The sequence below is a fragment of the Thauera sp. DNT-1 genome (assembly GCF_055393985.1).
The window spans coordinates 3,817,129-3,932,135 of the sequence record NZ_AP043752.1; the positions used below are offsets into that span (position 1 = coordinate 3,817,129).

87 protein-coding genes, 1 other RNA gene, 1 pseudogene and 1 riboswitch (2 of these 90 only partly in view) are annotated in these 115,007 nt (G+C 68.5%); of the genes and pseudogenes, 48 read left to right on the forward strand and 41 right to left on the reverse strand.

The window, feature by feature from the left end:
- A protein-coding gene (locus ACZ5PP_RS17655) for a lytic transglycosylase domain-containing protein (protein ID WP_464826387.1) crosses the window boundary here: on the forward strand, nucleotides 1-469 show its 3' portion. Its footprint begins 440 nt before the window's first position; the window shows 469 of its 909 coding nt (coding positions 441-909); its start codon lies off the left edge, out of view; it ends in the stop codon at nucleotides 467-469.
- Between the two features lie 330 nt (nucleotides 470-799).
- Here ACZ5PP_RS17655 and ACZ5PP_RS17660 read toward each other — a convergent pair whose 3' ends face one another.
- The 4 genes from ACZ5PP_RS17660 to ACZ5PP_RS17675 form a co-directional block, all read right to left on the reverse strand.
- Nucleotides 800-2,002, reverse strand: a complete 1,203-nt coding sequence (locus ACZ5PP_RS17660; protein WP_464826388.1) for a pyridoxal phosphate-dependent aminotransferase — start codon at nucleotides 2,000-2,002, stop codon at nucleotides 800-802.
- Nucleotides 1,999-2,514 (reverse strand): nucleotidyl transferase AbiEii/AbiGii toxin family protein, encoded by a 516-nt coding sequence (locus ACZ5PP_RS17665; protein ID WP_012584844.1) that lies wholly within the window; start codon nucleotides 2,512-2,514, stop codon nucleotides 1,999-2,001. The genes ACZ5PP_RS17660 and ACZ5PP_RS17665 overlap by 4 nt, the downstream gene beginning before the upstream one ends.
- Nucleotides 2,504-2,800, reverse strand: coding sequence for a hypothetical protein (locus tag ACZ5PP_RS17670; protein ID WP_464826389.1), 297 nt, complete (start codon nucleotides 2,798-2,800; stop codon nucleotides 2,504-2,506). The genes ACZ5PP_RS17665 and ACZ5PP_RS17670 overlap by 11 nt, the downstream gene beginning before the upstream one ends.
- A 122-nt stretch (nucleotides 2,801-2,922) precedes the next feature.
- Nucleotides 2,923-4,770, reverse strand: coding sequence for a phosphoenolpyruvate carboxykinase (GTP) (locus tag ACZ5PP_RS17675; RefSeq protein WP_464826390.1), 1,848 nt, complete (start codon nucleotides 4,768-4,770; stop codon nucleotides 2,923-2,925).
- Nucleotides 4,771-5,157: 387 nt separating this feature from the next.
- On the opposite strand from ACZ5PP_RS17675, the gene ACZ5PP_RS17680 reads away from it, so the two are divergent.
- The 5 genes and pseudogenes from ACZ5PP_RS17680 (at nucleotide 5,158) to ACZ5PP_RS17700 (ending at nucleotide 13,098) form a co-directional block, all read left to right on the forward strand.
- Nucleotides 5,158-7,431, forward strand: a complete 2,274-nt coding sequence (locus ACZ5PP_RS17680; RefSeq protein WP_464826391.1) for an NADP-dependent malic enzyme — start codon at nucleotides 5,158-5,160, stop codon at nucleotides 7,429-7,431.
- Between the two features lie 455 nt (nucleotides 7,432-7,886).
- The gene (locus ACZ5PP_RS17685) at nucleotides 7,887-9,032 is read left to right on the forward strand and encodes a patatin-like phospholipase family protein (RefSeq protein ID WP_004303940.1); all 1,146 of its coding nucleotides are present in this window, start codon (nucleotides 7,887-7,889) and stop codon (nucleotides 9,030-9,032) included.
- A 159-nt stretch (nucleotides 9,033-9,191) separates the two neighbouring features.
- Entirely contained in the window at nucleotides 9,192-10,358 is a 1,167-nt protein-coding gene (gene pbpG / locus ACZ5PP_RS17690) for a D-alanyl-D-alanine endopeptidase (protein WP_273423068.1), read from the forward strand.
- A 240-nt stretch (nucleotides 10,359-10,598) separates the two neighbouring features.
- A pseudogene (locus ACZ5PP_RS17695) lies at nucleotides 10,599-12,473 on the forward strand (thiamine pyrophosphate-dependent enzyme).
- 10 nt (nucleotides 12,474-12,483) lie between these two features.
- Nucleotides 12,484-13,098: an indolepyruvate oxidoreductase subunit beta gene (locus ACZ5PP_RS17700; RefSeq protein ID WP_138861140.1), complete on the forward strand. Its 615-nt coding sequence runs from the start codon at nucleotides 12,484-12,486 to the stop codon at nucleotides 13,096-13,098.
- Between the two features lie 645 nt (nucleotides 13,099-13,743).
- On the opposite strand, the gene ACZ5PP_RS17705 is transcribed toward ACZ5PP_RS17700, so the two are convergent.
- Nucleotides 13,744-14,544 carry an IclR family transcriptional regulator gene (locus ACZ5PP_RS17705; protein ID WP_004303946.1) on the reverse strand — a complete coding sequence of 267 codons (801 nt, stop codon included), beginning with the start codon at nucleotides 14,542-14,544 and terminating at the stop codon, nucleotides 13,744-13,746.
- Nucleotides 14,545-14,767: 223 nt separating this feature from the next.
- Between ACZ5PP_RS17705 and ACZ5PP_RS17710 the strand changes: the two genes are divergently transcribed.
- From ACZ5PP_RS17710 to ACZ5PP_RS17735, 6 genes are read left to right on the forward strand one after another with little or no spacing between them, the layout of a single operon-like run.
- Nucleotides 14,768-17,629, forward strand: a complete 2,862-nt coding sequence (locus tag ACZ5PP_RS17710) for a monovalent cation/H+ antiporter subunit A (RefSeq protein ID WP_464826392.1) — start codon at nucleotides 14,768-14,770, stop codon at nucleotides 17,627-17,629.
- A complete protein-coding gene (locus ACZ5PP_RS17715; RefSeq protein WP_012584849.1) occupies nucleotides 17,629-18,045 on the forward strand; it encodes a Na+/H+ antiporter subunit C in 417 nt (138 codons plus the stop codon). Before ACZ5PP_RS17710 ends, ACZ5PP_RS17715 begins: the two co-directional genes overlap by 1 nt.
- Nucleotides 18,042-19,565, forward strand: coding sequence for a monovalent cation/H+ antiporter subunit D (locus ACZ5PP_RS17720; RefSeq protein WP_464826393.1), 1,524 nt, complete (start codon nucleotides 18,042-18,044; stop codon nucleotides 19,563-19,565). The genes ACZ5PP_RS17715 and ACZ5PP_RS17720 overlap by 4 nt, the downstream gene beginning before the upstream one ends.
- Nucleotides 19,565-20,092, forward strand: a complete 528-nt coding sequence (locus ACZ5PP_RS17725; RefSeq protein WP_012584851.1) for a Na+/H+ antiporter subunit E — start codon at nucleotides 19,565-19,567, stop codon at nucleotides 20,090-20,092. Before ACZ5PP_RS17720 ends, ACZ5PP_RS17725 begins: the two co-directional genes overlap by 1 nt.
- Entirely contained in the window at nucleotides 20,089-20,358 is a 270-nt protein-coding gene (locus tag ACZ5PP_RS17730) for a K+/H+ antiporter subunit F (protein WP_043744424.1), read from the forward strand. Before ACZ5PP_RS17725 ends, ACZ5PP_RS17730 begins: the two co-directional genes overlap by 4 nt.
- A gap of 13 nt (nucleotides 20,359-20,371) precedes the next feature.
- Nucleotides 20,372-20,779 (forward strand): Na+/H+ antiporter subunit G, encoded by a 408-nt coding sequence (locus tag ACZ5PP_RS17735; RefSeq protein WP_004303956.1) that lies wholly within the window; start codon nucleotides 20,372-20,374, stop codon nucleotides 20,777-20,779.
- Nucleotides 20,780-21,113: 334 nt separating this feature from the next.
- Here the strand turns inward: ACZ5PP_RS17735 and ACZ5PP_RS17740 are convergent, their stop codons facing one another.
- The 8 genes from ACZ5PP_RS17740 to ACZ5PP_RS17775 form a co-directional block, all read right to left on the reverse strand.
- Complete coding sequence (locus ACZ5PP_RS17740; protein ID WP_464826394.1) at nucleotides 21,114-21,836, reverse strand: pseudouridine synthase; 723 nt, start codon at nucleotides 21,834-21,836, stop codon at nucleotides 21,114-21,116.
- A gap of 1,414 nt (nucleotides 21,837-23,250) precedes the next feature.
- Complete coding sequence (mnhG, locus tag ACZ5PP_RS17745; protein WP_004326693.1) at nucleotides 23,251-23,622, reverse strand: monovalent cation/H(+) antiporter subunit G; 372 nt, start codon at nucleotides 23,620-23,622, stop codon at nucleotides 23,251-23,253.
- The gene (locus ACZ5PP_RS17750; RefSeq protein ID WP_464826395.1) at nucleotides 23,619-23,999 is read right to left on the reverse strand and encodes an MrpF/PhaF family protein; all 381 of its coding nucleotides are present in this window, start codon (nucleotides 23,997-23,999) and stop codon (nucleotides 23,619-23,621) included. The genes mnhG and ACZ5PP_RS17750 overlap by 4 nt, the downstream gene beginning before the upstream one ends.
- Nucleotides 23,996-24,508 carry a Na+/H+ antiporter subunit E gene (locus ACZ5PP_RS17755; RefSeq protein ID WP_004326691.1) on the reverse strand — a complete coding sequence of 171 codons (513 nt, stop codon included), beginning with the start codon at nucleotides 24,506-24,508 and terminating at the stop codon, nucleotides 23,996-23,998. The genes ACZ5PP_RS17750 and ACZ5PP_RS17755 overlap by 4 nt, the downstream gene beginning before the upstream one ends.
- A 2-nt stretch (nucleotides 24,509-24,510) precedes the next feature.
- Nucleotides 24,511-26,049, reverse strand: coding sequence for a proton-conducting transporter transmembrane domain-containing protein (locus ACZ5PP_RS17760; protein WP_464826396.1), 1,539 nt, complete (start codon nucleotides 26,047-26,049; stop codon nucleotides 24,511-24,513).
- The gene (locus ACZ5PP_RS17765; protein ID WP_043744441.1) at nucleotides 26,046-26,426 is read right to left on the reverse strand and encodes a sodium:proton antiporter; all 381 of its coding nucleotides are present in this window, start codon (nucleotides 26,424-26,426) and stop codon (nucleotides 26,046-26,048) included. Before ACZ5PP_RS17765 ends, ACZ5PP_RS17760 begins: the two co-directional genes overlap by 4 nt.
- A gap of 2 nt (nucleotides 26,427-26,428) precedes the next feature.
- Nucleotides 26,429-29,164, reverse strand: a complete 2,736-nt coding sequence (mbhE, locus tag ACZ5PP_RS17770; RefSeq protein ID WP_464826397.1) for a hydrogen gas-evolving membrane-bound hydrogenase subunit E — start codon at nucleotides 29,162-29,164, stop codon at nucleotides 26,429-26,431.
- A 298-nt stretch (nucleotides 29,165-29,462) separates the two neighbouring features.
- On the reverse strand, nucleotides 29,463-29,678 hold the full coding sequence (locus ACZ5PP_RS17775; RefSeq protein WP_012584858.1) for a hypothetical protein: 216 nt from the start codon (nucleotides 29,676-29,678) through the stop codon (nucleotides 29,463-29,465).
- Between the two features lie 942 nt (nucleotides 29,679-30,620).
- Between ACZ5PP_RS17775 and ACZ5PP_RS17780 the strand changes: the two genes are divergently transcribed.
- The 20 genes from ACZ5PP_RS17780 to ACZ5PP_RS17875 all read left to right on the forward strand — a co-directional run bounded on the left by ACZ5PP_RS17780 (nucleotide 30,621) and on the right by ACZ5PP_RS17875 (nucleotide 55,183).
- A complete protein-coding gene (locus tag ACZ5PP_RS17780) occupies nucleotides 30,621-30,776 on the forward strand; it encodes a hypothetical protein (RefSeq protein WP_157277038.1) in 156 nt (51 codons plus the stop codon).
- Nucleotides 30,773-32,068, forward strand: a complete 1,296-nt coding sequence (locus ACZ5PP_RS17785) for a polysaccharide export protein (protein WP_464826398.1) — start codon at nucleotides 30,773-30,775, stop codon at nucleotides 32,066-32,068. Before ACZ5PP_RS17780 ends, ACZ5PP_RS17785 begins: the two co-directional genes overlap by 4 nt.
- Nucleotides 32,069-32,319: 251 nt before the next feature.
- Nucleotides 32,320-34,512 carry a polysaccharide biosynthesis tyrosine autokinase gene (locus ACZ5PP_RS17790; protein WP_464826399.1) on the forward strand — a complete coding sequence of 731 codons (2,193 nt, stop codon included), beginning with the start codon at nucleotides 32,320-32,322 and terminating at the stop codon, nucleotides 34,510-34,512.
- A 310-nt stretch (nucleotides 34,513-34,822) separates the two neighbouring features.
- On the forward strand, nucleotides 34,823-36,100 hold the full coding sequence (gene tviB / locus ACZ5PP_RS17795) for a Vi polysaccharide biosynthesis UDP-N-acetylglucosamine C-6 dehydrogenase TviB (RefSeq protein ID WP_464826400.1): 1,278 nt from the start codon (nucleotides 34,823-34,825) through the stop codon (nucleotides 36,098-36,100).
- A gap of 84 nt (nucleotides 36,101-36,184) precedes the next feature.
- Nucleotides 36,185-37,216 (forward strand): NAD-dependent epimerase/dehydratase family protein, encoded by a 1,032-nt coding sequence (locus ACZ5PP_RS17800; protein WP_464826401.1) that lies wholly within the window; start codon nucleotides 36,185-36,187, stop codon nucleotides 37,214-37,216.
- A 91-nt stretch (nucleotides 37,217-37,307) separates the two neighbouring features.
- Entirely contained in the window at nucleotides 37,308-38,390 is a 1,083-nt protein-coding gene (locus ACZ5PP_RS17805; RefSeq protein ID WP_464826402.1) for an oligosaccharide flippase family protein, read from the forward strand.
- 50 nt (nucleotides 38,391-38,440) lie between these two features.
- Nucleotides 38,441-38,758 carry an IS66 family insertion sequence element accessory protein TnpA gene (gene tnpA / locus ACZ5PP_RS17810; protein ID WP_012584785.1) on the forward strand — a complete coding sequence of 106 codons (318 nt, stop codon included), beginning with the start codon at nucleotides 38,441-38,443 and terminating at the stop codon, nucleotides 38,756-38,758.
- Nucleotides 38,758-39,117, forward strand: a complete 360-nt coding sequence (tnpB, locus tag ACZ5PP_RS17815) for an IS66 family insertion sequence element accessory protein TnpB (protein ID WP_012584784.1) — start codon at nucleotides 38,758-38,760, stop codon at nucleotides 39,115-39,117. The genes tnpA and tnpB overlap by 1 nt, the downstream gene beginning before the upstream one ends.
- Nucleotides 39,118-39,139: 22 nt before the next feature.
- On the forward strand, nucleotides 39,140-40,885 hold the full coding sequence (gene tnpC / locus ACZ5PP_RS17820; protein WP_012584783.1) for an IS66 family transposase: 1,746 nt from the start codon (nucleotides 39,140-39,142) through the stop codon (nucleotides 40,883-40,885).
- Between the two features lie 396 nt (nucleotides 40,886-41,281).
- Nucleotides 41,282-42,643 carry an O-antigen polysaccharide polymerase Wzy gene (gene wzy, locus ACZ5PP_RS17825; RefSeq protein WP_464826403.1) on the forward strand — a complete coding sequence of 454 codons (1,362 nt, stop codon included), beginning with the start codon at nucleotides 41,282-41,284 and terminating at the stop codon, nucleotides 42,641-42,643.
- A gap of 38 nt (nucleotides 42,644-42,681) precedes the next feature.
- Nucleotides 42,682-43,866, forward strand: coding sequence for a glycosyltransferase family 4 protein (locus ACZ5PP_RS17830; RefSeq protein WP_464826404.1), 1,185 nt, complete (start codon nucleotides 42,682-42,684; stop codon nucleotides 43,864-43,866).
- Complete coding sequence (locus ACZ5PP_RS17835) at nucleotides 43,841-44,746, forward strand: glycosyltransferase family 2 protein (protein WP_464826405.1); 906 nt, start codon at nucleotides 43,841-43,843, stop codon at nucleotides 44,744-44,746. The genes ACZ5PP_RS17830 and ACZ5PP_RS17835 overlap by 26 nt, the downstream gene beginning before the upstream one ends.
- Nucleotides 44,743-45,918: a glycosyltransferase family 4 protein gene (locus ACZ5PP_RS17840; RefSeq protein ID WP_464826406.1), complete on the forward strand. Its 1,176-nt coding sequence runs from the start codon at nucleotides 44,743-44,745 to the stop codon at nucleotides 45,916-45,918. The genes ACZ5PP_RS17835 and ACZ5PP_RS17840 overlap by 4 nt, the downstream gene beginning before the upstream one ends.
- Nucleotides 45,911-46,516, forward strand: a complete 606-nt coding sequence (locus ACZ5PP_RS17845) for a sugar transferase (RefSeq protein WP_464826407.1) — start codon at nucleotides 45,911-45,913, stop codon at nucleotides 46,514-46,516. Before ACZ5PP_RS17840 ends, ACZ5PP_RS17845 begins: the two co-directional genes overlap by 8 nt.
- Nucleotides 46,517-46,608: 92 nt before the next feature.
- A complete protein-coding gene (locus ACZ5PP_RS17850; RefSeq protein ID WP_464826408.1) occupies nucleotides 46,609-47,271 on the forward strand; it encodes a NeuD/PglB/VioB family sugar acetyltransferase in 663 nt (220 codons plus the stop codon).
- A 348-nt stretch (nucleotides 47,272-47,619) separates the two neighbouring features.
- Complete coding sequence (locus tag ACZ5PP_RS17855; protein ID WP_012584872.1) at nucleotides 47,620-48,045, forward strand: hypothetical protein; 426 nt, start codon at nucleotides 47,620-47,622, stop codon at nucleotides 48,043-48,045.
- Nucleotides 48,039-49,367: a hypothetical protein gene (locus tag ACZ5PP_RS17860; RefSeq protein WP_464826409.1), complete on the forward strand. Its 1,329-nt coding sequence runs from the start codon at nucleotides 48,039-48,041 to the stop codon at nucleotides 49,365-49,367. The genes ACZ5PP_RS17855 and ACZ5PP_RS17860 overlap by 7 nt, the downstream gene beginning before the upstream one ends.
- Before the next feature lie 526 nt (nucleotides 49,368-49,893).
- Nucleotides 49,894-51,108: a DegT/DnrJ/EryC1/StrS family aminotransferase gene (locus ACZ5PP_RS17865; protein ID WP_004315162.1), complete on the forward strand. Its 1,215-nt coding sequence runs from the start codon at nucleotides 49,894-49,896 to the stop codon at nucleotides 51,106-51,108.
- A 30-nt stretch (nucleotides 51,109-51,138) separates the two neighbouring features.
- Nucleotides 51,139-53,154 carry a polysaccharide biosynthesis protein gene (locus tag ACZ5PP_RS17870; RefSeq protein WP_464826410.1) on the forward strand — a complete coding sequence of 672 codons (2,016 nt, stop codon included), beginning with the start codon at nucleotides 51,139-51,141 and terminating at the stop codon, nucleotides 53,152-53,154.
- Between the two features lie 799 nt (nucleotides 53,155-53,953).
- Nucleotides 53,954-55,183: a hypothetical protein gene (locus ACZ5PP_RS17875; RefSeq protein WP_464826411.1), complete on the forward strand. Its 1,230-nt coding sequence runs from the start codon at nucleotides 53,954-53,956 to the stop codon at nucleotides 55,181-55,183.
- 312 nt (nucleotides 55,184-55,495) lie between these two features.
- Here ACZ5PP_RS17875 and ACZ5PP_RS17880 read toward each other — a convergent pair whose 3' ends face one another.
- From ACZ5PP_RS17880 to ACZ5PP_RS17910, 7 genes are all read right to left on the reverse strand, one after another.
- Complete coding sequence (locus tag ACZ5PP_RS17880; protein WP_464826412.1) at nucleotides 55,496-55,957, reverse strand: REP-associated tyrosine transposase; 462 nt, start codon at nucleotides 55,955-55,957, stop codon at nucleotides 55,496-55,498.
- A 321-nt stretch (nucleotides 55,958-56,278) separates the two neighbouring features.
- Nucleotides 56,279-58,156 (reverse strand): bifunctional metallophosphatase/5'-nucleotidase, encoded by a 1,878-nt coding sequence (locus ACZ5PP_RS17885; protein WP_464826413.1) that lies wholly within the window; start codon nucleotides 58,154-58,156, stop codon nucleotides 56,279-56,281.
- Between the two features lie 51 nt (nucleotides 58,157-58,207).
- Nucleotides 58,208-59,020 carry a hypothetical protein gene (locus ACZ5PP_RS17890; RefSeq protein ID WP_464826414.1) on the reverse strand — a complete coding sequence of 271 codons (813 nt, stop codon included), beginning with the start codon at nucleotides 59,018-59,020 and terminating at the stop codon, nucleotides 58,208-58,210.
- A gap of 55 nt (nucleotides 59,021-59,075) precedes the next feature.
- On the reverse strand, nucleotides 59,076-59,390 hold the full coding sequence (locus tag ACZ5PP_RS17895) for an H-NS histone family protein (RefSeq protein ID WP_004315156.1): 315 nt from the start codon (nucleotides 59,388-59,390) through the stop codon (nucleotides 59,076-59,078).
- 467 nt (nucleotides 59,391-59,857) lie between these two features.
- Nucleotides 59,858-60,295, reverse strand: a complete 438-nt coding sequence (locus ACZ5PP_RS17900; RefSeq protein ID WP_464826415.1) for a low molecular weight protein-tyrosine-phosphatase — start codon at nucleotides 60,293-60,295, stop codon at nucleotides 59,858-59,860.
- Between the two features lie 145 nt (nucleotides 60,296-60,440).
- Nucleotides 60,441-61,253: a VPLPA-CTERM sorting domain-containing protein gene (locus tag ACZ5PP_RS17905; protein ID WP_464826416.1), complete on the reverse strand. Its 813-nt coding sequence runs from the start codon at nucleotides 61,251-61,253 to the stop codon at nucleotides 60,441-60,443.
- 724 nt (nucleotides 61,254-61,977) lie between these two features.
- Nucleotides 61,978-62,454 carry a VOC family protein gene (locus ACZ5PP_RS17910; RefSeq protein ID WP_004315153.1) on the reverse strand — a complete coding sequence of 159 codons (477 nt, stop codon included), beginning with the start codon at nucleotides 62,452-62,454 and terminating at the stop codon, nucleotides 61,978-61,980.
- 400 nt (nucleotides 62,455-62,854) lie between these two features.
- Nucleotides 62,855-63,047: riboswitch (cobalamin riboswitch) on the forward strand.
- A 49-nt stretch (nucleotides 63,048-63,096) separates the two neighbouring features.
- Here ACZ5PP_RS17910 and bluB point away from each other — a divergent pair.
- From bluB to nirD, 4 genes are all read left to right on the forward strand, one after another.
- Nucleotides 63,097-63,906 carry a 5,6-dimethylbenzimidazole synthase gene (bluB, locus tag ACZ5PP_RS17915; RefSeq protein ID WP_464826417.1) on the forward strand — a complete coding sequence of 270 codons (810 nt, stop codon included), beginning with the start codon at nucleotides 63,097-63,099 and terminating at the stop codon, nucleotides 63,904-63,906.
- A 597-nt stretch (nucleotides 63,907-64,503) separates the two neighbouring features.
- Entirely contained in the window at nucleotides 64,504-65,892 is a 1,389-nt protein-coding gene (locus ACZ5PP_RS17920; protein WP_464826418.1) for a nitrate- and nitrite sensing domain-containing protein, read from the forward strand.
- A gap of 1,157 nt (nucleotides 65,893-67,049) precedes the next feature.
- The gene (nirB, locus tag ACZ5PP_RS17925; protein WP_004323082.1) at nucleotides 67,050-69,527 is read left to right on the forward strand and encodes a nitrite reductase large subunit NirB; all 2,478 of its coding nucleotides are present in this window, start codon (nucleotides 67,050-67,052) and stop codon (nucleotides 69,525-69,527) included.
- Nucleotides 69,528-69,726: 199 nt separating this feature from the next.
- Nucleotides 69,727-70,038: a nitrite reductase small subunit NirD gene (nirD, locus tag ACZ5PP_RS17930; RefSeq protein WP_012584885.1), complete on the forward strand. Its 312-nt coding sequence runs from the start codon at nucleotides 69,727-69,729 to the stop codon at nucleotides 70,036-70,038.
- Nucleotides 70,039-70,176: 138 nt separating this feature from the next.
- On the opposite strand, the gene ACZ5PP_RS17935 is transcribed toward nirD, so the two are convergent.
- Entirely contained in the window at nucleotides 70,177-71,364 is a 1,188-nt protein-coding gene (locus ACZ5PP_RS17935) for a multidrug effflux MFS transporter (RefSeq protein WP_012584886.1), read from the reverse strand.
- 345 nt (nucleotides 71,365-71,709) lie between these two features.
- On the opposite strand from ACZ5PP_RS17935, the gene ACZ5PP_RS17940 reads away from it, so the two are divergent.
- The 3 genes from ACZ5PP_RS17940 to ACZ5PP_RS17950 all read left to right on the forward strand — a co-directional run bounded on the left by ACZ5PP_RS17940 (nucleotide 71,710) and on the right by ACZ5PP_RS17950 (nucleotide 78,133).
- Nucleotides 71,710-72,924, forward strand: a complete 1,215-nt coding sequence (locus ACZ5PP_RS17940; protein WP_004323077.1) for a nitrate/nitrite transporter — start codon at nucleotides 71,710-71,712, stop codon at nucleotides 72,922-72,924.
- 89 nt (nucleotides 72,925-73,013) lie between these two features.
- Nucleotides 73,014-75,260 (forward strand): bifunctional protein-serine/threonine kinase/phosphatase, encoded by a 2,247-nt coding sequence (locus ACZ5PP_RS17945; protein ID WP_464826419.1) that lies wholly within the window; start codon nucleotides 73,014-73,016, stop codon nucleotides 75,258-75,260.
- Between the two features lie 71 nt (nucleotides 75,261-75,331).
- On the forward strand, nucleotides 75,332-78,133 hold the full coding sequence (locus ACZ5PP_RS17950; RefSeq protein WP_004313707.1) for a nitrate reductase: 2,802 nt from the start codon (nucleotides 75,332-75,334) through the stop codon (nucleotides 78,131-78,133).
- Nucleotides 78,134-78,421: 288 nt separating this feature from the next.
- Here the strand turns inward: ACZ5PP_RS17950 and ACZ5PP_RS17955 are convergent, their stop codons facing one another.
- From ACZ5PP_RS17955 to ACZ5PP_RS17985, 7 genes are all read right to left on the reverse strand, one after another.
- Nucleotides 78,422-79,390: a D-2-hydroxyacid dehydrogenase gene (locus ACZ5PP_RS17955; RefSeq protein WP_004313705.1), complete on the reverse strand. Its 969-nt coding sequence runs from the start codon at nucleotides 79,388-79,390 to the stop codon at nucleotides 78,422-78,424.
- Between the two features lie 429 nt (nucleotides 79,391-79,819).
- Nucleotides 79,820-81,610, reverse strand: coding sequence for a PHA/PHB synthase family protein (locus tag ACZ5PP_RS17960; RefSeq protein ID WP_276661773.1), 1,791 nt, complete (start codon nucleotides 81,608-81,610; stop codon nucleotides 79,820-79,822).
- Nucleotides 81,611-81,636: 26 nt separating this feature from the next.
- Nucleotides 81,637-85,131, reverse strand: coding sequence for a PAS domain-containing hybrid sensor histidine kinase/response regulator (locus ACZ5PP_RS17965; protein ID WP_464826420.1), 3,495 nt, complete (start codon nucleotides 85,129-85,131; stop codon nucleotides 81,637-81,639).
- Between the two features lie 19 nt (nucleotides 85,132-85,150).
- Nucleotides 85,151-86,281, reverse strand: coding sequence for a response regulator (locus tag ACZ5PP_RS17970; RefSeq protein ID WP_464826421.1), 1,131 nt, complete (start codon nucleotides 86,279-86,281; stop codon nucleotides 85,151-85,153).
- A gap of 208 nt (nucleotides 86,282-86,489) precedes the next feature.
- Nucleotides 86,490-87,728 (reverse strand): ABC transporter permease, encoded by a 1,239-nt coding sequence (locus ACZ5PP_RS17975; protein WP_004313697.1) that lies wholly within the window; start codon nucleotides 87,726-87,728, stop codon nucleotides 86,490-86,492.
- 11 nt (nucleotides 87,729-87,739) lie between these two features.
- Nucleotides 87,740-90,724, reverse strand: a complete 2,985-nt coding sequence (rbbA, locus tag ACZ5PP_RS17980) for a ribosome-associated ATPase/putative transporter RbbA (protein ID WP_464826422.1) — start codon at nucleotides 90,722-90,724, stop codon at nucleotides 87,740-87,742.
- Nucleotides 90,721-91,788 (reverse strand): HlyD family secretion protein, encoded by a 1,068-nt coding sequence (locus ACZ5PP_RS17985; RefSeq protein ID WP_082047669.1) that lies wholly within the window; start codon nucleotides 91,786-91,788, stop codon nucleotides 90,721-90,723. The genes rbbA and ACZ5PP_RS17985 overlap by 4 nt, the downstream gene beginning before the upstream one ends.
- 235 nt (nucleotides 91,789-92,023) lie before the next feature.
- Between ACZ5PP_RS17985 and ACZ5PP_RS17990 the strand changes: the two genes are divergently transcribed.
- From ACZ5PP_RS17990 to ACZ5PP_RS18010, 5 genes are read left to right on the forward strand one after another with little or no spacing between them, the layout of a single operon-like run.
- On the forward strand, nucleotides 92,024-92,719 hold the full coding sequence (locus tag ACZ5PP_RS17990; RefSeq protein WP_273423670.1) for a TetR/AcrR family transcriptional regulator: 696 nt from the start codon (nucleotides 92,024-92,026) through the stop codon (nucleotides 92,717-92,719).
- Nucleotides 92,716-93,873 (forward strand): MlaE family ABC transporter permease, encoded by a 1,158-nt coding sequence (locus tag ACZ5PP_RS17995; RefSeq protein WP_012584895.1) that lies wholly within the window; start codon nucleotides 92,716-92,718, stop codon nucleotides 93,871-93,873. Before ACZ5PP_RS17990 ends, ACZ5PP_RS17995 begins: the two co-directional genes overlap by 4 nt.
- Entirely contained in the window at nucleotides 93,870-94,709 is an 840-nt protein-coding gene (locus tag ACZ5PP_RS18000) for an ABC transporter ATP-binding protein (protein ID WP_464826423.1), read from the forward strand. The genes ACZ5PP_RS17995 and ACZ5PP_RS18000 overlap by 4 nt, the downstream gene beginning before the upstream one ends.
- Nucleotides 94,682-95,623 (forward strand): MlaD family protein, encoded by a 942-nt coding sequence (locus ACZ5PP_RS18005; RefSeq protein ID WP_004326372.1) that lies wholly within the window; start codon nucleotides 94,682-94,684, stop codon nucleotides 95,621-95,623. The genes ACZ5PP_RS18000 and ACZ5PP_RS18005 overlap by 28 nt, the downstream gene beginning before the upstream one ends.
- The gene (locus ACZ5PP_RS18010) at nucleotides 95,620-96,363 is read left to right on the forward strand and encodes an ABC-type transport auxiliary lipoprotein family protein (RefSeq protein ID WP_012584897.1); all 744 of its coding nucleotides are present in this window, start codon (nucleotides 95,620-95,622) and stop codon (nucleotides 96,361-96,363) included. The genes ACZ5PP_RS18005 and ACZ5PP_RS18010 overlap by 4 nt, the downstream gene beginning before the upstream one ends.
- Before the next feature lie 663 nt (nucleotides 96,364-97,026).
- On the opposite strand, the gene ACZ5PP_RS18015 is transcribed toward ACZ5PP_RS18010, so the two are convergent.
- The 4 genes from ACZ5PP_RS18015 to ACZ5PP_RS18030 form a co-directional block, all read right to left on the reverse strand.
- Entirely contained in the window at nucleotides 97,027-97,917 is an 891-nt protein-coding gene (locus tag ACZ5PP_RS18015; protein WP_012584898.1) for an ADP-polyphosphate phosphotransferase, read from the reverse strand.
- A gap of 286 nt (nucleotides 97,918-98,203) precedes the next feature.
- Nucleotides 98,204-100,918 carry a cation-transporting P-type ATPase gene (locus ACZ5PP_RS18020; RefSeq protein ID WP_464826424.1) on the reverse strand — a complete coding sequence of 905 codons (2,715 nt, stop codon included), beginning with the start codon at nucleotides 100,916-100,918 and terminating at the stop codon, nucleotides 98,204-98,206.
- 191 nt (nucleotides 100,919-101,109) lie between these two features.
- On the reverse strand, nucleotides 101,110-102,525 hold the full coding sequence (locus ACZ5PP_RS18025) for a hypothetical protein (RefSeq protein WP_004302485.1): 1,416 nt from the start codon (nucleotides 102,523-102,525) through the stop codon (nucleotides 101,110-101,112).
- A 35-nt stretch (nucleotides 102,526-102,560) separates the two neighbouring features.
- The gene (locus ACZ5PP_RS18030) at nucleotides 102,561-103,382 is read right to left on the reverse strand and encodes an NADPH-dependent oxidoreductase (protein WP_004302484.1); all 822 of its coding nucleotides are present in this window, start codon (nucleotides 103,380-103,382) and stop codon (nucleotides 102,561-102,563) included.
- 259 nt (nucleotides 103,383-103,641) lie between these two features.
- On the opposite strand from ACZ5PP_RS18030, the gene ACZ5PP_RS18035 reads away from it, so the two are divergent.
- Together ACZ5PP_RS18035 and ffs are read left to right on the forward strand one after the other, a co-directional pair.
- Complete coding sequence (locus tag ACZ5PP_RS18035) at nucleotides 103,642-105,333, forward strand: AMP-binding protein (RefSeq protein WP_004302482.1); 1,692 nt, start codon at nucleotides 103,642-103,644, stop codon at nucleotides 105,331-105,333.
- A gap of 91 nt (nucleotides 105,334-105,424) precedes the next feature.
- An RNA gene (gene ffs / locus ACZ5PP_RS18040) (signal recognition particle sRNA small type) lies at nucleotides 105,425-105,523 on the forward strand.
- Nucleotides 105,524-105,606: 83 nt separating this feature from the next.
- Here the strand turns inward: ffs and ACZ5PP_RS18045 are convergent.
- Nucleotides 105,607-106,509: a ZIP family metal transporter gene (locus ACZ5PP_RS18045; protein ID WP_043741413.1), complete on the reverse strand. Its 903-nt coding sequence runs from the start codon at nucleotides 106,507-106,509 to the stop codon at nucleotides 105,607-105,609.
- Nucleotides 106,510-106,721: 212 nt separating this feature from the next.
- On the opposite strand from ACZ5PP_RS18045, the gene argB reads away from it, so the two are divergent.
- Nucleotides 106,722-107,624, forward strand: coding sequence for an acetylglutamate kinase (argB, locus tag ACZ5PP_RS18050; protein ID WP_004302479.1), 903 nt, complete (start codon nucleotides 106,722-106,724; stop codon nucleotides 107,622-107,624).
- Nucleotides 107,625-107,904: 280 nt separating this feature from the next.
- On the opposite strand, the gene ACZ5PP_RS18055 is transcribed toward argB, so the two are convergent.
- On the reverse strand, nucleotides 107,905-108,342 hold the full coding sequence (locus ACZ5PP_RS18055) for an Hsp20/alpha crystallin family protein (protein WP_043741415.1): 438 nt from the start codon (nucleotides 108,340-108,342) through the stop codon (nucleotides 107,905-107,907).
- 214 nt (nucleotides 108,343-108,556) lie between these two features.
- Between ACZ5PP_RS18055 and ACZ5PP_RS18060 the strand changes: the two genes are divergently transcribed.
- Nucleotides 108,557-108,706 carry a hypothetical protein gene (locus ACZ5PP_RS18060; protein ID WP_245537145.1) on the forward strand — a complete coding sequence of 50 codons (150 nt, stop codon included), beginning with the start codon at nucleotides 108,557-108,559 and terminating at the stop codon, nucleotides 108,704-108,706.
- Here the strand turns inward: ACZ5PP_RS18060 and ACZ5PP_RS18065 are convergent.
- The 7 genes from ACZ5PP_RS18065 to ACZ5PP_RS18095 all read right to left on the reverse strand — a co-directional run.
- Nucleotides 108,663-109,028, reverse strand: coding sequence for a barstar family protein (locus ACZ5PP_RS18065; protein ID WP_004302473.1), 366 nt, complete (start codon nucleotides 109,026-109,028; stop codon nucleotides 108,663-108,665). The two genes, ACZ5PP_RS18060 and ACZ5PP_RS18065, sit on opposite strands and share 44 nt — an antisense overlap.
- Before the next feature lie 11 nt (nucleotides 109,029-109,039).
- Nucleotides 109,040-109,444, reverse strand: coding sequence for a guanyl-specific ribonuclease (locus tag ACZ5PP_RS18070; protein ID WP_004302471.1), 405 nt, complete (start codon nucleotides 109,442-109,444; stop codon nucleotides 109,040-109,042).
- Nucleotides 109,445-109,450: 6 nt separating this feature from the next.
- Nucleotides 109,451-111,100, reverse strand: coding sequence for a tetratricopeptide repeat-containing response regulator (locus tag ACZ5PP_RS18075; RefSeq protein ID WP_287471257.1), 1,650 nt, complete (start codon nucleotides 111,098-111,100; stop codon nucleotides 109,451-109,453).
- Nucleotides 111,101-111,245: 145 nt separating this feature from the next.
- Complete coding sequence (gene aspS / locus ACZ5PP_RS18080; RefSeq protein ID WP_004302467.1) at nucleotides 111,246-113,045, reverse strand: aspartate--tRNA ligase; 1,800 nt, start codon at nucleotides 113,043-113,045, stop codon at nucleotides 111,246-111,248.
- An 87-nt stretch (nucleotides 113,046-113,132) separates the two neighbouring features.
- Nucleotides 113,133-113,759, reverse strand: coding sequence for a DUF502 domain-containing protein (locus tag ACZ5PP_RS18085; protein WP_004302465.1), 627 nt, complete (start codon nucleotides 113,757-113,759; stop codon nucleotides 113,133-113,135).
- 82 nt (nucleotides 113,760-113,841) lie between these two features.
- Nucleotides 113,842-114,105: an FmdB family zinc ribbon protein gene (locus ACZ5PP_RS18090; RefSeq protein WP_012584903.1), complete on the reverse strand. Its 264-nt coding sequence runs from the start codon at nucleotides 114,103-114,105 to the stop codon at nucleotides 113,842-113,844.
- Nucleotides 114,106-114,262: 157 nt separating this feature from the next.
- Nucleotides 114,263-115,007 carry the 3' portion of a prepilin peptidase gene (locus ACZ5PP_RS18095; RefSeq protein ID WP_004302462.1) on the reverse strand. 107 nt of this gene lie beyond the right edge of the window, so only the last 745 of its 852 coding nucleotides appear in the window; its start codon lies beyond the right edge, outside the window; the stop codon is at nucleotides 114,263-114,265.

Sequence of the window (115,007 nt, forward strand, 5' to 3'; positions counted from 1 at the left end):
CTCGGACGAAATGGAGCGTGTGCGCGACTGGATCGCCGACACCTACCAGGTCTCCGAGGAGACGATCGAGCCCGCGCTGGCTGCGGCCGAGACGCACGCCGAGGAACTCGGCTTCGACCCTCTGCTGATCGTCGCGATCATGGCGGTGGAGTCGAGCTTCAACCACCGCGCGGTCAGCAACATGGGCGCGCTCGGGCTGATGCAGGTAATCCCGCGCTACCACAAGGACAAGATCGGCCCCAATCGCGGCCGCAACGTCCTCTTCGATCCCGAGGTCAATGTCCGCGTCGGCACCCTGGTGCTGCACGAGGGCCTGCAGCGCTACGGCAGCATGCAGCGCGCGCTGCAGTACTACAACGGCTCGCTCAAGGACCCGAAGGCGCGTTATCCGCGCAAGGTGATGGCGCTGAAGAAGCGCCTGATGCTGATCGCCGGCCGCGATCGTTCCGGCGCGGAGCAGGCGAGCTGAGTTCCTGCGCCTGCAAGCGCGCGGGCGGGGTGTCCGACGGGGGATCGCGACTTGCGTCGCTCCTACGCCGCGCCCGGTGGGGGATCGCGACTGGCGTCGCTGCTACATCGCAGGCGGGGGGGATCGCGACTTGCTTCGCTCCTACATCGCAGCCGGGGCGGTTCATCGCAGCCGGGGCGGTTTCGAGGGCGTGGGGCGTTGCTGCATCCTACGCCGGGGCTCTGCGGGTCTTGCCGTAGGAGCGACGCAAGTCGCGATTCGGGCGCCGATCGAAGTTTGGCGCCGGTCGCAGGCGCCGACCGCCCACCCCTCGGGCGAGCGGCCTCCGGCTCAGCTTCCCAGTCCCAGCCGGCGGATCCGCTCCGCAGCCTCCAGCAGTCGCGCGCCGTGCGTGGTGTACGCGATGCGCAGGTGGCGGCGGGGCAGGTGGTGGCCGAAGTCCAGGCCGGGCGTCGCGGCCACGCCCGCTTCCTCGATCATCCGGCGCGCGAGCGCTTCCGAGTCGTCTGCCAGCGCCGATACGTCCGCATACACGTAGAACGCCCCCTGCGGCTCGGTGGCGATGCCGAAGCCGAGCGCGCGCAGCGCCGGCAGCAGCACGTCGCGGCGCTGGGCGAACTCGTGGCGGCGCTCCTCCAGGATCGCGACCGTCGCCGGCGCGAAGGCGGCGAGCGCGGCGTGCTGCGCCGGCGTCGACGGCGAGATGAAGAAGTGCTGGGCGAGCTTCTCCAGCTCGCGCACGAAGCCCGCCGGCGCCACCAGCCAGCCGAGCCGCCAGCCGGTCATGCCGAAATACTTCGAGAAGCTGTTCACCACGAAGACGTCGTCGGCCGCGTTCAGCACCGGGTCGGCGAGCGCGGTGGCCGACTCCACGCCGTAGGTCAGCCCCTGGTAGATCTCGTCGACCAGCAGCACGCCGCCGCGTGCGCGGGTGCGCCGGTGCAGCGCGGCGATCTCCGCGACCGACAGCAGCGTGCCGGTAGGGTTGGAGGGCGTCGCCACCATCAGCCCGCGGGTGCGCTCGCCCCAGGCGGCGTCGACCTGCTCGGGGCGGGGCTGGTAGCGGCTCGCGGCATCGACCGCGAGCGCGCGCGCGACCCCTTCGAAGGCGCGGATCAGGTGACGGTTGGAGGGATAGCCGGGGTCGGGCAGCAGCCACTCGTCGCCCGGATCCGTGGTGGCGGCGAGCGCCAGCATCAGCGCGCCCGAGGCGCCGGCGGTGACGACGATGCGCTCGGGCGCGACGTCGGCGCCGAAGCGGTCGTGATAGAAGCGCGCGATCGCCTCACGCAGCGCCGGCAGGCCGAGCGCCGGGGTGTAATGCACGTCGCCGCCGGCGAGGAAGCGGGTGGCGGCCTCGACCACCGGCGCCGGGGTGCCGAAGTCGGGCTCGCCGACCTCCATGTGGATGATGTCGCGCCCCTGCGCCTCGAGTTCGCGCGCGCGGCGCAGCAGTTCCATGACGTGGAAGGGCTGGATGTCGGCAGCGCGTTGCGAGAGCAGCGTAGAGCGGAAAGTCGGGGAAGCGGTCATTTCGAGTCCGGGGGGCGGTGTGCCTGCGCTGCACGCAGGGCGTCGCGCAGTTGTCGCAAGCGTTTGCGGTCGGGTAGATCGGTATCGCGCGAGGTCTGTTTCGTCATCAGCATGCCGTCGATATCGAGGGTGCGGATCGGGACGCCTTCGAAGACCACCGTCTGGAGGTGTGGGCGAAGCGCTTCGAAGGTGTGGCCCGCCGCGACGAACAGGAGATCGATGCTGATTTCGCCGTCCGCAGCGGTCGAAAAGCCCTGATCCAGCCACTCCTGCCTGAGCTCTCGCAAGACCTCGCGGCTTTCCGGGATCGTCGCCAGTGCGGCCAGCAAGCGCTTGTTGTTCTCGGCCGCGACGGGCAGGAAAAGGTCGATGTCCTTCGTCGCACGCGGAAAGCCGTGCAGGGCCATCGCGATTCCGCCGATCACCGCATACTCGACGCCGTGTTCCTGCAGGGCTCGTGCGACTCGCCGGACGTCGCTGGTCCGTGGAGCCCGTCTCCTTTCAGTGCTCATCACGACGCTGGTCGAGCGCAAGTCGAAGCGCGCGATCGAGTTCGCGCGCCTCGTCGAAGCGCTGCTTTTCTTCGCGGCTGGTGAAGTGGCGCGCCCTCGCCCGGCCGGCGTCGATATCGAAATCGAGCGCGGGGCCGGCAAGCTGCTGGAGCGGGTCGAGGGCCTGCCTGAGCCAGGCGCTGAAGGCAGCGACCGACATGCCCTGAACACGGATTGCCTGCATCAGCTCCTGCTCGCGCTGGTGATGCGACATCGACTCCAGGTCGGCAAAGTGTCGAACCGTCATGATCGTTTTCCCTGGCCTCGGGAGCAGCTAGTCTAGCCTGTCCCCCCAGCCGCTTCAATTTCGGGCTTGAAAAAGAAAAAGCGCCGGACTGCGGCGCTTTTTCGGAGCGGGCAAGCTCAGGCTCAGTCGGCGTTCAGCGCCAGTTCGAACAGCTCGCGCTTGAGCACCAGCTGGCGCGGCAGGCGGTCCTGCAGCTTGTCGAACCACTCCTTGTGCGAGTTCAGCTCGGCGCGCCAGGCGTCGGCGTCGACCTTGGTGAGCGCCTCGAACTCCTCGCGGCTGACGTCGGCGCCGCTCCAGTCGAGGTCCTCGAAGCGCGGCATCCAGCCCAGCGCGGTTTCCTTGGCGGCGATCTTGCCCTTGCAGCGATCGACGATCCACTTGAGCACGCGCATGTTGTCGCCGAAGCCGGGCCACATGAACTGGCCCTGCTCGTTCATGCGGAACCAGTTCACGCAGAAGATCTTGGGGGTGTCCTCGACCACGTGGCCCATGCGCAGCCAGTGGTTGAAGTAGTCGCCCATGTGGTAGCCGCAGAAGGGCAGCATCGCGAACGGATCGCGGCGCACCACGCCCTGCGCGCCGAAGGCGGCGGCGGTGGTCTCGGAGCCGAGCGTCGAGGCCATGTACACGCCGAAGTTCCAGTTGAAGGCCTGGTACACCAGCGGCACGGTGGTGGCGCGGCGGCCGCCGAAGATGAAGGCCGAGATCGGCACTCCGGCGGGGTCTTCCCAGGCCGGGTCGACCGAGGGGCACTGGCTGGCCGGCGCGGTGAAGCGCGCGTTGGGGTGCGCGGCCTTGCGGCCGGTTTCCTTGGCGATCTCCGGCGTCCAGTCCTTGCCCTGCCAGTCGACCAGGTGGGACGGGGCCTCCTTGGTCATGCCTTCCCACCACACGTCGCCGTCGTCCGTGAGTGCGACGTTGGTGAAGATGATGTTTTCCTTCAGCGTGGCCATCGCGTTGAAGTTGGTCTTCTCGGAGGTGCCGGGGGCGACGCCGAAGTAGCCGTATTCGGGGTTGATGGCGCGGAACTTGCCGTCGGGGCCGGGCTTGATCCAGGCGATGTCGTCGCCGACGGTGGTGATCTTCCAGCCGTCGAAGGACTTCGGCGGGATCAGCATGGCGAAGTTGGTCTTGCCGCAGGCCGACGGGAAAGCGGCGGCGACGTAGGACTTCTCGCCTTCGGGGGACTCGACGCCGAGGATCAGCATGTGTTCGGCCAGCCAGCCCTCGTCACGCGCCATGGTGGAGGCAATGCGCAGCGCGAAGCACTTCTTGCCGAGCAGGGCGTTGCCGCCGTAGCCGGAGCCGTAGGACCAGATCTCGCGCGTCTCGGGGTAGTGCACGATGTACTTGGTCGTGGGGTTGCACGGCCAGCGGCTGTCCTTTTCGCCCTGGGCGAGCGGGGCACCCACGGTGTGCACGCAGGGCACGAACTCGCCGTCGGTGCCGAGCACCTCGATCGCTCCCTTGCCCATGCGGGTCATGATGCGCATGTTGGTGACGACGTAGGGGCTGTCGGAGATCTCGACGCCGATGTGGGCGATCGGGCTGCCGAGCGGACCCATCGAGAACGGGACCACGTACATGGTGCGGCCGTGCATGCAGCCCTTGAACAGGCCGTTCAGGGTCTCGCGCATCACCGCCGGGTCTTCCCAGTTGTTGGTGGGGCCGGCGTCGCCCTTGTTCTTCGAGCAGATGAAGGTGCGGTCCTCGACGCGAGCGACGTCGGAGGGGTCGGACCAGGCGAGGAAGGAGTTCTTGCGCTTTTCCGGGTTCAGCTTGATCAGCATGCCCGATTGGACCATCTCGGCGCACAGGCGGTCGTACTCCTCCTGCGAGCCATCGCACCAGACCACGCGGTCGGGCTCGGTGAGCGCGGCGATTTCGCCGACCCACTTCTTCAGGCCTTCGTGGCGGACGTATTCGGGGGCAGCGGCGATCGCCGCCTGGGCGTGGTTCTGAGACATGTGTACAGCTCTCCCGTGCTGTGATGCGAAACCATTCCCGTCGGTCGGCCATCGTTGTTGCAGGGGCTGCCTGGCCGGCGGGCTGCATGGGCGCCCGAGGCGGGCGCTCCGACTTCCGCTTGCGAGCGCCACTCGGGCAGATCGCCAACGGTTGAGCCCATAATTATGCCATGGCCAGCCCCCGGCCATGAACGGGATCGTAACGATCGGTGTGATGCTTCGGGCTATCGCGACGGACTCCGACGGGCGCGGTATACGTATTTTTCACATCGCAGATTTTGTTTTCGTAATGCGAAAATAAGTGGGTCCGCGGTATGCTTGCGCCGTTGACGCGCGGCGCGCCGGCATGGCGCCCGTCCCACACCCAAAAGACCAAGGAGGAAGACCATGGACGAGCTGATCCGCAGTGCGGCCCTCGACTACCACCGCTATCCGCGCCCGGGCAAGATCTCGGTCACGCCCACCAAGGTGCTGTCCAACCAGCGCGACCTGTCGCTGGCGTATTCGCCCGGCGTGGCCGCGGCCTGCGACGCGATCGTCGAGGACCCGGCCCAGGCGGCCGAGCTCACCGCGCGCTCCAACCTCATCGGCGTGGTCACCAACGGCACCGCCGTGCTCGGCCTGGGCAACATCGGCCCGCTCGCGGCCAAGCCGGTCATGGAAGGCAAGGGCGTGCTGTTCAAGAAGTTCGCCGGCATCGACGTCTTCGACCTCGAGATCGACGAGCCCGACGCCGACAAGCTGATCGACATGATCGCCGCGCTCGAGCCCACCTTCGGCGGCATCAACCTCGAGGACATCAAGGCGCCCGAGTGCTTCTACATCGAGCAGAAGCTGCGCGAGCGCATGAAGATCCCGGTCTTCCACGACGACCAGCACGGCACCGCCATCGTGGTCGGCGCCGCGGTGCTGAACGGCCTGCACCTGCAGGGCAAGGACCTGAAGAAGGTCAAGCTGGTCACCTCCGGCGCCGGCGCCGCGGCGCTCGCCTGCCTCGGCCTGCTGGTCAAGCTCGGCGTGCCGGTCGAGAACATCTGGGTCACCGACATCGAGGGCGTGGTCTACGAGGGCCGCACCGCGCTGATGGACCCGATCAAGGCGCGCTACGCCAAGAAGACCGACGCCAGGAAGCTCGCCGAGGTCATCGAGGGCGCGGACGTGTTCCTGGGGCTTTCGGCCGGCGGCGTGCTCAAGGGCGAGATGGTGGCGAAGATGGCGGCGAATCCGCTGATCCTCGCGCTCGCCAACCCGACCCCGGAGATCCTCCCCGACGAGGTCAAGGCGGTGCGCAGCGACACGATCATCGCCACCGGCCGTTCGGATTACCCGAACCAGGTCAACAACGTGCTGTGCTTCCCCTTCATCTTCCGCGGCGCGCTGGACGTGGGCGCGACCACCATCACCGACGAGATGCAGCTCGCCGCGGTGAAGGCGATCGCCGAACTGGCGCGCGTGGAGCAGAGCGACATCGTCGCCGCCGCCTACGGCGAGAAGGTCGGCGGCTTCGGTCCCGAATACATCATCCCGCGCCCCTTCGATCCGCGCCTGATCGTCAAGATCGCGCCCGCCGTGGCCGAGGCCGGCATGGCCTCGGGCGTGGCGACGCGCCCGATCACCGACTGGAACGCGTACCGCAGCCAGCTCAACAACTTCGTCTGGCACTCCGGCCTGATCATGAAGCCGGTGTTCGCCGCCGCGCACAAGAACCCGAAGCGGATCATCTTCTCGGAGGGCGAATCCGAGAAGGTGTTGCGCGCGGTACAGCAGGTGGTGGATGAGGGCCTGGCGCGCCCGATCCTCATCGGCCGCCCCGAGGTCGTGGCCAAGAACATCGAGCGCTTCGGCCTGCGCCTGGCCGCCGAGCGCGACTTCGAGCTGGTCAATCCGGACTCCGACCCGCGCTTCAACCAGCTCTGGCAGCACTACCACGGGCTGATGGAGCGCAAGGGCGTGTCCGTGGAATACGCCAAGAAGGAGGTGCGCCGCCGCACCACGCTGATCGGCGCGCTGCTGCTCAAGTTCGGCTACGGCGACGGCCTCATCTGCGGCACCTACGGCATGCACCGCCTGCACCGCGAGTTCGTCGAGGACGTGCTCGGCCGCCGCGAGGGCGTCGACCACCTCTACACGGTGAACCTGCTCAGCCTGCCCGGTCGCACGCTCTTCCTCGCCGACACCTACGTCAACTACGACCCCACACCCGAGCAGGTGGTCGAGATGACGCTGCTCGCCGCCGAGGAGATGAAGCGTTTCGGCATCGAGCCGCGCATCGCGTTGCTGTCGCACTCGTCCTTCGGCTCGGCGGATTCGCCCACCGCCGAGAAGATGCGCACGGCAATGCGCATGCTGCACGAGCACCATCCCGAGCTGCAGGTGGAGGGCGAGATGCACGGCGACTCGGCGCTCGATGCCCGCCACCGCCTGCAGATCTTCCCCAACGCCAAGATGCGCGAGGACGCCAACCTGCTGATCTTCCCGACCCTGGACGCGGCCAACATCGCCTTCAACCTGCTCAAGAACGCGGCCGGCAGCGGCATGACCGTGGGCCCGATCCTGCTCGGCGCGGCCAAGCCGGTGCACATCCTCACCCCCTCCGCCACCGTGCGCCGCATCATCAACATGACCGCGCTCACAGTGGTCGAGGCCGGGCAGGCGGGCTGAGCGAAGCCGCGCCCGCCGCCCGATCGCGACTTGCGTCGCTCCCACCGCGCCGGTTTTCCGTGGGAGCGACGCCAGTCGCGATCGCGGCGCTTCCGCACCGACCACGCCCCTCGCCACCGCACCGCCCGATCGCGACTTGCGTCGCTCCCACCGCGCCGGTTTTCCGTGGGAGCGACGCCAGTCGCGATCGCGGCGCTTCCGCACCGACCACGCCCCTCGCCACCGCACCGCCCGATCGCGACTTGCGTCGCTCCCACCGCGCCGGTTTCCCGCCCGATCGCGACTTGCGTCGCGCCTACCGCGCCGGTTTTCCGTGGGAGCGACGCCAGTCGCGATCGCGGCGCTTCCGCATCGACCACGCCCCTCGCTACCGCACCGCGCCCGCGCATTCCTTCCTTGTCCGGTCGGCCTGCGCTGCGCGAAGCTGACGCCATCCCATGGCCGGAGGCGGGCGGATGAGCGCGGACGAAGGGCGGGCGGCGTTGGTGCTGACCGGGGGTGGCGCGCGCGCCGCCTACCAGGTCGGCGTGCTGGCTGCGGTCCGCGAACTGCGCGGCAAGCGCCCCGGCAACCCCTTCCCGATCCTGTGCGGCACCTCGGCGGGGGCGATCAACGCGGTCGCGCTCGCCGTGCACGCGGGCGACTTCGGCCGTGCGGTGCGGCACATCCAGCGCGTCTGGCGCAGCCTGCACGTGGATCAGGTGTACCGCGTCGATCCGCTCACGCTCTTCGGCAGCGGCCTGCGCTGGGGCGCGGCGCTGTTCGGCGGCTGGCTGGTGCGGCAGACGCCACGCTCGCTGCTCGACAACACGCCCTTGCGCGGCCTGCTCGAGCGCGTGCTCGACTTCCCCGCGATCGAGGCCGCGATCGGCCGCGGCGACCTGCGCGCGCTCAGCGTCACCGCCTCGGGCTATTCCTCCGGCGAGAGCCTCGCCTTCTTCCAGGGCGCGCCCGAGCTGCAGCCCTGGCGGCGCGCGCAGCGCCTGGGCGTGCGCGCCGAGCTCGACGTCTGCCACGTGCTGGCGAGCGCGGCGCTGCCCTTCGTCTTCCCCGCGGTGAAGATCCATCGCGAGTATTTCGGCGACGGCTCGATGCGCCAGCTCGCGCCGGTGAGCCCGGCGATCCACCTCGGCGCCGACCGCATCCTGGTGATCGGCGCCGGACGCACCGCCGAGGAGGGGAGAGTGCGTGCAGCGGGCGGCTACCCGTCGCCGGCGCAGATCGCCGGCCACGCCTTGTCGAGCATCTTCCTCGACACCCTCGAGGTCGATCTCGAGCGCCTCGCGCGCATCAACGACACGGTGGGCCGCCTCGACGAGGCCCGCCGCGCCGAGGCGGGGATCGCGCTGCGTCCGCTCGAGTGCCTGGTGATCCAGCCCTCGCAGCGCCTCGACATCATCGCCGCGCGCCATGCGCACAGCCTGCCGGCACAGCTGCGCATCGTGCTGCGCGGGCTGGGCACCTTTCGCCGCGAGGGCTCGACCCTGCTCTCCTACCTGCTTTTCGAACCGAGCTTCACGCGCGCGCTGATCGAGCTCGGCTATCATGACGCGATGACGCGCGCCGGCGAACTGCGCCGCTTCCTGCGCATCGACTCCTGACCCGGGGCGGGGGTGGCGAGCGGACTCGCCGGCGACGCCGCTGCGGGAGTAGAATTCCGCCAGAGTTGGAAACAACTTGAAATCCATTTCGTATCTGCCTATTTTTTAAAGCAGAACGCCTCGAATCCGCCTTCCACCGCTCTCCGTCCCGTCGCCATCATGAAAGTTCGCCCCCTGATCGCCGCGATTGCCGCGATGTTCGCGCTGCAGTCCGGCATGGCCATCGCAGCCCCGAAGGCATCCGGCAAGGCTGCGACGAGCAAGGTTTCCAAGCCGGCCGCGAAGAAGGCCGCGGCCACCGCCCCGGTGCGCAAGGCCGCCGTCAAGCCCGCGCCGAAGAAGGGCGTCGTGGCCAAGGCCGCGGCGTCCGACACCAAGGCGGCCCGTTCCGCCAAGGCTGCGACCCGTGCGTCCGCCAACGCCCGCGGCAAGGCGCCGACGATGCGGGTGAGCCTGCGCAAGCCGGCGGTCGCCGCCGCCGCGCTCGCCGCCCCCGCCGCGGTGCTCGCCGACGAACCGGATACCCCGGTCGCGCTCGACGGCAGCGGCATGCCCGTGCTCGCTTCGAACGCCTTCTACGTGATCAACCAGCGCACCGGCGAGGTGCTGCTCGAGCGCAACGCCACCGAAGTGTTGCCGATCGCCTCGATCACCAAGCTGATGACCGCGATGGTGGTGCTCGATGCGGGGCTGAGCCTGTCCGAGCCGATCGAGATCAACGACGCCGACATCGACCAGCTCAAGGGCACCGGCTCGCGGCTCGCGCTCGGCACCACGCTGTCGCGCGAGGAGATGCTGCAGCTCGCGCTGATGTCGTCCGAAAACCGCGCGGCCTCGTCGCTGGCCCGCCACTATCCGGGCGGCGAGGCCGCCTTCGTCGACGCGATGAACGTCAAGGCTCGCCTGCTCGGGCTGTGGAACACCCGCTTCCATGACAGCACCGGGCTCAACCCGGCCAACGTCTCCAGCCCGCGCGACCTCGCCAAGATGGTCGCAGCCTCGGCGTCCTACCCGCTGATCCGCGAGTTCTCCACCGCGCACGAGCGCTACGTGCCGGTGCACGGCCGCATGCTGCGCTTCGGCAACACCAACTCGCTGGTGCGCAGCCCGGAATGGACGATCAGCGTGTCCAAGACCGGCTACATCTCCGAGGCGGGGCGCTGCCTGGTCATGCAGACCTGGCTGCACCAGCAGCCGGTGGTCATGGTGCTGATGGATTCCTCCGGCCGCTACACCCGCACCGCCGACGCCAAGCGCGTGCGCAAGTGGCTCGAACAGACTGCTCCCCAGCGCCTGGCGGCCGCACCGCAGGGCGCGGGCGGCTGAGCTTCCCGATTACGCAGGTCGAACGACGCGGGGCCGCCCGGTGGGGCAGGCCCCGCGTCGCGTTTGCGGGAGCGCGCGTCCGCGCCGGGCAGCACGGTGCAGGCGGCGTCGAATGCGGCGCTCGCGGGTGCTCCGTGGCGACCACGACTGCAGGGCGGTTGATCTTCGTCAATGGAGCCGGGCAGGGCGCTCACTAAGCTCGCGGGTTCCGACCCCGAACCCACCAGAGAGGATCTCCCCATGGGTGCTGCCCTGCCCGAAACCGCCCCGAGCCGCCTGTTCCTGTCCGGCAACGAGGCCGTGGCGCTCGCCGTGCGCGACGCCGGCTGTCGCGTCGCCGCCGCCTATCCGGGCACGCCGGCGACCGAGATCCTCGAGGAGCTGTCGCGCTTTCCCGACCTGTACACCGAGTGGTCGGTGAACGAGAAGGTCTCGCTCGAGGTCGCGCTCGGCGCCTCGATGGTGGGCGCACGCGCCTTCTGCGCGATGAAGCACGTCGGCCTCAACGTCGCCGCCGACGCGCTGATGACCATGACCGTCACCGGCACCGAAGGCGGCCTCGTGATCGCGGTCGCCGACGACGTCGGCATGTCCTCGTCGCAGAACGAGCAGGACTCGCGCTTCTGGGCGCGCTTCGCCCACCTGCCGCTGTTCGAGCCCGCCGACGCGCAGGAGTCCTACGACATGGCGCGCGAGGCCTTCGCGGTGTCCGAGCGCTTCCGCTGCCCGGCGATCGTGCGCCTGACCACCCGCATCTGCCACGTCAAGGGCCGCGTCGTCGCGGGCGAGCGCGAGGCCCACGAGCCCGCCGGCTTCGTCAAGGATCCGCAGCGCTGGGTCATGGTGCCCGGCCACGCCAAGCCGCGCGTGGCGCTGATGTACGAGCGCGAGGAGGCCTTGCGCGCCGCCTCCGCGCAGAGCCCGTTCAACCTGCTCGTCGAGGGCAGCGACCGCCGCATCGGCTTCGTGACCTCGGGCCCGGCCTACATGCACGTGCGCGAGACCTTCCCCGACGCGCCGGTGTTCAAGCTCGGCCAGTCCTACCCGCTGCCGCTCGAGCGCCTGCGCGAGTTCGCCGCCGGCGTCGACCAGCTCCTGGTGGTCGAAGAGACCGAGCCCCTGGTCGAAAGCGAGCTGCGTGCCGGCGGCATCGCCTGCACGGGCAAGGACGTGCTGCCGCGCGTCGGCGAGCTCTCGCCCGACCGCCTGCGCCCGGCCGTGGCCCGCCTGCGCGGCGAGGAAATCCCAGTCACCGCGCAGCCCCGCCTGGTGCCGCAGCAGGTCTTCCCGCGCCCGCCCACCATGTGCGTCGCCTGTCCGCACCTGGGCATCTATTACACCCTCGCGCAGCTGCGCAACCTCACCATCTCGGGCGACATCGGCTGCTACACCCTGGGCGCCGGCCACCCCTGGAACGCGCTCGACACCTGCATCTCGATGGGCGCCTCGATGGGCGTGGCACTCGGCATGGACAAGGGCCGCGGCCAGGCCGACGCCAAGAAGGCGGTGATCGCCGTGATCGGCGACTCCACCTTCATGCACATGGGCATGCAGGGCCTGCTCGACATCACCTGGAACCGCGGCAACGTCACCGTGCTGCTGCTCGACAACCGCGCGGTGGGCATGACCGGCGGCCAGGACAACCCCGGCACCGGCCGCGACATCCACGGCGAGAGCGCGCAGCGGGTCGACTTCGCCAAGCTGTGCGAGGCGCTGGGGGTGAAGAAGGAGCGCATCCACACGCTCGACCCCTACGAGCTGCCCACGCTGTTCAAGACCCTGCGCGAGGAGATCAAGATCCCCGAGCCCTCGGTGATCATCACCGACCGCCCCTGCGTGCTGATCGACCACTACAAGCCGACCCAGCCCTACAAGGTGATCGCGGACAAGTGCACCGGCTGAGCCAACTGCATCGACGTCGGCTGCCCGGCGATCCACGTCACCCGGCGCGAGACCCAGGTCAAGCCCTCGGGCAAGGAAGTCGAGCTCGCCTTCGTGCGCATCGAGACCTCCGCCTGCACCGGCTGCGGCCTGTGCGTGCAGCCGTGTGCGCCCGAAGCCATCGTCCATGCCCTGCCGGAGCATCCGGTGAAGTTCCTGCACGCCAAGGTCTGAGGAGGCCGCCATGACCATCACCAACATCGCGGTTTGCGGCATCGGCGGCCAGGGTGTGATGACCGCCACCGAGATCCTCGCCGAGGCGGCGCTGTCGCTCGGCTTCGACGTCAAGAAGACCGAGGTCGCCGGCATGAGCCAGCGTGGCGGGGTGGTGACCTCGCACCTGCGCTTCGGTCCGCAGGTGCTGTCGCCGCAGATCATGCCGGGCGAGGCCGACCTGCTCGTCGGCTTCGAGGCCGCCGAGGCGCTGCGCTGGGCGCACATGCTCAAGCCGGGCGGGATCGCGCTGGTCAACCAGGGTCGCTTCGTGCCGCCGGTGGTGACGATCGGCCTCTACGACTACCCCGAGGACCCGATCGGCGAGATGCGCAAGCTCGGGCTGGCGGTGTTCGATTTCGACGCCAGCGCGCTCGCGCTGCAGCTCGGCAACATCCGCCTCGGCAACACCGTGATGCTCGGCGCCATGTCCGACCGCCTGCCCTTCCCGGCCGACGTGCTGCGCAACGCGGTGCTGGCGCGCTTCGGCGCCCGCAAGCCCGAGCTGCTGGAGCTCAACCGCCAGGCTTTCGAGCTCGGCCGCGCCGCAGTCGCACAGCCCGCCCCCGCCCCGGCCACCGCCTGACCCATCGCGGCGCGCAACGCATCCGGGCGTCGGCGTTCGCGCCACGCGTCCGGGTGTCGGTGTCTTGCCGTGGGAGCGACGCAAGTCGCGATTGCAGCCGCGTCCGGCCTTCGGTGTCTTGCCGTGGGAGCGACGCAAGTCGCGATTGCAGTCTTTCCGCCTCGACCACGCCTGTCGCCGCCGCAGCGCAGGATCGCGACTTGCGTCGCTCCCACATCCCACCCCGGGCGTCGTGGTTTTCCCACATTCCACCTCGGGCGTCGTGGTCTTCCCGCACCGGGCCTCGGCGCGTCGGTGTTCGGTCGCAACGCATCCGGGTGTCGGCGTTCGCGCCACGCGTCCGGGTGTCGGTGTCTTGCCGTGGGAGCGACGCAAGTCGCGATTGCAGCCGCATCCGGCCTTCGGTGTCTTGCCGTGGGAGCGACGCAAGTCGCGATTGCAGCCTTTCCGCCTCGACCACGCCTGTCGCCGCCGCGGCGCAGGATCGCGACTTGCGTCGCTCCCACATCCCACCCCGGGCGCCGTGGTTTTTCCACCTCCCACCCCGGGCGTCGTGGTCTTCCCGCATCCGGCCTCGGGGCATCGGTGTCCGCGTGCAGACCTTGCGGCCGTCGCCGCTGCGAGGGGGGCTGCCCGCAAGCGGGCTTATCCCGCCTTTGGCGGAAGATGGCCGAGGGCGCGGGAGATCTCGTCGGCGGTCTCGCGCACCAGTGGGGCCCAGTCGGGGTTGAAGCGTTCGGAAGGGGTCGATAGCGACAGGCCGGCGATCAGCTCGCCGCTGTCGTCGCGGATGCCCGCGGCGATGCAGCGCACGCCGGCCTCGACCTCGTCGAGGTCGAAGGCCACGCCGTGGCGGCGCACGCGGTCGAGCTCCTTCTCCAGCGCCGGCAGCGCGGTGATCGAGGCCGGGGTGGAGGCGGGCAGGGCGGTGCGGCGGGCGTAGTCGCGGATGCGCTCGAGGCCGTCCTCGACCAGGAAGAGCTTGCCGGTGGCGGTGGTGTGCAGCGGCGCGCGCGCGCCCACGATGTGCACCACGCGCACCGAGGCGCGCCCGCTCGAGGTGCGCTCGACATACACGATCTCGTCGCCGGCGCGCACCCCCAGGTTCACGCTCTCGCCGGTGGCGGCGTGCAGCTTGAGCATGTAGGGCATCGCGGTCTCGCGCAGCGAGATGCGCGACTTCACCAGGCTGCCGAGCTCGAGCAGGCGGATCCCGAGCCGGTAGGCGCCGGCCTCGGAGCGCTCGACGAAGCCGCTGTGCGTCATCGCGCCGAGGATGCGGTGCGCGGTCGACGGATGCAGCCCGGTCTCGATCGCGAGCTGCTTGAGCTGGACCGGATCGGCATGTTCGGCCAGCACGTCGAGCAGCTTCATCATGCGTTCGATGACCTGGATCGAGGTCTTGCCTTCGGCACTGGGGGCGGATTCGGTCTTCTTCGGCTGCACGGAGGTTCGGGGAAGGATCGGAAGCTTGCCGGGGCCGGCAAGGAGATCTGGCGAATGGTACCCGTGCGATCCGATTTCGCCTAGTGAAATCAACCCCGATTTGGCGGGGGTCGCATCACCGATATACTCCGCCCGGAATTCGTCCTCATGCGGGGTGTGGGTGGCCCCCGCCACCCGCGATTCACGTCGCCTTTCCCATCGACCACGCCCGAGGAGCCCCCCGATGAGCCTCGCCCTGATCGTGCTGCTGCCCTTCATCGGCGCGCTCTTTCCCGCGCTGATGATCCGCGCCGGCCGCAGCGCCTGCGCGACCACCGCCTTCGTCTTTCCGCTCCTCGCCCTCGTGCTGCTGCTCGCGCAGGCGCCGGCGGTGTTCCGCGGCGAGGTCCTCGTCGCCGCTTGGGACTGGGTGCCCGCGCTCGGCCTGCAGGCGGGCTTCTTCCTCGACGGGCTGGGCATGTTCTTCGCCGGGCTGATCCTGGGCATCGGCCTGCTCGTGATCGTCTACGCCCGCTTCTATCTCGCCAAGAGCGACCCGATGGGCGTGTTCTACAGCTATCTGCTGCTCTTCCAGGGCGCGATGGTGGGCGTCGTCCTGTCCGACAACATCCTGCTGCTGCTGGTGTTCTGGGAGCTCACCAGCCTGTCGTCCTTCCTGCTCATCGGCTACTGGAAGCACCTGCCCGAGGGCCGCCAGGGCGCGCGCATGGCGCTCGCCGTGACCGGCGCCGGCGGGCTGGCGATGATCGCCGGCATGCTGATCCTGGGCGACATCGCCGGCTCCTGGAACCTCACCGACATCCTGCAGCAGAAGGAGGCGATCCAGGCCTCGCCGCTCTACCTGCCGGCGCTGGTGCTGATCCTCGCCGGCTGCTTCACCAAGAGCGCGCAGTTCCCCTTCCACTTCTGGCTGCCGCACGCGATGGCGGCGCCCACCCCGGTGTCGGCCTACCTGCACTCGGCGACCATGGTGAAGGCGGGCCTCTTCCTGATGGCGCGCATGTGGCCGGTGCTCGCCGGGACGACCGAGTGGTTCTACCTCGTCGCCACCACCGGCCTGGTGACCATGCTGGTGGCGGCCGGCATCGCGCTGTTCAAGGACGACCTCAAGGGCCTGCTGGCCTACTCCACCGTCAGCCACCTCGGCCTGGTGACCATGCTGCTCGGCTTCGGCACGCCGCTCGCGGCGGTGGCCGCCGTGTTCCACATCCTCAACCACGCCACCTTCAAGGCCGCGCTGTTCATGAACGCCGGCATCGTCGATCACGAGGCCGGCACGCGCGACATCCGCCGCCTCGGCGGCCTGCTCCAGCTGATGCCGATCACCGCGACCATGGCGATGGTGGCGGGGGCCTCGATGGCCGGCCTGCCGCCGCTCAACGGCTTCCTCTCCAAGGAGATGATGCTGCACGAGGCGGTCGACACCACCTGGCTTGGCAACGGCTGGATCGTCGCCGCGCTGGCCACGCTGGCGGCGTGCTTCTCGGTGGCCTACTCGTTCCGCTACATCGTGCACGTCTTCTTCGGCGCGCGCCGCGACGACGATGCGCACACGCCGCACGACCCGCCCGCCGGCATGTGGCTGCCGCCGGCGCTGCTGGTGGTGCTGGTGGTGGCGATCGGGCTCTTCCCCGACAGCGTGGCGGGGCCGCTGGTGGCGGTGGTGGCGCGCGCCGTCACCGGCGGGGCGGTGATGGACTACCACCTCGCGCTCTGGCACGGCTTCACCCCGGCGCTCGGCCTGTCGGCGATCGCGGTCGCGGTCGGCCTGGGCGCGCTCGTCGCCTACCGGCGCGTGCGCGCGCTCTGGCAGGCGGGGCCGCACCCCGAGGCCAAGGCGATGTTCGACGCCTTCATCGAGGGCGCGGCCGCGCTCGCCCGCGGCATCACCCACGGCCTGCACAACGGCTCGCTGCAGCGCTATCTCGCCTTCGCGCTCACCGCCTTCACGCTCGCCGGCTTCGCCGCCTTCCTCGCCGCGCCCCACGCCGCGGGCACGCGCGCGCTGCTGCCGGCGCACCCGGCCGCGATCGCCGCCTGGGTGCTGCTGGTGGGCGGCTGCGCGCTCACCGTGATGCTGTTCCGCCGCCGCGTGCTGTCGGTGCTGGTGGTGGGCACGGTGGGCCTGATCGTGTGCCTGGCCTTCATCTACCTGTCCGCGCCCGACCTCGCGCTGACGCAGATCTCGGTCGAGGTCGCCACCGTCATCCTGATCCTGCTCGCGCTCTACTTCCTGCCCAAGGAAGGTCCGCAGAGCTCCTCGGTGCGCGCCGATCCGCTGCGCCACCTGCGCGACGGCGTGCTCGCCATCGTGGCCGGCATCGGCATGGCCGGGGCGAGCTGGGCGATGCTCACCCGCGACGGCAGCTCGCTGTCGAGCTACTACCTCGACAACTCGGTCTCGGGCGGCGGCGGCACCAACGTGGTCAACGTGATCCTGGTCGACTTCCGCGGCTTCGACACCTTCGGCGAGATCACCGTGCTCGGCATCGCCGCGCTGGCGATCTACGCCCTGCTCGACGGCGCGCTCTTCGGCCGCACCGGCCGTCGTCTGGGCGCGTGGTCCCCCGACCGTCCGCAGTCGGCCGACCGCCACCCGATGATCATGGTGGTGGCCACCCGGGTCATGCTGCCGCTGGCGATGCTGGTCGGCGCCTACATCTTCCTGCGCGGCCACAACCAGCCGGGCGGCGGCTTCATCGCCGCGCTCGTGGTGTCGATCGCGCTGATCATGCAGTACATGGCGAGCGGCTTCGGCTGGGCGGCGCATCGGGTCAAGGTCAACTACCACGCCATGATCGGCCTCGGCGTGCTGGTGGCCGCCGCCACCGGCATCGGCGCGATGGTGCTCGACCAGCCCTTCCTCACCTCCACCTTCGGCCACTTCCACCTGCCGCTGGTGGGCGAGTTCGAGCTCGCCAGCGCGATGGCCTTCGACACCGGGGTCTTCCTCACCGTGGTCGGCGCGGTCATGCTGGCGCTCGCCAACCTCTCGCGCATGGGGCGCTGGACCAGCCCCTACACCATCAACACCGGCGCGATGGACGTGGATCCGCGCGCCGCCTCGGGCAAGGAGCAGGGCTGATGGAATTCCTCGTCGCCAGCGCCATCGGCGTGATGACCGCGGCCGGCATCTACATGGTGCTGCGCGCGCGCACCTTCCCGGTGGTGATCGGCCTGTCGCTGCTCACCTACGCCACCAACCTGTTCCTGTTCGCCACCGGCCGCCTGGCGATCGGCCAGCCGCCGGTGATCTCCGCCGCCGCCACGGGCTACATCGACCCGCTGCCGCAGGCGCTCGTGCTCACCGCGATCGTGATCTCCTTCGGCATGACCGCGGTGGTGGTGGTGATGGCGCTGCGCGCCTACCTCGAGACCGGCAACGACCACGTCGACCTGCCCGGCGACGCCTCGCCCGAGGCCGCCGAGGACGACTGGAAGCTGCGCGCCCGCAAGCCGGCGCCGGCGACGGCGCGCAGCGGCCGCGGGGAGCGCGCATGAACCACCTGCTGATCCTCCCCATCCTGCTGCCGGCCGTGGTCGGCGCGCTGCTGGTGCTGGCCGCGCGCCACGACGGCGTGCTCGCGCGCACCTTCGCGGTGGCCTCCACCGTGCTGCTGCTCGCCATCGCCGTCGCGCTGCTGGTGCTCGCCAGCGACGGCCAGGTGCGCAGCTACGCGCTCGGCGCCTGGCCCGCGCCCTTCGGCATCGTGCTCGCGCTCGACCGCCTGGCGGCGCTGATGCTGGTGCTCAATGCCATCCTCGGCCTCGGCGTGCTGCTGTACGCGATCGGCGGCTGGGACCAGCGCGGCAAGCACTTCCACCCGCTCTTCCAGTTCGAGCTGATGGGCATCAACGGCGCCTTCCTCACCGGCGACTTCTTCAACCTCTTCGTGTTCTTCGAGATCCTGCTGATCGCCTCCTACGGCCTCATGGTGCATGGCGGCGGCGGGCTGCGGGTGAAGGCGGGCGTGCAGTACGTGGTCACCAACCTGGTCGGCTCCTCGGTGTTCCTGATCGCGGTCGGCATGATCTACAACGTCACCGGCACCCTCAACATGGCCGACCTCGCGCGCATCGTTCCGCAGGTGCCGGCGGCCGACCAGGCGCTGCTGCAGACCGGCGCGGTGCTGCTGCTGCTGGTGTTCGCGGTCAAGGCCGCGCTCGTGCCGCTGCACTTCTGGCTGCCCGGCACCTACGCCAACGCGCCCGGTCCGGTGGCGGCGCTGTTCGCGATCATGACCAAGGTGGGCGCCTATTCCATCCTGCGCCTGTACGTGCTCGCCTTCGGCGCCGACGCCGGGGCCGCGGCCTGGCTCGCCGCGCCCTGGCTGCTGCCGGCCGGGCTGCTCACCCTGGTGCTGGGCATGACCGGCGTGCTCGCCGCGCGCAGCCTCGGCCAGATGGCCAGCTTCGCGGTGATCGGCTCGATGGGCATGCTGCTCGCCACCGTGGCGGTGTTCACTCCGCAGGCCACCAGCGCCGCGCTGTACTACCTCATCCACTCCACGCTCGCCGCCGGCGCGCTCTTTCTCGTCGCCGATCTCGTCGCCGAGCGCCGCGGCGCGCAGCGCGACCGCTTCGCCGCGGCGCCGCGCATCGCCCAGGGCGGGCTGGTCGGCGGCCTGTTCTTCGTCGCCGCCATCGCCATGACCGGCATGCCGCCGCTGTCCGGCTTCATCGGCAAGCTGCTGGTGCTCGACGGCGTGCGCGCCTCGGCGCACGCGGCCTGGTTCTGGGCGCTGATCCTGACGACCTCGCTGATCGCCATCGTCGGCTTCGCGCGCGCCGGCAGCTTCGTGTTCTGGAAGCCGCACGCGCTGCCCGCCGCGCCCGCGTCCGCCTATCGCCCGGACGGCGCGCTGTCCTTCGTCGCCGTGGGCGGGCTGCTCGCCTGCCTGGTGCTGCTCACCGTGTTCGCCGGCCCGGTGCACGCCTGGCTGGAGCTCGTCGCGGCGCAGCTCTACGCCCCGGCCGGTTACATCGACGCGGTGCTCGGCGCCGCACAGGGGGTGCGCTGATGGGCGCGAAGCACGACAAGCTCGACCCGCGCAGCTTCACCGAACGCTGGCTGCCGCATCCGCTCATGAGCGCGGTGCTGGTGCTGCTGTGGATGCTGCTGCTCAACAGTTTCAGCTTCGGCGGGCTGGTGGTGGGCGTGGTGCTCGCGGTGGTGATCACGCGGGTGACGAGCAACTTCTGGCCCGAGCGCCCGCCGGTCAAGTCCTGGACCAAGGCCTTCGCCTACCTCGGCGTGGTGGCCTGGGACGTGGTGGTCGCCAACCTGCAGGTCACCCGCCTGATCCTGTTCCGGCCGGTGGGCAGCCTGGCCACGCGCTGGGTGGTGGTGCCGCTCGAGCTGCGCTCGCCCGAGGCCATCACCGTGCTCGCCGGCACCATCACGATGACGCCCGGAACGGTGTCCTGCGACCTCTCCGCCGACGGCCGCAGCCTGCTCGTGCACTGCCTCGACGCGCCCGACGCCGAGGAGGCCGTGCGCCAGATGAAGGAACGCTACGAGGACCGCCTCCAGGAGATCTTCCCATGATCGAATACGCCCTGCAGTTCGGCTTCGCCACCGCCTCGCTCGCGCTGCTGCTCAACCTGTGGCGGCTGCTGCGCGGCCCCGCGCTCATGGACCGCGTGCTCGCGGTCGACACCATGGTCATCAACATCATCGCGCTGATCGTGCTCGCCGGCATCCAGCAGCGCGCCACCCACTTCTTCGAGGCCGCGCTGCTGTTCGCGATGTTCGGCTTCATCTCCACCGTCGCCTACTGCCGCTTCATCCTGCGCGGCGACGTCATCGAGTGAGCGGAGACCCCTCATGACCTTCGTGCTCGAACTCCTCGTCTCGCTGCTGATCGTCGCCGGCGGCAGCTTCCTGCTCATCGGCTCCATCGGCATGGTCAAGCTGCCCGACCTGCTCACCCGCCTGCACGCGCCCACCAAGGCGACCACGCTCGGCGTGGGCGGCGCGCTCGCCGCGTCCATGGTGTTCTTCGCCGGGCTGGAGGGCACGCTGTCCATCCACGAGGTGCTGATCACCGCCTTCCTGTTCATGACCGCACCGCTCAGCGCCCACTTCATCGCCAAGGCCCACCTGCACGAGCACACCGAACTGCGCGACGGCCTCCCGCCCACCGGCCGCCCCTACGGCTGGAGCACCTTCGACGCCGCCCCCGGCCCCAGCGAGCCCGACGACGAAGACGAGCGCCGCGGCGCCCACGACTGAGCCCCGCCAGTCGCCCGATCGCGACTCGCGTCGCTCCCACAGCCCCGCGGTTCTCCGTAGGAGCGACGCAAGTCGCGATCACAGCCTTCCCGCCCCGACCCCGCCCCTCGCCGCCGCACCGCCCGATCGCGACTTGCGTCGCTCCCACAACGCCCCCCGAAGCGCCGCGGTTCTCTGCCCGATCGCGACTTGCGTCGCTCCCACAGGGCCCCCCGAAGCGCGGCGGTTCCCCGTAGGAGCGACGCAAGTCGCGATTACAGCGCCCCCGCAAGCGCGGCGGTTCTCCGCAGGAGCGGCGGGCGCGCCCTGGCACGCGGCCGGGCGCGCTCGGATGTCATCCGAAGCGCTCGTCCTCGCGCAGGAAGCGCCACTGCCCGAGCGGCAGGTCGCCGAGCTTCACGTGGCCGATGCGGACGCGCTTGAGGCCCACCACCTTCAGCCCCACCAGCTCGCACATGCGGCGGATCTGGCGTTTGCGGCCCTCGCGCAGCACGAAGCGCAGCTGGTCGTTGTTGATCCATTCGACCTCGGCCGGGCGCAGCGGGCGGTCGTCCAGCCACAGCCCGTGGTTGAGCAGCGCCAGCCCGTTCTCGGCCAGCGTGCCCTCGACGCGGACGATGTATTCCTTTTCGACCTTCGAGTCCTCGCCGATGAGCTGGCGGGCGATGCGGCCGTCCTGGGTGAGGACCAGCAGGCCGGTGGAGTCGATGTCGAGCCGGCCCGCGGGGGCGAGGTTCTTCAGGTGGCTGGGGTGGAAGCGCTGGGCGACGTCGCGGTCGGCCTGGTTGTCGGGGCCGATCAGGCTGACCGCGGGGGAATAGCCCGGCTCGGGCTGCCCGGAGACATAGCCCACCGGCTTGTGCAGCAGGATGGTGGCGCGCTGCTGCTGGGTGCGCGTGGCCTCGGGGGCGAGGGTGACGCGGGCGTCCTGGCCGACGCGCACGCCGAGCTCCGACACGCGCCGGCCATCGACGAAGACCCAGCCGCGCTCGATGAACTCGTCGGCCTCGCGCCGCGAGCACAGGCCGCGCTCGGCCATCAGCTTCGACAGCCGCACGCCCTCGACGGCGGCCCGCGCCTGCGCGGCTTCGGCGATGGCGGCCGCGGAGGCGGCGCGCGCTTCGAACGTGGCCGCGGCGGGGGGAGACGGGCGCTGGTCGCCTCTGCGCTCCGGCGCGGATTCCCGGCGCTGGGGCCGCTCCTCGCCCGTGCGTTGGGGACCCGACGAGCGCGGCGCGGCGCGTCCGCCATCCTCGCGATTCGAGGAGAAGTCGCGCCGCGGCGCACGTTCGTCGTCCCGGCGGCCCTGGGCGGACTCCCGGCGCGGGGCGCGTTCGTCCGCACCGCGTGCCGGCGCCCCGTCCCGGCGTGGCGGACGTGCATCTCCGCGCGGTGCGCGATCCTCGGCGCTGCGGCGCGGCGCGAAGTCGCCACGCGGGGCGCGCTCCTGGTCGCGCGCGGCAGCGCCCGGGGTACGCGGCGTGCGTTCCTTGTCGCGTGAAGCGGCGCCCGGAGTACGCGGCGTGCGCTCCTTGTCGCCTGGAGCGGCGCCCGGAGTACGCGACGTACGCTCCTGGTCGCGTGGGGCAGCGCCCGGAGTACGCGGTGTGCGTTCTTGGTCACGCGGGACGGTGCCTGGAGTACGCGGTGTGCGATCGCCACGTGCCGGCTTGGCTCCGTCTTCGCGGCGCGCGGGTTTGGCGCCTTCGTCCCGACGCGGGCCGCGTTCGTTCCGTTCCGGCTTCGCGGCACGCTCGGGGCGCCGCGAGGGCCGCTCGCCGGCGGTGGGCCTCGCGGGGGCCGGGTCCCGCGGCGAGCGCGATTCGGCCGCGGACTCGCGCCCGGAAGACGCCTCCTCGGCAGGCGCTTCGTCGTCCGCAGGCTTGCGCACGCCGAGCGTGCCCTGGATGCGCGAGGGTTGAGGGGTGGGCGGCTTTCTGCGGATGGTGTTCAACGTGATTCCCCGACGGTTCGAGAGCGCATTATCGCCGATGGCCGTGGCGATCACGAACGCGCGTGAGCGGCCGCTGATCGCGACTGTGGGAGCGACGCAAGTCGCGATCGTGCGGTGGGGAGGCGAGGAGCGTGGTCGGGGCGGGAAGGCTGTGATCGCGACTTGCGTCGCTCCTACGGGAAACCGCCGTGCTTCGGGCGGGGCTGTGGGAGCGACGCAAGTCGCGATGGGGCGGAGAACCGCCGGGCTTCGGGGGGTGTTGTGGGAGCGACGCGAGTCGCGATGGGGCGGAGAACCGCCGGGCTTCGGGGGGTGTTGTGGGAGCGACGCAAGTCGCGATCGGGCAGAGAACCGCCGCGCTTCGGGGGGTGTTGTGGGAGCGACGCGAGTCGCGATCGGGCAGAGAACCGCCGCGCTTCAGGGGGTGTTGTGGGAGCGACGCGAGTCGCGATCGTGCGGTGGGGAGGCGAGGGGCGTGGTCGGGGCGGGAAGGCTGTGATCGCGACTTGCGTCGCTCCTACATCTCGCTTCGGGCGTTGTGGTGTGGCGGAGACGCGTTCCCTTCGGCTTCCGCGAGCGCGTCTCCGAGCGCGCCGGTGATCGGGGCGATGCCCGAGCGGTGCGCGGCGCGGGACATGGCGTGGGCGGCGAGGGGGGCGGTGGCGAGGAGGACGAGCATCGCGAACAGCGCGGCGAGTGCGAAGCCGCCTTCGCTCGCGGCGGCCACGCCGGCGAGGATCAGCGCGGCGCCGAGCGCGCCGGCCTTGCTGGCGGCGTGCATGCGGGTGTAGCTGTCGGGCAGGCGCAGCACGCCGATCGCGCCGATCAGGCCGATCGACGCGCCGAGCAGCAGCAGCGCCGAGGATAGCCAGGCAAGGAATCCACTCATCGCGCAGCCTCCCCGTTCGCGCAAGGTTCCCGCTCCGTCCCCGCCGCCTCCCCACCCCCCGGCGCGCGACCCTGCGGGCCTGCTGCCGGGTCGGCCTCGCGGCCGCGGCGGCGGAAGAGGAGGATGAAGGCGGTGGTACCGAGGAAGGACACCAGGGACAGCACCACCGCGGCGTCGAGCAGCATGGGTTGGCCGGTGGACAGGGCGAGCAGGGCGATCGTGGCGATGGCGATCATGCTCAGCGCGTCGATCGCCACCACGCGGTCGGGCGCGCGCGGGCCGCGCACCAGGCGCAGCAGGATCAGCGCGGCGGCGAGGGCGAGCAGCGCGAAGGTGAGCGGCAGCACCCACGCCGCCCCGGCGATGCCGGCGTTCATGGCGTGTCCCTCCCGGTCGCATCGCCGGCATCCGCAGGCGCGCCGGCGTCGAGCCAGCGCAGCAGGCGGCGCTCGATCTCGCGCACCCCGGCCTCGACCTCGGCGGCCGTGCGCGCGTCGAGCGCGTGGATGTACATGAGGCCGGATTCCGGCCGGTAGTCGAGCGCCATCGTGCCCGGCGTGAGCGTCAGCAGGCAGCCGAGCAGGGTGGCGAAGCGATCGTCCGGACGCGCCAGGCGCATCGCCACCACCGCCGGTTGCGCCGCCGCGGCGCGACCGAGCACGATGCGCGCCACCCCCACGCTGGCGCGGAAGATCTCGCCGACGAACCACAGCGCGAACGCGCTGCCGAGCTCGAGCCGGCGCAGGTAGCGGCGGATGCCCAGAAGGTCGATCGCCAGGCGCAGCGCGACATACACGGCGACGAAGGCGGCGCATACGCCCAGCGGCCGCAGCGCGTCGGCATAGGCCGCGAGGCCGATCGCGAGCAGGAGGTGCAGGCCCAGCATGTTCAGTTTCCTCCCGCGCGCACGACCGCGTCGATGTAGGCCGCCGGGGCGGCGAGCTGCTGCGCCGCGGCCACCGCGTAGTCCATCACCGGCCCGGCCGCGAGGCCGATCGCCACCGTCATCGCCGCCAGCGCGCCCACCGCCCACAGCGCGGGCCGCAGCCCGTCCGCGCTGCGCAGGCCGCCCCCGCTTCCGTCGCCCCCGCTCCCGCTCCCAGCGCTCCCGCTCCCCTCGCCGGCCGGATGCGGCTTCAGGAAGGCCTCGTTCCAGATCTTGCTCATCGACAGCAGCGTGAACAGGCCGGTGACCAGCGCCACGCCGGCGGCGACCCAGGCGCGCGCGTCCAGGCTGGCCTCGACCAGCACGAACTTGGCCCAGAAGCCCGACAGCGGCGGAATGCCGGCGAGCGACAGCGCGGGAATCGCGAACAGCACCGCCAGCCAGGGCGCGTGCGCGTACAGCCCGCCCATCGCCGCCAGGCGCTCCGAGCCGGTCAGGCGCGCGGCGATGCCGCCGATGAAGAACAGGTTGGCCTTCACCACGATATGGTGGATCAGGTAGAACACCGCGCCGGCGAGCGCGAGCGGCGTCGCCAGCGCCAGCCCCAGGATCATGTAGCCGACCTGGCTGACGATGTGGAAGGACAGGATGCGCCGCACCTCGACCTGCGCCGCGGCGCCGAGCACGCCGATCAGCATGGTCGCGCACGCCACCCACAGCAGCACCTCGTGGGCGATGCCCGCTTCCGGCCAGAACAGCGTGACGAGGCGGATCAGCGCATACACGCCGACCTTGGTGAGCAGGCCGGCGAAGAGCGCCGACACCGGCGTCCACGCCACGTGGTAGGAGGCCGGCAGCCAGCCGAAGACCGGGAACAGCGCGGCCTTGATCGAGAACGCGGTCAGCATCAGCACCACCGCCGCGTGCGCGGTCGCCGGCACCTCGCCGGCGGCGAAGGCCTGCGCCAGCAGCGCCATGTTGAGGCTGCCGCTGGCGCCGTAGAGCAGGCCGGCGGCGAGCAGGAACATCATCGTCGCCACCAGGTTGAGCACCACATACACCACCGTGCCCGCCAGCCGGCGCCTGCCGCCGCCGAGCACCAGCAGCGCGAAGGAGCCCACCAGCAGCACCTCGAACCACACGTAGAGGTTGAACACGTCGCCGGTGATGAAGGCGCCGCACACCCCCACCAGCAGCCCATGCACCAGCGCGTGGAAGTCGCGTCCGCGCGCCGGGTCCTCGTCGTGTGCCAGCGCGAACACGATGGTCGCGCTGCCGACGATGCCGGTGATCGCCACCATCGCCGCGGAGAGCCGGTCGATCACCAGCGTGATGCCGTAGGGGGCCGCCCAGCTGCCGGCCTGGCTGGCGAGGATCCCGCCCTGCGCCGCCAGCGCCACCAGCGCGAGCCCGGCGCCTGTGAGGGCGAGCGCGCCGGCCAGGCTCAGCGCCGCCACCGCGCGTGGCCAAGGGCGCGCGAACAGGGTCGCCACCAGGGTGGCGAGCGGGATCAGCAGCGGAGCGACGACGAGCGCGTTCATGCGGCGTCTCGCGGCGCGGGCAGGTCTGGCGCCGGCTCCTCGGCCACCGCGGTGATGCGGTCGGTCTCGACGTGGCCGTGCAGCGCCCAGCTGCGCTCGAGCACCGCGAGCGCGAACACGAAGAGCGCGAAGCCGATCACGATCGCGGTCAGCACCAGCGCCTGGGGCAGCGGATTCGCGGCCAGCGCCGGCGCGCCCGCCGCGCTCGCGAAGGCCGCGGCGAGCCCGTCGAGCCGCCCCGCGGAGAACACCGCCAGGTTCACCCCGTTGCCGAGCACCACCACCCCGAGCACCACGCGCAGCAGCCCGCGGTCGAGCATCATCCAGATCCCGATCGCCACCAGCACGCCGACGGTGAGCGCAACGACGATTTCCATCTTCAGTCCTCCCGCTCGAGCACGCCGAGCAGCACGTGCAGCACCGCGCCGAGCACGGTCAGGAACACCCCGAGGTCGAACAGCAGCGGCGTGCCCAGCGCCAGCCCGGCGGGGAAGATCCAGTGGCCGGCGAGGAAGGGGCCGCCGTGGAACAGCCCCACCAGCCCGGCGCAGGCCGCGACCCCCAGCCCGCCCGCCAGCATCGCCAGCGGCGGCACGCGCAGCAGCGCGCGCGCCCGCGTGGTGCCGAAGGCGAGCGCCACCAGCACCGCCGCGCTCGCCGCCACCAGGCCGCCGATGAAGCCGCCGCCCGGCAGGTTGTGGCCGCGCCACAGCAGCATCAGCGCCACCAGGGCGAGCAGCGCCGACAGCGGCAGGATGCCCTGGCGCAGCAGCACCGAGCCGAAGTCCGCGCTACCCGCGGTCGCGCCGCGCGTCCGCGCGCCGGGGTCGCCGCCGGCGAGCAGCCCGGCCGCCGCCAGCCCGGCCAGCCCGACGACGAGGATCTCGCCAAGCGTGTCGAGTGCGCGGAAGTCCACCAGGATCACATTCACCACGTTGGCGCCGTGGCCGCCCGGCAGGCTGTTGTCCAGGTACCAGCGCGCGATGTCGCCGGGGAGCGGCTGGCTCACCGTGGTCAGCATCATCGCCGCCACCACCGCGCCGATCACGATCGCCACCACGGCGTGGAAGCGCTTCGCCGCCGGCTTGCGCGAACCCACCAGGCGGGTCGGCGGCAGGCGGCGCAGCACCAGGGCGAGGAAGATCACCGTCAGGGTCTCGACCATCAGCTGCGTGATCGCCACGTCGGGCGCGCGCGCGGCGAGGAAGAACAGCGCCATGCCCAGCCCGCTCGCCCCCAGCGTGGCGACCAGCGCGACGCGGCCGGGGCTCACTGCGGCGGCGGCCGCGCCCGCCACCGCGAGCACGCAGCCGAGCGCCGCGGCGAGGTTGATCGGGCTGGTGGCCTGCGGCCAGGCAAGGCCGTCGCCGGTCGAGGCGAACAGCCCGATCAGCGCGCAGCCGGCGATCGCCAGCACCAGCGCGCTGATGTGCTGGCGCAGCGAGCCGTGCTGGAAGCGGTCGGCCACGCCGCCGGCGAACACGAACACGCGCTTCAGCAGGCGGTCCCAGATGCGGTCGCCGCTCACCCGCCACAGCACGCGCCACAGCGACAGGCGACGGCGCAGGCGGGTGCGCTGCAGGTAGAAGAACACCCCCAGCGCCACGGTGAGCAGGCTGGCGAGCAGGGCCGGGGTGACGCCGCCCCACAGATACAGGTTCACCGGCACCGTGGCGCGCGACACCGCCTGCACCGCGGCGTCGATCAGCCACACCTCGGCGAGGTTGTTGAAGGCGCCGAACACGAAGCCGCCGATCGCCAGCAGCATCGGCCCCAGCCACATCGGCAGGCTCACCTCGTGCGGCGGCTGCGGGTAGCGCCCCTCGCGGCCGAGGAAGGCGCGCACGAAGACGAGGCCGGCGGCGGTCAGCAGCAGCGCGTTGGTGAGGATCATCACCGCGGTGGTGACCCAGCCCGCCACGCCGAGCTCGATCAGCCCGGCGTACTTGAACTCCTTGGCGATGAAGCCGAAGAAGGGCGGCAGCCCGGCGTTGGAGAAGGCCGCCAGCGCCACCGCGAAGCCGGTCAGCGGCATGTGGCGGATCAGCCCGCCCAGCAGCGCGATCTGGCGCGTGCCGGTGGCGTGGTCGATGGCGCCCACCGCCATGAACAGCGCCGCCTTGTAGAAGGCGTGCGCCACCAGGTAGATCGCGAAGGCCTGCAGGCCGTAGTGCGTGTTGGTGCCGAGCAGCATGACGAGCTGGCCGAGCACGGTCACCGTCGTGTAGGCCAGCACGCGCTTGAGGTCGGTCTGGCGGATCGCCAGCACCGCGCCGACCAGCGCGGTGGCGGCGCCCACGGTGATCAGGATCGTCCCCCAGCTCGTCGAGCCGCCGAGCGCCGGGTTGAGGCGCGCGAGCAGATACACCCCGGCCTTCACCATCGTCGCCGAGTGCAGGTAGGCCGACACCGGCGTGGGCGCCGCCATCGCGTTGGGCAGCCAGAGGTGGAAGGGCAGCTGCGCCGACTTGGTGAAGGCGCCGATCAGCACCAGCGCGAGGATCGCGGGGTAGAGCGCGTGCTCGGCGATCGCCTCGCCCGACAGCCCGGAGAACTGCCAGCTCCCGCCCACGCTGCCGAGCAGGATCAGCCCGGCGAGCAGCGCCAGCCCGCCGCCACCGGTGATCAGCAGCGCCTGCAGCGCCGCGCGGCGCGACCCCGCCTTGTCGTGCTGGAAGGCGATGAGCAGGAAGGAGCAGACGCTGGTCAGCTCCCAGAACACGAACATCAAGATCAGGTCGTCCGCCAGCACCAGCCCGAGCATGGCCGCCATGAAGCCGAGCAGGTAGGCGTGGAAGCGGCCGAGGTGGTGGTGGTCGGAGAGATAGGCGCCGGCGTAGAGCACGATCAGCGTGCCGATGCCGGTGATCAGCAGCGCGAACAGCAGCGACAGCCCGTCGAGCCGGAAGGCGAGCTCCACCCCGAGCGCCGGCACCCAGGCCAGGCTGGACGTGACGACCCCGCCGCCGGCGACGGTCGGCATGTGGACGAGAAAGTGGACAAAGGCCGCCAGCGGCGCCAGCGCGAGCACCCAGCCCGCGCGCTCGCCGAGGCGGCCGACCAGCGGCACCGCGGCCAGCATCGCGAAGGCGATCAGGCCGATGCTGGCAAGCACGTCCTACCCCGGCAGGTGCTGGTCAAGATGAAGTCTCCCAAACGAAGCCAGCGCGCCGATCGGGCACGCCTTGCGTGTTTCTGTCCGGAGACTGACCGTCGGCTTGCGGGCGGGGTTCCGCAAAACGGCGGGAGGGGGGAGGGGAGAAGCGGGGAAGCGGGGAAGCGGGGGAGCGGGGGAGCGGGGGAGCGGGGGAGCGGGGGAAGCGGGGGAAGCGGGGGAAGCGGGGGAAGCGGGGAGGGAAGCGGCAAAGCGCTCCCCCTCCTTGCGGCGGGGAGCGCGGATGCCGGGCCGGGCCCTAGTGTGCGTGGTGGGCAACGCGCGGCTGGCCGTGCGCGCCGATTTCCGGGTGGGCGTCGTAGAGGCCGCTCTGGCGAGCGAAGCAGCCGTTCAGCGGGCATTTCTGACCGGGCGGGCAGCCATGTTCGAAAGCGCATTCCCTACGGGTTTCGTCCAGCAGCACCATTTGATTCATGGCTTCGCAACGGGCGATCGGGGCGTCGAATGTACACATGATGGTCTCCTTCCAATGTCGCGGTCTCTTCTCGGTAGAGTCGGAAAACCGTGACTTATTTCACGAACTGTTCGCTTCCAATCTAGGTGCTTGTTGCGCAAACGCAGCGTGAATATGGACAAAGGTTGACCAGGATCAAGTTTCAGCCAATTTTGCCGCCAAGGCCGCCTATCGGCCCCGCCAGCGCCGAACCGCACCGGGCCACGGCCGAAGATCGCCGCCGGCGCTGAACGACATCGGGCCACAGGCGTTGGCATGGTTTTCGTAGGAGCGACGCAAGTCGCGATCGGGCGGTGCGGTGGTGGTGGGCGTGGTCGGGGCGGGAAGGCTGCAATCGCGACTTGCGTCGCTCCCACGAAAACCGGCGCGCTTCGGGAGGGGCTGTAGGAGCGACGCAAGTCGCGATCGGGCGGTGCGGTGGTGGTGGGCGTGGTCGGAGCGGGAAGGCTGCAATCGCGACTTGCGTCGCTCCCACGAAAACCGGCGCGCTTCGGGAGGTGTTGTAGGAGCGACGCAAGTCGCGATCGGGCGGTGCGGTGGTGGTGGGCGTGGTCGAGGCGGGAAGGCTGCAATCGCGACTTGCGTCGCTCCCACGAAAACCGGCGCGCTTCGGGAGGGGGTGTAGGAGCGACGCAAGTCGCGATCCGGGCGGCGGGAGACGCGATCCGGGCGGGGCGGTTTTGCGCATGCTGGCGTAATCCCCTACAATTCGCCCAACTTGGGTGTTGCAATGCAGCAATGAGGAATAGTTCCTCAGGGGCTGCGCGTGGCATGGTCCACAAGGTGTCGGGAATCTTTACACTTTGCTCGGACAGCAGATCGGAGCGGCGCGGCGCGGGGGCTTTAACCTCTCCGTAACGCACTGACTCGACACTGGTTTGGTGCAATGCATTATTTGCTGGCGCGTTTTTTGCTGTAAACCACGGCGCCGAGTTGCCTGCGATGACCCCCCTGGAACCGGCTCCACGCCTCGATCCGGGCATCATCGGCAAGGCACCCGAAACGCATATCGTGCAAGCAAACATGCCGGCATGTCGCGACGCCGCCGCCGAGGCGCGCGCGGGGCAAGCCGCAAAACTCGAACGGGGTTTTCGATGAGTCGCTTCACCACCGACCGGATCGCCCACTGCGGCGCATCCAATGGCGCCGTGCGCGCCACCGACGCCAGTGGCCTTGACGCCCGCGCGGCCGGTCCTGCCACCCGCGCGGACGCGATCCGCAGCGGCGGTCTCGTCCGCACTGCCGTGATCGCCTTCGCCGCCGCGGCCATCGGCGGCTGCACCCTCATCCCCGGCACCAGCGGCAGCCTCATGCGCGAGGAGTCCAGCGTGCCGCTGCCGGTCACCGAGGGCACCGACACCGTCCCGGCCAACGTCAAGCTCAAGCCCATCACCGCCGAGCTGATCATCGAACAGCACCAGGCCAAGGAGTCGCGCTTCCGCACCGGCAAGGCCGGCGGCCAGACCGCCACCCGCGCGAGCGATCCCAAGAAGATCCCCGGCTTCGACTACCAGGACTACAAGCTCGGCCCCGGCGACATCATCAACGTCATCGTCTGGGACCACCCCGAGATCACCATCCCGGCCGGCTCCTACCGCTCGGCCGAGCAGTCCGGCACCCTGGTCGCCGAAGACGGCACCATCTTCTTCCCCTTCGCCGGCGTGGTGAAGGTCGCCGGCCTCACCACCCGCGAGGTGCGCCAGGTCCTCGCCAAGCGCATGGCCAGCGTCATCGAAAACGTCCAGCTCGACGTGCGCATCGTCTCCTTCCGCAGCAAGCGCGTATATGTCGTCGGCGAAGTCGCCAAGCCCGGCCTGCAGCCGATCGACGACATCCGCATGACCCTGGTCGAGGCCATCAACCGCGCCGGCAACATCACCGAAGAGGCCGACCACGGCAACGTGCTGCTCACCCGCAACGGGCAGACCTGGCGGGTCGACCTGCAGGCGCTGTACGAAGAGGGCGACGTCAGCCAGAACGTGCTGCTGCAGCCGGGCGACATCATCAACGTGCCCGACCGCCAGCTCAACAAGGTCTTCGTGCTCGGCGAGGTGCGCAACCCGGGCTCGTTCGTCATGAACAAGCGCCGCACCACGCTCGCCGAGGCGCTGTCCGACGCCGGCTTCGTCAACCAGAGCACGTCCGACCCGGCCTGGGTGTACGTGATGCGCAGCGACAACGGCAGCGCCGAGCTCTTCCACCTCAACGCCCGCTCCCCCGACGCGCTGCTGCTGGCCGAGCGCTTCCCGCTGCTGCCGCGGGACGTGGTGTATGTCGATGTGGCGGCGATCGCGCGCTGGAACCGCGTGGTCAGCAACATCCTGCCGACCTCGCAGATGCTGCAGCTCACCAGCGAGACGCGGTATCCGCTGTTCGGCGGCCGGCAGTAACAAGGAACCGCGCCGGCCCGATTCCCGCGACGGAACGGGCTTCGCACGGTTCTTGTAGGAGCGACGCAAGTCGCGATCGGCGCGTTCGATGAGCCGCGGCGCGCAATGGAGGCGCTGGGATCGCGACTTGCGTCGCTCCTACGGAAATTGATTGGCAACACACAACTACACAACAGGAACCTACACCCTTGCGTCGAGAAACTGCACCCTCCGCCGTGGCTGAAGTCGGGAATCCTGTCCGCGCCAAGTCCATGCGCGACGACCGGGACGACTTCATCAACCTGGGCGAGATCATCGCCGTCCTGCTCGAATACAAGTGGCTGATCCTCGCCGTCACCTTCTTCGCCGTCTTCATCGGCGCGGTGGTGGCCTTCGTGTCCACGCCCATCTACCGCGCCGACGGGCTGGTGCAGGTGCAGGACAGCAAGGGGCCCAAGGGCGGGCTGGCCGCGCTGCGCGACGTGGAGGCCGTGCTCGGCGAGAACAGCTCGGTCACCGCCGAGCTCGAGATCCTGCGCTCGCGCATGATCCTCGGCCGCGTGGTCGAGCGCCTGCGCCTCGATATCCGCGCCACCCCCGACTACTTCCCCATCTTCGGCCGCGCGCTCGCGCGCCGCTATAACGGCGAGCAGCCCGCCGCGCCGCTGCTCGGCCTGGGCAGCTACGCCTGGGGCGGCGAGCGCATCACCGTGCAGACCCTCGAGGTGCCGTCCTACCTGGTCGGCCTGCCGCTCACCCTCATCGCCGGCGACAACGGCGGCTTCACCCTCTACGACGACCAGGACCAGCCCCTGCTCGACGGCAGCATCGGCCAGCCCGCCAGCAGCGCCGACGGCAAGACCACGCTCTTCGTCGCCGAGCTCGTCGCCCGCCCCGGCACCCATTTCGATCTCGCCCGCATCAGCCAGATCCAGGCCATCGCCGCCCTGCGCGAAGACCTCGAAGTGCGCGAGCGCGCGCGCCAGTCCAACGTGATCGAAGCCGCCTACAGCGACGCCGACCGCGCCGAAGCCGAGCGCCTGCTCAACGAAGTCCTCAACGCCTACGTGCGCCAGAACGTCGAATACCGCTCCGCCGAGGCCGACGCCACCCTGGCCTTCCTCGAAAAGCAGCTCCCCGAGCTCAAGGCCCAGCTCGACACCGCCGAAGCCGCCTACAACGACTACCGCCAGACCCGCGGCTCGGTCGACCTCACCCTCGAGACCCAGTCGGTGCTCAGCTCCATCGTCAAGGTGGACGCCGACGTCGTCGAACTCCAGCAAAAGCGCGACGAGCTGCGCCAGCGCTTCACCCCCGAGCACCCCCAGGTCAAGGCCATCGACTCGCAGCTCGGCCGCCTGCGCGCCGTGCGCGGCACTCTCGACAAGGACGTCAACCGCCTCCCCGACACCCAGCAGACCGCGCTGCGCCTGCGCCGCGACGTCGAGGTCGCCACCGCGCTCTACACCAACCTGCTCAACAGCGCCCAGCAGCTGCGCGTGGCGCGCGCCGGCACCGTCGGCGACGTGCGCGTGATCGACCCCGCCGCCACCGCGCCGCTGCCGGTCGCGCCGCGCAAGGCGCTCATCCTGCTGCTCTCGGGCGTGCTCGGCGTGCTCGGCTCGCTCGGCCTGGTGTGGGCCATCCGCAGCCTGCGCGTGGTCGTCGAAGACCCGCAGACCATCGAGCGCGAGCTCTCGCTGCCGGTGTACGCCACCGTGCCCGACAGCAAGGACGAAGCCGTGCTGTCGCGCGCCATCGCCCGCGGCAAGACCGACAAGGGCCAGCTCCTCGCCACCGCCCACCCCGACGACGACGCCATGGAGAGCCTGCGCAGCCTGCGCACCACGCTGCACTTCGCGCTGCTCGGCGCCGAGAAGGGCTCGGTGCTCATCACCGGCCCGGCGCCCGGCGTGGGCAAGAGCTTCATCAGCAAGAACCTCGGCGCCGTGCTCGCCCAGGCCGGCAAGCGCGTCATGCTGGTCGACGGCGACCTGCGCAAGGGCCACATCAACAAGGCCTTCGGCATCGGCCGCGGTGTGGGCGTGTCCGACTACATCATGGGCGCCGCCAGCATCGAGCAGATCGTCAAGCCCACCGGCATCGACAACTTCGCCCTCGTCACCACCGGCCAGATCCCGCCCAACCCGTCCGAGCTCCTCATGCACCCGCGCTTCGCCGCGCTGCTCGCCGAGCTCGAAAAGCAGTGCGACGTGCTCATCATCGACGCGCCCCCGGTGCTCGCCGTGTCCGACGCCGCCATCATCGGCCGCCAGGTCGGCGCCACCCTCCTGGTCGCCCGCGCCGGCCGCCACCCGGTGCGCGAGCTCGAGCAAGCCATCAAGCGCTTCGACCAGGCCGGGGTCGAGGTCAAGGGATTCGTGTTCAACGGCTTCGACCTCACCCGACAACGGCATCGTTTCGGGTACGAGGGCTATCACTACCAGTACAAGTACAAGGCGTGAGGATCGATTGGGGCGCCCGAGCCGATCCGGGCGGCCCAGATCGCGACTTGCGTCGCTCCTACGAGAACCACACCCCCTGTGGGAGCGACGCAAGTCGCGATAGCCACCATCCGAACCCCCGCCACTACACCCGCCACTACACCCCTGTAGGAGCGACGCAAGTCGCGATAGCCGCCATCCCGACCCGCCCACGCCCAAGGTCGCCGGGTCCGGAACCGCCTGAATCGCGACTTGCGTCGCTCCTACAAAACCAAAACCAAAACCCTAAACCTCCAAAACCTTCCCACCTTCACTTCCACTCGACACCATCATGCACACCCTAGCCACCCTCAAGCTCGCCATCATCGGCCTCGGCTACGTCGGCCTGCCGCTCGCGGTCGAATTCGCCAAGAAGCGCTCCGTCGTCGGCTTCGACATCAACCAGGCCCGCATCGACGCCCTCAAGACCGGCCACGACGCCACCCTCGAGGTCTCCGACGAAGAGCTTCGCGAAGCCACCGGCCTGCAATACAGCGCCAACCTGCAGGACCTCGCCGCCTGCAACACCTTCATCGTCACCGTCCCCACCCCCATCGACGAGCACAAGCAGCCCGACCTCACCCCGCTGGTCAAGGCGAGTGAAACCATCGGCAAGGTGCTCAAGAAGGGCGACATCGTCATCTACGAATCCACCGTCTACCCCGGCGCCACCGAAGAAGACTGCGTCCCCGTCCTGGAAAAGTTCTCCGGCCTCAAGTTCAACGTCGACTTCTACGCCGGCTACAGCCCCGAGCGCATCAACCCGGGCGACAAGGAACACCGCGTCTCCACCATCAAGAAGGTCACGTCCGGCTCCACCCCCGAGGTCGCCGAGCTGGTCGACCAGCTTTACCGCCAGATCATCGTCGTCGGCACCCACAAGGCCGAGAGCATCAAGGTGGCCGAAGCCGCCAAGGTCATCGAGAACACCCAGCGCGACGTCAACATCGCCCTCATCAACGAGCTCGCAATCATCTTCAACAAGATGGGCATCGACACCGAGGCCGTGCTCCAGGCCGCCGGCAGCAAGTGGAACTTCCTGCCCTTCCGCCCGGGCCTGGTCGGCGGCCACTGCATCGGCGTGGACCCCTACTACCTCACCCACAAGGCGCAGTCGATCGGCTACCACCCCGAGATCATCCTCGCCGGCCGCCGCCTCAACGACGGCATGGGCGCCTACGTGGTGTCGCAGCTCGTCAAGGCCATGCTCAAGCGCCGCATCACCGTCGAAGGCGCGCGCGTGCTGGTCATGGGCCTCACCTTCAAGGAAAACTGCCCCGACCTGCGCAACACCCGCATCGTCGACATCGTCAAGGAACTCGGCGAATACAACATCCAGGCCGACGTGTACGACCCCTGGGTGGACGTGGCAGAAGCCCAGCACGAATACGGTCTCACCCCGATCGACGCACCGCAGCCCGGCGCCTACGACGCGATCATCGTCGGCGTGGCGCACCAGCAGTTCAAGGACATGGGGGCCGAGGCCATCCGTGCGCTCGGCAAGGCGGAGCATGTGGTCTATGACTTGAAATACGTCATGCCGCGCAAGGCCGCCGACCTCCGTCTCTAAGCGCACTCCACGCTCCTCCCGTAGGACCGACGCAAGTCGCGATGCGGGCCAAAGGCCCGCTTTGCCATACAAATCGAGTCACCCATGACGCGCTACGAAGAACTCTGCCTCGACCTCCCCAAGAACCCGAAGACCTGGCTCGTCACCGGCGTGGCCGGCTTCATCGGCTCCAACCTGCTTGAAACTCTCCTCAAGCTCGATCAAGTAGTGGTCGGCCTGGATAACTTCGCCACCGGCTACCAGCGCAACCTCGATGAAGTAAAGAGCCTCGTAACGCCCGACCAATGGTCCCGTTTCACCTTTATCGAGGGCGACATCCGCAAGCTCGAAGACTGCCAACTCGCTTGCTCGGGTGTCGATTACGTCCTGCATCAAGCCGCACTGGGTTCTGTACCTCGCAGCCTCAATGATCCGATCACCAGCAACGCGACCAATATCGACGGCTTTCTGAATATGTTGGTCGCCGCGCGTGATGCACAGGTCGCCAGCTTTACCTATGCGGCCAGCAGTTCCACTTACGGCGACCATCCGGGCCTGCCAAAGGTCGAGGACGTGATCGGTAAGCCGCTCTCTCCCTACGCGGTCACCAAGTATGTGAACGAACTCTATGCGGACGTGTTCGCCCGCAGTTACGGGTTCACCACAATCGGCTTGCGTTACTTCAACGTCTTCGGCCGACGCCAGGACCCGGACGGTGCCTATGCCGCAGTCGTGCCGAAATGGGCGGCTTCGATGATTAAGGGCGAGGATGTGTTCATCAACGGCGACGGCGAGACTAGTCGAGACTTCTGCTATGTCGATAACGCCGTCCAAGCGAACCTTCTTGCTGCCGTCGCGACATCCGGAGCGGCGAGAAATCAGGTCTATAACGTGGCGGTAGGTGGGCGTACCAATTTAAATCAACTATTCGGTGCGCTGACGAAGACGCTTGAGAATCAGGGAGTGCAATACGTGAAGTTTCCTGTGTACAGAGACTTTCGTGCAGGGGATGTTCGCCACTCTCAAGCGTGTTTAGAAAAAATCAGGTCGCTTCTGGGGTACGAGCCAAGCCATACGGTTGTAGATGGCATAGAGGCTGTTATTCCATGGTATCTCGCGCAGCATGAGTCTATATGACCGGATGTTCAAGAACTCATGGGTTTCGAGGTAGCGTACTCTAAAGAGTTAGCGGATCTTTACTTTTAGACATGTGATCTGGTGGCGGTTTATGCGAAGGCAATTCACGCTGAGTAACTATCATTGGGCTTTGCTTGCAAATCTCGTCCAGGTTTTTTTCTCTTGGCTCCTTCTGTTTACAGTTATTAGGCTGGGTAGTAAACAGGATGTTGGTCTGTTTTCCTATTTACAGGCGGTCTTATTGCCATTGCAGCTTTTTTTTACTTTGAAGCTAAGAACAATTCAGTGTTCCGATGTGCAATGTGCGAATGAAGTCGTTGAATATCACCGTGTTCGGCAAATTGCAGCAGCTAGCTTCTTGGTGCTATCACTGGTCCTATTGCTGATTTTGAATCTTCCCGAGGCATCCTTCTTTGCCGGGCTGTTCTTCGTTTTGTCTTATGTTGTATATATTCTCCGGGAGACATATGTCGCGGAGTTTCAGCGGGCCTTGCAGAATCAGAATTTCTTCGTTGTCAATGCATCTTCCGCACTATCTTCATCTTTGCTTTTTATTTTATTGTATTTTTTTTCTGAAAATTTAGTTCTTTCGCTAGCTGGGTTGGTCTTCGGTCGAGTAATTTCATACGCAGTTGTCGAGAGAATAGTCTATTTCCGAAGCGCTTCGGGTAGAGTGGAGCAGTTTAGAAAAAAACCTAAAGCAGAAAGAGTAAAGAGTTTATTTGGTCGTGCATGGCCTCTTGGGTTTGCCGCTCTTTTGGGAAGCCTATTTACCTCAATTCCAAAGATTTTGATTGAGAGTGATCTAGGTCTCGAATCGTTGGCAGATTATTCTGCCGTTACGTCACTCTTGGTCGCTTACAATCTTCTGATAAGTTCCTTCGTGCAGTCTGCGCTGCCCGACGCAGCAAAGATGTACTCCGTTGATAGGATCAAGTTCTTCAGAATGATGCGTTTTGCATTCCGTAGGCTTTTCTTGGTAACGCTTTTTGTTGGATCTTTCTTTTATTTCTTCGGTACGCAGTTTTTGGTGGTGGTTTTTGGTGACGAGTATGGCCGCCTTGAGCCAGAACTGTTGTTTGTTGTTTTGAGTGGTGCCTTTCTTTCCGTATTTTCGATCGCTAATTTAATGCTGTCGAGCCGTAAGCGCTCCACGAACCCCATCCTTACGTAGCCCCCGTTGAGCCCTCATGCTTCGGCTTCCGTTTTTCGGGGAGCACGAGCATGTCGGAGCGCAGTACGTTCTGGTTGTCGCACCTGTCGGCAATCGAAGCCGAGGGCATCACCACGAAGGCGTACGCCGAGCGCGAGGGGCTGTCGCCGCAGGCGCTCTACCAGTGGCGCAAGCGCCTGGTGGCCGGTGGCCGTCGTAGCCGCGCCAAGCTTGGCGGATTCGTCCCGATCCAGATCGAACCCTCGATGACGCCCCGCGCGGGCTGCACGGTGGTGATCGACGCGCAGTTGCGGCTCGAATGCGCGATGCTGCCCGGCGTCGACTGGCTGGCCGCGCTGTCGGTGGCCCTTGCCGAGCGGGGGCGCTGATGCACCCGGGGCATTCGATCGGTGCGGTGTATCTGTACCGGCCGGCGATCGACTTTCGCAAATCCATCGGCGGACTGTCGGCACTGGTCGAGCAGGAGCTGGGGCTGAACCCGTTCGGCGACGCACTGTACCTGTTCATCAACCGTCGCCGCGACAAGCTCAAGGCGCTGTACTGGCACCGCAACGGCTTTTGCCTCTGGTACAAGCGGCTCGAAGCCGAGCGCTTCGCCTGGCCGGCGGCCGAGGCGGGCGAGCCCACCTGCGTACTGACGATGAAGGAGCTCGAATGGCTGCTTGAGGGCTTCGATCTGTGGGCGGCAAGGCCGCATAAAACGCTGCAATACCAATCAGTTACGTAGCGTGATCGGGTATAATTCCGGCATGCCGCAACGTACCGCCGCCCCTCGCTCGAACCCTTCCGTTGGCGTGTGCGCATCCGTCCTGGCCGAGCTGTTGCCCGACGATCCAGCAACGCTCAAAGCCTTGTTGCTGGCACAGCAGCGTGCCTTCGAGACGCGTGAAGCCGAACGGCAGGCAGCCTTCGAGGCCCGTGAGGCCGCACTCCAGAAAGTCTTCGATGCGCGGGAGGCTGAACGCCAAAGAGCCTTCGATGCGCGGGAGGCTGAACTGCAAAAGGCCTTCGAGGCACGCATCCTCGAGCTCTACGAGCAGCTTCGCCTGGCGCGTCGGCGCATGTTCGGGCCCAGCAGCGAATCGCACGCGGGCCAGGCCTGGCTCTTCGACGAGGCCGAGGCGCTGGCCGAGTCCGCACCCGAGGCGCTCGACACCGCAACCTTGCCGCCGCCGGCCACCGAGACGACGGGTGAGGCGTCCGCCGACACCGGCAAGAAGAAGGCGCGTGGTAAGCGCAAGCCCTTGCCCATCGAGCTGCCGCGCATCGACGTCGTCCATGACGTCCCCGAGGCCGAGCGCACCTGCGCCTGCGGCACGCCCATGGTCGAGATCGGCCAGGACGTCAGCGAACAGCTCGACATCGTCCCGATGCAGGTGCGTGTGCTGCGCCATATCCGCAAGCGCTACGGCTGCCCCGAGGGCGACCAGGCGCCGGTCACCGCCCGCGCCCCGGCGCAGGTGCTGCCCAAGAGCAACGCCAGCAACGACCTGCTGGCCTTGCTGATCGTCATCAAGTACGTCGATGGGCTGCCGCTGGCGCGTTTCGAGTACGTGCTCGCTCGCGCAGGCGTGCTTGTGCCGCGCCAGACCCTGGCGCGCTGGGTGATCGGTACCGCCCAGGCGCTGCAGCCGCTCGCCAACCTGATGCGCGACGTGCTGCTCGGGCACGACGTCATCCACATGGACGAAACCCCGGTGCAGGTGCTCAAGGAGCCTGGCCGGGCAGCCACGAGCAAGAGCCAGATGTGGGTGCAGCGCGGCGGACCGCCGGGCAAGCCGGTGGTCCTCTTCGAGTACGATCCGAGCCGCGCGCAGGCGGTGCCCTTACGCCTGCTCGAAGGCTGGAAGGGGCATCTGATGGCCGACGGGCTCGAGAGCTACGGCGCAATTGCCTTCACCGAAGGGGTGACCCGGCTCGGTTGCTGGGTGCACGCGCGACGTCGTTTCGTCGATGCCAGCAAGGTGCTGCCTGCCGGCAAGCGCGGCCGCGCCCACGAAGCGCTGGCCCTGATCGGCAAGCTCTACGCCATCGAGAAGGACGCGCGCGAACTGAACGACGCCCAGCGCCTGGCGCTACGCCAGAGCAGAAGCCGCGCCGTCATCGACGAACTGCGCCGTTGGCTCGACCAAGTGCTCCCCACCGTGCCGCCCACCTCGGTGCTCGGGGGTGCCCTGGGCTACCTGCATCGGCAGTGGCCGCGTCTGACGCGCTACCTCGAGCGCGGCGATCTGCCGATCGACAACAACCCCGCCGAAAACGCCATCCGTCCCTTCGTGGTCGGGAGAAAGGCATGGCTCTTCTCGGACACTCAGGCCGGTGCGCGTGCCAGCGCACTCCTCTACTCGCTGGTCGAAACCGCCAAGGCCAACGGCTTCGAGCCGTATCTGTGGCTGCGCCACGTGCTGCGCGCCTTGCCCACCGCGACCAACGTCGAACATTTCGAGGCCCTCCTGCCCTGGAATCTCAAGGCTGAGCAGTTGATCACGGCGTAAAGAGCCCGGGAAGGATGGGGTTCGTGGAGCGCTTACGTCGAGCCAGCAAACCTATTTTCTTCAGCTTCCTGTTTATGCCGTTACCGCAGGGCTTATTTATTTGTTAGCTGAAGTCGTAGTCCGAGATTACGGACTCCAAGGGGTCATACTGTCCCAAGCTGTCGCGTACTTAGCTGGTGCGGTCTTATCATTTGTAGTGTTCGGCTTGCGGGCGAGAAGTCGTAGTTGAAGTAAAAATGGTGTGCGACTTAGTCTTTCCTTTAGTAATTCTCGGTTAAGTTCTGTTGAGGCCTTTAGACGATATGGGTGGTTGGCTTTGTCTATAGCGTTTGCGAAAAATTTCAATGTCCGGGGGTCGTTGTGCTAATTTCGGCTCTTTATGTTTATCCGATTTTCATGATGATCGCGGTCTGGAATTTGATTGTAAATGGATCATTTTCCGGCTCAGGGGATCTTGATTTTGGCTTGTTCTTAGCGACCGCTTTTGTCGCCTACTACACGGTTGAGCTGATTCTAAATGGTTTGCGTGGCCGGCATTTGCTTAGTCCTGAGTCATTTTTTGTATTGTTTTTTTCCCTTTTTCATTTTGGATATTTAATTCTTTATTTTTTTGGACTTGGAGAATACGAGGCAGAAGTTTTCTATAATGTTCTTTCGTTAGAGAATTCAATTAATTACTCTCTGGCTTGCGTCTGTTTTTTTATAACAGTTTATAGGGCTATTGAATTCCCTCGGCAGAGATTAATTGATTCAAGCATGTCATCCAGGCCGGAACTGGATGACGCGCAATCTCAAGCAGTCTTCTCAGTTTCAAAAATTCTGTTAGTTTTTTCTTTTTTACTATTCTGGATTCCTGTCATTCCAGTGGCGCCAATTGTCTTGTCGGATTATCGCTCTTTGATTTCAATTGGTGAAATATCTCCATTGGGGCGATTTTTCTGGCTTGGGCAGTATGTTGGTTATTGCGCAATAGCTTTATTCTTAACGGGAAAGCATGCCGTTAGCGAGAGACTGTCTCGCGGCTGGGCATTTTACTTGCTGATTCTTTACGTGTTAAGTTATCTTCTGACAGGCGACCGGGGTGGCTTCATATCGTATTTTGTAATCATCGTTTTTTACTATAGTTTTTCTGAAAAAAGAATTAGCCTTGCGACGGCGGGTGCTACGGTTTTTCTATTGCTTGCGATATCAGCAATGGTTGCCGTTGGGCGTGGACAGTCCGCGTTCAATCCAATAGAAATGGTTAGGATATACATCGATAGTGGGCGCCAGTCACCTTTGGTAGATGCTTTGACTGAGTTTGGGTTGTCCATCAAGACAGTCGTTATTGCAATGTATTACGTGCCGGAACGATATCCTTTTTGGTTTGGTGCCTCGTTTGTGGATTCCCTGCTTATTGCGATTCCTAATCCATTTGGCTTTAGAGTGAGTTCAGGTTTGGGAGTTTTTATCACCGAGGTTGCATTTGGACCCATCGACTCCACGCACGGGAGGGGCGGATCTATTGCGATGGAGTCATATCTGAATTTTGGTTACTTTGGGATAGTGCTTTTTGGTGTTTATGCGGCCTATCTCAAGAAAATATTTCTTATGTATATGCTTGAGAATAGCTTGTTGGTGTCGGTTGTTTTTTATGCGTCTATTGGTGCTTTTGCTCTTTGGATGCGCAATACAAGTGGGGCTGCATTCCGAATTATCGTTTGGTCGTTTGTGTTGTCTAAAATAATTTCATATATTTACTCTCGGCGTAGAGTATAGGTCTATAAAAACTGGGGTTTTGACTGGCCTTGGATGAGATGATTTCGACCCAAAGAAAAAACACTCTTGCTTTTTTTGATTTTAATTTAAATTTCGGCGGCGCTCCGAGAGGGAGTATTGATCTGGCGGGCAATTTGCAAGGGGCTGGTGAAAGCGTTGTTGTGTTTGATGCTTACGGCGCCAACGATCGGTATCTGCAGTATGTGATGCAGAAGGGACTTCAGTTGGAAGTTCTTGTTCCAGGGGTGAAGCAGACTTTCATCGGAGGTTCCGGGGTCGTTAGGGTGCTTCGTGCGGTATTCCAGATTCCTTTGCTTTTAAGGGTGGCGTTCTCGTTGCGATCGCGGGTTTTAAGTAATTCGGTTGCTGTTGTTTGGCTAAATAACGAAAAGTCGCTTGCGATCGCGGCACTTGCATTGATAGGCCTTGGTGTAAAAGTTGCGCTGTATCACAGAGGGTGGGCTAAAGCTGAGAGTTTTTCCTTTCTTTTTCGGCTTCTGATCGAGAGAAGATGCAATCTGCTCTTGGCTCATTCGCATTCTACTGTCGATAACTTGAAGGCTATTTTTCAGAGTAAGAAGATTTTGTATGTGCCGAACGGAATACGTCCTAAGGCTGCCATGGAAAAGGATGATTTCAAGCGGAAAGGCGATACCTTCGAGATATTGCTTCCGGCGGCGCGGCCAGTTAGGGAGAAGGGGCATCACGTTGCGATTGCGGCGGTGGGGGAGTTAAAGAGAAGGGGTATTAGTAACGTTCTTCTTATCTTGCCGGGCGAGGTGGCTACTGGGGTAAGTGATAGATATCGTTCAGAACTTCATGATTTAAGTGAAGAGTTAGGAGTTGCAGAGAATATTCTCTTCCCTGGATGGCTCGACTCTTTAGATGATCAGATAAGGCGCTCAGATGTTGTTATTCTGCCGAGTCATACGGAGGGGTTTCCTCGCGTTGTGATTGAGGCGATGCTTTTGCGCACCCCAGTCGTCGCAACGCCGGTTGGTGGTGTACCCGAAGCTATTGTTCATGAGCAGACCGGGTTTATTATGGATGTTGACGATGTTTGCGGCCTTGCTGATATCTTGCAGAGACTTATCGAGCGTCCCGATCTGATTGGCTCGGTGGTTGATAGTGCTTACGATTTTGCAGTAAAGAACTTTTCAGTTGAACGCCAAATTGCGGATGTGAGAGAGGCTTTTCATGAGCTCATTGAAGATAGAGGGTGATGGACCCCCTTTAGTCAGCGTGCTGATGCCCGCTTACAATGCTGCGAATACCATCGAGTTCGCTCTTGCTTCTCTATTGGCGCAGTCTTATAGCAACTGGGAGTGTGTGGTTGTAGACGACGGGTCTACCGATGAAACACGCGAAGTGCTCTCTAGGTTTCAGGATTCTAGAGTCAGAGTTATATTTTTTTCACAGAATCAAGGGCGAGGTGTTGCTCGTCGTGCGTCACTGGAGGCAGCGGTTGGTAAGTACATTACAATGCTTGATGCCGATGACTGGATTTATCCAGAAAAGCTAGAAAAGCAGGTGGAATTTTTGGAGGCAAATCAAGATGTTGTGCTTCACAGCATGGGCATGGCGATCTCAGACGGTGAGGATATCGTGTCGGTCAGAAAGACGGATGCGGTTGTAAGTCGGAAGTTTGACAGGCTTCATCGAACATTTATTCCGCACGCCCCTTCGATGATTCGGCGGAATGCGATAGGTAATGTAAGCTATGATTCCCGGTTTAAACTTGCGCAGGATCAGGACTTCTTGAGGCGTGTTTTGATCGGAAAGTGTTATGTTGTAGTGCCGGACGTTGGATATTGCTATAGTGAAGTTCAATCCGTCAGCGTGAGTAAGGTGTTTCGAGGCTACTTTTATAATGGGCTGGGTTATTTAAAGTTAGCTGGGTCCTTCGGTTTTTCTGCCGTTCTCTTTGCGTTGGTTGAATTTGGGAAGCCGCTTGTTGTTCTGGTGCGCTATCTTAAAGGGGGGCGAAAATACGTTTTAGAAAAGCGTTCTGCCGCGCCCTGTGCTTCAGACCGTGCGGATTTTGAGGTGGCGAAAGGTCAAGTAAGCATGTGCTATCGCGAGTTTAGGAAAGGCAATAAATGACTGTAAAGGTTTTGCATTTCTTGAAGACCGCTGTAGGCGCTAGTTGGGCGTTACGGCAATTGCGTGAGCTGGTTCGACTTGGTGTTGATGCTCATGTAGCGCTGCCGGACGGGCCGATGTGTGATGCGTATCGGAAGGCAGGGGTAAAAGTATACACGCTCGATTCGAGTCTCAATACTCGAAATGTTTTTGAGAATATTCGTGTTTTTGAAGGTATCAGAAAAATCGTTACAGAGGTTGAGCCAGATCTATTGCATAGCCATTTCGTAACGAATACGTTGGCGCTTAGAATGGCTTTGGGGAAGGAGCATAAGACTCCGAGGATTTTTCAGGTGCCGGGACCTCTTCATCTCGAGCACTCGTTTTTTAGAGTTTTGGAGATCGCGAGCGCTGGAAAGCGTGACTTTTGGATAGGTTCTTGCGAATGGACTTGTAAGAGATATCTGAAGTCGGGAATTCACCCTAGTAGGGTGGGTTTGGTCTACTATGGTGTTGATTTGCCGGATGGCGCAGCAGCACGGACAAACAAGCTGCGCCGCGAATATGGGGTGGGCGATGATTGCGCTGTAGTTGGGAATGTGGCCTATTTTTATCCGCCGAAGCGCTATCTTGGACAGACGGTTGGGTTGAAAGGGCATGAAGATCTTCTGCAGGCTGTGGAGTTGCTGGGTAAGCGAGTGCCGGGACTAACATGTTTCTTGGTGGGTGGTGCATGGCAAGGTGGGGACTGGTATTTTGAGAAGATTAAAGCGATGGCTCGTGATGTATCGACTTGTCGCGTGGTGATGACAGGATTTCGTAGCGATGTGCATCAGATCTACAACGACTTTGATGTGGCTGTTCATCCGTCACATTCTGAAAATGTGGGTGGGGCCGTGGAGTCTTTATTACATCGGGTGCCAACAGTTGCAACGTCAGTAGGGGGATTTCCTGATCTCATCCAACCGGGGGTTACTGGATGGCTCGTCCCTCCGCGCGATCCGATTGCCTTGAGTGACGCTTTAGAAGACGCTTTGCGAGATAGGGAAAGGGCTGCCCAGCTTGCGGCAGTTGGGCGTCGTCGGGTAGAGAAGTTAATGGATGTTCGCAAAAACGCAATCGATCTACTTGCTTACTACGAAGCCATTAAGGGGGCTGGTAAGCTAAGCGGTGATTTGTTCAATCATGGATAAGAGGCTGTTTGATTTGGTTGCTTCGGCAGTGTTGATCTTGGCACTATGTCCGGTATTGATTTCGCTGTACTTTCTTATTCGAACGCGGCTCGGCTCCCCCGTGCTCTTCCGCCAGACCCGCCCCGGCCTGCACGGCAAGCCCTTCCAGATGGTCAAGTTCCGCACCATGCGCGACGCGATCGGCGCGGACGGCCAGCCGCTGCCCGACTCCGAGCGCATGACGCCCTTCGGCAGCTTTCTGCGCTCGGCCAGCCTGGACGAGCTGCCCGAGCTGTGGAACGTGCTCAAGGGCGACATGAGCCTGGTGGGGCCGCGGCCGCTGCTGATGGAATACCTGCCGCTGTATTCGCCCGAGCAGGCGCGCCGCCACGAGGTGCGCCCGGGGGTGACGGGCTGGGCGCAGATCAACGGGCGCAATGCACTGAGCTGGGAAGAGAAGTTCCGCCTGGACGTGTGGTACGTGGACAACCAGTCGTTCTGGCTGGACCTGAAGATCCTGGCGCTGACGGTGAAGAAGGTGTTCGTGCGCGAGGGCATCAGCGCGGCGGGCGAGGTGACGGCGGCGAAGTTCACCGGGTCCGGCGACAAGGGCGTCTGACTTTCCCGGGCGGTACTCGAGGTCCTGTCCCGTGTCCCGTGTCCCGGGACACGGGACAGGATGAAGCAGCGAAACGTGGTGGAGGGCGTGCAGTGAATTCGCCTCTTTTTGCGGTGTACGGTGCGAGCGGATGCGGGCGCGGGATCATGCCGCTGGCGCGCGAGCAGTTGCGCCGCCAGGGCGTGGCGCTGGAGCGGCTGGTGTTCGTCGACGATGCTGCGGTGGGCAGCACGGTGAACGGGCAGCGGGTGCTGTCGTATGCCGATTTTGTGGCCGAGCCGGCGAGCGCGCGCCATGTGGTGCTGGCGATCGCCAACAGCGCGGTGCGCGAGCGCCTGGCGGCACGCTGCGCGGCGGATGGCGTGAGCGCGTGGACGGTGGCGGCGGGCAATGTGGTGGTGATGGATGACGTGGTGATCGGGGAGGGGGCGGCGCTGAGTCCGTTCGTGACCCTCACCTCGAACATCCGCATCGGGCGTTTCTTCCACGCCAATTTGTACAGCTATGTCGAGCATGACTGCGTGATCGGCGACTTCGTGACTTTTGCGCCTGGCGTGAAGTGCAATGGCAACATCATCATCGAGGACCATGCCTACATCGGCACCGGCGCGGTGATCAAGCAGGGCAAGCCCGGCCAGCCCCTGGTGATCGGCCGCGGCGCGGTGGTGGGCATGGGCGCGGTGGTGACGAAGAACGTGCCCGCCGGCGCCACGGTGGTCGGCAACCCCGCGCGCGTGATGGAAAAGGCGGTCTGAGGTTCCTGTAGGAGCGACGCAAGTCGCGAATAGGGCGCCGGTAATGGGCGGCGGCGGCAATGTGCGGCTGCGGTTGGGGACGGCTGCAATCGCGACTTGCGTCGCTCCCACAGTGGCAAATCGCACGCGCCGCTAGGTTTTGTAGGAGCGACGCAAGTCGCGATGCAGCGGATCGGCTGCGCCGCAGGGTTTTGTAGGAGCGACGCAAGTCGCGATCTGGGCGGTGGTAATGGGCGACGGCGGTTGGGGACGGCTGCAATCGCGACTTGCGTCGCTCCCACAGTGGCTAATCGCACGCGCCGCAAGGTTTTGTAGGAGCGACGCAAGTCGCGAGTGATCGGGGGCGTAATGAGGAACCGAACCGGCAACAACCCGAAGCGACGGATCGTCAAGGACGCGTTGCCGGACATGGCCGCCCGCGAGTTGCTGCTCGCCCATGTGCGCTACGTGGGTAGCGGCCACCACAAGATCTACCCGGCGAACTATGGACTTGGGCGGACAAACCCGCGGCCGACTTCGTCGGTTTGTGATGCGCTGCGTCCCTTGCCGCTTGCCGAGGCGACGGAATTGTTGCGGCAAGGCGTGCTGCGGGCGATGTTCAGCACCTATGTACAGGATGGGTTTCCGAAGTACATCTGGAGCGTGTCGGCCGATGGCACGGTGTACGAGGCGAAGACGCATCCGAATACGCCGGGGCAGTACCACGGCTATCCGCTCGAAAAGGAAGACCGTATGTGCGACGAGGTGAAGGCCGCATGGGAGGCCCGATGCTAGGGACTTGGGAGATCACTGCTGGCTGGGAGGCGCTCGATACGGGCAGCGATGAGGAGCGTGCCTGCTTTGCGGCGGTGGGCATTCGCGCACATTCGATCTGGTTGACCGAGGGGCATGACGCGATCGTGAACCGGCTGCGCCAGGCGCCGTACCTGTCGGCCTACGATTTGGCCGAGTGGCTGGCGTGGAATTGGTGGCGGCTGCGTTGGGAGCCGCGCTCGATGGCCGAAGGGTGGGATTTTTCGCACAGGATGGCGAGCATCGGGGGCGGCTACATCTGGCCGGACATTACGATTTTTTCGGACGGCGAGCGCACGGTGCTGCTGTCGCGGGCCACGGCGGCGCGGCCACAGACGCCGTTTCGGTACATCAATCAGGTGGCGCCGGTGATTTCTGCGCTCGACTTCGAGCGGGGCGTGGAGGTTTTTGTGGTGCAGGTGCTGGAGCGCCTCGAGTCCATGGGGGTGCGCGATTCGAACCTGAGCCGGGTATGGCGCGATGTCCAGGCGGAGCGCGGCGACGCGACGCTGGGGCGGCGGCGCAAGCTCGAGGCGCTGATGGGGGTGGATCCGGATGAATCGGATCCGGAGCTTGTCGAGCGCGTGCTGGCGGATGCGGTGCGCTTGGGCCAGGGCGCGGTGGAAGAGCTGGCCGCCGATGCGGGTGGCGCGGCCGAGCGGCGGCGGGTGTTGTCTGCGGACGAACTGGCGGGCCTTGCCGTGCGCAGCGGGTTTGCGGCCTCGTTCGACGATGCCGTGCGGCTGGCGGCGCCTGCGACGGTGGCGCCGCGCGGACAGTTGGCGGCCTGGCAGCTTGGCGCGGACGCGGCGAAGGCACTGCGCGCGCAGGAGGCGCTGGGAGAGGGCGCGATCGACGATGTGGCGCTGGCTGCGTTGCTGGGGGTGACGCCCGCTGCGTTGAAACGCCCCGCGGGCGGTGAGGCGGTGGGAATTTCGTTTGCGTTGCGGCAGGCGGGCGAGGCGGATCGTGTGTTGTTGCGCTCGCGTGTGCCGGCGGGCCGCCGCTTTGAGCTTGCGCGCTTGCTGGGCGATCGCTTGCTCGGGGATGTCGCGGAGTCGCTGCATCCGGCGACCCGTTCCACGACCTACCGGCAAAAGGCCCAGCGCGCATTCGCCGCCGAGTTGCTGAGCCCCTTCGCGCAGGTGTGGGGCATGCTCGACGGAGACTTTTCGGCCGAGAGCCAGCAAGAGGTAGCTGAGCATTTCAAGGTGTCGGAGCTGACGATCCGGACGCAGTTGGTGAACCATCGGATTCTGGACCGCGACGAGCTGGAGTCGGAGGAGTTTTCGATTGCGGCGTGATGGGTCGGTGTGGTTCCGGCCCGATGGGTTTTGTAGGAGCGACGCAAGTCGCGATGCAGCGGATCGGCGACGCCGCAAGGTTTTGTAGGAGCGACGCAAGTCGCGATCTGGGCGGTGGGAATGAGCAGCGGCGGTTGGGGACGGCCCCAATCGCGACTTGCGTCGCTCCCACAGTGGCAAATCGCACGCGCCGCAAGGTTTTGTAGGAGCGACGCAAGTCGCGATGCAGCGGATCGGCGACGCCGCAAGGTTTTGTAGGAGCGACGCAAGTCGCGATTTGGGCGGTGGGAATGGGCGACGGCGGTTGGGGACGGCCGTAATCGCGACTTGCGTCGCTCCCACAGTGGTTGGGGACGGCCGTAATCGCGACTTGCGTCGCTCCCACAGCGGTCGGGGCCGCTGCAATCGCGACTTGCGTCGCTCCTACACATGGGCGGCGATGCGGTGGACTTTTTTGCCTGGTCGTGCGCGACGGTGATGTCGCGGTACGGGCGGGCGTGGATTTTTGACTACGGGCGATTTTTCGATGCTGAACACTCCTTTTAGCCCCTGGCCTTCCTTCACGACCGAAGAGGCCGACGCGGTGCGCGATGTGCTGCTGTCGAACAAGGTGAATTACTGGACCGGTACCGAGTGCCGCGCGTTCGAGAAGGAATACGCCGCCTGGGCGGGCACGCGCTACGCGGTGGCGCTGGCCAACGGCACGCTGGCGCTGGACGTGGCGCTGCACGCGCTGGGCATCGGCCCGGGCGACGAGGTGGTGGTGACGCCGCGCACCTTCATCGCGAGCGTGTCGTGCGTGGTGAATGCGGGGGCGACGCCGGTGTTTGCGGATGTGGACCCCGACAGCGGCAACCTGTCGGCCGAGACCATCGCGCGCGTGCTGACGCCGCGCACGCGGGCGGTGATCTGCGTGCATCTGGCGGGGTGGCCGTGCGACATGGATCCGATCATGGCGCTGGCCGAACAGCATGGGCTGAAGGTGATCGAGGACTGCGCGCAGGCGCATGGGGCGCGCTACAAGGGGCGCAGCGTGGGCTCGATCGGGCACGTGGGGGCGTGGTCCTTCTGCCAGGACAAGATCATGACGACCGGCGGCGAGGGCGGCATGGTGACGACCAACGACGAGGCGCTGTGGCGCGACATGTGGTCGTTCAAGGACCACGGCAAGAGCTACGCGGCGGTGTACGAGCGCGAGCATCCGCCGGGCTTCCGCTGGCTGCACGAGGGCTTCGGCACCAACTGGCGCATGCTCGAGATGCAGGCGGCGGTGGGGCGCATCCAGTTGCGCCGCATGGCGGCGTGGACGGCGGCGCGCGAGGCCCATGCCGAGGCCATTCTGGCGGTGTGCCGGCGGCATGCGGTGCTGCGGGTTCCCGAGTTTCGCTGCAATGCGGCAAAATGCGATCCGGGTTGCGCGGCAAGGTCGGGTTGTGTGCACGCGCAATACAAGTGCTATGCGTATGTGAACCCCGAGCGCCTGGCCGAGGGCTGGAGCCGCGACCGCATCGCCGCCGAGATCAATGCGCGCGGGGTGCCGTGCTACCAGGGCTCGTGCTCGGAGGTGTATCTGGAGAGGGCCTTCGACGACACCGGCTGGCGGCCGGCCGAGCGCCTGCCGGTGGCGCGCGCGCTGGGCGAGACTTCGCTGATGTGGCTGGTGCATCCGACGCTGACGGCGGCGGAGATCGACCAGACCTGCAAGGTGGTGGACGAGGTGCTGGGGCTGGCGGCGCGCTGATGCGGGCGGTCGGGCCAAAGGCGGAATCTGATGCGTAATTCATTGTTGGGGTTGCCGCGGCCTTACAAGCGTGCGCTGCAGGTGGTGGCGGACGTGGTGCTGGTGTGGGTGGCGCTGTGGCTGGCGTTTTACCTGCGCCTGGAGGACGTGCGCGCGATCGAGCCCTTCGGCGGCCATCTGCGCGTGTTCTTGCTGGCGCCGGTGCTGACGCTGCCTTTCTTCGTGGTGCTGGGTCTGTATCGGGCGGTGTTGCGCTATGTGGGCCGGCACGCGCTGATCACGATCGGCAAGGCGGTGACGCTGGCGGCGCTGGTGTTCTGGCTGGTGGTGCTGGCGCTGCCGGCGCAGCAGCCGCCGGTGCCGCGCTCGGTGCCGCTGATCTATTGGGCGACGGCGATGCTGCTGCTGGGCGGGCTGCGCCTGGTGATGCGCAATGTCTTCCTGGGCGAGTGGACACCGCTGCCGCCGGCGGTGCGCGGGGTGCGAGGGGTGCCGCATCGTGTCGAGGGCGCGCAGGAGCGCCCGCGCGTGGTGGTGTACGGTGCGGGCAGCGCGGGCAACCAGCTGGTGAGCGCGCTGCGCGCCGGGCGCGAGCTGCGGCCGATGGCCTTCGTGGATGACGATGCGTCGCTGTGGGGCACGGTGGTCGATGGTCTGCCGGTGTATGCGCCCGAGGACATGGGCCGCATGCTGGCGGAGACGGGAGCGAAGCAGGTGCTGCTGGCGGTGCCGTCGGCGTCGCGCCAGCGCCGGCGCGAGATCCTCGATCTGATCGACCCGTATCCGGTGCATGTGCGCACGCTGCCGGGCTTCAAGAGCCTGGTCGATGGCAAGGTGAAGGTGCAGGACCTGCAGGAGGTGGACATCGCCGACCTGCTGGGGCGCGAGCCGGTGGAGCCGGACGAGGCGCTGTTCGAGCGCTGCATCCTGGACCAGGTGGTGATGGTGACGGGGGCGGGCGGCTCGATCGGTTCGGAGCTGTGCCGCCAGATCGTGACCTGCCGGCCGCGCGGGCTGGTGCTGTTCGAGCATTCGGAATACGCGCTGTATTCGATCCACACCGAGCTCGAGCGCTACATCAAGGAGCGCGGGCTGGTGATCGAGCTGGTGGGGATGCTGGGCTCGGTGCGCAACGGCGGGCGCATGTTCGATGCGCTGACGGCGTGGAAGGTGGATACGGTGTATCACGCGGCGGCGTACAAGCATGTGCCGATCGTGGAGCACAACATCGCGCAGGGCTTCTTCAACAACACCATGGGCACGCTGCACGCGGCGCAGGCGGCGTTGCGCGCGGGGGTGCGCAACTTCGTGCTGATCTCGACCGACAAGGCGGTGCGCCCGACCAATGTGATGGGGGCGACCAAGCGCCTGGCCGAGCTGGTGCTGCAGGGGCTGTCGGTGGAGCCGGCGCCGGTGCTGTTCCGCGAGGATGTGGAGGGGGCGGTGCCGAACCGCACGCGCTTTACCATGGTGCGTTTCGGCAATGTGCTGGGCTCGTCGGGTTCGGTGATTCCGCTGTTCCGCGAGCAGATCCGCCGCGGTGGGCCGATCACGGTGACCGACCCGCGCATCACGCGCTATTTCATGACCATCCCCGAGGCGGCGCAGCTGGTGATCCAGGCGGGTTCGATGGGCGAGGGCGGCGACGTGTTCGTGCTCGACATGGGCCAGCCGGTGAAGATCGTGGATCTGGCCGAGCGCATCGTGCATTTGTCTGGCCTGTCGGTGAAGTCGAAGTCGCACCCGCAGGGCGACATCGAGATCGTCTTCACCGGCCTGCGCCCCGGCGAGAAGCTGTACGAGGAGCTGCTGATCGGCGACAACGTGCTGCCCACCGCGCATTCGATGATCATGCGCGCCAACGAGGAGCGCCTGTCCTGGCGCCAGCTCACCCTCGGTCTGGACGCCATCATCCAGGCCATCAAGAACGGCGACTACCCCGCGGTGCGCGAGGTGCTGAAGCTGCTGGTGAGCGGCTACGAGCCCGACGAGCGCCTGGTGGATTTCATCTACCTGAAGCGCAATCAGGAGGAAGACCGCCCGTAGGCGCCACGCAAGTCGCGATAGCGGCCTCTCCGTGCTCGACGCCGCCGGTTTGCCGCATCCCGGGCCGCTCGATCGCGACTTGCGTCGCTCCCACGTCCCACCCCAAGCACCGACGGTTCTGTAGGAGCGACGCAAGTCGCGATTCCTGCCGCCGCACCCCGTGCGCCGGTGGGTCCTGTAGGAGCGACGCAAGTCGCGATAGCAGCCTCTCCATGCTCGACGCCGTCGGTTTGCCGCATCCCGGTCCGCTGGATCGCGACTTGCGTCGCTCCCACGTCCCACCCCAAGCTCCGATGGTTTTGTAGGAGCGACGCAAGTCGCGATTCCGGCCGCCGCACCCCGTGCGCCGCCGGGTCCTGTAGGAGCGACGCAAGTCGCGATTGCGACCGCCGCACCCCAAGCGCCGACGGTTTTGTAGGAGCGACGCAAGTCGCGATAGCGGCCTCTCCGTGCTCGACGCCGCCGGTTTGCCGCATCCCGGGCCGCTGGATCGCGACTTGCGTCGCTCCTACGTCCCACCCCAAGCGCCGACGGTTTTGTAGGAGCGACGCAAGTCGCGATTCCAGCCCCCCCGCCATCCACGAATCCCTGCTGTTGTCGTGGTTAATGCTCGCCTATATTGGGGTTGGGCTGTCGCGGAAGATTCGCTTCCCGATCGGGCTGCCCCGCGGCGGTCCGGCGTGGGGGGCGGCGCGTGGTGGTGGCGCGGCCCTCCGCTGCAGGTTGCGCGCCTGGGCCCGGACAGTCGGGCAGGGTAGCCGCTACGATCGGCCATTCACCAACCGCTACGGAGGTTGTGATGACGGCGATCGTTTGTGCCGATGCGGGGGCGGCGAGCCTGTCCATGCAGTGGGGTGTCGGCCCGTGCCGGCCGGACCATTCCGAGTTTCGCAAGGTGGGCGAGGACGTGCTGGGCGCGGTGAAGTACCTGCTGTGCGCCCTGGCCGTGCAGCCCGTGTGCCGGGTGGCGACGGATTCGCTCGAGGCGGCGCTGGCGGAGGGGCTGGCGGCGTTGCCCGAGGCGCGTCGGGCGCGTTACCGCGAGGGCGCCGCCTTGCTGCTGGGGGCGGACGATGCGATCCGCGCGCGCATCTTCGGGCGCCATGCCGCGGTGCCGGTCGAGCGCGTGCGCGAGCTGGGCTTCGACGCGCTGCTGGCGGCGACCCGCGCGCCGGTGCTGGACGCGAAGCTGCTCGGCATGCCGCGGCGCGAGGCCGCGGTGGTGTCGTTCGAGCGCCTCGAGGCGGTGTGGGGGCCGATGACGGCGGTGTCGGCGGTGTCGTTCACGCCCGAGCTGTTGGGGGCGGTGGTGCCGATGACCGGCGGCTCGTCCGGCATCGATCCGGAGGTGCCGTTCCCGGGCTATTACCGCAAGCTCGAATTCAGCGTGCGGCAGCTCAAGTGCTTCGACGAGACCAACCCGGAGTCCTTCGGCGACGACGAGATCGGCATCGGCGGCACGGCGGTGCATACCGACGGCACGGTGACCCAGGTCGGAAGGAAGACCTACGATGATTTCTCGGACGGCGACTCGGCGTGGCTGAACTGGACCTTCGCGTCCTTCACCCGGACGAAGCCGAAGTCGGGCGGAATCGTCTATGACACCTATGGCGTCTTCATCGCCTTGGCGGAGGTCGATTCGGGCGGGTTTCAAAAGGCGCTCGACAAGATCTACGCGCAGGTGCAGGACAAGGTGAAGGCGGCGATCGCCACCGCCGTGACCGCTGGCGCCTCGCCCTTCGTCGGCCCCTTCCTCGGCGCCGTCGCGGGCGCGGTGGCGGCGTGGGTGGCCGACAAGCTGATCGGGTGGGTGATCAGCTGGTTCGGCGACGACCTGTTCCCCGTCAAGTACGCCACGCTGACCGGCCCCCGCGGCTTTGCCTTTTACCCGTCCGACAAGTGGATCCACGAGGGCACGGGGTATCGCAGCAAGGACGAGTGGCTGCAGTTCTACGGCCACGGCGGACACTACGGCGTGCGCTACTACTGGCGCGTGAGCGACTGGGTGAACGGCAGCGCGCCACAGTGACCTCCGCGCAATCCCCAGCGCCGGATCGCGACTTGCGTCGCTCCTACGGCACCAGATTGACCGCATTCGCCTCATTCCCCGCGACGGTTTTCATGTAGGAGCGACGCAAGTCGCGATAGCGGCCGCCGTACCACAGTCGCTGCCGGGTTCCGTGGGAGCGACGCAAGTCGCGATAGCCGCCGCCGTACTACAGGCGCTGCCGGGTTCCGTGGGAGCGACGCAAGTCGCGATAGCGGCCGCCGTACCTCAGGCGCTGCCGGGTTCCGTAGGAGCGACGCAAGTCGCGATCCGGGCGTTTCGCAAACGACCCACCTACCCCGGCAGCCAGACGGCGTCCCAGTGGGGATAGGCGCGCACGCTGGCGACCAAGCCGGCGCGCAGGGGGTTGGCGACGATGTAGCGGGCGAGGGCGGAGAGGTCTTCCTCCTCGCGCAGCGCGTGGTCGTGGAAGCCGGTTTGCCAGCGTGGCTGGCCGGGGGTGTGGAGGAGGTGGTTGATGGCGCGTGCCGATGCCGCCTTGAAGCCTGCGACGAGCCGGGAGAGGCTGCCGCTCTCGAGCTGCACGAGCCAGTGCAGGTGATCGGGCATGAGCACCCAGGCCAGGGTGGTCGAGCGGCCTTGCGCGTCGGCGTGGCGCAGGTGTGCGATGGTGCTGCGGGCGAGACGCAGGTCGTCGAAAAGCCGCGCGCGGCCGTGCGTGACCGTGGTGATCAGATAGATCCGCCCCGATTCCGAAACCCGACCGCGGCGGAGGTGATGAGTGTGCGGAAGCATGCCGATAGAATAACGGAGGATGTGATCGGCATGGAAGACGCGCGCCGCGATCCCGGCCAGCGTTCAGGCGGATCGCCCGATCGCGACTTGCGTCGCTCCCACGAGAACCATCAGGCTCCGTTCAGCGCCTGGAATTGCTTGTAGGAGCGACGCAAGTCGCGATTCCGGCCTTGCAGCCCTTGCCAGGCGTGCATCGCCTGCCGGACCGCCCGATCGCGACTTGCGTCGCTCCCACGAGAACCGTCAGGCTCCGCTCGATCGCGACTTGCGTCGCTCCCACGAAAACCGTCACGCGCCGGGTGATCGGGGCGTTCCGCCCCCTTATTCCGTATCGACGAAGCCCTGGGTGCTGAAATCCGCGGTGGCGGGGCGGGTGAGGGTGGGGTTCTGGCGGGCGTACTGCAGGAAGGCGTCGGCGTAGGCGAGGAAGGTCTCCTCGCGGCGGTCGGCGCCGAGCGTGCCGAGGGTGGTGTAGCCGTCCTGGCCGGCCGCGATGAAGTCGTTGGTGATCATGCGGTAGGTCGCGGCCTCGTCGAGCGCCACCCACTGGCCTTGGGCGTTGCGATGCTCGAGCGCGCCGATGCGCTGGCCGAGGGGCTGGCGCAGGTCGACCTGCCAGCGCAGCGCGCCGGCGTAGGGGTAGGAGCCGGTGTTGCCGGCGACCACGCTCTGCATCGCGTCCTCGAGGGTGGCGCGCAGCTCGGCGCCGGTGAGGGTGAGCGCGACCAGCGTGTTCTTGAACGGCAGCACGGTGTAGATGTGCCCGATCGTGACCGTGCCCGCGGCCAGGTCGACGCGCACGCCGCCGCCGTTCTGCAGCGAGAGGTCGGCGCCGCCGAAGCGCTGGCCCTGGCGCAGGAAGGCTTCGGCGACGAGCTGCTGGACGTCGCCGCCGTGCGCGATCACGTGCGGATCGAGGTTGCAGCCGTCGAGCTTCGAGCGCGAGGGGTCGCGCCGGGTGCCGGGGACGCGGCGCAGGCAGAGGTTCTGCTGCGCGACGGCGACCGGCTCGGCGCCGAAGGCCTTCACCTGGCTGGCGTAGTCGGCGAGCACGGCGCTGGCGGCGGCGTCCGGTTCGGTGACGCGCAGCGCCGGCTGGCTGGCGAGATCGGCGCGGGCGGCGGCGAGGGCGTCGCCGGCGAGCGTGCCGAGCGTGCTGCCGATGAGGATGTGCGGCTGGCCGGCGCAGGACTTGACCTCGCCCTGGCCGTCGAAGAGCACGTCGAGCTCGCCGACCACGGCGCTGTATTGCCAGGCCTGGACGACGCAGACCGCGTCGCCGTCCTTGTTGCGCGCGGCGGTGGGGTAGGCGCCGGCGGGCGAGAGGCCGAAGGTCTTCAGGTTGTCGTCGCCGAGCAGGCTGTGCGAGTCGCCGCCGACGATGACGTCGACGCCCGAGAGCTGCGCGGCGATCGCCTGGTCCTGGGCGTAGCCGAGGTGCGAGAGCAGGACGATCTTGTCGATGCCCTGGGCGCGCAGGCGGTCGATCTCGCGCTGAGCGGAGTCCGCCTCGTCGAGCAGCCGGGTGCCGGGGTCGGGGCGCGAGGCGTTCTGCGTCTTGGCGGCGGTGGTGAGGCCGACGATGCCGATGCGCTCGCCGCCGCGCTCGACCACCACCGAGGGGCGCACGCTGTCGCTGCCGAGCGGCGAGCCGGCGCGCGGGGCGAGGTTGGCCGAGAGCACCGGGGTGCGGCAGTCGGGGGCGGACCAGAGGTGGTCGATGAAGGTCTGGAGGCCGGCGTCGCCGGAGTCGAGCTCGTGGTTGCCGACGGCCATGGCGTCGAAGCAGACGCGGTTCATCAGCGCGGCGTCGGCTTCGCCTTCGCTGAGGGTGTAGTAGAGCGTGCCGGTGATGGCATCGCCGGCGTGCAGCTTGAGGACGTGCTCGTGGCGCGCGGCGAGCTCGGCGATCGCCGTGGCGACGCGCGGGAAGCCGCCGAGCTTGACGGTCACGCTCGCGCGCGTGTCGTCGCTGCCGGTGCGCAGGCGCAGGCTGGCGTCGGATTCGTCGAGGTTGGAGTGGTGGTCGTTGATGTGGAGGATGGCCAGGCGGTAGTCGGGCCTGGGCGCATCGGGCTGCGCCGCTGCGGGCACCGGCTCGGCGTCGGCCTTGGCCTCGCCGGAGGAGGTGTCGGTGCAGCCGGCGAGCATGATCGCGCCGGTGAGCAGCAGCAGCTTGGGGATGCCGGGGTGACGCATGGCGGAGCCTCTTGTCCGTTTCGAGGATGGACGGAGGATCGCGAAAGGAGGTTAAGTGGTGATGAAAGCCGCGGGGTGGTTCGGGCAATCGCGACTCGCGTCGCTCCCACGAAAACCATCGCGCTGGTCGTGCGCCGGTCCCAGATCGCCCACGGCATTTCCCGTAGGAGCGACGCAAGTCGCGATATCGGCCATGCCGCCCTTGCCGTCGCGCATTGCCTGCGGAATCGCCCGATCGCGACTTGCGTCGCTCCCACGAAAACCATCGCGCTGGTCGTGCGCCATCGCAAGATCGCCCACGGCGTTTCCCGTAGGAGCGACGCAAGTCGCGATATCGACCATGCCGCCCTTGCCGCCGCGCATTGCCTGCGGAATCGCCCGGTCGCGACTTGCGTCGCTCCTACGAAAACCATCGCGCTGGTCGTGCGCCATCGCAAGATCGCCCACGGCGTTTCCCGTGGGAGCGACGCAAGTCGCGATATCGGTCATGCCGCCCTTGCCGTCGCGCATTGCCTGCGGAATCGCCCGGTCGCGACTCGCGTCGCTCCCACGAAAACCATCGCGCTGGTCGTGCGCCATCGCCAGATCGCCCACGGCGTTTCCCGTAGGAGCGACGCAAGTCGCGATATCGGCCATGCCGCCCTTGCCGTCGCGCATTGCCTGCGGAATCGCCCGGTCGCGACTCGCGTCGCTCCCACGAAAGCGGCGTTGCAATGCGGGTGGTGCGTGAAATCCTGTGATTCGGGAACGGCATCGATTGGGCAATCCGCTCCCGGCTTGATGGCAATCCGGATGCCGCGGTGTTCCGTTCGGCTCGAAAGAGAAAGCCCCGACCGGATGATTGACCTTGTGATGTGTCGTCATCGGGGCGGGGCTTTTGACCGGGGAAATGACGCCCCGGCCGATGTGCGGAAACGGATTAAATCAGGAATTCATCCTTGTTGCGGCCGGCTTCGAGGTAGGCACGCATCCACTTGGGCGTGGCGCCGCGGCCGACCCAGGTTTCGCCGGTGGCGGGGTCGCGGTATTTGGCCTTGAGCGCGGTCTTGGCCTTCTGCGGGGCGGCGGTGGATTCGCGGCCCGCCTGCAGGCCGAGATCGGCGGCGCTGAGGCCATAGGCGGCGATCTTCTGCTTGACGTCGGCGATGATTTCGGCGAGTTCGCGCTTGCGCAGTTCTTCGGCCTGGGATTGGAGCTCGGCGATTTTTTGCTGCAGTTCGGCGTAGGTGGTCATGATCGTTATGTTTTGTGGTGATGAAAACGTGCCGATTGTACGCCGATGAAAAACGTTTTTGAAAGCCTTGGAGAAACTTTTTCGGATTAATGTGCCCGGCGTTAATTGGCAAGGTCTGTGAATGCCCTTGCCGAATGAAGCAATTAAGCGGCACGGATAGGGCATGCGGAGTGGTGCGATGGTTTTTGCAGGAGCGACGCAAGTCGCGATCAAGCATGCAGGAATGCCGCACCGCGGTATCCATTCGACGTCGGGGGCATCCATTCCACCTAGAGAGATCGGATACGCCGGGGGCATCCATTCCGCCCAGCGCGATCGGATACGCCGCAATCGCGACTTGCGTCGCTCCTACGGGGGCCTTCGGAAGCGTGGGCGTTTCGTAGGAGCGACGCAAGTCGCGATCAGCGGCGCCCCGAATCCCCGCCGCGTCCTTTCTTTCGCCCGTGCGTGCGCGCTGATTCGCGCGCTCAAAGCTTGCCGATCCACTGCTCGGCGGTGTGCGCGATGATGTCGTAGGCGAGCTGGTGGTTTTCCTCGGCCAGCCGATAGGGGTCGGGCACCTCGGCCTTGTCCCAATGCCCGAGCAGGAAGATCTTGCCGCGCGCGCTGGGGTCGAGGCGGGTGGCGTATTCGAGGTGGTGCTTTTCCATCACCAGGATGAGGTCGGCCCAGCGCGTGATCTCGGGGGTGAGCTGGCGCGCGACGTGGGGCGAGAGGTCGATGCCGTGGCGCAGGGCGACACGCTGGGTGGTCTCGTCCGCGGGATGGCCGACGAGGGCGCCGATGCCGGCCGAGGCCACCGTGGCCGCGCGGCCGCGCGCGGCGAGGCGGTCGCGCAGCAGGAACTCGGCGAGCGGGCTGCGGCAGATGTTTCCGGTGCAGAGGGTGAGGATCTTGTCGAACATGGCGGTGTGCGAGGGCGTCGGGTGTGCGGCGGGCGCGGCGCGGTGGAGCGCGATCGCGGGCGACCGGCCTGGTCCGGGAGTGTAAACGTAAAAACCGGCACCCCCTCGCGAGGATGCCGGTTTGCGGTACTGCAGCAGCCGAGGATCAGGCCTGCTTGCGGCGACGCATCGCGCCCAGACCGGCCAAGCCGAGGCCCAGCAGGGCCAGCGAGGCGGGCTCGGGGACGGCGGTGACGGCGACGTTGCTGACGCGGAAGGTGCCGTCGGTGCGGTTGTAGGTCGGGCTCTGCGCATAGGCGAGCCTGTTGGCGGTCGTATCGGTAAGGCCGTTCGACTGCAGGAACACGCCATAGTCGGCCGAAGCGAGCAGCGCGCCGGCACCGGGCCAGTTGGTCGCCGTTTCGACGACGTCCATTATGAAGCTGTTGTTGGTGACGGTGCCGGTGATCGCCAGGGTGCCCGCGCCGGTGGGATCGACGAAGCTGGTGCCGAGCAGGCCGTTGAGCAGGCCGAGGACGCCGGAGGTGGTCGCGCCGTCGTACGAGCCGCCGAAGTTGAAGCCGACCGAGAACGCGGGGCCGGCGCCGAAGGCGAAGTTGTAGATGCCCGGGGTGAGGCCCGTCGGGGTGAGGTTGCCGGTGAAGATACCGACGTTCGAACTGATGCTGCGCGTGACGGTGCCGCCGGGGCCCGCGAAGAAGGTGGCGGTGGCGGTGGCGGTCGGGCCGGCGCTGCCGGGGCCGACGCCGACGGTGTAGGTGCCCGCCGGGCCGGCGGCCAGCGAAAGGGCGCCGCTGAGGTTGGTCAGGGCGATCTGGTAGGTGCCCGGGGTGCCGTCGGCAAAACCGGTGATGGCGAAGTCGCCGCCCAGGTTGGCAGTGCTGACATAAGCGGCCGAAGCACCGGTGGACACGGCTGCGAGCGACGCGGTCGCTGCGATGAGAGCAAGTTTTTTCATTGGCGCAATCCTTTAAAACTGGGACGTACCAACCCGGGGGCCGGCGTCTTCGTTGTTGAAAACAGGGCGATTGGTCACCGCTGGAACGTACAAAGCAATATCAGTGCCTGTTTTGCAAGTGCTTGATTTAAAGGGTTCTGTTGCTCTGGAGAGGACGTCGCGAGGGGGGCGGTGTAAAAAAATTCGACACTTCGGGGCAGGTGCTGCGCCGCCGCATCCACGGCGACGCGCAGCGACCGAGGCGCATCGCCTGCCGCGGCGCTGCAATCGCGACTTGCGTCGCTCCTACAGGAGATGCCGGGGTTGCGGTGCTTGCGGGCGTTCGGGGTGCGCTGTGGGAGCGACGCGAGTCGCGATCACGGCCGTCTCGCAGCCGCCGAGGTGCATCGCCTGCCGCGGCGCTGGATCGCGACTTGCGTCGCTCCTACGTGAAACGCCGGGGTTGCGGTGCTTGCGGGCGTTCGGGGTGCGCTGTGGGAGCGACGCGAGTCGCGATCACGGCCGTCCCGCAGCCATCGAGGCGCATTGCCTGCCGCGGCGCTGGATCGCGACTTGCGTCGCTCCTACGTGAAACGCCGGGGTGGCGGTGCTTGCGGGCGTTCGGGGTGCGCTGTGGGAGCGACGCGAGTCGCGATCACGGCCGTCCCGCAGCGACCGAGGCGCATCGCCTGCCGCGGCGCTGGATCGCGACTTGCGTCGCTCCTACATGAAATGCCGGGGGCGATCAGCTGGCGATGCGGGCGAAGGCTTCGACGACCTCGGGCGGGGCCTGGACAAGTTCGACGAGCACGCCCTCGCCGCCGATGGGGAATTCGTCGTTGCCCTTGGGGTGCAGGAAGGTGATGTCATAGCCCGCCGCGCCGCGACGGATGCCGCCGGGCGCGAAACGCACGCCGTTGGCGCCGAGCCATTCGACCGCCTTGGGCAGGTCGTCCACCCACAGGCCGACGTGGTTGAGCGGGGTGGTGTGCACCGCGGGCTTCTTCTCGGGATCGAGCGGCTGCATCAGGTCGACCTCGACCTTGAACGGCCCGGAACCCATCGCGCAGATGTCCTCGTCGACGTTCTCGCGCTCGGACACGAAGTTGCCGGTGACCTCCAGGCCGAGCATGTCGACCCACAGGGTCTTGAGCTTCTCCTTGCTCGGACCGCCGATGGCGATCTGCTGGATGCCGAGGATCTTGAACGGACGCTGGGACATGGTGCCTCCTGGGTGGGCGGTTGTGTCAAGAATTCATAATTATAGAGGAATCGAGCCGGCGCTGCGTCGGGAGGGCCAATGGCCGAGCGCCGGTTTCGTGGGAATCGCGACTTGCGTCGCTCCCACGTCCCACTCCGGGCGCCGGGCGCAAGGATGCGCGCGCCGGTTTCGTAGGAGCGACGCAAGTCGCGATCGGGCGGTGCATCTGCGAGGAGCGCTTATAGGTCGACGCGGGTGGGAATCGCGACTTGCGTCGCTCCCACGTCCCACTCCGGGCGCCGGGCGCAAGGATGCGCGCGCCGGTTTCGTAGGAGCGACGCAAGTCGCGATCGGGCGACCTCCCACCCCGCGCGGCGGTGTCCGCCTTGTTTTGCCCGCGGCCGCCTTTGCCGCTAAGCTTGCGCCCTCTCTGCTTCGAGGTGCCCGCGCGTGCGCGGGAGAATCGGGAAGGCGGTGCAATTCCGCCGCGCGCCCAGCGCCGTGTAGGGGATTGTCCGGGCGAGGTTCGCCCAGCCACTGGTCCACGAGGACCGGGAAGGCGCCCGGACGAGATGATCCGCAGCCGGAAGACCGGCCTCGAAGTGCATCCCGCAGTCGCCTGGTCGGTGGCTGCCCACTGCTCGACGACAAGGGGAATACTTCATGAGCAGCCCGACGCAGGCGCAGTGCGCGCCGGCGAGCGCCGACGCGTCCGCACCGATTCACGACCCGGCCGCCGCGCGCTTCCAGGCCAATCCGTTGTTCGACGCCGCCGAGCGCGCCGCCGTCTATCGCGCCATCCACACCCGGCGCGACGTGCGTGGCGAGTTCCTGCCCGACGCGATCCCCGACGAGGTGCTCGCGCGCGTGCTCACCGCCGCGCATCACGCGCCCTCGGTCGGCTTCATGCAGCCGTGGGATTTCGTCGTGGTGCGCTCGCGCGAGGTGCGCGCGAAGATCCACGCCGATTTCCTCGCCGCGCACGCCGAGGCCGAGCAGATGTTCGACGAGGGCAAGCGCGACACCTATCGCAACCTGAAGCTCGAGGGCATCCTCGAGTCGCCGGTCAATATCTGCATCACCTGCGACCGCAGCCGCCACGGCCCGGTCGTGATCGGGCGCACGCACATCGGCGCGATGGACGTGTACAGCGCGGTGTGCGCGGTGCAGAACCTGTGGCTGGCGGCGCGCGCCGAGAACCTGGGCGTGGGCTGGGTGAGCATCCTGCACCAGCAGGCGCTGCGCGAGGCGCTCGGCATCCCGCGCGAGATCGTGCCGATCGCCTATCTGTGCGTCGGCTATGTGCGCGACTTCCACGCGCAGCCGGAGCTCGAGGCCGCAGGCTGGTTGAAGCGCGTCCCGTTGCCCGAGCTGCTGCATTTCGACGGCTGGCAGCGCGGGCCCGATGGGGTGGGCGAGGGCTTGATCGAGGCCATCGGCCAGCTCCGCCCGAGCCCTCGAAGCGCCGCGTAGCCCCTTGCGGGCGCGACGCGAGTCACGATCGCACGATTCCGCGTGCGGCAGCGGGCGGTGGGGGCGGCGGGGCCGTGATCGCGACTTGCGTCGCTCCTACGGCAGCGCCAGGCGGCGGCGCTGGAAGGGAGCGCTGGTTCTGGTGGGAGCGACGCGAGTCGCGATCGCACGATTCCGCCTGCGGCAGCGGGCGGCGGGGGCGGCAGGGCCGTGATCGCGACTTGCGTCGCTCCTACAGCAGCGCCAGGCGGTGGCGCTGGAAGGGAGCGGTGGTTCTGGTGGGAGCGACGCAAGTCGCGATCGCACGATTCCGCCTGCGACAGCGGGTGGCGGGGGCGGCGGGGCCGTGATCGCGACTTGCGTCGCTCCTACAGCAGCGCCAGGCGTCGGCGCTGGAAGGGCGCGCTGGTTTTGGTGGGAGCGACGCAAGTCGCGATCGCACGATTCCGCGTGCGGCAGCGGGCGGCGGGGGCGGCAGGGCCGTGATCGCGACTTGCGTCGCTCCTACAGCAGCGCCCAGGCGTCGGGCTTGCACGGGTCTTGCTTGGGGGGATGTGCGGCCGCCGGTCGCAGACCCTCTTCTTGCCGGAGCCCTGCATGGAATCGATCCTCGCCTTTTTGGTCGCTGCGCGCCGTTGTGAGCTGCGCGAGCTCGAGCAACTGGCGCGCAGCTGCGAGCTGGTGCGGGCGGTGAGCGAGCTGGTGCATCGCCTGCAGGCCGAGCGCGGGTGCTCGAATCTTCACCTCGCCGCGGGTGGCAGGCACTTCGATGGCGATCGCGCGGCGTGCGTGGCGGCCAGCATCGAGGCCGATGCCGCGCTGCGGACCTGGCTGGAGCAGGCCGACGTCCTCGACGCGAGGGGCGGCGCGGCGCCGACGGGCGGCTCCCGCCTGCTCACCCGGATCGCGCTCGCGCTGCACGCCCTCGACGGGCTGCCCGCGCTGCGCGCGACGATCGCCGCCGGCCGCTGCACGCCGCACGAGGCCACGCAGCGATTCACGCAGGCGATCGCCGCGCTGCTGGCGCTGGTCTTCGAGGCGGCCGACATCGCGACCGATCCAGCCATCTCGCGCCTGCTGGTGGCGCTGTTCAACCTGATGCAGGGCAAGGAGTTCGCCGGCCAGGAGCGTGCGGCCGGTGCGGCCGCCTTCGCCGCTGGGAGGGCGAACGCTGCGGCCAACGCGCGCCATCCCGCCGAGCCCGACCTGCTGCATCTGATCGAGACGCAGGAGGCGTGCTTCGCGCGCTTCGCTGCCTTCTGCCCGCCCGAGGTGCGCAGCGCCTGGGATGCGGCGTGCCAGGCGATGCCGCTCGCCGAACTTGAACGCCTGCGCCGCAAGTTGCTCGCCGCGGGGAAGGGCGGGGTGCTGCCGTCGGCGCTCGCGGAGCCCTGGTTCGCATGCTGTTCGGCCCGGCTCGACCACCTGCGCGTGATCGAGGACCTGCTTGCCGGGGGATTGCGTGCGGCCTGTGCGGCGCGGATCGCCGCGCTGCAGCGCGATCCCGACTATCCCGAGGTGCTGATGTGCGCGCTGGCAGGGGGGGCGGACGCCGCCCCGGTGTTTCTCGCCGGCGGGGCGGACGAGCTGGCCGGAGTGCCTGGCGAGGGGGACGAGCCTGGGACGGGGCAGACGGCGATCGCCCCCGGCGCGGAGCGTCCGGCGGCGGTGCCCGGGCGCCTCGAGTTGGCGGCGGATCCCTTCGGCCCGCGCCTCACGCGCTCGCTCGTCGATGTGCTCCACGCCCAGTCGTGCCGCCTGCAGGCGATGGGCGAGGAGCTCGCCGCGGTGCGCGCCAGCCTCGACGAGCGCAAGCTGATCGATCGCGCCAAGGCCGTGCTGATGCGCCATCAGGGCCTGAGCGAGGATGCCGCCTACCGCCTGATGCGCCAGACCGCGATGAACCAGGGCCGCCGCCTCCCCGACGTCGCGCGCGCCGTGCTGGAACTGGAGGCCTTCCTGCCCGGCGTTGCATCGGCCGGGTGATCGCGACTGTGGGAGCGACGCAAGTCGCGATGGCGGTGGCCGGGCTTGGGGTGGCGCGGATTCCGGGCGCCGTGATCGCGACTGGCGTCGCTCCTACGTCCCACCCCGGGCGCTGCGGGTTTGGGGGGATCGCGACTTGCGCCGCTCGTGCGCCAAGGCCGGGAGCGTTGCAGGTTTCTGTAGGAGCGACGCAAGTCGCGATCACGGCGGCCGGGCCGGGGTGGTGCGGATTCCGGGCGCCGTGATCGCGACTGGCGTCGCTCCTACGTCCCACCCCGGGCGCTGCGGGTTTTGGGGGGATCGCGACTGGCGCCGCTCGTGCGTCAAGGCCGGGAGCGTTGCGGGTTCCTGTGGGAGCGACGCAAGTCGCGATGGCGGCGGCCAGGCTGGGTGGCGCGGATTCCGGGCGCCGTGATCGCGACTGGCGTCGCTCCTACGTCCCACCCCGGGCGCTGCGGGTTTTGGGGGGATCGCGACTGGCGCCGCTCGTGCGTCAAGGCCGGGAGCGTTGCGGGTTCCTGTGGGAGCGACGCAAGTCGCGATGGCGGCGGCCAGGCTGGGTGGCGCGGATTCCGGGCGCCGTGATCGCGACTGGCGTCGCTCCTACGTCCCACCCCGGGCGCTGCGAGTTTTGGAGGGATCGCGACTGGCGTCGCTCGTGCGCCAAGGCCGGGAGCGTTACGGGTTTCTGTGGGAGCGACGCAAGTCGCGATGGCGGCGGCAGGGCCGGGGTGGTGCGGATTCCGGGCGCCGTGATCGCGACTGGCGTCGCTCCTACATGCCAGGCCGGGCGTGACGAGGTTCGGGGAGGTGCGATTCGATGCGACCCCGGACGCTGCGGGTTGGGGATTCCGGTGCGGTGTGCTTCGCACCAGGGCTGTGCATGTGGGTGTGGGTGCTGCACCGCAGCAGTGCGGGCGGTGGGGGTTGGGCGGCGCTTTGGTCGGATCGATCGCCCCCAGGCGCTGGCATGTTTGATGCTTATTCTTCCTCGAGCCCCTGGCCAACGGCGGTCGGGTGAGCGGCAGCGAGTGCTGCCGCAGCGTTTTACGGTCTGGTGGACAACGGCGTCCATTCCACTCGCCCCCTGCTGGGGATCGAGCGGGATGGGCGCCGTTTTCATTCCGACCCAATCGGCCTTGTTGCGGAGAAAACCCATGAAGAAGATGAAACTCGTGCTGGTCGGCAACGGCATGGCGGGCGTGCGCACGATCGAGGAGCTGCTGAAGCTCGCGCCCGACCTCTACGACATCACCGTGTTCGGCGCCGAGCCGCACGGCAACTACAACCGCATCCTGCTCTCGCCGGTGCTGGCGGGCGAGATGACGCTGCCCGAGATCATGCTCAACGATCTCGACTGGTACGGCGACAACGGCATCACGCTGCACGCCGGCCGCAAGGTGGTGAAGATCGACCGCGTGCGCCGCAAGGTGCTCGCCGGCGACGGCACCGAGGCCGACTACGACCGCCTGCTGCTGGCCACCGGCTCGACGCCCTTCATCCCGCCCATCCCCGGCAACGACCTGCCGGGCGTGCTCGGCTACCGCGACATCGCCGACACCGAGGCGATGATCGAGGCCGCCGGCAAGTACCGCCACGCGGTGGTGATCGGCGCCGGCCTGCTCGGCCTGGAGGCGGCCAACGGGCTGATGCTGCGCGGCATGGACGTGACCGTGGTGCACCTCGGCGAGTGGATCATGGAACGCCAGCTCGACCGCGCGGCCGCCGACATGCTGCAGGCCTCGCTCGAGGCCAAGGGCATGAAGTTCCTGCTCGCGCGCCAGACCGAGGCGCTGCTGCCGGCGCGCAACGCGCAGGGCGGCATGAACGGGCGCGTGGGCGCGGTGCGCTTCAAGGACGGCATGGAGATCCCCGCCGACCTCGTCGTGGTCGCCGCCGGCATCCGGCCGAACTACGAACTCGCCGAATCCGCCGGCCTGTACTGCGGCAGCGGCCGGGTGCGCGGCATCCACGTCTCCGACACGCTGCAGACCGTCACCGATCCGCGCATCTACGCGGTGGGCGAGTGCGTGGCGCACCGCGGCATCGCCTACGGCCTGGTGGCGCCGCTGTTCGAGCAGGGCAAGGTGTGCGCCAACCACCTCGCCAACTTCGGCATCGGCCGCTACGAGGGCTCGGTCACCTCGACCAAGCTCAAAGTGACCGGCATCGACGTGTTCTCGGCGGGCGACTTCAGCGGCGGCCCGGGCACCGAGGACATCGTGCTGCACGACCGCCAGGGCGGGGTGTACAAGCGCGTCGTGCTCAAGGACGACCGCATCGTGGGCTCGGTGCTGTACGGCGACACCGCCGACGGCTCGTGGTACTTCCAGCTCATGAAGGATCGCCAGAGCGTCGCCGAGATCCGCGACCACCTGATGTTCGGCCAGAACAAGCTGGGCGACGCCGGCCACAAGGGCGAGAACCGCGCCGCCAGCATGCCCGACACGGCCGAGGTGTGCGGCTGCAACGGCGTGTGCAAGGGCACCATCGTCAAGGCGATCAAGGAGAAGGGCCTGTTCACCCTCGACGAGGTCAAGAAGCACACCAAGGCGGCGTCCTCCTGCGGCTCCTGCACCGGCCTGGTCGAGCAGATCCTCGCTTCCACCGTCGGCGGCGCCTACCAGGCGGTGAGCGCCAACGACAAGCCGGTGTGCGCGTGTACCGAGCATTCGCACAAGGTGGTGCGCGAGGCGATCTTCAAGCACCACCTGACGAGCAAGGAGGCGGTGTTCGACACGCTGAACTGGAGGACGCCCAACGGCTGCGACAAGTGCCGGCCGGCGGTCAACTACTACCTGATCTCGTCGTGGCCGCACGAGGCCAAGGACGATCCGCAGTCGCGCTTCATCAACGAGCGTGCCCACGCCAACATCCAGAAGGACGGCACCTATTCGGTGGTGCCGCGGATGTGGGGCGGGCTGACCACGCCTGCCGAGCTGCGCGCCATTGCGGATGCCGCGGAGAAATACCAGGTGCCCACGGTCAAGGTCACCGGCGGCCAGCGCATCGACCTGCTCGGGGTGAAGAAGGAGGATCTGCCGAAGATCTGGGCCGACCTCAACGCGGCCGGCATGGTGTCGGGCCACGCCTACGGCAAGTCGATCCGCACCGTGAAGACCTGCGTCGGCGCCGAGCACTGCCGCTTCGGCACCCAGCTGGCGATGGACATGGGGGTCAAGCTCGAGAAGATGCTGTTCGACATGTACGCGCCGCACAAGGTGAAGCTTGCGGTGTCGGGCTGCCCGCGCAACTGCGCCGAGGCGGGGATCAAGGACGTCGGCGTGATCGGCGTCGATTCCGGCTACGAGCTGTATGTGGGCGGCAACGGCGGCATCAAGACCGAGGTCGCGCAGTATCTGTGCAAGGTGGGCAGCGACGAGGAGGTCATGGAGTATGCCGGCGCCTTCCTGCAGCTCTACCGCGAGGAGGGCTGGTACCTCGAGCGCACGGTGCATTGGCTCGACCGCGTCGGCCTCGACTACGTGAAGGCCAAGGTGGTCGAGGACGGCGAGAACCGTCGCCGCCTGCACGCGCGCCTGCTCGACGCGCTCAAGGACGCGCGCGATCCGTGGCAGACCAGCCGCGAGGAGGAGGCGGTGAAGCAGTTCATCCCGATCAAGGTCGAGGCCTGAGTTTCCGGGCGCCGGAATCGCGACTCGCGTCGCTCCTACGAAAACCACGGCGCCTCGATGACGTCCCGTAGGAGCGACGCAAGTCGCGATCACCCCCCCCCCCCGACCGAGCGCGGCGCGGATTCCGGGCACCGGCATCGCGACTGGCGTCGCTCCTACAAATAACAACCGAACCAAGCTTCCGAAGAAGGAACCCACCATGACCGACTGGAAACGCATCTGCCTGCTCGACGACATCCCCCGCCTCGGCTCCCGCGTCGTGCGGCGCCCCGGCGCGGACGACATCGCCGTCTTCCGCAACGCCGACGACGAGGTCTTCGCGCTGCACGACCAATGCCCGCACAAGGGTGGCCCGCTCTCGCAAGGCATCGTGCACGGCCGCAAGGTGACCTGTCCGCTGCACGGCTGGAACTTCAACCTGCAGGACGGCCAGGCGGTGGCGCCGGACGTGGGGGCGTGCGCGAGCTTCGCGGTGAAGGTGGAGGGCGGCGAGGTGTGGCTGGCGACCTAAGGGGCGACCCAGCGGGTGATCTCCACTCCGCATCGATCGTCGGCCCCGCCGCTCCCGGAGGGGCGAGGCTGGGTCGCCCCCACCCCCGCATCGATCCTCCGCCCGCCGCTCCCGCAGGGGCGACCGGCCGCGTCGCCCCTACACGGCCCCCAGCCTTACGCGCTGCACCGGCACCCAGGCGATGAACGCGACGGCGGCGCTGCAGAAGGCCACGCCGACGATCATCGGCAGGGCGCTGCCGTCCGTGTTGGCGCCCACCCAGTACGCGGCGCCGAAGGCCACCACCATCATCAGGAAGCCGGTGATCGCCGACGCGGCGCCGGCCGCCTTCGGGAAAGGGGCGATCGCGCCGCTCTGGCCGCAGGGCTGGTGCACCCCGTGGCCGAGCATGAAGATGAAGGCCGGCACCATGATGGTCCACACCGTGCTCACCCCGGAGAGCGCGAAGGCCAGCATCAGGCCGCCGCCGCTCAGCGACAGGGCCCCGCCGATCATCACGCTGCGCTGCACGCCGAAGCGCTGGATCATGCGCCGGCACAGCATGGTGCCGCCGATGTAGAAGGCCGACAGCAGGAGCAGCAGCACGCCGTAGAAGCTCGGCGAGGTGCCGAGCAGGTTGATGAAGACGAAGGACGACGCCGACAGGATGCAGAACAGCCCGCCGAAGGACGCGGTGCACAGCGAGGCGTAGGTCCAGAAGCTGCGGTTGCCGACGATGCCGCGCGCGGTGCGCAGCAGGACGGCGGGCTGCAGCGCCTCGGGGTGGCGTTCGTGCAGGGTCTCCTGGAAGTGGCGGGCGACCACGAACAGGGTCGCCGCGCCCATCACCGTCAGCGCCGCCAGCGTGGCGCGCCAGCCGAACCATTCGGCCAGCACGCCGCCGAGCGGCGGGCTCAGGCAGGCGGCCACGCCCAGGCCCGACAAGCCCTTGCTCATCGCGCGCGCCCCTTCCTGCGGCGCATAAAGATCACGCACGATTGCGCGCGCGCATACCGTGCCCGCGCCCATGAACGCGCCCTGCAGCACCCGCCAGAACACCATTACCTCGATCGAGCCGGCGAGCGCGCTGCCGACCGCCGCCAGCGTGTAGCCGGCGAGGCCGATCAGCAGCACCCGGCGGCGTCCGATGCGGTCGGACAGCGGGCCCCAGAACAGCTGTGACGCGCCGAAGGCGAGCAGGAGCGCGGTGAGCGTCAGCTGCGCCTGCGCCGGGACCGCGCCGAAGCTGGCGGTGAGCGCGGGCAGGGCGGGGAGGTAGAGGTCGGTGGTGATCGGTTGCAGGCCGAGCAGCAGGGACAGGATGAGGATGACGAGGGGGGCGGGCATGGTGGTTTTTGTAAATCGAGAATAAAGAAAATTATCGAGAAAATAGCATGAATGCTGCCCGCAGGCGTGCTTCCTCGTCGGCGCAGGGGGGGCTTGCGCGCAAGCCGGCACGCCCGCGTGCGCACCGCTTTTGTGCACCGCACACCAAGCTGGTGCGTCGCCACCGTCGAGCGCAAAGTCCAACTGACTGATTTAGAACGATTTCAAATGTGGCACGACGCTTGCTGAGCAGACACCAGCACAGCGTACGACCCCGCCAATGACGGCGGGGCGGTCGGGCGAAGAGGTTCGCGCTGGAGATTCCCGCACCGATGGTGCGCTTCAAGCACGACCCTGGAGCCCGACATGGACAAGAAATCCTTCCTGCAGGCCGGCCACACGCCGACACTGATCGCCGCCTTCCTCTACTTCGACCTCGCCTTCATGGTGTGGGTGATCCTCGGTCCGCTGGCGGTCGGCATCGCCGCCGACCTCGGCCTGTCGCACGCGCAGAAGGGCCTCATCGTGGCCACGCCGGTGCTGGCGGGAGCGATCCTGCGCATGATCATGGGCGTGGTGGTCGATCGCCTGTCGCCGAAGAAGGCGGCGATCATCGGCCAGCTCGTCGTGATCGGGGCCCTGGCCTACGCCTGGCTGGTGGGCGTGCATTCGTTCAACGAGGTGCTGGTGCTGGGGGTCTTCCTCGGCGTGGCGGGCGCGTCCTTCGCGGCGGCGCTGCCGCTGGCCTCGCGCTGGTATCCGCCCGAGCACCAGGGCACCGCGATGGGCATCGCCGGGGCCGGCAACTCGGGCACCGCGTTCGCGGCGCTGTTCGCGCCCGGGCTGGCGATGGCCTTCGGCTGGCACAACGTGTTCGGGCTGGCGCTGATCCCGCTGGTGATCGTGCTGGTGGCCTTCTGCTTCATGGCCAAGGACGCGCCCGACGCGCCGCCGCCCAAGCGCTTCGCCGAATACCTCGCGGTGCTCCGGGACAAGGACGCGTGGTGGTTCATGTTCTTCTACTCGGTGACCTTCGGCGGCTTCGTCGGTCTGGCCTCGTCGCTGGTGATCTACTTCAACACCCAGTACGGGCTGGATCCGAAGATGGCGGGCTACTTCACCGCGGCCTGCGTGTTCGCCGGCTCGCTGGTGCGCCCGATCGGCGGCAACGTGGCCGACCGCATCGGCGGCGTGAAGTCGCTCACCGTGATGTACATCCTGGCGGCGATCTTCCTCGCCATCGTCAGCGTCGGCCTGCCCCAGGCGTGGATGGCGCTGGTGGCCTTCGTGGGTGCGATGCTGGCGCTGGGCATGGGCAACGGCGCGGTGTTCCAGCTCGTGCCGCAGCGCTTCCGTCGCGAGATCGGCGTGATGACCGGCCTGGTCGGCATGGCGGGCGGCATCGGCGGCTTCTACCTGGCGTCCTCGCTCGGCTTCGCGCGCCAACTCACCGGCAGCTACCAGGCCGGCTTCCTGATCTTCGCGGCGCTGGCGGTGTTCGCGCTGGTCGGGCTCACCGCGGTGAAGACGCGCTGGCGCACGACCTGGGGCGCGGCGCACCTGACCTCGGCGAAGATCTGAATGGCCGAATGGGGTCCCGAACGAGGTCAGGTCCTGAGTTTGATCATCCCGCATCCGTTGGCTTCACGTCGAGAAAGGCGAGTGAGCAGATGAAAGACCTGACCCCCCTGGAGATCCTCCTCGGCCACGCCAGCCGGACCGGGCCGCGTCCGGCCAACGAGGACTTCGTTGCCGCGGCGATGCCCGAGGGCGACGAGCGCGCGGCCAAGGGCGTGCTGCTGGCGATCGCCGACGGCGTCGGTGGCCACGCGCACGGCCGCGAGGCGGCGGAGTATTCCGTGCGCAGCCTCCTCGCCGACTACTTCTCCACGGCCCACACCTGGAGCGTGCAGAAGTCGCTCGACACCGTGCTCGGCGCGGCCAACCGCTGGCTGCTCGCGCAGTCGGCGCGTACCGCCGAGACTGCGGGCATGGCGACCACGCTCACCGCGCTGGTGCTGCGCGGGCGGCGCTGGCACCTCGCGCACGTGGGCGACTCGCGCGCCTACCTGTGGCGCGACGGCGCGCTGCTGCGCCTGAGCGAGGACCACACCTGGCCGCACCCGGAGCTGAGCAACGTGCTGCGCCGCGCGCTGGGGCTGGAGTCGCGCCTGCTGGTGGATCACGACGACGGCGAGCTGGCGCTGGGCGACGTCTTCGTGCTGCTGACCGACGGGGTGTGGAACACGCTCGGCGACGAGGCGATCGCGGCGCTGCTCGCGCGCCAGGCGGGGCAGGAGAAGGAAAGGGAGGGTGGGGGACGGGCTGCGGTGGGGGTGGTGACACCGAAACCCGTAACGCGGGGAACGGAGGCGCAGGGAAGGGCGGGGGGTGAAAATGGCGTGGGGGTGTCCGAGGAGGCCGGAGCGTGCGCGAGGGTAGCGGAAGCCGGCCTGGACCCGCAGGCCGCCGCCGATGCCCTCGTCGAAGCCGCCTTGCGCGCCGGCGGCAATGACAACGCCAGCGCGCTGGTGGCCTGCGTGCGCGCGCTGCCCGCCGACAACCTGCGCGACCGCCTCGCCGCCGGCCGCCGCCTGCCGCTGCCGCCGCGCCTGGCCGAGGGCGACACGCTCGACGGCCTGCGCGTGGAGGCGGTGCTGCACGTGTCGCGGCTGACCGTGCTGTATCGGGTTTGCCGCATCGAGGACTCCACGGCCGCAATCGCGGCTTGCGCCGCTCCTACGTCGCCGCAGGCCGCGTCGACTTCGCCCGCCGCGTCGGTTCCTGTGGGAGCGCCGCGAGGCGCGAATGCGGCGTCGATTGCTCCCGACCACGTTGCCGACGGCACGGCCGCGATCGCGGCTTGCGCCGCTCCTACGTCGCCGCAGGCCGCGTCGACTTCGCCCGCCGCGCCGGTTCCTGTGGGAGCGCCGCGAGGCGCGATTGCGGCGTCGATTGGTCCCGACCACGTTGCCGACGGCACGGCCGCAATCGCGGCTTGCGCCGCTCCTACGTCGCCGCAGGTCGCGTCGACTTCGCCCCGCGCGCCGGTTCCTGTGGGAGCGCCGCGAGGCGCGATTGCGGCGCCGCGCTGGGTCCTCAAGACCCTGCTGCCCGCCCACGAGCACGACGAGGACGCGCGCCGCGCGCTGGTGCGCGAGGAGTGGCTGGCGCGGCGGGTGCCCGCGCAGGGCTTTCCGCAGGTGGCCGACTGGCCCGCGCGCGCGCATCTGTATTACCTGATGAGCTGGCATGAGGGCGAGAGCCTGAAGGCGCTGCTCGCGCGCGGCGAGCGCCTGCGCGCGCACGAGGTCGCCGAGCTCGGCGCGTGCGTGCTGCGTCTGGTCGGCGTACTGCACCGGCTGGGCATCGTGCATCGCGACATCAAGCCCGACAACCTGCACCTGGGCCGCGACGGCGTGCTGCGCCTGCTCGACCTCGGCGTGGCGGCGAGCGAGGCGGAGGACCTGCGCGAGATCAACAACCCGGGCACGCCGTCCTACATGGCGCCCGAGCTCTTCGCCGGCACGCCGGCCAACGAGGCCTCCGACCTCTACGCCTGCGGGGTGACGCTGTACGAGCTGCTCACGCGCAAGTTCCCCTACGGCGAGGTCGAGCCCTTCCAGCACCCGCGCTTCGGCGAACCCGTCCCGCCCACCCGCCACCGCCCCGACACGCCGGCCTGGCTGGAGGCGGTGCTGCTCAAGGCCTGCGCGCGCGAACCCGCCGCCCGCTTCGAGACCGCCGAGGAGTTCCGCCTCGCGCTCGAGCGCGGCGCCTGGCAGCCGCTCGCGGTGCCGCGCCGCACGCCGCTGCTCGAGCGCCGGCCGACGCTGGCGCTGAAGCTGATCGCGCTGGCCTCGCTGCTGCTGAATGTCGTGCTGTTGTTCCTGCTGTACCGATCCCTGAAGTCCTGAAGGGGTCAGGCCTTTCATTTGCTCATCCTGTGAAGACCCGATCCCTCAGACCCCTACGGACGAGGCAAACCATGACCCATCCCCTGCCCGAACCTGCCCGGCCTTCGCCCGCTGGCCGGCGCACGATCCCGATCCGCGCCGCGGCGCCGGGCGAGACCCCTGCCACCTGTCCCTACTGCGGCGTCGGCTGCGGCGTGCTGATCGAGCACGACGGCACCCGCATCACCGGCGTGCGCGGCGACCCCGCGCATCCGGCCAACTTCGGCCGCCTGTGCACCAAGGGCGCGACCCTGCACCTCAGCGCCGGCCACGATACCCGCCTGCTCTACCCCGAATACCGCGCCCGCCGCGGCGAGGCCCGCACGCGCATCGGCTGGGACGCGGCGATCGACGTGGCCGCGCAGCGCTTCGCCGACGTGATCGCCGAGCATGGCCCGGACGCGGTCGCCTTCTACATCTCCGGCCAGCTCCTCACCGAGGACTACTACGTCTTCAACAAGGCGATGAAGGGGCTGATCGGCAGCAACAACGTCGACACCAACTCGCGCCTGTGCATGTCGAGCGCGGTCGCCGCCTACAAGGCCACGCTGGGTGCGGACGCGCCGCCGTGCTGCTACGAGGACTTCGACCACGCCGACACGATCCTGATCGCCGGCGCCAACCCGGCGTGGGCGCATCCGGTGGCCTTCCGCCGCATCGAGGAGGCGAGGGCGCGGCGACCGGGCATGAAGATCGTCGTGGTGGATCCGCGCCGCACCGACACCGCGGCGATGGCCGACCTGCACCTGGCCATCCTGCCCGGCACCGACGTCTGGCTGTTCGACGCCATGCTGCACGTGCTGCTGCGCGACGGGTTGGCCGACGAAGCCTGGATCGCCGCCCACACCGAGGGTTTCGAGGCGCTGCGCGCGCATGTGCACGGGGTGAGCCCGGCGGTGGCCGCGGCGGTGTGCGGGGTGGCGGCGGAGGACATCGTCACCGCGGCGCGCTGGTGGGGCGAGGCGCCGGCGGCGCTGTCGCTGTGGTGCCAGGGGCTCAACCAGTCGACGCACGGCACCCACAACGGCGCCGCGCTGATCGCGCTTTCGCTCGCGACCGGCAAGATCGGCCGCCCCGGCTGCGGGCCGTTCTCGCTCACCGGCCAGCCCAACGCGATGGGCGGGCGCGAGGTCGGCGGGCTGGCGAACCTGCTGCCGGCGCATCGTGACCTGGCGAATCCCGAGCATCGCGCGGAGGTGGCGCGGCTGTGGGGCGTGGACAGCGTGCCTTCGGAGCCCGGCCTGACCGCGGTGGAGCTGTTCCGCGCGGCGCGCGAGGGCCGCGTCAAGGCGATCTGGATCGCGTGCACCAACCCGGCGCAGTCCATGCCCGAGCAGGCTCTGGTGCACGAGGCGCTGGCGGTCTGCGACTTCGTCGTGCTGCAGGAGGCCTTCGCCGGCACCGAGACCGCGGCCTTCGCCGACCTCGTGCTGCCGGCCGCCGCCTGGGGCGAGAAGGAGGGCACGGTGACCAACTCCGAGCGCCGCATCAGCCGCGTGCGCGCGGCCGTGCCGGCGCCGGGCGAGGCGCGTGCCGACTGGCGCATCGTGTGCGACTTCGCACGCGCGCTCGCACCGCGCATCGGCAAGCCGCAGGCGGCGGCGATGTTCGCCTACGCGTCGGCGCAGGCGATCTTCGCCGAGCACGTCGCCAGCACCGCCGGGCGCGACCTCGACATCACCGGGCTGGACTATTCCCTGCTGGAAGGTGAAGGCCCGCAGCAGTGGCCGTTTCCGGCGGGGGCGGCGGTGGATGGCGCCGATGCCGCGGCGCGAGCGCGTCTCTACGCCGACGGTCGCTTCGCGACGCCGAACGGGCGCGCACGCTTCGTCGTGCCGGCGCGCGCGCTCACTGCCGAGAAGACCGGCGTGCGCTATCCGCTCGCCCTCACCAGCGGCCGCCTGCGCGACCAGTGGCACGGCATGAGCCGCAGCGGCAAGGTGGCGCGCCTGTACGGCCATGCGGACGAGGCACGCATCGAGCTGCACCCGCAGGAGCTGGCGCGGCGCGGCCTCGTCGACGGCGACCTGGTCAAGGTGTCGAGCCGGCACGGCGAGCTGGTGCTGCGCGTGGCCGCGGCGAGTGCGCTGCGGCACGGCATGGCCTTCGTCGGGATGCACTGGGGGCGGCGGGCGCTGAACTCGGCCGGGATCAACCTGCTCTTCGGCGGCGCCTGCGATCCGCTGTCGAAGCAGCCGGAGCTCAAGCACGCGGCGGTGCGCATCGAGCCGGTCGAGCTGCCGAACCGCATGCTGCTGGTGCGTGCCGAGCGCCCCGGGCGTACCGCCGCCGAGGAGGCTGCGCTGCTGTCGCCCTGGCTGGAGCGCTTCGCCTACGCCTCGCTCGCGCTCGCCGGCCGCGACACGCCCGCGGTGGTGATGCGGGTCGCGCACGACCGTCCGATCCCGGCCGGCTGGCTCGCCGAGCTCGACGCCTTGCTCGGCCTCGAGGGCGACGGGGTGCTGTCGTATGCCGACCCCGCGCGCGGGATCAGCAAGCGTGCGCTGATCGAGGACGGCCGCCTGGTCGGCCTGCGCCTGACCGGCGAGACCGCGGCCGCGGGCTGGCTGAGCGAGGCGGTGGTCGAGCGCCGCGACGCGGCGGCGCTGCGTCCGTGGCTGCTGGCGCCGCTGGCGACCCCGCCGACAGGAGATGCGGGGCGCGGGCGGGTGGTGTGCAACTGCCTGAACGTGTCCGAGGCCGACATCGCGGCGGCGATCGCCGCGGGCGCCGGCGTACGCGACTTCGACGCGCTGCAGGCCAGGCTGCGCTGCGGCACGTCCTGCGGTTCGTGCGTGCCCGAGATCCGCCGCATGCTCGCCGAGGGGAGCTGAAAAGAAAAAGCCCGGGCGTCTTGCGAGGCCCGGGCAAATCCACACCAAAGGAGGAGGGTGGAGGAGACAGGTGCAATCGTAGAGAAATTTTTTGTGCAGTGCAACAAAAAATAATGCTTCGACTATAAGGCGAATTTCTAGATTTTGGCCGAATGCATCGCGACTTGCGTCGCGCCTACGTTCCGCTCCGGGCGCTGGCGGTTCTGTGGGAGCGACGCAAGTCGCGATCGCAGCGCGCGGGATCCGCGCCGCGATTGATCGATCGCAGGATCGCGACTCGCGTCGCGCCTACGCAAACCCGCCGGAGACGAGATTCTTCGGCTGGCCAGCAACAAATTTTTCGATGACATCGACCAGCTGATCGGCCAGCGCCTGCTGCGCTTCATCCGAGGCCCAGGCGATGTGCGGGGTGAGGAGGACGTTCGGGCGGGCGGCGATGCGCATCAGCGGGCTGTCGGGCGCGGGCGGTTCGCCGTCGGTGACGTCGAAGCCGGCGCCGGAGATCAGGCCCTCGTCGAGCGCCTGCACGAGGGCGTGCTCATCCACGATGCCGCCGCGCGCGGTGTTGATCAGCAGGGGACGCCGCGCCATCGCGCGGAATTCGGGCAGGCCGACGAGGCCGCGGGTGGCCTCGGTGAGCGGACAGTGCAGGCTGATGACGTCGCTGGTCGCGAGCACCTCGTCCCAGGCCAGGTAGCTGTCGTCGCCGGGGCGTTCGCCCTTGCGCGCGGCGAACACCGGCTCCATGCCGAAGGCGCGCGCGATCGCCGCCACGCGCTGGCCGAGGTCGCCGGCGCCGACGATGCCGAGCCGGGTACCGGCGAGGTCGTGGATGGGGTGGTTGAAGAAGCAGAACTGCCCGGCGCGCTGCCATTCGCCGGCGAGCACGTCGTCGCGGTAGGGGATGAGCTGGCGGCGCAGCGCGAGCAGGAGCGCGAAGACGTGCTCGGGCACGGTGTCGCGCGCGTAGCCGCGGATGTTGCACACCGCGATCCCGCGCGCCGCGCAGGCGGCCTTGTCGACGCAGTCGGTGCCGGTGGCGGCGACCGCGACCAGGCGCAGCGCGGGCAGTTGCGCGATCGCCGCGGCGTCGAGGCGGACCTTGTTGAGGATCGCGATGGTGGCGCCGGCGAGGCGTTCGACGACCTCGGCGGGGGCGGTGCGCGCGTGTTCGGCGTAGTCGTGGGCGAAGGACGGACGGCGCAGGCGGATCTGCGGCGCGAGCGTGGCGCGGTCGAGGAAGACGATCTTTTCCATGGGGGGCTCTGTGGGGGAACGAAGCGGATCGCCGGGGCGGGCGATGGGGAGGGGGCGGTGCGGAGAGGTGGAATCGCGACTTGCGTCGCTCCCACAGGAAGACCGCGGCGCTCCGACGGCAAGAACGCGGCGCTCGCGCAGCAGGACCGCGGCGCTCGGGGTGGCTGTGGGAGCGACGCAAGTCGCGATCAAGGCGGCAGCGCTGCGCTGGGCGCAGGCGGATCGAGGCGGGCGGGAATCGCGACTTGCGTCGCTCCTACACCCGCTCCCACACCCGCTCCCACACCCGCTCCCACACCCGCTCCCACACCCGCTCCCACACCCGCTCCTACACCCGCTCCTGCATCCCGCCGCGGGCGTAGCGGGTTGTGCGGGGCGCGGCGGGGGAGGTCGCATCGGCGGCGCGGTCAAGCTGCCCGCATCGTCCGTTCACTTCTCATGCACGTAGCAGCCCGGCGCGTCGTCGAGCGCGGGATAGTCTGGGGCACCGATCGCCGGCGGCGCCACACGCGCGCCGCTGCGCGCGGCGAGCCAGTCGCTCCAGGCCGGCCACCACGAGCCTTCCTGCTCGGGCGTGCGCTCGAGCCAGTCGTCCGGCGGGACGTAGTTGCCGCCCGCGGGGCGGGTGTGCATGCGGAAGCTGCGCCGCGGGCGGCCGGGCTCGCTGACGATGCCGGCGTTGTGGCCGCCGCTGGTGAGCACGAAGCTGATCTCGGTCGGCACCAGGTAGTGCAGCTTGTACACCGAGCGCCAGGGCGCGACGTGGTCGGTGAGGGTGGCGACGCAGAACACCGGCAGCTCGATGTCGGACAGCGCCACCGGCTTGCCGCCCACCGGGTAGCGCCCCTCGCTGAGGTCGTCGTTGAGGAAGAGCCGGCGCAGGTACTGGCTGTGCATGCGCGCGGGCATGCGCGTGGCGTCGGCGTTCCAGGCCATGAGGTCGTTCATCGGCGTGCGCTCGCCCATGAGGTATTCGCCGACGACGCGCGACCACAGCAGGTCGTTGGAGCGCAGGATCTGGAACGCGCCCGCCATCTGGCCGGCGGTGAGGAAGCCGGTCTCCTCCATCTGCGCCTCGAGCAGGCTGACCTCGCTGTCGTCGATGAAGAGCGCGAGCTCGCCCGGTTCGGTGAAGTCGGTCTGCGCGGTGAACAGCGTCATCGAGCCGAGGCGCGCATCGCCGTCGCGGTCCATCGCCGCCGCGGCGATCGCCAGCAGGGTGCCGCCGAGGCAGTAGCCGGTGGCGTGCACCTTCTGCCCGGGGACGATGGCATTGATCGCGTCGAGCGCGGCGAAGAAGCCGAGCTGCAGGTAGTCGTCCATGTCGAGCTCGCGCTCGTCCGTCCCGGGGTTCTTCCACGAGATGCAGAACACGGTGTGGCCGCGCTCGACCAGGTAGCGCACCAGCGAGTTGTGCGGCGAGAGGTCGAGGATGTAGTACTTCATGATCCAGGCCGGCACGATCAGCACCGGCTCGGCGTACACGTCGGCGGTGGCGGGCGCGTACTGGATGAGCTCGATGAGGCGGTTGCGCAGCACCACCTTGCCCGGGGTGACCGCGACGTCGCGGCCGACGACGAAGTCCTCGGCGCCGGCCGGCGGGGCGCCGCCGACGAGGCGCTCGAAGTCCTCGACGGCGTGGACGGCGCCGCGCGCGAGGTTCATGCCGCCGCTCGCCAGGGTCTGGCGCAGCACTACCGGGTTGGTGGGCAGGAAGTTGCCCGGCGAGAACATGTCGAGCAGCTGGCGCGCGGCGAAGGCGACGACCTGCTCGTGATGGCGCGAGACGCCGGCCACGCCGTGGGTGGCGGCGTCCCACCATTCCTGGCCGAGCAGGAAGGACTGGTGCATCAGGTTGAAGGGCCAGGCGTGCCACTCGGGCGCCTGGAAGCGGCGGTCCTGCGCGGGCGGCTCGATGCACTCGTGCGCGGCGCTGCCCGCCGGGGCGATGGCGAGCTGCTGTGCGTAGCGCAGCAGGCGGCGCATCTGCGCGATGCCGAGGTCGGCGAGCTCCATGCGCTTGCCCGGCGAGACCGCGAGGTGGCCGGCCCAGTCCACCGTCGCGAGCAGCAGCGCGATCGGCGACACCGAGGCGGTGGCGCGCGCGATCGCCGCGTGCACCCGGCGATCGAGCGGGTTGCGCGGCGGTGGCGGGGCGAAGGGCTCGGCGAAGCGACCGGCGTGAGTGGGCGGGGTCGCGCGTTTGCTGGGCGGGTTCATCCTGTACTTGCCTCCATGCATCCGGTTCAGCGGGCTTGCGTGTCCTTGCGCGCTGCGTCGGCCGCCCGCAGGTCGTCGAGGGCGGTTTCGAAATCGAAGTTGCCGATGCGCTCCTCGAAGTGCGCGAAGCGCTCGCCGAGAACGTTTCGCAGCAGCCCGCGGTGGGCTTCGAGCAGTTCGCGCACCGCGATGTCGCCGAGGGTGAGCTGGTGCTCGACGGTGGCGACGATCTCCGCGATCCGTGCCGGCGCCGCTTCGACGCAGTCCTCGTCGGATCGCTCCGGAGCGGACGCTGCGTCGGCTGCGGCTTCGCGTGTCGCCGCCTCCAGGTCTGCGCAGAAACGGGTGGTGCGAGCGGCCAGCGCGCTCGCGGCTTCATGCAGCGGACCGGCCTGCATGGATTGTGCCTCGTCCGCCAGGCCACTGACCACCCGGGCTTCCAGCTCGGCGGCGGCAAGGCTCAGTGCGGTCGCGCCGATCGTGGCCGCACCGCCCTTGATCGAGTGGGCGGCGCGGCGCAGGGCGACGGCATCACCCGCGTCGATCGATTCCTGCAGGAGCTTGCCGTAGTCGCTCTCCGCGAACAGGCGCAACAGCCCGAGGTAGATCTCCCGGTCGTCGAGGACGTACTGCAGACCTGTCGCGACATCGAGCTCGTGGAGCCCCGCGAGGGGGGCGAGGGGATCGTCATCCACGGGTTCCTCGCCCGCCTGGACTGCCGGCGGGGTGGGCAGGTCGGCGGCCGGGGCGTCGGTGGGAAGCCAGCGCCAGATCTTCTCGCACAGGGCCTGCGGCTCGACCGGCTTGGTGATGTGGTCGTTCATCCCCGCGTCGATGCAGCGCTGGCGATCCTCTGCGAAGGCGTTGGCGGTCATCGCCAGGATGGGCAGCTTGCGCAGCTCGTCGCGGCTGCGCAGGAGGCGGGTGGCGGTGATGCCGTCCATGACCGGCATCTGCATGTCCATGAGGATGAGGTCGTAGCGGGTGGTGCTTGCCATGTCGACCGCCTCCTGTCCGTTCTCCGCGGTATCGATCACCGCTCCGGTCCCACGCAGGATGGCGACGGCGACCTCGCGGTTGACGGGGTTGTCTTCGGCGAGGAGGATGCGCCGCCCGCACAGCCGGTCGTGTTCGGCGCAGGGGGGGGCGCCGGCGGCTGCGCTCGGTTGCCGGCCCGCGCTGGCGGGGCGCAACTGCAGCGGCACCTCGACCCAGAAGGTGCTGCCCTTGCCCAGCGTGCTGTCGACGCCGATCCTGCCGCCCATGAGTTCGGTCAGGCGGCGCGAGATCGCCAGGCCGAGGCCGGTGCCGCCGTACTTGCGTGTGGTGGACGGATCGGCCTGCTCGAAAGGCTGGAACATGCGCTCGCACTGGCTCGCATCCACGCCGATGCCGGTGTCGGCGACCTCGAAGCGCACGATCGACTGCTCCCCCGTGGTGGACAGCACGCGGCCGCGGATCGCCACGCTCCCGTGTGGCGTGAACTTCACCGCGTTGCTGGCGAAGTTGAGCACGATCTGGCCAAGGCGCAGCGCGTCGCCGCGCACCCTGTAGGGCAGCATGTCGAGGTCGAGCGAGAGCTGCAGGCCCTTCTGCTCGGCTTGCTCGCGCACCAGTTCCAGCGTGCCCTCGAGCATCGCCCCGGGGTCGAAGTCATTCGCTTCGAGATCCAGCCGCCCGGCCTCGATCTTCGACAGGTCGAGGATGTCGTTGATGATCTGCAGCAGGTGCCGGGCCGCGGTGATGATCTTCTCCAGCCGGGCCTTCTGTTCGTCCTCGCGCAGATCCCTGGCGAGCAGGTGGCCGAGTCCGATGATCGCGTTCAGCGGCGTGCGGATCTCGTGGCTCATGTTGGCGAGGAACTCGCTCTTGGTGCGGTTGGCGACCTCGGCGGCGTCGAGTGCGGTGTGAAGCGCGGCGGAGCGTTCGGCGACGAGCTGTTCGAGGTGGTGGCGGTGGTGCTCCAGCTCCTCGAGCATGCGGCGCTTTTCGGTGATGTCCTGCTTGATCGCGAGGTAGTGCGTGATGCGCCCGTCGGGCTGGCGGATGGGCGAGATCTGCGCCTGCTCGATGTATTCGCCACCGTCCTTGCGCCGGTTGACCAGCTCGCCGCGCCAGGGCTCTCCCTTGACGAGAGCGTCCCAGAGTTGGGCATACACCTCCGCGGGGGTCTTGTCCGACTTGAGCAGGCGCGGGTTGCGACCGATCACCTCTGCGCGCGTGTAGCCGCTGGTGTTCAGAAAGGCATCATTCACGTATTCGATGCGGGCCTCGGTGTCGGTGATGAGGACCGCGTTGGGGCTCTGCTCGATCGCCATGGAGAATTTCTTCAAGGCCTGCAAGGCCTGGTGTTCGGCCGACACGTCCTGCCAGATGCCGAGCAGGTAGTCCTGGCCGTGCAGGCGGATCACCCGGATGTGCACCCTGGCCTCGAGCAGCCTGCCGTCGGATGCGCGGTGGACCGTCTCGAAATTCGCGCTGCGCCGGGCAACGATGTCCCGGGCCAGGGCCTCGAGCTGGGCCGGCTGGAGCTCGGCCTGGATGTCCATGACGCTGCGCTGGCGCAGCTCGGCTTCGGTGTAGCCGAGTGCCTGTCGCGAGTAGGCGTTGGCCCGGAGAAAGCGCAGCGTCACCGGGTCGACCAGCTCGATCGCGCATGGCGCCTGCTCGATCACCGCCTTCATCAGGGTCTCGTCGTCCTTCTGGGCGAGGCGGGTTTCACGGAAACCGAGCAGGGCCTGCGCCAGTTCGCCGAGACGGTCGCCTTTTTTCGCCGCCAGTCGGGTGAGCGCCTCGTAGTGTTCCGCTTCGAGTTGGTCCTGCGCCATCCTGCGCAGCGCATCGGCCAGTGTGTTGCGGTCATTGGCGAGCCGCTTCGCCAGGGTGAAGGCGAGCAGGAGCGTAAGCACGATCACGGTCAGGCTCGTGCTCAGGCTCTGGTCGAGCCGGCGCTGGATGATGTGGATCGCGTCGGCGTTCTTCTCGGCTGCGTCGGCCGTCACCGCAATCGCCAGTTCTTCGGTGTGGCGGACGAGCGCGTTGTGGAGCCGATCGGCGTCGGCGAGGTCGAGTGCGGCGGCCCGCGGCTCGCGTGCATCGGTTGCGAGCAGGGGCAGCACGAGGGTCCGATAGGATTGCAGGCTCGCCTTGGCTTGCGCATGCGACGCTTGGGCGGTCGACCAGACGCCGATCGCATCGAAGCGGCTCTCGAGTGCGGCGAGCTGGTTGTCGAGCCACAGTGCAGCAAGCGCCTGCGCGGCCGGATCCGGGCCAGGGGCCACGCCCGGCATGACGATGCGGTGCAGTTCGGCATGGATGCGACCAAGCAAGTCGCCGACCTCGTCCACCGCGGCGATCTGCTCGAGACGGAGATGGGTTTCGCGCTCGATGTCCGCGGTGGCGTCCTTCAGGCGTACATGGCCCAGAAGGCTGGTCGCGCTCAGGATCGCCGCCATCAGCAGGACCGGCAGCAGGAAGTCGGCGAGGTTGCGCAGCCGATCGCGCGACACGACGTTGATCATGGGCGAGGCTCCCGGCCGCTCAGGCCTCGGCGAAGCGTTGTGCGACCTCGGCGAAGGCGGGGCGCAATTCAAGGAATGCGTCCACGATGACCGGGTCGAAGTGGCGGCCGCGTTCGGCGACGATGATCCGGGTCACGTCCTCCGGCGCCAACGGTTCCTTGTAAACGCGCCGCGAGCTCAGTGCGTCGAAGACGTCGGCGAGCGCCATGAGGCGCGCGGAAACGGGAATCTGGCGGCCTTGCAGGCCTGCGGGGTAGCCGCTGCCATCCCATTTCTCGTGATGGCTGAGCGCGATCTCGCGTGCGGTTTCCATGAACGCGAAAGCGCCCCCCGGCAAGGCCCCGTCTCCGCTCCGGCTGTTTGCCGCCTGCGCCATGGCGCGGGTGATCGCATCCGCGCCGATCACCGGATGTTTCTTCATGATCTCGAATTCTGCGGACGTCAGGCGCCCCGGCTTGAGGAGGATCGAGTCCGGGATGCCGACCTTGCCGATGTCGTGCAGGGGGGCGCTGCGCACGATGATCTCGAGGCGCTCGCCTGCGAGCGCCGCGCGGTAGTCGGGGTGCCCGGCCAGATGGTGGGCGAGAAGCTCGACGAAGGACTGCGTGCGCAGGATGTGGTGGCCGGTTTCGATGTCGCGCACTTCGGCAAGGCAGGCGAGCGCGGAGAGGCTGAGGTCGCGGATCAGCGCGTTCTCGTTCGTGCGGCGGGCGACTTCGCGTTCGAGCCATGCGTTCTCGTCGTGCAGGCGCTCGCGCGCCTTGGCAAGCTCGATGTGGGTGCGTACCCGTGCAAGCACGATGTCGGGATTGAACGGCTTGGTGATGTAATCCACCGCGCCGAGGGCGAGGCCGTGCGTCTCGCCCTCCACCGAGTCCATCGCGGTGACGAAGATGACCGGGATGTCGCGCGTCGCCGCGTCGGCCTTGAGGGCCTGCAGCACCTGGTAGCCGTCCATGTCCGGCATCATGACGTCGAGCAGGATCACGTCGGGCAGCGCGCCGATGGTGACCGCATGCAGTGCGCGCTCTCCCGAGATGGCGGCGCGGACACGATAGTGCGGGCGCAGCGTCTCGCCGAGGATGGTGAGGTTCTCGGGCGTGTCATCGACGATGAGGACGGTGCTTCGTGTGCTGCTGTCGGCGGGCATGGCCTGGATTCCGCGGGTTAGGCGTGGCCGATTGTACTCGGGTCGGGGAGTCGGATACCTGCGCCTAAATATCAATAAAGAAGAAAACGTCACATTCAACTTTATCGAAAATTCCTTTCGGGGTGCCGCGGCTTAGTTCTCGGTCGAGCGCGATCGACCGCCCCGGCGGCGTGCCGCGGCGCCCTTGCGGGCGTGGTCGTGGCGGAGTTCAGCCCTGCATCGTCCCGATCGTGTGGCGCAGGCGATGGTGCGCCAGCGCCAGGAAGACCGCGCCGATCGCCGCCACCATCGCGAAGGCCGGCCACACCACGTCCAGTCCGGCGCCGCGGAAGAGGATCGACTGCGCGAGCGACACGTAGTGCGTGGTCGGCGCCAGCCCCATGATGGTCTGGATGGCCTCGGGCATGCTCTCGCGCGGGGTCACGCCGCCGGAGAGGATCTGCAGCGGCAGCAGGATCAGGATGGACATCAGCCCGAACTGCGGCATCGAGCGTGCGATCGTGCCCATGTAGATGCCGATCGAGGCGGCGGCGAAGAGGTAGAGCAGGGTGCCGGCGCCGAAGAGCAGCGCCGACCCGGCCACGTCGATGCCGAGCACGCCCTTCACCATCACCTGCAGCGAGAAGGACGAGGCCACCAGCACCACCACGCCCATCGACCAGATCTTCGACAGCATGATCTCGAGGGGGGTGACCGGCATCACCAGCAGGTGCTCGATGGTGCCGTGCTCGCGCTCGCGGATCAGTGCGGCGCCGGTGAGCAGGATGCCGAGCATGGTGACGTTGTTGATGATCGCGTTGATCGCGGCGAACCAGCTCGCCTCGAGGTTGGGGTTGAACATCGCGCGCGGCACGAGCTCGACCGGCTGCGGCGCCGGGGCGCGCATGCGCTGCACGAAGGCGCGCACCTCGTCGGCGAGGATGTTCTGGATGTAGGCCGCGCCGGTCTGCGCCTGGCCCTGGCGGGTGGCGTCGATGTTGAGCTGCAGCGCCGGGCTGCGTCCGGCGAGCACGTCGCGCTGGAAGTTCGGCGGGATGTCGAGCACGAAGGTGTGGCGGCCGGCGTCGAGGCCGCGGTCCATGTCGGCGAGGCCGACGTGCTCGGGCGGCAGGAACTGCGGTGGCTGCAGTGCGGCGACGATGCGGCCGGAGAGCTGGGAGCCGTCCTCGTCCACCACCGCGATCGCGGCGCGCGACAGGCTCTCCGGCTTGGCGCGCGCGTCGGCGTAGATCGAGGCGCTGAACATGAACACGATCAGGAAGACCATCGCGAGGTCGCGCGACAGGCTGCGGAACTCCTTGAGGCCGAGGTTCCAGGTGTTGCGCAGGTGGGTGGTGCGAGTCGCGTGGCCCGTGTGGTTCGGCGGGCCGGGCCGGCTCGGCGCGTTTGGTGCGTCTGGCGGGCCAGGCGGGCCTGGCGGGTGCCGGGGGATGGGATGGCGGACCATGGTGGCGGGTCTCACTTGGCCTGCTTCTTCAGCAGCAGCGCCGACAGCAGCGTGAGCACGGGGATCGCGAGCGCGAGCGGCACGAAGGCGCCGGCGAGGTCGGCGAAGCCGAGCGCCTTGGAGAAGGTGCCGCTGGCGATGGTGAGGAAGTGGGTGGTGGGGTAGATCGCGCCGATCCAGTAGCCGCCGCCTTCGAGCGCGCTCACCGGGTCCATCAGCCCGGAGAACTGGATCGCCGGCAGCAGGGTCCCGATCGAGGTGCCGGCGAGTGCGGCGATCTGGCTGTTGGTGAGCGTGGAGGCGAGCAGGCCCAGGCCGGTGGTGGCGGTGACGTAGAGCAGCGCACCGGTGGCGAGCGCGAGGAAGCTGCCCTTGAACGGCACCTGGAAGAGCGTGACCGCGAGCACGAAGAGCAGCGCGAAGTTGAACATCGACAGCGCGATGTAGGGCAGCTGCTTGCCGAGCAGGAACTCGAGCCGGGTCACCGGGGTGGTGTAGACGTTGAGGATGGAGCCGAGCTCCTTCTCGCGCACCACGCCGAGCGCGGTGAGCATGGCGGGGATGAAGACCAGCAGCAGCGGGATCACCTTGGGCACCATCGACACCAGGCTGAGCAGCTCGGGGTTGTAGCGGTAGCGCGGCTCGACGCTGGCGAGCGCGCGCACCGGGCCGGCGCCGGATTCGGCGATCACGTCGGCGAGGGTCTGTGCGTGCACGCCGCCGACGTAGGCGCGCGCAAGCTCGGCGCGCAGCGGCATCGAGCCGTCCAGCCACACCGCCACCTGCGGCGCGTGGCCGCGCGCGAGGTCGCGGCCGAAGCCGGGCGGGATCTCGATCGCCATCGCCAGCTTGCCGGCACGCATGCGCGCGTCGAGGTCGGCGTGGCCCTCGAGCGGCGCCTGTTCGAGGAAATAGCGCGAGCCGGCGATGCGCAGGGTGTAGCTCTGGCTGCCGACACTGCGGTCGTGGTCGAGCACCGCGTAGTGCAGGTCCTCGACGTCCATGGTGATGCCGTAGCCCATCACCAGCATCAGCACCAGGCTGCCCAGCAGCGCCAGCGTGAGCCGCACCGGATCGCGGCGCAGCTCGGTGGCCTCGCGCGCCGAGAAGCTCGCCAGGCGGGCGAGGCTGAAGCGGGCGAGGCGATCGGCGGGCCGGGATGTGGGAGCGACGCGAGTCGCGATTCCGGTGCCCGGAATCGGCGTGCTCGCTTCGGTGCCTGCAACGCGCGCCGTCGCGTCGGCATCGCCTGAATCGCGACTTGCGTCGCTCCCACGTCGCGGCTCCGGGGGTGTGATGGGTTTGTAGGAGCGACGCAAGTCGCGATCGGGCGTTGCAGCAGGCGCCGTCGCGGAGGGCGGTGCGACGCCGCTCGCCTCTTCCAGATACGAGATGAACGCGTCCTCCAGGCCCTCGCAGCCGCGCGCGGCGGCGAGGGCGGCCGGGGTGTCGCTGGCGAGGATGCGCCCCGCGTGCATCAGCGAGATGCGGTCGCAGCGCTGGGCCTCGTTCATGAAGTGGGTGGTGATGAAGATGGTCACGCCGTCCTTCCTCGACAGGTCGGCGATCAGCGCCCAGAAATGGTCGCGCGCGACCGGATCGACGCCCGAGGTGGGCTCGTCGAGGATCAGCACGTCGGGCCGGTGCAGCACCGCCACCGCGAGCTGCAGGCGCTGGCGGAGGCCGAGCGGCAGGGCGTCGGGCTGGATGTCCATCACCGGGGCGAGGTCGAAGCGGCGCGCGAGCTCGGCGATGCGGGAGGCGGCCTCGTCCGCGGGCAGGTGGAAGAGGCGCGCGTGCAGGTCGAGGTTCTGGCGCACCGAGAGTTCGCCGTAGAGCGAGAAGGACTGCGACATGTAGCCCACGCGGCGGCGCGTCTCGATGTTGGTCGCGTCCAGCCTGCGCCCGAGCAGCAGCGCCTCGCCGGCGCTCGGTTCGAGCAGGCCGGTGAGCATCTTCATGGTTGTGGACTTGCCGCAGCCGTTGGAGCCGAGGAAGCCGAAGATCTCGCCGCGGCGCACCTGCAGATTCACGTCATCCACCGCGACGAAGTCGCCGAAGCGCATCTGCAGGCCGCGCGCCTCGATGACCACCGCGCCGGTCTCGATCGGCGGGATCTCCAGCCGGCGATGTTCGCGCCGGCGCGCTTCGGGCAGCAGGGCGATGAAGGCCTCCTCCAGGGTGTCGGCGCCGCCGGCCGCGCGCAGCTCGGCGGGCGTGCCGGTGGCGAGCACGCGGCCGGCGTCCACCGCCACCAGCCAGTCGTAGCCCTCGGCCTCTTCCATGTAGGCGGTGGCGATCAGCACGCTCATGCCCGGGCGGTCGGCGCGGATGCGCGCGATGAGCTCCCAGAACTGCCGGCGCGACAGCGGATCGACGCCGGTGGTGGGCTCGTCGAGGATGAGCAGGTCGGGGTCGTGGATGAGCGCGCAACACAGACCGAGCTTCTGCTTCATGCCGCCGGAGAGCTTGTTGGCGGGGCGGTCGGCGAAGGCGGCCATGCCGGTCGCGGCGAGCAGCGTGTCGATGCGGCGCCGGCGCTCGGCTGCGGACTGGCCGAACAGACGGCCGAAGAAGTCGATGTTCTCGAACACCGACAGGGTGGGGTAGAGGTTCTTGCCCAGGCCCTGCGGCATGTAGGCGATGCGCGGGCAGACGCGCGCGCGGTGGCGGGCGTCCGCCATGTCGCCGCCGAGCACCTCGACGGTGCCGCGCTGGATCCTGCGCGCGCCGGCGACGAGGCCGAGCCAGGTGGACTTGCCCACGCCGTCGGGGCCGATGAAGCCGACCATGCAGCCGGCGGGGAGGTCGAGCGTGAGCGCGTCGGCGGCACGCGTGTCGCCGTAGCGGTGGTGGACATCGACGAGGCGGACGACCGGTGGCAGGGCGGTTGCGGCCGGTGCGGGCGATGCGCTGTCCGGTCGGGCGGAGGGTGTGTCCGAGGCGCCGGGCAAGGCGGCCCGCGTGCCGTTCGTGCCGTCCCGTCGAGTGCTCACGGCAGCCTCGGCTGCAGCGCGGGCGGCCACTCGCGCTGCGCGTCCAGGCGCAGGTGGGCCATGCCGGGCAGGCCGGTCTTGACCTGTTCGGGGTACCTGGCGAGGAGTTCGGGGTCGATGCGTGCCTTGACGCGGAAGACCATCTTCTGGCGCTCGCTCTGCGTTTCGACGGTCTTGGGCGTGAACTGGGCGACGCTGGCGACGTAGGACACCCTGGCCGGGATCACGAAGGCCTGCGCGGCGTCGAGCACGATGCGCACCTCGCTGCCGAGGGCCACGCGGCCGGCGGCCATCTCGGGCAGGAAGAAGGTCATGTAGACATCGCCGACGTCGACCAGGCTCACCACCTTGCCGCCACCGCCCACCACCTCGCCCGGCTGCACCACGCGGTACTGCACGCGGCCACTGCGCGGGGCGCGCAGCTCGCCGTCGGCGATCTCGGTCTCGAGGCGGGCGACCACCGCCTCGGCGGCGCGGATCGCGGCCTCGGCCTGCTGCACCTGGGCCTCGGCGGCGCGCACGCCGGCGCGGGCGGCGACGATGCGGGCCTCGGCGACGTGGATGCTGGCCTCGGCGGTGCGCGCACGGGCGGCATCGTCGTCGGCCTTCTGCGCGGAAGTGGCACGATCGTTCAGCAGCGCCTGCGAGCGCGCCGCGGTGCGGCGGGCGACGTCGTATTCGGCGCGGCCCTGCACCAGCACCGCCTCGGCCATGGTCACGTCGGCCTGGCGCTGGGCGACCTGGGCGCGCGCGGTCTCGCGGGCGCTGTGGGCGTTGGCGACTTCGGCACGCGCCTGCGCGAGCTGGGCCTGCAGGGACTTGACGTCCATGCGCGCGATCACGTCGTCGCGCGTGACGAAGTCGCCTTCGTTAACCAGGATCGCGTCCACCCGCCCGGGCGCCTTGGCGGCGACATCGACCTCGGTGGCCTCGATGCGGCCGTTGCCGCGCACGAAGCTGCCGTCGTCCGGAGCGGGGCGCAGGAACTGCCAGGCGCCGGCCGCGGCCAGGACGAGGACACCGGCGCCCAACCAGGCCAACCGGCCGGATCGTTTCATGCTCATGAGATTCTCCTCGGGCGGAGCTCTGCGATGTGTTCGTAGTATTTCAACACTTGTTGGATAAGGAGTCAAGCTGGGGTCAGGTCTTTCATTTGCTCATCTGCGGTGGGAACGGGTGCGACCTCGCCTTTCGTGCCGCCCGATTCGGGCCAGCCGGCGTGGCCGCCGGAGAGATTCGACCGGAACCGACTCGATGCATGTTGTACCATCCCGCCTCGATTCCTTCTCCTTTTCCAGCATGTCCGATCTTGCCGAACACGCCCGTACCGTGCGCGGCCGTGGCCGTCCGCGCGGTCCGGACGCGAACTATCGTGCACGCCTGCTCGACGCTGCCCTCGACGCTTTCGGGGCGCAGGGCTTCGAGGCGGCGGGGCTGCGCGCGATCGCGGCGAGCGCGGGCTGCGACGTGTCGATGGTGGCGCACTATTTCGGCTCCAAGGCCGAACTGTGGGCCGCGGTGGTGGACCGCATCGAGGCGCAGGTGCGCGCCGACCTGGCCGCCCTCGACATGCTCTCTCCCGCGGCGGGGCCGATCGAGCGGCGCGTCGTGGCCGCCGTGGAGGCGATGTTCGTGCAGGCGGTGCGCCAGCCGCAGGCGATGCGCTTCGTGATGCGCCAGATGACCGACCCGGGCGAGCGCCTGGACGAACTCGTCGCGCGCGTGGTCGAGCCGGTGCATGCCGTCTTCCTGCCGCTGTGGCAGGAAGCGATCGACGCGGGGATCTTCCGCATGCGCAGTGCGCTCGCGCTGCAGACCTTCGTGTTCGGGGCGATCTCGTACGCGGTGGCGGCGGCGCCGGTGCTGGCGCGCATGAGCGGTGGCGAGATCGACCTCGCGCGCCTGCAGCGCGAATTCATGGACGGCCTGTTCGCCCGCCTCGCGCGCGGCGAAGCCGATGCGGACGCATCCGATACCGCGGAGGAAGGACGATGAGCGCGGCGCCGCGGCACGAAGCCCGCGCGGGCGAGGCCCTGCTGGCCGGAGACGGCGTTGCCGCGGTCCTGCGCCTGCGCGGCGACTGGACGCTCGCCCACCATGCCGCGCTGCGCCGCCAGGCCGATGCGCTGCGTGGCCGCATCGACGCCGCGACGCGGGTCGAGCTGGCCGAGCTCGGCACCCTCGACACCGCGGGCGCACGCCTGCTGCACGGCTTGCTCGGCGGCGAGCGCGTCGCCGCCCTGCTTGCCGACGAGGGTGCGCTGAGCCGCGAGCGGCGCGCGCTGCTGAAGGCCGTGGCCGATGCGATCGAAGGCCGCGAGGAGCGCCCTGCCGCGGACGAGGGCTACGCGCTCGGCGACGTGCTCGCCCACATCGGCCACACCATGCTGGTGTTCTGGCGCCACGTGAGCGCGCTCACCGGCTTCATCGGCCTGATCCTGGAGACTGCGCTGCGCGTGAGCGTGCAGCCGCGGCGCTGGCGCGTGACCGCGCTGGTCGCCAACCTCGAGCGCACCGGCCTCGACGCGGTGCCGATCATCGCGCTGCTGACCTTCCTGGTCGGCGCGGTGGTCGCCTTCCTCGGCGCCACGGTGCTGCAGAACTTCGGCGCCAGCATCTTCACGGTCGACCTGGTGGCCTACTCGTTCCTGCGCGAGTTCGGCGTGCTGCTCACCGCGATCATCGTCGCCGGCCGCACGGCGAGCTCCTTCACCGCGCAGATCGGCTCGATGCGCGCCAACGAGGAGATCGACGCGATCCGCGTGCTCGGCCTCGATCCGGTCGAGCTGCTGGTGCTGCCGCGCGTGTATGCGCTGCTGGTCGCGCTGCCCATCCTGACCTTCGTGGCGATGATCGCGGGCATCGTCGGCGGCATGCTGGTGTCGGCGATGACGCTGGATATCTCGCCGGTGCTGTTCCTGTCGCGCATCGAGGACAACGTCGGGCTCATCCACTTCTGGGTCGGCATGGCCAAGGCGCCGATCTTCGCCTTCCTGATCGCGGTGATCGGCTGCCTGGAAGGCTTCCGCGTGCAGGGCAGCGCGCAGTCGGTGGGCGAGCACACCACTTCGGCCGTGGTGCAGTCGATCTTCGTGGTGATCGTGGTGGATGCGATCGCGGCGCTGTTCTGCATGGAGATGGGGTGGTGACGGCGGGGCTGGCGAGCGCCGCATCCGATCCGCGCGACAACATCGTCGAGGTGCGCGGCGTGCGCAACCAGTTCGGCGCCCAGGTGGTGCACGACCAGCTCGACCTCGACGTGCGCCGCGGCGAGATCCTCAGCGTGGTGGGCGGCTCGGGCACGGGCAAGTCGGTGCTGCTGCGCACCATCGTCGGCCTCAACCGGCCGCGCGCGGGCAGCGTGCATGTGTTCGGCGAGGACCTGCTGAGCCTGCCCGACGCGCGCCGCAAGCAGGTCGAGCGCCGCTTCGGCGTGCTGTTCCAGAAGGGCGCGCTGTTCTCGTCGCTGACCGTGGCCGAGAACGTGGCGCTGCCGTTGATCGAGCACGCCGGGATGTCGCGCCGCGAGGCGGCGGAGCTGGCGGCGCTCAAGATCGCGCTCGCCGGACTGCCGGCGCTCGCCGGCGACAAGTTTCCGTCGGATCTGTCGGGCGGCATGGTCAAGCGTGCGGCGCTGGCGCGCGCGCTCGCGCTCGACCCCGACATCCTCTTCCTCGACGAACCCACCGCCGGCCTCGACCCGATCGGCGCCGCGGCCTTCGACCAGCTCATCCTCACCCTGCGCGACGCGCTCGGGCTCACGGTGTTCATCGTCACCCACGACCTCGACACCATCTACACCATCACCGACCGCGTCGCCGTGCTGGCGCAGAAGAAGGTGCTGGTCAACGCCGGTCTGGACGAGGTCGCCGCCACCGACGACGCCTGGATCCGCGAATACTTCCACGGCCCGCGCGGCCGCGCAGGCCGTGCCCGCTGCATCGGAGAACAACTGACATGGAAACCCGCGCCCATCATGTGCTGATCGGCCTCTTCACCGTGCTCGTCGTCGGCGCCGCGCTGATGTTCGCGCTGTGGCTGGGCAAGAGCGACGCCGACCGCCAGTTCGAGGTGTACGACATCGTCTTCCAGGAGGCGGTCTCCGGCCTGTCCAAGGGTGGCACGGTGGAGTTCAACGGCATCAAGATCGGCGACGTGGTCAGCCTGCGCCTCGATCCCGCCGATGCGCGCCGCGTCATCGCCCGCGTGCGCGTGGACAGCGCCGCGCCGGTGCGCAGCGACACCCGCGCCCGCCTGGTGCCTGCCGGCATCACCGGCTTGACCATGATCCGCCTGACCAGCGGCGAGGATCCGGCGAGCACGCCCCTGGTGTCCAAGGGCGACGAGGTGGCGCGCATCATCGCCGCGCCTTCGCCGCTGAGCCGCCTGCTCGCCGACGGCGAGGACGCGATCACCAACGTGAACGACCTGCTGGTGCAGGCGCGCGAGCTGCTCTCGGCCGACAACGTGGCCTCGTTCGGGCGCACGCTGGGCAACCTGGAGCTGGCCACCGGCGCGCTCGCCGCGCAGCGCGAGGACCTCAACGCCGCGTTGCGCGAGGTCACCCAGGCCAGCCGCGACGCCAGCACTGCGCTCGCCGAGGCTGCCCGCATGCTCGGCTCGGCCAACAGGCTGGTGGAGGTGCAGGGCACGCAGACCCTGGACAGCGCACGCGACGCGATGCGGGCCTTCGAGCGCGCGATGGGCACGGTCGACCGCCTGATCGCCGACAACCGCGCGCCGCTCGACGGCGGCATGCGCGGCCTGGCCGAGATCGGCCCCGCGGTGGCGGAGCTGCGCACCACGCTGGCTTCGCTGCGCATCATCACCCGCCAGCTCGAGAGCCGTCCCGCCGACTACCTGCTCGGCCTCGAACCGACCAAGGAGTTCACCCCGTGAGATCGTCGTCCTTCCTTCCGCGCCGCGGCGCCGGCCCCGCGCGCCCGCGTCGGGCGTTCGCCGCGGCGGCGCTGTGCGTGATCGCGCTGCTGCCGGCCTGCAGCGTGCTGCCCGAGGCCGCGCCGCTCGACGTGTATGTGCTGCCGGTGTCGACGGGCGCGCCCGGTGCTTCGGCGAACATGTCCCCGGGCAACCCCATCGCCAGCCCTGCGGCGACGTCCACTCCCGCGGGCGGCGCCCCGTCCGCCTCCGCAGCCGCCCGCGCGCTGCCGTGGTCGCTGCGCGTCGTGCGTCCGGCCGCCGGCGTGCATCTGGCCGGCCAACGCATCGTGGTGATGCCGGAGGGCAACCGGGTGAGTGTCTACCAGGGCGCGGGCTGGAGCGATCCGGCGCCCGCGCTGCTGCGCGACCGCCTGCTCGAAGCCTTCCGCGCCGACGGCCGGGTGGGTGCGTTGAGCAGCGACGAGCGCCAGCTGCATGCCGATTTCGAGCTCGACAGCGACCTGCGCGCCTTCCAGAGCGAATACCGTGGCGGCCGCCCCGAGGCGGTGCTGCGCCTCGACGCGCGCCTGGTGCACACCGCCAGCCGCCGCATCGTCGCCAGCCGGACCTTCGAGCAGCGCCAGCCCACCGCGGACCCCGCCGTGCCGGCCGTCGTCCAGGCCTTCGGCGCCGCCGCCGACCGCCTGTCGGCCGAGGTGGTGGAGTGGACCGTGCGCGAGGCTGCGGCGGTGCGCTGAGCCCGGAGCGTCGGATCGCGACTCGCGTCGCTCCCACAAGAAACCGCCGCGCCTAAGGGGCGACGGGCGCGACGCCGGTCGCGATGCGGCGCACGACGGACCGCCGAGCGGATCTCCGGCGCAGGGATCGCGGCTCGCGTCGCTCCCATGGGAGATCGATCGCTGTCACGGCCCGGGGTGGGCGTCGCGGCGACGGCGGTGCGCGGTCTTTTGTGGGAGCGACGCAAGTCGCGATCGCGGCGCTTCCGTCCGCGCCACGACTCCCGCAGGCTGCAGTCGCGACTCGCGTCGCTCCCACGAGAAACCGCCGCGCCCGGGGGCGACAGGCGCGACGCCAGTCGCGATGCGGCGCACGACGGACCGCCGAGCGGATCTCCGGCGCAGGGATCGCGGCTCGCGTCGCTCCCACGGGAGATCGATCGCTGTCACGGCCCGGGGTGGGCGTCGCGGCGACGGCAGTGCGCGGTCTTTTGTGGGAGCGACGCAAGTCGCGACCGCGGCACTTCGGTCCGCGCCACGACTCCCGCAGGCTGCAATCGCGACTCGCGTCGCTCCCACAAGACGTCGTGGTGCATCCGGACGCGTCAAAGGGTAACGCGGCCGGAACGCAGCACAACGCGTCGCTCCCACAAGACGTCGTGGTGCATCCGGAGGCCGGCGAAGTCAGACCTCGCCGGCTTCGAGCTGGCGGCGGATCTCGAGGAGCTTCTCGCGCCGTGCCGGACTGGTCTCGGGGTAGTGCAGGTCGAGCCCCGCGAGGGTGTCGACCAGGATCTGCGAGACGATCAGGCGGGCGTTCTTCTTGTCGTCGGCCGGCACCACGTACCATGGGCAATCGGGCGTGCTGGTGGCGCGCAGGCAGTCGGCGTAGGCGGCCATGTACTTGTCCCAGTGCTTGCGCTGCTCGATGTCGCCTTCGTCGAACTTCCAGTTCTTGTCTTCCTCGTCGATGCGGGCGATCAGGCGGTCGCGCTGCTCGTCCTTCGAAAGGTGCAGGAAAATCTTGACGATGCGCGTGCCGTTGCGGTGCAGGTGGGCCTCGGCGTCGACTATGGAGCGGAAGCGTTCGCCCCAGAAGTCGCGCGCGGCCAGGGTCTCGTCGGGCAGCTGCTGGCCGCGCAGGATCTCGGGGAGCACGCGCACGATCAGCACCTCCTCGTAGTACGAGCGGTTGAAGATGCCGATGCGGCCGCGCTCGGGCAGCGCGACGTGGGTGCGCCACAGGAAGTCGTGGTCGAGCTCGGTGGGGCTCGGGTGCTTGAAGCTGAACACCTGGCAGCCCTGCGGGTTGATGCCCGACATGACGTGGCGGATGGCGCCGTCCTTGCCGGCCGCGTCCATGGCCTGGAAGATCACCAGCAGCGAGTAGCGGTCGTGGGCGTAGAGCATCTCCTGCAGCTCGGCCAGGCGCTCGGTGCCGGCGTCCAGGCGCTCCTCGTAGTCGCTCTTCGAGTCGTAGACGGCGCGGACCTTGGTCGGCCAGTCGGCGAGGTCGACCTTCTTGCCGCCCTCGACGCGAAACTCGGCGATGTCGATCGGTTTGTGCTTGCTCATCGGATGCTCCGTCTGGTTGGGGTGGGCCGAAGCGGGCGTGCGGGACATTGTCCGCCTCCTTGCGGCCGACGTCATGCACCGGATGCGCGCGAGTCGTGGCGCGAGCGGCCCGCACCGGAGCTGCACGGGGAGGCTCGGCGCGACCACCCGCAGAGGAGCCCCGCGCGGGAGAAGTCGAACGCGGCACGCGGCGAAGTCGCTTGCGTCGCTCCTGCAGGCGATCCGAGGATGTGTCGGTTCTGCAGGAGCGACGCAAGTCGCGATCGGCGCCTGGCGAGGCGCCCGCTCAGCCGCTCTTGCGCGCCCCGTATCGCCGCTGCAGCGCCTTCTCGGCCTCGATCACGAGGAAGACCAGCGCGCCGATCGCGAGCGGGGGCAGCCAGTATTCGAGCGCGAGCGGGGTGGTGCCGAACCAGGTGTTCATGAAGGGCAGGTAGACGAAGCCGAGCTGCAGCAGGGCCAGGACCAGCACCGAGACCTGCGCCGCCGGGTTGGTGAACAGGCGCGCGGGCGAGAGGCTGGGGGCGGTGAGGAAGCGGCTGTTGAAGAGGTACCAGGCCTGCGCGACCACCAGGGTGTTGACCGCCATCGTGCGCGCGGCCTGCAGTTCCATGCCCTGCAGCAGCGAATACTCGAACGAGACGATGGTGGCGCCGCCGATCAGCAGCGACACGAAGCCCACCCGCCACAGCATCGCGCCGTCCATGATCGGCGCGCCGGGGCGCCGCGGCGGGCGCTGCATGACGCCCGGCTCGGCGGGCTCGAAGGCGAGCGCAAGCGCCAGCGTGACCGCCACCACCATGTTCACCCACAGGATCTGCACCGGGGTCAGCGGCAGGGTGAGGCCGAGCACCACCGCGGCGAGCATCACGAAGCCCTGGGCGCCGTTGGTGGGCAGGATGAAGAGGATGGCCTTGCGCAGGTTGTCGTAGATCGTGCGACCTTCCTCGACGGCGCGCTCGATGGTGGAGAAGTTGTCGTCGGCGAGCACGATCTCGGCGGCCTCCTTGGTGGCCTCGGTGCCCTTGATGCCCATCGCCACGCCGACGTCGGCGCGCTTGAGCGCGGGGGCGTCGTTGACCCCGTCGCCGGTCATTGCCACCACCTCGCCGCGCGCCTGCAGGGCCTCGACCAGGCGCAGCTTGTGCTCGGGGCTGGTGCGCGCGAAGAGGTCGCAGTCGTGGGCGATCCGCTGCAGTTCCTCGTCGCTGGCGGCCTCGATCTCGGCGCCGGTGATCACCTTCAGCGCGTCGGCCGTGCCCAGGCCCATCTCGATGCCGATTGCGCGCGCGGTGCCGGCGTGGTCGCCGGTGATCATCTTCACGCGGATGCCGGCTTCGTGGCAGGAGCGGATCGCCGCGATCGCTTCCGGGCGCGGCGGGTCGATGATGCCGATGAGGCCGAGGAAGACCATGTCCTCCTGCAGGTCCTCGATGACGAGCGCGTCCTTGCTGTCGGGAACGTCGCGCGCGGCGGCGGCGAGCACGCGCAGGCCTTCGCCGCTCAGCGCGTCGATGCGCTCCTCCCAGAAGGCACGGTCGAGCGCCACGAGCTCGCCGTCGGCGCCGAGCTCGTGGCGGCAGCGCTCGAGCAGGCGGTCGGGCGCGCCTTTCAGCAGGATGCGGCGCTGCCCGCAGGGGGCGGTGTCGAGCGTGGCCATGAACTTGTTGGCCGACTCGAAGGGGATGCTGTCGTGGCGCTGGTGCGCGCCGGCGTCGAAGCCGGCCTTGTGCGCGAGCGTGCGCAGCGCGCCCTCGGTGGGCTCGCCGGTGACCTTCCACTGGCCGTCCTCTTCGGCGACGTGGGTGTCGTTGGCGACCGCGACGACCTCGATCAGCGCGTGCAGGTGGTCGTGGTGCGCCAGGCTGGCGACCTTGCCTTCGAGGGTGATCTCGCCCTCGGGGCGGTAGCCGGTGCCGCTGACCTCGTAGAAGCCGCCGCGGGTGAGGACGTGGCGCACGGTCATCTCGTTCTTCGTCAGCGTGCCGGTCTTGTCCGAGCAGATCACCGTGACCGAGCCGAGCGCCTCGACCGCGGTGAGCTTGCGCGTGATCGCGTTGCGCCGCGCCATGCGCTGTACGCCGAGCGCGAGCGTGATGGTGAGGATGGCGGGCAGGCCTTCGGGGATGGCCGCGACCGCGAAGCCGATCGCGGCGAGGAAGACCTCGGCCAGCGGCTGCTCGTGCACTGCGAGGCCGACGCCCAGCATGAGCAGCGCCAGGCCGACGATGAGCACCGACAGGATCTTGCTGAACTGCGCCATCTGCCGGGTGAGCGGGGTCTGCAGGGGCTGCACCTCGGCGATCAGGCGGTCGATGCGGCCGAGCTCGGTGTCGGGCCCGGTGGCGACGGCCACGCCGATGCCCCGCCCGGCGGCGACCAGGGTGCCCGAATAGGCCATGCCGAAGCGGTCGCCGACGCCGGCGGCGGCCTCGACCGCGGCGGTGTTCTTGTCGGCGGGGACCGACTCGCCGGTGAGCGCGGACTCCTCGATGCGCAGGTTGGTGGCCTCGATCAGGCGCACGTCGGCGGGCACGCGGTCGCCCGAGCGCAGGCGCACGATGTCGCCGGGCACCAGGCCGTCGGCGTCCACCGCGCTCCAGTGTCCGTCGCGGCAGGCCTCGGCACGCAGGGACAGCATCTTGCGGATGCCTGCAAGCGCCTCCTCGGCCTTGCCTTCCTGAATGAAGCCGATGATGGCGTTGATGACCACCACGCCGAGGATGACGCCGGTGTCGATCCAGTGGCCGAGGCTCGCCGTGATCGCGGCGGCGCCGAGCAGCACGTAGATCAGCACGTCGTTGAAATGCTTGAAGAAGCGCTTGACCACGCCGTCCCGGGGCGGCTCGGGCAGGCGGTTGGGGCCGATCTCGGCGAGACGTCGTGCGGCCTCGTCCGCAGAGAGGCCCGTCGGGCTGCTGTCCAGCGCTGCGAGGACCTCGTCGGCCGCGCGGGCGTGGGCGTTCTCGATGGGGGAAAGCTGGGCGGTTCGCGGGCTCATGTCCGTGCTCCGTGCCGGTGCGGATGCGCTGTGCGCAGGATGCCGCGCGCGCGATCGAAAGCAAGAGGCTTGTGCAAGCCTGCGGCGCGGATGTTGCGCTGCATTAATACAGACCGTCGCTCCCGCCGAAGTTCAAAAAAAGACCCCGCGTGCTGCAGGGTCCGGAGTCGTGGGGGCGTGCACAGGGCCGCTCACTCGGTATCGTAGCCGAGCAGGCGGCCTTCGATGATGCGTTGCGCAACCGCCTCGGGCACGTCGGTCTCCCACTCGCCGCGGCCGCGGCGCAGGCCGGTGAGCACCTCACCGATGTCGATGTGCAGGTGGGTGTCGTCGTGCGGCTGCACCGCCACCAGCTTGTCGTTTTCCTTGAGGTGGGCGAGCAGGTGGCGCAGGTTGGCGGGGACGGCCACGTTGTCGAGCGTCACCGTGGCCGAGGCGTCGGTGCCGCGCGGGCGGGACGGATACACATAGACGTGGGTGTTGTCCGGGAAAAGCTTGCCGAAGGCCTCGAGGATGCCGCCCTCCAGGCCTTCGTAGTATTTCTCGTCGAACAGGAAGGCGAAGTCGCGCACCGACAGCACGATCCCGATCGGCTTCTGGGTGTAGCGGCGCAGGTAGGCGCGCAGGCGGAAGAAGCGCACATAGTCCGAGATCATCACCGTGTAGCCCTGCGAGGCGAGCAGATCGATGCGGGCGAGGAAGTCGGCGCCGTCCACGTTGTCGCCGCTGATCAGCGAGTTCATGGTGATCTCGGCGAGCGAGACGATCTCCTTGTCGTCGACCGCGGCGAGCTGGCTGAACTGGCGCAGGCCGGCGGCCATCATGTCCACATTCACCAGGGTCACCGGCTTGAAGCTGCCGCGCATCACCATCACCGGCTTGCGGTAGAGGAGCTCGCCCGGCACCACCACCTCGCCCTGCGGGTTGAAGACCACCGCGCGCGTGAGCCAGCTGCGGATCAGGTGCAGGTTCATCAGGCGGTTTTCCACTTCGTCGAAATACGGGCCGGAGAAGTGGATCAGGTCGACCTCGATGCGCTCGGAGCCGAGCCCGTCGGCGAGACCTTCCACCACCCACTCGGGCTGGTCGTGGTGGAAGAAGGCGCCGTGGATGAGGTTGACGCCGAGGATGCCGAGCGCCTCGGACTGCAGCGCGTTGTCGTTGTCGAGCATGCGCACGTGCATGACCACGTCGCTCGGCGCGGCGCCCGGGTGCAGCTGCAGGCGGATGCCGACCCAGCCGTGGCATTCGTTCTTCTGCTTGAAGCTGCGCGCGGTGACGGTGGCGGCGTAGGCGAAGAAGGTGGTGTTCTTCGGCCGCACGTGGGCGAGGCGGGCGACGACCTGGGTGAACTCCTTGTCGAGCATCTGCAGCAGGCGGGCACGGCTGACGTAGCGGTCGACGTGGCCGTAGATGTCGTCGCTGACCGCCATGTCGTAGGCCGACATGGTCTTGGCGATGGTGCCGGCGGCGGCGCCGACGTGGAAGAAGCGGCGCGCCACCTCCTGCCCTGCGCCGATCTCGACGATGGAGCCGTATTTGTACTTGTCCAGGTTGATGGCGAGCGCCTTCTGGTCGGTGCTCAGCGTCGTGTCGCGTTTGCGCATGGCGGATCCTTCTTTGCGGGCAGGAGGGGAGGGGATTACTTGAGCGCGAAGCCGAGCGCCTGGAGCGCCTCGACCAGGCGGTGGCGGCCGGAGAGCGTCTCGGGGCCGGCGATGCGCTTGGACGAGTGCACGCTCCAGGTGCCATGCACGTTCATCTTCTGCTCCGCGTAGAAGCGCGTCATCGCGCGGTCGTAGGCGGCGATGCCGGCGTCCTGGGCGTCGAGCGAGTAGCGTTCGTGGTGCAGCACCACCGCTTGCGGCGGGCGCGGCTTGATGTCGGCCGGGCGCGCCGGATCGGGACGGCCGACGCACATGCCGAACACCGCGAACACGCCGGGCGGCAGGCCGAGCAGCGCGGCGACCTCTTCGGGGTGGTTGCGCATGCCGCCGATGTACACCATGCCGAGGCCGAGCGATTCGGCCGCCGCCGCGCCGTTCTGCGCGGCGAGCGCGGCGTCGATGACGCCGGTGAGGAACATCTCGAGGTAGTCCAGGCCCTCGGCCGGGCGCCCGAGGCCGGTGGCGATGCGGCGCAGGCGGGCGAGGTCGGCGAGCCACACGAGCTGCAGCGGCGCCTCGCGCACGTGGGCCTGGTCGCCGGCGAGCTCGGCCAGCCTGGCGCGGCGATCGGCGTCGCGCACCGCGACCACGCTCCACACGTTGAGGTTGGACGAACTCGCCGCCGATTGCGCGGCGGCGACGATCGCGGCGAGCTCGGCATCGGTGACCGGGTCGGGCAGGTAGGCGCGCACCGAGCGGTGGTCGAGCAGGTGCTCGACGAGCGGGTTGAGGGCGATCTCGGCGGGGATGGATTCCTGGCCGTAGCGGGCTTGCAGGCGGGAAGAGGGGGGGGGCATGGTTGCTCCTTGCACGATCGGCGGCGATACTCGCTCGCAAGCGGCAAGTATATCGACAGTGGATGCGGCGCCCCGCAGCCCGGGTGCGAGCGACGAGGGCGCTTGCCGCGGCGATCGGGCGGGTGAAGCACTTTGCCGGTCATAAACATAATTTCGATCAAGAATGGTGCGCTGCGTTAACGTCAACGTAAAATAGCGGGATCGGGCGGGCATGCACCCGTCCGGAGCATTCCAACGACGTCCTGGAGAGGAGAGAACCATGAGCGCAGTCAACGAATTTCTCGCCGCGCGCGATTTCCTGCTGCAGCACCGCAGCGATTACGCGACGGCCTACGCCGGCTTCAAGTGGCCCAAGCTGAAGGAGTTCAACTGGGCGCTGGACTACTTCGATGCGATGGCCAAGGGCAACGACAACCCGGCGCTGTGGATCATCGAGGAAGACGGCCGCGAGTCGAAGCTTTCCTTCGCCGAGATGTCGGCGCGCTCGAACCGCGTCGCCAACTGGCTGCGCAAGCAGGGCGTCAAGCGCGGCGAGCGCATCCTGATCATGCTCGGCAACGAAGTGCCGCTGTGGGAGACCATGCTGGCCGCGATCAAGCTCGGCGCCGTGGTGATCCCCGCCACCACGCTGCTGACCCCCGAGGACCTCGTCGACCGCGTCGAGCGCGGCCAGGTCAGGCACGTGGTGATCGGCAAGGCGCACACCGACAAGTTCGAGAACCTGCCCGGCAGCTTCGGCCGCATCGCCGTCGGCGGCGCGCCTGCCGGCTGGAAGGCCTTCGAGGACGCCGCGGCCGAATCCGACGCCTTCACCCCGGACGGCGTGACCCGCGTCGACGATCCGTTGCTGCTGTACTTCACCTCGGGCACCACCTCCAAGCCCAAGCTGGTGCTGCACACCCACCAGTCCTACCCGGTCGGCCACCTTTCGACGATGTACTGGATCGGCCTCAAGCCCAACGATCGTCACATGAACATCTCCTCGCCGGGCTGGGCCAAGCACGCCTGGAGCTGCTTCTTCGCGCCCTGGAACGCCGGCGCCTGCGTGTTCCTGTACAACTACAACCGCTTCAACGCGGCGGCCCTGCTCGACGTGCTGGTGAAGTACGAAGTCACCACGATGTGCGCGCCCCCGACCGTGTGGCGCATGCTGATCCAGCAGGACCTGGCCTCGGTCAAGACCAAGCTGCGCGAGCTCATCGGTGCCGGCGAGCCGCTCAACCCCGAAGTCATCGACCAGGTCAAGAAGGCCTGGGGCATCACCATCCGCGACGGCTTCGGCCAGACCGAGACCACCGCGCAGATCGGCAACACCCCCGACCAGCCGCTCAAGCCCGGCTCCATGGGCCGTCCGCTCCCCGGCTACAAGATCGCCCTGCTCGATGCCGAGAGCAAGCCCTCGGTCGAGGGCGAGGTGGCGCTGGTGATGGGCGAGCACCGTCCGGTCGGCCTGATGGTGGGTTACTCGGGTGATCCGGCCAAGACCGCCGAGGTCATGCGTGACGGCCACTACCGCACCGGCGACGTCGCCAGCATCGACGAGGACGGCTACATCACCTACGTCGGCCGCGCCGACGACGTGTTCAAGGCCTCCGACTACCGCATCAGCCCCTTCGAGCTCGAGAGCGTGCTCATCGAGCACCCGGCGGTCGCCGAAGCCGCGGTGGTGCCGAGCCCGGATCCGCTGCGCCTGGCGGTGCCCAAGGCCTTCGTGATCCTGGTCGCCGGCCAGGAGCCGAGCCGCGAGCTGGCCAAGGACATCTTCGCCTTCACCCGCGAACGCCTGGCCCCGTACAAGCGCATCCGCCGCCTCTCCTTCGCCGACCTGCCCAAGACCATCTCGGGCAAGATCCGCCGCGTCGAGCTGCGCAAGGCCGAAGAGGCGCGCGGCGAGGCCGCCCGCGGCGAGCTGGAGTTCTTCGAGGAAGACTTCCCCGAGCTCAAGGGTTGATGAGGGGCTGCACGCGGGGTTGATCGCTGCGGTGGTGGGCGGCTTCTTTGCCGCACCGCAGCGGCCGGCATGCTGCTACAATGCCGGCCGTGGCGGGTCTCCCCGCATTGCAGCGCGGTGAACCTGGTCAGGGCCGGAAGGCAGCAGCCACAGCCGCTCCCTGCAAGTGCCGGGGGTCAGGCTCGCCACCCCGAACACACGAAGGGCGCTCCGCGGAGCGCCCTTCGTCTTTTGCACCCCGCTCGGTGCGCTTCACTGCGGACGCCTCGTGCCTCACCCGAGCAGCGTATCCATCAGCATCATCATCACGAAGCCCACCATCAGGCCGCCGGTGGCGAGCGTCTCGTGACCGCGGCGGTGCGACTCGGGGATGATCTCGTGGCTGACCACGAAGAGCATCGCGCCGGCCGCGCCGGCCAGGCCCCAGGGCAGGATGTTCGCCGAGACCGACACCATCATCGAACCGGCGATCGCCGCGATCGGCTCGATCAGGCCCGACGCCGCCGCGACGCCGAAGGCGAGCCAGCGACCGTAGCCCGCCGCCACCAGGGCGATGGCGACGATCAGGCCTTCGGGCACGTTCTGCAGCGAGATCCCTGCCGCGACCGCGTCGCCCGAGCCGGCGCCCGTGCCTTCGAGTCCGGCCGCCACGCCGATCGCGAGACCTTCCGGGATGTTGTGCACGGCGATCGCGAACACGAACAGCCACACCGCGGCACCGCTGCGCCGGCCCTCGGGGAAGTGGGTATGCGGCAGGGCGCGATCCATGGCGAGCAGGCCGCCGGCACCGAGCAGCACGCCGAAGGCGACCAGCAGGGCTGCGCCGGTCTCCGAGCCGGTCTGCGCGAGCGCGGCGTCGAAGCCGGGCAGCAGCAGCGAGAACACGCTCGCGGCGAGCATGACGCCGGCGCCGAAGCCGAGCAGCATGCCCTGCACGCTGGCGCCGATCTGGCGCACGACGAGCAGCGGCACCGCACCCAGCGCGGTCGCTGCGGCCGCCATGGCGCCGCCTGCCATCGCGCCCGTTACGGCGAGGTCGAAGCCCTCGACGCTGCGCACGAGCTGGGCCACGAGCAGCGCCAGACCGGTGATGGCGATCAGCCAGCCGCTGAGCGTGCGCAGGGCTCCGGCTGGGCTGGCGTGCTGGAAATGCAGGCGAGCGACCTTGTCGACCATGATGTGGATCCTCCTGTGAGCGTGGCGGCAGGGCCGCCTTGTCTGATGGAGCCAGTATCAGCGATCGGCCTTGATAGTTCCAATTGAGCGTTTAGACGATCAGGATAGCCTGGATGTATATAAACCGTTGTCTCACCGGGCTTTGCTGCGGTGCACTTCCGGTTCCGCGGGCTGGCCACTAGAATCCCCTTGTCCGTTCAAGGAGTCTCCCGATGACCCAGCCCGTTCACCAGCAAGACGTCACCCCCGCCCGCAAGGCCGAGATCCTCGCCGAGGCGCTGCCCTACATCAAACGCTTCTTCGACAAGACCATCGTCATCAAGTACGGCGGCAACGCGATGACCGATCCGCACCTCAAGGATTGCTTCGCACGCGACGTGGTGCTGCTCAAGCTGGTCGGCCTCAACCCGGTGGTGGTGCACGGCGGCGGCCCGCAGATCGAGAATCTGCTCACCCGCATGGGCAAGAAGGGCGAGTTCATCCAGGGCATGCGCGTGACCGACGCCGAGACCATGGAGGTGGTCGAGATGGTGCTCGGGGGCCAGGTGAACAAGGAGATCGTCAACCTGATCAACAAGCACGGCGGCAAGGCCGTGGGCCTCACCGGCAAGGACGCCGGCTTCATCCGCGCCAAGAAGCTGCTGATGCAGAAGCACGGCGCGCCGGAGGGCGATCTGATCGACGTCGGCCAGGTGGGCGAGATCACCGGTATCGATCCCAGCCTGATCTCCTTCCTCGACCAGGGCGACTTCATCCCCGTGATCGCGCCGATCGGCGTGGGCGAGGAGGGCGAGACCTACAACATCAACGCCGACGTGGTCGCCGGCAAGCTCGCCGAGATCCTCAAGGCCGAGAAGCTGGTGCTGCTCACCAACACCCCGGGCGTGCTGGACAAGGCGGGCAACCTGCTGACCGGCCTGACGCCGCGCCAGATCGACGACCTGGTCGCCGACGGCACCCTGTCGGGGGGCATGTTGCCCAAGATCGGCTCGGCGCTCGACGCGGCGCGCAACGGCGTGAAGTCGGTGCACATCATCGATGGCCGCGTGGAACACTGCCTGTTGCTCGAGATCCTCACCGACCACGGCGTCGGCACGATGATCAAGAGCAAGTAGAACCCGCGCGTTTGCCGCGCCGCCGTCGAGGATGGCGTGCGACGCGGCTCGCGACTTGCGTCGCTCCTACGACAACCGGCGAGGCTTCGGGGGCGCTGCAGGGGGATCGCGACTTGCGTCGCTCCTACGCGAACCGGCGAGGCTTCGGGGGGGCTGTAGGAGCGACGCGAGTCGCGATGGCTGCCGCGCCGCACTTGCCGAACTCGGTCTCTGGCCGCAGACCCGCTCGCGAATCGCGCCGCTCCTGAATCCCATTTGTCCCGAGCTGCCGGGCAGGCGTCTACTCGATGTTGAGCCGCTTGGCCTGGACCTCGGCCTTCTTGGGCAGGTTCAGCTCGAGCACGCCATCATTGAACTTCGCGCTTGCCGCAGCCTCGTCGATTTCCTGGCCGAGCTGGAAGCTGCGCGAGATCTTGCCGAAGTAGCGTTCGGTGCGCAGCACCTTCTCGCCGTCCTTGATCTCCTTCTCCTGCTTGCGCTCGGCACTGATCGACACCACCGGGCCGTCGATATGCACGTGGATGTCCTCCTTCTTCATGCCGGGCAGCTCGGCATGCACTTCGTAGCCTTGCGCGGTCTCCTTGACGTCGACCCGCATCTGCGGCGCGTCGGTGCCCGGGGTGGCGAGCTGCTGGCCGCCGAAGTCGACGGGGCGCACGAAGAAGCCGCGGAAGAAGTCGTCCAACGGGTCGGTGCGACGGGTGAGAGGGGTGCTCATGTCGTGTCCTCCTGGGTCCGGGTTCTTGCCGGGGGATCCGGCTTCAAGACCAATATAGGCGCGGAGGAAGCGTTTTCAAGGGGCGCGCGCGTACCCTCTGCCCGTCCGGCTGCGCTAACCTTGCGGCGGAGTTCGAACGAACCAGGGAGGCGAGACGCCGATGAACGAAACCACCAATGTCTGTCCGCGCTGCGGCGCGGCCTTCACCTGCGGCATGCGCGCAGGCGAGGCGGAGTGCTGGTGTGCGGCGCTGCCGGCCGCGTTTGCGGTGCCGGCCGAAGGTGCGGGGGAGTGCTATTGCCCGCGCTGCCTCGCCGAGCTCATCGAGGCGCGCCGGAAGGTGCCTCGGGAAGCGCGGGGATGAAGGTGTGGCCGAAGCCCACGCCCTCGGCGCGCCAGAAGTCGCCGGCTTCGTCGAGGATCTCGCACAGCGTGGCGAAGGTCTCGGGCGCGGTCGCGCGCAGCGCGTCGGCATGCAGGAATTCGAGCCGGTAGGCCGCGGCGGGCAGCCAGGAGAGATCGCACAGGCAATCCGAGAGCGCGTCCCAGTTGTGGCCGAACCAGTCCGGGAAGCGCAGCGCGGTCGCGATGCGCGCGAGCAGTCCGGCCTTGTCCGTGCAGCCGGCGAGGTCGATGCGCAGCGGGGGAGTCGGCTGCGCGGCGGGGGCGTGCGAGGTGTGGCTCATGGACGGACGGCTCAGGGCAGCGAACGCAGCGGTGCGATCTCGCGGAAGCTGCGGTAGTGGTCGGCAGTGTAGTAGAACACCTCGGGTGGATCGCCGCCGCTGACGATGCGGCGCGCGCCGCGATCGCGCGCGCCGGGCGTGGGCACGGTGTATTCGCGGTAATAGCCGCGCGGCCGCGCCGGTAGCAGGCGTTCGCGGTTCTGGAAGGTGGTGCCATCCTTGCGGTAGGGGAAGGGGCCGCCGCGCTGGATGAGCGCCAGTGTCTCGATCGCCTCGGCCGGCAGCCCGGCGTGCGAGGGCTGCAGCAGGCCCTGTGCAGCTTGCGGGGCATCGGGCGCGGCGCCGGGCGAGCAGGCGGGCAGGCCCGCGCCGAGTACGAGGAGGAGCAGCAGGCGGAGCAGGACGGTACGCAGCATCGGGGTTCAGGCGCGGCGGGTGCGGGTGACGGGGGCGCGCTCGGGACGGATACCGTAGCGCTTCATGAGCTCGTGGCGGAATTCGGTAATCGCCGCCAGGCGCGGGTTGGCGGGCGCCATGCGCTGGGTGCGCTCGATCAGGCTGCGCGCCTGCGCGGCGAAGGCCTCGTTCCAGCCGCGGTGCTCGATGTGGCGCAGCAAGGCGAGCGCGGCATTGAACAGCACGTGCGGGTTGCCCGGCATCTTGCGCGCCGCGTTCATCATCTCGGCGACCGCGCCGTCGTAGTCGCCGCTGCGCGCTTTTTCGGCGCCGGCGCCGATCAAGGTCCTGACCTCGCTCTGCACCTGCTCCTCGACCTCGGCGGAGAGGTTCTCGAAGCCGCGTGCCTTGAGCGCGGCGCGCGTGCTCGCCAGGCTGCGGTCGTCGCCGTGGGTGCGCATCAGGTCGGCGAGGAGCTGGCGGCCCTCGCTCTCGAGCTTGCGGTCGTAGCACAGCTCGAGCAGGTCGCGGCGCAGCCCGGGGGAGAGCTCGCGGATGCGCTCGGGGCTCGCGAGCGCGCGCACCATGGCGCTGCGCAGGCCTTCGGCGTCGTTGCGGTGGCCCTCGAACAGGGCGTTGCCGACGGCGAGGCAGAGTTCGCCCTTGGGGTGGCGGACGAGGTTGCGCTCGAGGTCGGCAAGCGTGGCCAAGGCTTCGTCCGGGCGTTCACGGGCGAGCTGGGCCTGCACCAGGCGGACGTGATCCTCGGGGTCGCGGAATTCGGAGTAGCTGCCGCGGCGCACCGCCTCGGCGAGACTGTGCTCGGCACGGTCGAGCTCGCCGGCCTGCAGGGCGAGCTCGCCGAGCTGGCGCAGGCGCGGGAGGCGGTAGGGCGAGAGGTCGGCCGCGCGCTGCAGGGTTCCGCAGGCCTCGGCGGGGCGGCCGGTCTCCTCCTGCACGCGCGCGAGCAGCTCGTGCGCCTCGATGAAGCGCGGGTGGCGGGCGACGAGGTCGGCGAGCAGGTGCTCGGCCTCGACCCAGGCCTCGCGCACCACCAGCATGCGTGCCAGCCCGAGCGAGGCCCAGGGGATGGGACGCGCGGCGAGGATCTCGCGGTACAGCGCCGCGGCCTCCTCGATCTGGCCGATCTGGGCGTGCAGCTCCGCCTGCAGGCGCATGAAATCGACCAGGTACTGCGGGTGGCGGTCGCGCGCCTCGCGACAGGCGGCGAGCGCGCCGACGGGGTCGCCGAGCTTCATCAGCTGCCACACCGGCAGGAAGGCATCGCGCTTCTCGAAGGCGCGCAGCAGGCGCACGCGCAGGCTCTCGGCGGTGAGCGGCTTGAGGATGTAGTCGTTGGGAACGAGCTCGCAGGCGCTGATCACGCGCTCGTAGTTGCGCTCGCCGGTGATCATCACGAACACCGTGTCGGGCGGGATGATGGCGTGCTGGCGCAGGTCCTCGAGCAGGTGCTGGCCGTCCTGGCCCTCGCCGAGGTCGTATTCGGACAGGATGAGGTCGAAGGGCTGCGCGCGCAGGCGGCGCATCGCCATGCTCGCCGAGACCGCGAACTGCGGCGAGTCGATGCCGATCGAGGCGAGCATGTTGCGCAGCTGCGCGCGCATGCTCGACTGGGATTCGACGACGAGGACCTGCAGGCCGTGGGGGAGGAGCATCGGGGCGTCCGGGATCGGGGGGCCGCGCGGCGTGCGGGCCATCCGTGAAGATTACGGCATGGCGCCGGCAGGCTGAAGCCCCTGCGGCCGCCTTCGCGGCGATCCGGCAGGGGCTTCGGGATCTCCGGCCGGTGTGCCGCCGGACTCAGCCGCGCTCGACTTCGACCTGGGTCTCGACCTTCTGGCGCAGGCGGATGTGCAACTCGCGCAGCTGCTTCTCGTCCACGCCGCTCGGCGCGTCGGTGAGCAGGCACTGGGCGCGCTGGGTCTTGGGGAAGGCGATGACGTCGCGGATGGATTCGGCGCCGGTCATCATGGTGACGATGCGGTCGAGGCCGAAGGCCAGGCCGCCATGCGGGGGGGCGCCGTACTTGAGCGCGTCGAGCAGGAAGCCGAACTTGGCCTGCTGCTCCTCGGGGCCGATGTTCAGTGCCTCGAACACGCGCGCCTGCACGTCGGCGCGGTGGATACGCACCGAGCCGCCGCCGATCTCCCAGCCGTTCAAGGCGAGGTCGTAGGCCTTGGCCAGGCACTCGCCCGGGTTGGATTCGAGCAGGTCGATGTGCTCGTCCTTGGGGCTGGTGAAGGGGTGGTGGCAGGCGGTCCAGCGCTTGTCGTCCTCGTCGTACTCGAACATCGGGAAGTCGACCACCCACAGCGGACGCCAGGCCTCGCCGGTGACGTAGCCCTTCTCGTGGCCGAGCTTGATGCGCAGCGCGCCCATGGCGTCGTTGACCACCTTGGTCTTGTCGGCGCCGAAGAAGATCAGGTCGCCCGACTGCGCGCCGGTGCGCTCGAGGATGGTGCGCAGCGCGGTCTCGTGCAGGTTCTTGACGATCGGCGACTGCAGGCCGTGCTCGTTGGGCTGGGTGACGTCGTTGACCTTGATGTAGGCGAGGCCGCGGGCGCCATAGATGGCGACGAACTTGGTGTATTCGTCGATCTCGCCGCGGGTCAGGCTGTTGCCGCCCGGCACGCGCATCGCGGCGACGCGGCCGCCCGAGGTGGCGGGGCCGCTGAAGACCTTGAAGGCGACGTCCTGCACCGCGTCGGTGACGTCGGTGAGTTCCAGCGTCACGCGCAGGTCGGGCTTGTCCGAGCCGTAGCGGCGCATCGCCTCGGCGTAGGTCATGCGCGGGAAGGGCGCGGGCAGCTCGACCGCCATCGCTTCCTTGAACACGTAGCGGATCATCTCCTCGACCAGGGCGGTGATCTCGTGCTCGTTCATGAACGAGGTCTCGAGGTCGACCTGGGTGAATTCGGGCTGGCGGTCGGCGCGCAGGTCCTCGTCGCGGAAGCACTTGACGATCTGGTAGTAGCGGTCGTAGCCGGCCACCATCAGCAGCTGCTTGAAGAGCTGGGGCGACTGCGGCAAGGCGAAGAACTGGCCCGGGTGCACGCGCGAGGGCACCAGGTAGTCGCGCGCGCCTTCGGGCGTGCTCTTGGTCAGCATCGGCGTCTCGACGTCGATGAAGCCGGCGCCGTCGAGGAAGCGGCGGAAGGCCATCGTGGTCTTGTAGCGCAGCATCAGGTTCTTCTGCATCTGCGGGCGACGCAGGTCGATGACGCGGTTGGTCAGGCGCACCGTCTCGGACAGGTTCTCGTCGTCGAGCTGGAAGGGCGGCGTGGCGGCGGCGTTGAGCACCTCGATGTCGTGGCAGAGGATCTCGATCTCGCCCGAGACGAGGTTGGCGTTCTCGGTGCCGGCGGGACGGCGGCGCACCTTGCCGCTCAGCTTGAGGACGAACTCGTTGCGCACCGATTCGGCCGTCTTGAACATCTCCGCGCGGTCGGGGTCGCACACCACCTGCACCAGGCCCTCGCGATCGCGCAGGTCGATGAAGATGACGCCGCCGTGGTCGCGGCGGCGATGTACCCAGCCGCAAATGGTGACGATCTGGTCGAGGTCGGCGGCGGTGACTTTGCCGCAGTAGTGAGTTCGCATGTCGGGTTCCGCAGGTTCGGGGGCGCTTGCGCCCGGGGATTCAGGATTCGGCAGGGTGGAGAGGCTGGAGTGTTCGGGGAGCTTCGTTCAGGTGTCGGACAGCGCGGGCACGGGTTCCGGCCTGCGCGCCGGCGGAGCGACCACGCCCATCGAGATGATGTACTTGAGCGCGTCGTCCACGCTCATGTCGAGCTCGACGACCTCGCTGCGCCGCATCATCAGGAAGAAGCCCGAGGTCGGGTTGGGCGTGGTCGGTACATACACGCTGACGTAGTCGCCGCGCAGGTGCTCGGCCGCGTCGCCGCCCGGCTGGCCGGTGAGGAAGGCGATGGTCCACACGCCCTCGCGCGGGTATTGCACCAGCAGCGCCTTGCGGAAGGCCTGGCCGTTGCTCGAGAACACCGTGTCGGAGACCTGCTTGACGCTGTAGTAGATCGACTTGACGACCGGGATGCGGGCAAGCAGCGCTTCCCAGAGCTGCACGAGCTTCTGCCCGAGCACGTTGGCGGCGACCAGGCCGGTGAAGAACACCAGCAGCAGGCTCGCGACGACGCCCACGCCGGGGATGTCGAAGCCGATGTAGCGGCTCGGCTGGTATTCGGCGGGCAGCCACAGCAGGATCGCGTCGAGCGTGCCGACGATCCAGGCGATCACCATGTAGGTGATCGCCAGCGGGAGCCAGATCAGCAGGCCGGTGATGAAGTATTTTTTCAAGTGGGGTTCCTGGCCGCCGCGCTGCGCGGCTGCTTGCGTCTGCCGCGCCGCGGCCGGCCCGCCGCGAGATGGGTCGATCCGCTCAGTGGCAGGCGCAGCCGCCGCCGCAGCCGCCGGTCGCAGGCGAGGGCGTGGATTCGGCCGCCGGGGCCGCGCTCTTGGCTCCGCCCTTGAAGTCGGTGGCGTACCAGCCCGAGCCCTTGAGTTGGAAGCCGGCCGCCGACAACTGCTTGGCGTAGCCGGTCGTGCCGCAGGACGGGCAGACGGACAGGGGCTCGTCGCTCATTTTTTGCAGGTGTTCCTTCTGGAAACCACAGCTCGGGCAACGATATTCATAGATGGGCATGGCGTGCTCCCGAAAACAAGTGCGCAAGTCTAACGCAACGCAGCATAAGGAAAAAGCGCGTCCGGAACGGTCGCGCCCGGGTGCAAGATGAGGGCGGGGGAGGAGGGCTTCAAGCCCCCCGTGGCGGACCGTCCGCAGCGGCGCGCGCGGCGCGCGCTCAGAGCAGCCCGAGGTAGCGCTCGGTGATGCGCTCGCCCCAGAACAGCGCGATCAGGCCGGCCGCGGCGAGGTAGGGGCCGAAGGGGATCGGCACGTTGCGGCCGTGGCGGGCGACGACGATCAGCAGGATGCCGACCACCGCGCCCACCAGCGAGGACAGCAGGATGGTCAGCGGCAGCATCTGCCAGCCCAGCCAGGCGCCGATCGCGGCGAGCAGCTTGAAGTCTCCGTAGCCCATGCCCTCCTTGCCGGTGGCGAGCTTGAACAGCCAGAACACCGCCCACAGCGCGAGGTAGCCCGCCATCGCGCCGATCACCGCGTCGGGAAGCTCGGCGAAGGTGGTGCCGAGGTTGAAGGCGAGGCCCAGCCACAGCAGCGGCAGGGTGATGTCGTCGGGCAGCAGCTGGGTGTCGAGGTCGATGAAGGTGAGCGCGACCATCGCCCACACGAACAGCAGGGCCCCGAGCGCGCTGGCGCCGAAGCCGAAATGCCAGGCGGCGTAGGCCGACAGCAGCGCGGAGAGGGCTTCGACGATCGGGTAGCGCCTGCTGATGCCGGCGCCGCAATGTGCGCAGCGCCCGCGCAGCACCACGTAGCTGACGATCGGGATGTTCTCCAGCATCGTGATCTGGTGCCCGCAGTGCGGGCAGCGCGAGCGCGGCGTGGCGAGGTTGAAGCGCTCGTTGGCGGGTGCTTGCTCGCCACGCAGCTCGGCCGCCTGGGCGTGCCAGTCGCGCTCCATC

Coding starts and splice junctions, on each gene's coding strand:
- ACZ5PP_RS17660 (WP_464826388.1), bottom strand. CDS start 2,002: ATGACCGCTTCCCCGACTTTCCGCTCTACGCTGCTCTCGCAACGCGCT.
- ACZ5PP_RS17665 (WP_012584844.1), bottom strand. CDS start 2,514: ATGAGCACTGAAAGGAGACGGGCTCCACGGACCAGCGACGTCCGGCGA.
- ACZ5PP_RS17670 (WP_464826389.1), bottom strand. CDS start 2,800: ATGACGGTTCGACACTTTGCCGACCTGGAGTCGATGTCGCATCACCAG.
- ACZ5PP_RS17675 (WP_464826390.1), bottom strand. CDS start 4,770: ATGTCTCAGAACCACGCCCAGGCGGCGATCGCCGCTGCCCCCGAATAC.
- ACZ5PP_RS17680 (WP_464826391.1), top strand. CDS start 5,158: ATGGACGAGCTGATCCGCAGTGCGGCCCTCGACTACCACCGCTATCCG.
- ACZ5PP_RS17685 (WP_004303940.1), top strand. CDS start 7,887: ATGAGCGCGGACGAAGGGCGGGCGGCGTTGGTGCTGACCGGGGGTGGC.
- pbpG (WP_273423068.1), top strand. CDS start 9,192: ATGAAAGTTCGCCCCCTGATCGCCGCGATTGCCGCGATGTTCGCGCTG.
- ACZ5PP_RS17700 (WP_138861140.1), top strand. CDS start 12,484: ATGACCATCACCAACATCGCGGTTTGCGGCATCGGCGGCCAGGGTGTG.
- ACZ5PP_RS17710 (WP_464826392.1), top strand. CDS start 14,768: ATGAGCCTCGCCCTGATCGTGCTGCTGCCCTTCATCGGCGCGCTCTTT.
- ACZ5PP_RS17715 (WP_012584849.1), top strand. CDS start 17,629: ATGGAATTCCTCGTCGCCAGCGCCATCGGCGTGATGACCGCGGCCGGC.
- ACZ5PP_RS17720 (WP_464826393.1), top strand. CDS start 18,042: ATGAACCACCTGCTGATCCTCCCCATCCTGCTGCCGGCCGTGGTCGGC.
- ACZ5PP_RS17725 (WP_012584851.1), top strand. CDS start 19,565: ATGGGCGCGAAGCACGACAAGCTCGACCCGCGCAGCTTCACCGAACGC.
- ACZ5PP_RS17730 (WP_043744424.1), top strand. CDS start 20,089: ATGATCGAATACGCCCTGCAGTTCGGCTTCGCCACCGCCTCGCTCGCG.
- ACZ5PP_RS17735 (WP_004303956.1), top strand. CDS start 20,372: ATGACCTTCGTGCTCGAACTCCTCGTCTCGCTGCTGATCGTCGCCGGC.
- mnhG (WP_004326693.1), bottom strand. CDS start 23,622: ATGAGTGGATTCCTTGCCTGGCTATCCTCGGCGCTGCTGCTGCTCGGC.
- ACZ5PP_RS17750 (WP_464826395.1), bottom strand. CDS start 23,999: ATGAACGCCGGCATCGCCGGGGCGGCGTGGGTGCTGCCGCTCACCTTC.
- ACZ5PP_RS17755 (WP_004326691.1), bottom strand. CDS start 24,508: ATGCTGGGCCTGCACCTCCTGCTCGCGATCGGCCTCGCGGCCTATGCC.
- ACZ5PP_RS17760 (WP_464826396.1), bottom strand. CDS start 26,049: ATGAACGCGCTCGTCGTCGCTCCGCTGCTGATCCCGCTCGCCACCCTG.
- ACZ5PP_RS17765 (WP_043744441.1), bottom strand. CDS start 26,426: ATGGAAATCGTCGTTGCGCTCACCGTCGGCGTGCTGGTGGCGATCGGG.
- ACZ5PP_RS17775 (WP_012584858.1), bottom strand. CDS start 29,678: ATGTGTACATTCGACGCCCCGATCGCCCGTTGCGAAGCCATGAATCAA.
- ACZ5PP_RS17780 (WP_157277038.1), top strand. CDS start 30,621: ATGACCCCCCTGGAACCGGCTCCACGCCTCGATCCGGGCATCATCGGC.
- ACZ5PP_RS17785 (WP_464826398.1), top strand. CDS start 30,773: ATGAGTCGCTTCACCACCGACCGGATCGCCCACTGCGGCGCATCCAAT.
- ACZ5PP_RS17790 (WP_464826399.1), top strand. CDS start 32,320: ATGCGCGACGACCGGGACGACTTCATCAACCTGGGCGAGATCATCGCC.
- tviB (WP_464826400.1), top strand. CDS start 34,823: ATGCACACCCTAGCCACCCTCAAGCTCGCCATCATCGGCCTCGGCTAC.
- ACZ5PP_RS17800 (WP_464826401.1), top strand. CDS start 36,185: ATGACGCGCTACGAAGAACTCTGCCTCGACCTCCCCAAGAACCCGAAG.
- ACZ5PP_RS17805 (WP_464826402.1), top strand. CDS start 37,308: ATGCGAAGGCAATTCACGCTGAGTAACTATCATTGGGCTTTGCTTGCA.
- tnpA (WP_012584785.1), top strand. CDS start 38,441: ATGTCGGAGCGCAGTACGTTCTGGTTGTCGCACCTGTCGGCAATCGAA.
- tnpB (WP_012584784.1), top strand. CDS start 38,758: ATGCACCCGGGGCATTCGATCGGTGCGGTGTATCTGTACCGGCCGGCG.
- tnpC (WP_012584783.1), top strand. CDS start 39,140: ATGCCGCAACGTACCGCCGCCCCTCGCTCGAACCCTTCCGTTGGCGTG.
- wzy (WP_464826403.1), top strand. CDS start 41,282: ATGATGATCGCGGTCTGGAATTTGATTGTAAATGGATCATTTTCCGGC.
- ACZ5PP_RS17830 (WP_464826404.1), top strand. CDS start 42,682: ATGATTTCGACCCAAAGAAAAAACACTCTTGCTTTTTTTGATTTTAAT.
- ACZ5PP_RS17835 (WP_464826405.1), top strand. CDS start 43,841: ATGAGCTCATTGAAGATAGAGGGTGATGGACCCCCTTTAGTCAGCGTG.
- ACZ5PP_RS17840 (WP_464826406.1), top strand. CDS start 44,743: ATGACTGTAAAGGTTTTGCATTTCTTGAAGACCGCTGTAGGCGCTAGT.
- ACZ5PP_RS17845 (WP_464826407.1), top strand. CDS start 45,911: ATGGATAAGAGGCTGTTTGATTTGGTTGCTTCGGCAGTGTTGATCTTG.
- ACZ5PP_RS17855 (WP_012584872.1), top strand. CDS start 47,620: ATGAGGAACCGAACCGGCAACAACCCGAAGCGACGGATCGTCAAGGAC.
- ACZ5PP_RS17860 (WP_464826409.1), top strand. CDS start 48,039: ATGCTAGGGACTTGGGAGATCACTGCTGGCTGGGAGGCGCTCGATACG.
- ACZ5PP_RS17865 (WP_004315162.1), top strand. CDS start 49,894: ATGCTGAACACTCCTTTTAGCCCCTGGCCTTCCTTCACGACCGAAGAG.
- ACZ5PP_RS17870 (WP_464826410.1), top strand. CDS start 51,139: ATGCGTAATTCATTGTTGGGGTTGCCGCGGCCTTACAAGCGTGCGCTG.
- ACZ5PP_RS17875 (WP_464826411.1), top strand. CDS start 53,954: ATGACGGCGATCGTTTGTGCCGATGCGGGGGCGGCGAGCCTGTCCATG.
- ACZ5PP_RS17880 (WP_464826412.1), bottom strand. CDS start 55,957: ATGCTTCCGCACACTCATCACCTCCGCCGCGGTCGGGTTTCGGAATCG.
- ACZ5PP_RS17885 (WP_464826413.1), bottom strand. CDS start 58,156: ATGCGTCACCCCGGCATCCCCAAGCTGCTGCTGCTCACCGGCGCGATC.
- ACZ5PP_RS17890 (WP_464826414.1), bottom strand. CDS start 59,020: ATGACGACACATCACAAGGTCAATCATCCGGTCGGGGCTTTCTCTTTC.
- ACZ5PP_RS17895 (WP_004315156.1), bottom strand. CDS start 59,390: ATGACCACCTACGCCGAACTGCAGCAAAAAATCGCCGAGCTCCAATCC.
- ACZ5PP_RS17900 (WP_464826415.1), bottom strand. CDS start 60,295: ATGTTCGACAAGATCCTCACCCTCTGCACCGGAAACATCTGCCGCAGC.
- ACZ5PP_RS17905 (WP_464826416.1), bottom strand. CDS start 61,253: ATGAAAAAACTTGCTCTCATCGCAGCGACCGCGTCGCTCGCAGCCGTG.
- ACZ5PP_RS17910 (WP_004315153.1), bottom strand. CDS start 62,454: ATGTCCCAGCGTCCGTTCAAGATCCTCGGCATCCAGCAGATCGCCATC.
- bluB (WP_464826417.1), top strand. CDS start 63,097: ATGAGCAGCCCGACGCAGGCGCAGTGCGCGCCGGCGAGCGCCGACGCG.
- ACZ5PP_RS17920 (WP_464826418.1), top strand. CDS start 64,504: ATGGAATCGATCCTCGCCTTTTTGGTCGCTGCGCGCCGTTGTGAGCTG.
- nirB (WP_004323082.1), top strand. CDS start 67,050: ATGAAGAAGATGAAACTCGTGCTGGTCGGCAACGGCATGGCGGGCGTG.
- nirD (WP_012584885.1), top strand. CDS start 69,727: ATGACCGACTGGAAACGCATCTGCCTGCTCGACGACATCCCCCGCCTC.
- ACZ5PP_RS17935 (WP_012584886.1), bottom strand. CDS start 71,364: ATGCCCGCCCCCCTCGTCATCCTCATCCTGTCCCTGCTGCTCGGCCTG.
- ACZ5PP_RS17940 (WP_004323077.1), top strand. CDS start 71,710: ATGGACAAGAAATCCTTCCTGCAGGCCGGCCACACGCCGACACTGATC.
- ACZ5PP_RS17945 (WP_464826419.1), top strand. CDS start 73,014: ATGAAAGACCTGACCCCCCTGGAGATCCTCCTCGGCCACGCCAGCCGG.
- ACZ5PP_RS17950 (WP_004313707.1), top strand. CDS start 75,332: ATGACCCATCCCCTGCCCGAACCTGCCCGGCCTTCGCCCGCTGGCCGG.
- ACZ5PP_RS17955 (WP_004313705.1), bottom strand. CDS start 79,390: ATGGAAAAGATCGTCTTCCTCGACCGCGCCACGCTCGCGCCGCAGATC.
- ACZ5PP_RS17960 (WP_276661773.1), bottom strand. CDS start 81,610: ATGAACCCGCCCAGCAAACGCGCGACCCCGCCCACTCACGCCGGTCGC.
- ACZ5PP_RS17965 (WP_464826420.1), bottom strand. CDS start 85,131: ATGATCAACGTCGTGTCGCGCGATCGGCTGCGCAACCTCGCCGACTTC.
- ACZ5PP_RS17970 (WP_464826421.1), bottom strand. CDS start 86,281: ATGCCCGCCGACAGCAGCACACGAAGCACCGTCCTCATCGTCGATGAC.
- ACZ5PP_RS17975 (WP_004313697.1), bottom strand. CDS start 87,728: ATGGTCCGCCATCCCATCCCCCGGCACCCGCCAGGCCCGCCTGGCCCG.
- ACZ5PP_RS17985 (WP_082047669.1), bottom strand. CDS start 91,788: ATGAGCATGAAACGATCCGGCCGGTTGGCCTGGTTGGGCGCCGGTGTC.
- ACZ5PP_RS17990 (WP_273423670.1), top strand. CDS start 92,024: ATGTCCGATCTTGCCGAACACGCCCGTACCGTGCGCGGCCGTGGCCGT.
- ACZ5PP_RS17995 (WP_012584895.1), top strand. CDS start 92,716: ATGAGCGCGGCGCCGCGGCACGAAGCCCGCGCGGGCGAGGCCCTGCTG.
- ACZ5PP_RS18005 (WP_004326372.1), top strand. CDS start 94,682: ATGGAAACCCGCGCCCATCATGTGCTGATCGGCCTCTTCACCGTGCTC.
- ACZ5PP_RS18015 (WP_012584898.1), bottom strand. CDS start 97,917: ATGAGCAAGCACAAACCGATCGACATCGCCGAGTTTCGCGTCGAGGGC.
- ACZ5PP_RS18020 (WP_464826424.1), bottom strand. CDS start 100,918: ATGAGCCCGCGAACCGCCCAGCTTTCCCCCATCGAGAACGCCCACGCC.
- ACZ5PP_RS18025 (WP_004302485.1), bottom strand. CDS start 102,525: ATGCGCAAACGCGACACGACGCTGAGCACCGACCAGAAGGCGCTCGCC.
- ACZ5PP_RS18030 (WP_004302484.1), bottom strand. CDS start 103,382: ATGCCCCCCCCCTCTTCCCGCCTGCAAGCCCGCTACGGCCAGGAATCC.
- ACZ5PP_RS18035 (WP_004302482.1), top strand. CDS start 103,642: ATGAGCGCAGTCAACGAATTTCTCGCCGCGCGCGATTTCCTGCTGCAG.
- ACZ5PP_RS18045 (WP_043741413.1), bottom strand. CDS start 106,509: ATGGTCGACAAGGTCGCTCGCCTGCATTTCCAGCACGCCAGCCCAGCC.
- argB (WP_004302479.1), top strand. CDS start 106,722: ATGACCCAGCCCGTTCACCAGCAAGACGTCACCCCCGCCCGCAAGGCC.
- ACZ5PP_RS18055 (WP_043741415.1), bottom strand. CDS start 108,342: ATGAGCACCCCTCTCACCCGTCGCACCGACCCGTTGGACGACTTCTTC.
- ACZ5PP_RS18060 (WP_245537145.1), top strand. CDS start 108,557: ATGCGCGCAGGCGAGGCGGAGTGCTGGTGTGCGGCGCTGCCGGCCGCG.
- ACZ5PP_RS18065 (WP_004302473.1), bottom strand. CDS start 109,028: ATGAGCCACACCTCGCACGCCCCCGCCGCGCAGCCGACTCCCCCGCTG.
- ACZ5PP_RS18070 (WP_004302471.1), bottom strand. CDS start 109,444: ATGCTGCGTACCGTCCTGCTCCGCCTGCTGCTCCTCCTCGTACTCGGC.
- ACZ5PP_RS18075 (WP_287471257.1), bottom strand. CDS start 111,100: ATGCTCCTCCCCCACGGCCTGCAGGTCCTCGTCGTCGAATCCCAGTCG.
- aspS (WP_004302467.1), bottom strand. CDS start 113,045: ATGCGAACTCACTACTGCGGCAAAGTCACCGCCGCCGACCTCGACCAG.
- ACZ5PP_RS18090 (WP_012584903.1), bottom strand. CDS start 114,105: ATGCCCATCTATGAATATCGTTGCCCGAGCTGTGGTTTCCAGAAGGAA.